The organism is Streptomyces sp. MMG1533, assembly GCF_001279775.1.
Taxonomy (GTDB): Bacteria; Actinomycetota; Actinomycetes; order Streptomycetales; family Streptomycetaceae; genus Streptomyces.
Genome location: NZ_LGDG01000221.1, coordinates 1 through 84,471 on the forward strand (window position 1 = coordinate 1; position 84,471 = coordinate 84,471).

The 84,471-nt window shown below is 71.3% G+C and carries 63 protein-coding genes and 4 pseudogenes; 39 read left to right on the forward strand and 28 right to left on the reverse strand.

The genetic code is table 11. The features are described from left to right. The 3 genes from ADK57_RS51385 to ADK57_RS24725 all read left to right on the forward strand — a co-directional run. Positions 1–195: hypothetical protein (locus ADK57_RS51385; protein ID WP_234390402.1), on the forward strand; the 195-nt coding region annotated here is incomplete at its 5' end. Between the two features lie 285 nt (positions 196–480). Further along, positions 481–2,529, forward strand: coding sequence for an APC family permease (locus ADK57_RS24720; RefSeq protein WP_053751742.1), 2,049 nt, complete (start codon positions 481–483; stop codon positions 2,527–2,529). Between the two features lie 68 nt (positions 2,530–2,597). Further along, positions 2,598–3,938, forward strand: a complete 1,341-nt coding sequence (locus ADK57_RS24725; RefSeq protein ID WP_053751743.1) for a class I SAM-dependent RNA methyltransferase — start codon at positions 2,598–2,600, stop codon at positions 3,936–3,938. Between the two features lie 350 nt (positions 3,939–4,288). On the opposite strand, the gene ADK57_RS24730 is transcribed toward ADK57_RS24725, so the two are convergent. Genes ADK57_RS24730 through ADK57_RS24740 form a run of 3 tightly spaced genes read right to left on the reverse strand, consistent with a single transcriptional unit; the run spans position 4,289 to position 8,643 of the window. After that, complete coding sequence (locus tag ADK57_RS24730; protein ID WP_053751744.1) at positions 4,289–5,893, reverse strand: hypothetical protein; 1,605 nt, start codon at positions 5,891–5,893, stop codon at positions 4,289–4,291. 3 nt (positions 5,894–5,896) lie between these two features. Further along, positions 5,897–7,159, reverse strand: a complete 1,263-nt coding sequence (locus ADK57_RS24735) for a tetratricopeptide repeat protein (protein WP_053751745.1) — start codon at positions 7,157–7,159, stop codon at positions 5,897–5,899. After that, positions 7,156–8,643, reverse strand: coding sequence for a DUF4331 domain-containing protein (locus ADK57_RS24740; RefSeq protein WP_053751746.1), 1,488 nt, complete (start codon positions 8,641–8,643; stop codon positions 7,156–7,158). The genes ADK57_RS24735 and ADK57_RS24740 overlap by 4 nt, the downstream gene beginning before the upstream one ends. 294 nt (positions 8,644–8,937) lie before the next feature. On the opposite strand from ADK57_RS24740, the gene ADK57_RS24745 reads away from it, so the two are divergent. Continuing rightward, positions 8,938–9,633, forward strand: a complete 696-nt coding sequence (locus ADK57_RS24745; protein ID WP_234390403.1) for a hypothetical protein — start codon at positions 8,938–8,940, stop codon at positions 9,631–9,633. Between the two features lie 735 nt (positions 9,634–10,368). Here the strand turns inward: ADK57_RS24745 and ADK57_RS24750 are convergent. Next, complete coding sequence (locus ADK57_RS24750; RefSeq protein WP_053751748.1) at positions 10,369–13,350, reverse strand: GH59 galactosidase; 2,982 nt, start codon at positions 13,348–13,350, stop codon at positions 10,369–10,371. A 389-nt stretch (positions 13,351–13,739) separates the two neighbouring features. Between ADK57_RS24750 and ADK57_RS24755 the strand changes: the two genes are divergently transcribed. The 3 genes and pseudogenes from ADK57_RS24755 to ADK57_RS24765 all read left to right on the forward strand — a co-directional run. Further along, positions 13,740–13,976, forward strand: coding sequence for a hypothetical protein (locus ADK57_RS24755; protein ID WP_159050134.1), 237 nt, complete (start codon positions 13,740–13,742; stop codon positions 13,974–13,976). A gap of 526 nt (positions 13,977–14,502) precedes the next feature. Continuing rightward, complete coding sequence (locus ADK57_RS24760) at positions 14,503–15,105, forward strand: hypothetical protein (protein WP_324612206.1); 603 nt, start codon at positions 14,503–14,505, stop codon at positions 15,103–15,105. A gap of 104 nt (positions 15,106–15,209) precedes the next feature. Further along, positions 15,210–15,620, forward strand: a pseudogene (locus ADK57_RS24765) (vitamin K epoxide reductase family protein); the annotation flags it as partial. Positions 15,621–15,896: 276 nt separating this feature from the next. On the opposite strand, the gene ADK57_RS24770 reads toward ADK57_RS24765, so the two are convergent. Then, the gene (locus ADK57_RS24770; RefSeq protein WP_053751751.1) at positions 15,897–16,868 is read right to left on the reverse strand and encodes an acyl-ACP desaturase; all 972 of its coding nucleotides are present in this window, start codon (positions 16,866–16,868) and stop codon (positions 15,897–15,899) included. Positions 16,869–17,888: 1,020 nt separating this feature from the next. Between ADK57_RS24770 and ADK57_RS24775 the strand changes: the two genes are divergently transcribed. Continuing rightward, a complete protein-coding gene (locus ADK57_RS24775; protein WP_053751799.1) occupies positions 17,889–18,614 on the forward strand; it encodes a response regulator in 726 nt (241 codons plus the stop codon). Positions 18,615–18,626: 12 nt separating this feature from the next. On the opposite strand, the gene ADK57_RS24780 is transcribed toward ADK57_RS24775, so the two are convergent. Beyond that, the gene (locus ADK57_RS24780) at positions 18,627–20,246 is read right to left on the reverse strand and encodes a GAF domain-containing protein (protein WP_053751800.1); all 1,620 of its coding nucleotides are present in this window, start codon (positions 20,244–20,246) and stop codon (positions 18,627–18,629) included. 486 nt (positions 20,247–20,732) lie between these two features. On the opposite strand from ADK57_RS24780, the gene ctaD reads away from it, so the two are divergent. Both ctaD and ADK57_RS24790 read left to right on the forward strand, forming a co-directional pair. Continuing rightward, complete coding sequence (ctaD, locus tag ADK57_RS24785; protein WP_234390408.1) at positions 20,733–22,280, forward strand: cytochrome c oxidase subunit I; 1,548 nt, start codon at positions 20,733–20,735, stop codon at positions 22,278–22,280. Position 22,281: 1 nt separating this feature from the next. Further along, on the forward strand, positions 22,282–22,836 hold the full coding sequence (locus ADK57_RS24790; RefSeq protein ID WP_053751753.1) for a hypothetical protein: 555 nt from the start codon (positions 22,282–22,284) through the stop codon (positions 22,834–22,836). 238 nt (positions 22,837–23,074) lie between these two features. Here ADK57_RS24790 and ADK57_RS24795 read toward each other — a convergent pair whose 3' ends face one another. Both ADK57_RS24795 and ADK57_RS24800 read right to left on the reverse strand, forming a co-directional pair. Continuing rightward, positions 23,075–23,926 carry an aldo/keto reductase gene (locus ADK57_RS24795; RefSeq protein WP_053751754.1) on the reverse strand — a complete coding sequence of 284 codons (852 nt, stop codon included), beginning with the start codon at positions 23,924–23,926 and terminating at the stop codon, positions 23,075–23,077. Positions 23,927–23,956: 30 nt separating this feature from the next. Further along, positions 23,957–24,991, reverse strand: a complete 1,035-nt coding sequence (locus ADK57_RS24800) for a zinc-binding dehydrogenase (protein ID WP_199830679.1) — start codon at positions 24,989–24,991, stop codon at positions 23,957–23,959. Between the two features lie 318 nt (positions 24,992–25,309). On the opposite strand from ADK57_RS24800, the gene ADK57_RS24805 reads away from it, so the two are divergent. The 4 genes and pseudogenes from ADK57_RS24805 to ADK57_RS24820 all read left to right on the forward strand — a co-directional run bounded on the left by ADK57_RS24805 (position 25,310) and on the right by ADK57_RS24820 (position 28,466). Continuing rightward, a complete protein-coding gene (locus ADK57_RS24805) occupies positions 25,310–26,218 on the forward strand; it encodes a helix-turn-helix transcriptional regulator (RefSeq protein ID WP_053751756.1) in 909 nt (302 codons plus the stop codon). A 61-nt stretch (positions 26,219–26,279) separates the two neighbouring features. Then, a pseudogene (locus ADK57_RS47810) lies at positions 26,280–26,838 on the forward strand (DEAD/DEAH box helicase); the annotation flags it as partial. A gap of 843 nt (positions 26,839–27,681) precedes the next feature. Next, on the forward strand, positions 27,682–28,020 hold the full coding sequence (locus ADK57_RS24815; protein ID WP_053751758.1) for a MerR family transcriptional regulator: 339 nt from the start codon (positions 27,682–27,684) through the stop codon (positions 28,018–28,020). A gap of 242 nt (positions 28,021–28,262) precedes the next feature. Further along, positions 28,263–28,466 (forward strand): cold-shock protein, encoded by a 204-nt coding sequence (locus ADK57_RS24820; RefSeq protein ID WP_053751759.1) that lies wholly within the window; start codon positions 28,263–28,265, stop codon positions 28,464–28,466. Positions 28,467–28,598: 132 nt separating this feature from the next. Here the strand turns inward: ADK57_RS24820 and ADK57_RS52545 are convergent, their stop codons facing one another. From ADK57_RS52545 to ADK57_RS24860, 8 genes are all read right to left on the reverse strand, one after another. Then, positions 28,599–28,997: a DUF1097 domain-containing protein gene (locus tag ADK57_RS52545; protein WP_078973310.1), complete on the reverse strand. Its 399-nt coding sequence runs from the start codon at positions 28,995–28,997 to the stop codon at positions 28,599–28,601. Positions 28,998–29,173: 176 nt separating this feature from the next. Further along, positions 29,174–30,055: a metal ABC transporter permease gene (locus ADK57_RS24830; protein ID WP_053751761.1), complete on the reverse strand. Its 882-nt coding sequence runs from the start codon at positions 30,053–30,055 to the stop codon at positions 29,174–29,176. Then, entirely contained in the window at positions 30,052–30,897 is an 846-nt protein-coding gene (locus tag ADK57_RS24835; RefSeq protein ID WP_234390405.1) for a metal ABC transporter ATP-binding protein, read from the reverse strand. The genes ADK57_RS24830 and ADK57_RS24835 overlap by 4 nt, the downstream gene beginning before the upstream one ends. A 20-nt stretch (positions 30,898–30,917) precedes the next feature. Next, a complete protein-coding gene (locus ADK57_RS24840; RefSeq protein WP_053751763.1) occupies positions 30,918–31,856 on the reverse strand; it encodes a metal ABC transporter solute-binding protein, Zn/Mn family in 939 nt (312 codons plus the stop codon). 218 nt (positions 31,857–32,074) lie between these two features. Then, positions 32,075–32,467 carry an SCO5389 family protein gene (locus tag ADK57_RS24845; RefSeq protein WP_053751764.1) on the reverse strand — a complete coding sequence of 131 codons (393 nt, stop codon included), beginning with the start codon at positions 32,465–32,467 and terminating at the stop codon, positions 32,075–32,077. Positions 32,468–32,553: 86 nt separating this feature from the next. After that, positions 32,554–33,513: an ATP-binding protein gene (locus ADK57_RS24850; protein ID WP_053751765.1), complete on the reverse strand. Its 960-nt coding sequence runs from the start codon at positions 33,511–33,513 to the stop codon at positions 32,554–32,556. Positions 33,514–33,920: 407 nt separating this feature from the next. After that, a complete protein-coding gene (gene katG, locus ADK57_RS24855) occupies positions 33,921–36,143 on the reverse strand; it encodes a catalase/peroxidase HPI (RefSeq protein WP_053751766.1) in 2,223 nt (740 codons plus the stop codon). A gap of 34 nt (positions 36,144–36,177) precedes the next feature. Next, positions 36,178–36,624 carry a Fur family transcriptional regulator gene (locus ADK57_RS24860; protein WP_053751767.1) on the reverse strand — a complete coding sequence of 149 codons (447 nt, stop codon included), beginning with the start codon at positions 36,622–36,624 and terminating at the stop codon, positions 36,178–36,180. A 369-nt stretch (positions 36,625–36,993) separates the two neighbouring features. Between ADK57_RS24860 and ADK57_RS24865 the strand changes: the two genes are divergently transcribed. Next, positions 36,994–38,304 carry a phytase gene (locus ADK57_RS24865; protein ID WP_053751768.1) on the forward strand — a complete coding sequence of 437 codons (1,311 nt, stop codon included), beginning with the start codon at positions 36,994–36,996 and terminating at the stop codon, positions 38,302–38,304. A gap of 54 nt (positions 38,305–38,358) precedes the next feature. Here the strand turns inward: ADK57_RS24865 and ADK57_RS24870 are convergent, their stop codons facing one another. The 3 genes from ADK57_RS24870 to ADK57_RS24880 form a co-directional block, all read right to left on the reverse strand. Continuing rightward, positions 38,359–38,838: a DUF4396 domain-containing protein gene (locus ADK57_RS24870; protein ID WP_053751769.1), complete on the reverse strand. Its 480-nt coding sequence runs from the start codon at positions 38,836–38,838 to the stop codon at positions 38,359–38,361. 263 nt (positions 38,839–39,101) lie between these two features. Continuing rightward, positions 39,102–39,710, reverse strand: coding sequence for a DUF305 domain-containing protein (locus ADK57_RS24875; RefSeq protein ID WP_053751770.1), 609 nt, complete (start codon positions 39,708–39,710; stop codon positions 39,102–39,104). 85 nt (positions 39,711–39,795) lie between these two features. Then, complete coding sequence (locus tag ADK57_RS24880; protein WP_420711891.1) at positions 39,796–40,194, reverse strand: DUF6153 family protein; 399 nt, start codon at positions 40,192–40,194, stop codon at positions 39,796–39,798. 339 nt (positions 40,195–40,533) lie between these two features. Between ADK57_RS24880 and ADK57_RS24885 the strand changes: the two genes are divergently transcribed. The 4 genes from ADK57_RS24885 (at position 40,534) to ADK57_RS24900 (ending at position 43,570) form a co-directional block, all read left to right on the forward strand. After that, the gene (locus ADK57_RS24885) at positions 40,534–41,160 is read left to right on the forward strand and encodes a hypothetical protein (RefSeq protein ID WP_053751771.1); all 627 of its coding nucleotides are present in this window, start codon (positions 40,534–40,536) and stop codon (positions 41,158–41,160) included. 114 nt (positions 41,161–41,274) lie between these two features. Next, positions 41,275–41,985 (forward strand): YcnI family protein, encoded by a 711-nt coding sequence (locus ADK57_RS24890; protein ID WP_053751802.1) that lies wholly within the window; start codon positions 41,275–41,277, stop codon positions 41,983–41,985. A gap of 122 nt (positions 41,986–42,107) precedes the next feature. Next, complete coding sequence (locus ADK57_RS24895) at positions 42,108–42,788, forward strand: hypothetical protein (RefSeq protein ID WP_078973312.1); 681 nt, start codon at positions 42,108–42,110, stop codon at positions 42,786–42,788. Between the two features lie 119 nt (positions 42,789–42,907). Continuing rightward, on the forward strand, positions 42,908–43,570 hold the full coding sequence (locus ADK57_RS24900) for a sigma-70 family RNA polymerase sigma factor (RefSeq protein ID WP_420711892.1): 663 nt from the start codon (positions 42,908–42,910) through the stop codon (positions 43,568–43,570). 457 nt (positions 43,571–44,027) lie between these two features. Here the strand turns inward: ADK57_RS24900 and ADK57_RS24905 are convergent, their stop codons facing one another. Next, positions 44,028–44,528 carry a MarR family winged helix-turn-helix transcriptional regulator gene (locus tag ADK57_RS24905; RefSeq protein ID WP_053751773.1) on the reverse strand — a complete coding sequence of 167 codons (501 nt, stop codon included), beginning with the start codon at positions 44,526–44,528 and terminating at the stop codon, positions 44,028–44,030. Positions 44,529–44,640: 112 nt separating this feature from the next. On the opposite strand from ADK57_RS24905, the gene ADK57_RS24910 reads away from it, so the two are divergent. Further along, positions 44,641–45,156 carry a YceI family protein gene (locus ADK57_RS24910; protein ID WP_053751774.1) on the forward strand — a complete coding sequence of 172 codons (516 nt, stop codon included), beginning with the start codon at positions 44,641–44,643 and terminating at the stop codon, positions 45,154–45,156. Here the strand turns inward: ADK57_RS24910 and ADK57_RS24915 are convergent. Together ADK57_RS24915 and ADK57_RS24920 are read right to left on the reverse strand one after the other, a co-directional pair. Then, positions 45,137–46,867 carry a hypothetical protein gene (locus tag ADK57_RS24915; protein ID WP_420711893.1) on the reverse strand — a complete coding sequence of 577 codons (1,731 nt, stop codon included), beginning with the start codon at positions 46,865–46,867 and terminating at the stop codon, positions 45,137–45,139. The genes ADK57_RS24910 and ADK57_RS24915 overlap by 20 nt on opposite strands. A 100-nt stretch (positions 46,868–46,967) precedes the next feature. Continuing rightward, positions 46,968–51,044: a bifunctional nitrate reductase/sulfite reductase flavoprotein subunit alpha gene (locus ADK57_RS24920; RefSeq protein WP_053751775.1), complete on the reverse strand. Its 4,077-nt coding sequence runs from the start codon at positions 51,042–51,044 to the stop codon at positions 46,968–46,970. A gap of 187 nt (positions 51,045–51,231) precedes the next feature. Between ADK57_RS24920 and ADK57_RS24925 the strand changes: the two genes are divergently transcribed. From ADK57_RS24925 to fxsT, 11 genes are all read left to right on the forward strand, one after another. Further along, entirely contained in the window at positions 51,232–51,627 is a 396-nt protein-coding gene (locus tag ADK57_RS24925) for a cell division protein SepF (RefSeq protein ID WP_078973314.1), read from the forward strand. A gap of 75 nt (positions 51,628–51,702) precedes the next feature. Beyond that, positions 51,703–52,890, forward strand: coding sequence for an AAA family ATPase (locus ADK57_RS24930; protein WP_078973315.1), 1,188 nt, complete (start codon positions 51,703–51,705; stop codon positions 52,888–52,890). Further along, positions 52,887–53,213, forward strand: coding sequence for a nucleotide pyrophosphohydrolase (locus ADK57_RS24935; protein WP_053751777.1), 327 nt, complete (start codon positions 52,887–52,889; stop codon positions 53,211–53,213). Before ADK57_RS24930 ends, ADK57_RS24935 begins: the two co-directional genes overlap by 4 nt. A gap of 202 nt (positions 53,214–53,415) precedes the next feature. Beyond that, a complete protein-coding gene (locus ADK57_RS24940) occupies positions 53,416–53,874 on the forward strand; it encodes a DUF6099 family protein (RefSeq protein WP_053751778.1) in 459 nt (152 codons plus the stop codon). A 178-nt stretch (positions 53,875–54,052) separates the two neighbouring features. Continuing rightward, entirely contained in the window at positions 54,053–54,976 is a 924-nt protein-coding gene (locus ADK57_RS24945; RefSeq protein WP_053751779.1) for an LLM class F420-dependent oxidoreductase, read from the forward strand. A 168-nt stretch (positions 54,977–55,144) separates the two neighbouring features. Continuing rightward, entirely contained in the window at positions 55,145–56,053 is a 909-nt protein-coding gene (locus tag ADK57_RS24950; protein ID WP_053751780.1) for a DUF4232 domain-containing protein, read from the forward strand. 141 nt (positions 56,054–56,194) lie between these two features. Next, positions 56,195–57,679 carry a 3' terminal RNA ribose 2'-O-methyltransferase Hen1 gene (locus tag ADK57_RS24955; protein ID WP_053751781.1) on the forward strand — a complete coding sequence of 495 codons (1,485 nt, stop codon included), beginning with the start codon at positions 56,195–56,197 and terminating at the stop codon, positions 57,677–57,679. Further along, positions 57,676–60,219 carry a polynucleotide kinase-phosphatase gene (locus tag ADK57_RS24960; protein ID WP_053751782.1) on the forward strand — a complete coding sequence of 848 codons (2,544 nt, stop codon included), beginning with the start codon at positions 57,676–57,678 and terminating at the stop codon, positions 60,217–60,219. Before ADK57_RS24955 ends, ADK57_RS24960 begins: the two co-directional genes overlap by 4 nt. A gap of 169 nt (positions 60,220–60,388) precedes the next feature. Continuing rightward, the gene (locus ADK57_RS24965; RefSeq protein ID WP_053751783.1) at positions 60,389–61,927 is read left to right on the forward strand and encodes an effector-associated domain 2-containing protein; all 1,539 of its coding nucleotides are present in this window, start codon (positions 60,389–60,391) and stop codon (positions 61,925–61,927) included. Continuing rightward, entirely contained in the window at positions 61,924–63,042 is a 1,119-nt protein-coding gene (locus ADK57_RS24970; RefSeq protein WP_053751784.1) for an AAA family ATPase, read from the forward strand. Before ADK57_RS24965 ends, ADK57_RS24970 begins: the two co-directional genes overlap by 4 nt. Further along, on the forward strand, positions 63,043–67,641 hold the full coding sequence (gene fxsT / locus ADK57_RS24975) for an FxSxx-COOH system tetratricopeptide repeat protein (RefSeq protein ID WP_053751785.1): 4,599 nt from the start codon (positions 63,043–63,045) through the stop codon (positions 67,639–67,641). An 850-nt stretch (positions 67,642–68,491) separates the two neighbouring features. Here the strand turns inward: fxsT and ADK57_RS24980 are convergent. Further along, positions 68,492–69,814, reverse strand: coding sequence for a cation:proton antiporter (locus ADK57_RS24980; protein WP_053751786.1), 1,323 nt, complete (start codon positions 69,812–69,814; stop codon positions 68,492–68,494). Positions 69,815–69,998: 184 nt separating this feature from the next. Between ADK57_RS24980 and ADK57_RS24985 the strand changes: the two genes are divergently transcribed. From ADK57_RS24985 to ADK57_RS25000, 4 genes are all read left to right on the forward strand, one after another. Then, positions 69,999–71,144, forward strand: a complete 1,146-nt coding sequence (locus tag ADK57_RS24985) for a hypothetical protein (protein ID WP_324612207.1) — start codon at positions 69,999–70,001, stop codon at positions 71,142–71,144. Then, positions 71,141–72,268 (forward strand): effector-associated domain 2-containing protein, encoded by a 1,128-nt coding sequence (locus ADK57_RS24990; protein ID WP_053751788.1) that lies wholly within the window; start codon positions 71,141–71,143, stop codon positions 72,266–72,268. Before ADK57_RS24985 ends, ADK57_RS24990 begins: the two co-directional genes overlap by 4 nt. A 106-nt stretch (positions 72,269–72,374) precedes the next feature. Then, on the forward strand, positions 72,375–72,608 hold the full coding sequence (locus tag ADK57_RS24995; RefSeq protein WP_053751789.1) for a hypothetical protein: 234 nt from the start codon (positions 72,375–72,377) through the stop codon (positions 72,606–72,608). Positions 72,609–72,700: 92 nt separating this feature from the next. Next, on the forward strand, positions 72,701–74,485 hold the full coding sequence (locus tag ADK57_RS25000; RefSeq protein WP_053751790.1) for an HEXXH motif domain-containing protein: 1,785 nt from the start codon (positions 72,701–72,703) through the stop codon (positions 74,483–74,485). Between the two features lie 19 nt (positions 74,486–74,504). Here ADK57_RS25000 and ADK57_RS25005 read toward each other — a convergent pair whose 3' ends face one another. Next, complete coding sequence (locus tag ADK57_RS25005) at positions 74,505–75,404, reverse strand: NAD(+)/NADH kinase (RefSeq protein ID WP_053751791.1); 900 nt, start codon at positions 75,402–75,404, stop codon at positions 74,505–74,507. After that, positions 75,401–76,471 carry an SPFH domain-containing protein gene (locus ADK57_RS25010; protein WP_053751792.1) on the reverse strand — a complete coding sequence of 357 codons (1,071 nt, stop codon included), beginning with the start codon at positions 76,469–76,471 and terminating at the stop codon, positions 75,401–75,403. The genes ADK57_RS25005 and ADK57_RS25010 overlap by 4 nt, the downstream gene beginning before the upstream one ends. 131 nt (positions 76,472–76,602) lie before the next feature. On the opposite strand from ADK57_RS25010, the gene ADK57_RS25015 reads away from it, so the two are divergent. Together ADK57_RS25015 and argF are read left to right on the forward strand one after the other, a co-directional pair. Then, positions 76,603–77,826, forward strand: a complete 1,224-nt coding sequence (locus ADK57_RS25015) for an arginine deiminase (protein ID WP_053751793.1) — start codon at positions 76,603–76,605, stop codon at positions 77,824–77,826. Between the two features lie 61 nt (positions 77,827–77,887). Beyond that, on the forward strand, positions 77,888–78,895 hold the full coding sequence (gene argF / locus ADK57_RS25020) for an ornithine carbamoyltransferase (protein ID WP_053751794.1): 1,008 nt from the start codon (positions 77,888–77,890) through the stop codon (positions 78,893–78,895). A gap of 63 nt (positions 78,896–78,958) precedes the next feature. On the opposite strand, the gene ADK57_RS25025 is transcribed toward argF, so the two are convergent. Then, positions 78,959–79,411 carry an ATP-binding protein gene (locus ADK57_RS25025; RefSeq protein ID WP_053751795.1) on the reverse strand — a complete coding sequence of 151 codons (453 nt, stop codon included), beginning with the start codon at positions 79,409–79,411 and terminating at the stop codon, positions 78,959–78,961. Positions 79,412–79,834: 423 nt separating this feature from the next. Between ADK57_RS25025 and ADK57_RS25030 the strand changes: the two genes are divergently transcribed. Beyond that, complete coding sequence (locus ADK57_RS25030) at positions 79,835–80,662, forward strand: enoyl-CoA hydratase family protein (RefSeq protein WP_053751796.1); 828 nt, start codon at positions 79,835–79,837, stop codon at positions 80,660–80,662. Next, positions 80,659–83,010, forward strand: a complete 2,352-nt coding sequence (locus tag ADK57_RS25035) for a bifunctional salicylyl-CoA 5-hydroxylase/oxidoreductase (protein ID WP_234390407.1) — start codon at positions 80,659–80,661, stop codon at positions 83,008–83,010. Before ADK57_RS25030 ends, ADK57_RS25035 begins: the two co-directional genes overlap by 4 nt. Here ADK57_RS25035 and ADK57_RS25040 read toward each other — a convergent pair. Together ADK57_RS25040 and ADK57_RS25045 are read right to left on the reverse strand one after the other, a co-directional pair. Continuing rightward, positions 82,994–84,222 (reverse strand): annotated as a pseudogene (locus tag ADK57_RS25040) (sulfate adenylyltransferase subunit 1). The gene ADK57_RS25035 and the pseudogene ADK57_RS25040 overlap by 17 nt on opposite strands. 2 nt (positions 84,223–84,224) lie before the next feature. Continuing rightward, positions 84,225–84,471 (reverse strand): annotated as a pseudogene (locus ADK57_RS25045) (sulfate adenylyltransferase small subunit); the annotation flags it as partial.

The following is an 84,471-nucleotide window of genomic DNA, read 5'->3' on the forward strand; positions in this document are numbered from 1 at the left end:
GACCACCACACGGGAGGAGAGCGCGTCTCGGAGTGCGGACACACGGGCCCGGCTGTCGGCGGAAGGGGTCGGCGGCACAGAGGCCATGAAAAGGGCTCCTTCGAGTGCGACGGCTGTCGGCTTAGCTACCGGAGGACCGGCGTGCTCGATGCAACGGTACTCGCCACCCCTATCGGTGTCGCCAAGGAGATCTGATGCGATCAACGGCGGCTGATGCGCCTGGCGCTGATGAGGGTGAGGATGCCGAGGCCGACGAGGGTGCCGGCAGCGCCGATCAGTTCTGCGGTCGTGTGCATGGAACCTCCAGCGGGCGGCAGTGGCCGAGGAAACGGGCGGGGATTAGTCATATAGGCACGAGGACCTGAAGGCTGCGGAATCCGTAGCCGGACCGTCGCCCGATTTCACCCGGAGAGCAGACAGGTCGCAGAAGTGGGGTGGCGGGTGGGCGGCCTTGCGTTCGAACGCCTACGATCCTCTGTTGTGTCCAAACTGACCGACGTGCCCAAACGGATCCTGATCGGGCGCGCACTGCGCAGTGATCGGCTCGGCGAAACGCTCCTGCCGAAGCGCATCGCACTGCCCGTCTTCGCCTCCGACCCGCTGTCCTCCGTGGCGTACGCGCCGGGAGAGGTGCTGCTGGTCCTCTCCATCGCGGGTGTGTCGGCGTACCACTTCAGCCCCTGGATCGCCGTCGCGGTCGTCGTGCTGATGTTCACGGTGGTCGCCTCCTACCGGCAGAACGTGCACGCGTACCCGAGCGGCGGCGGCGACTACGAGGTCGCCAACACCAACCTCGGGCCCAAGGCGGGCCTCACGGTCGCCAGCGCCCTGCTCGTCGACTACGTCCTCACCGTCGCCGTGTCGATCGCCTCCGGTATCGAGAACCTCGGCTCCGCGGTCCCCTTCGTGGTCGAACACAAGGTGCTGTGCGCGATCGCCGTGATCGTGCTGCTGACGCTGATGAACCTGCGCGGGGTCAAGGAGTCGGGCTCCCTGTTCGCGATTCCGACGTACGTCTTCGTCGCGGGCGTCTTCATCATGATCGTGTGGGGTGCGTTCCGCGGGCTGGTCCTCGACGACACCATGCGGGCGCCGACGGCGGACTACGAGATCAAGCCCGAACACCAGGGCCTGGCCGGCTTCGCCCTGGTCTTCCTGCTGCTGCGCGCCTTCTCCTCCGGCTGTGCCGCGCTGACCGGTGTCGAGGCGATCTCCAACGGCGTCCCGGCCTTCCGCAAGCCGAAGTCGAAGAACGCGGCGACCACGCTCGCGGCCATGGGCCTGCTCGCCGTCACCATGTTCTGCGGGATCATCGCGCTGGCCATGACGACCAAGGTCCGCATGGCCGAGAACCCGGCGGTCGATCTCGTCCACAACGGCGTCGCGCTCGGCTCCGACTACGTGCAGAACCCGGTGATCTCGCAGGTCGCCGCGGCCGTCTTCGGCGAGGGCAGCTTCCTGTTCATCGTGCTCGCCGCGGCCACCGCGCTGGTGCTGTTCCTGGCCGCGAACACCGCGTACAACGGCTTCCCGCTGCTCGGCTCGATCCTCGCCCAGGACCGCTATCTGCCCCGCCAGCTGCACACCCGCGGCGACCGGCTCGCCTTCTCCAACGGCATCGTGCTCCTCGCCGGTGCGGCCGTACTGCTGGTGTGGATCTACGGCGCCGACTCGACGCGGCTGATCCAGCTCTACATCGTCGGCGTGTTCGTGTCCTTCACGCTCAGCCAGACCGGCATGGTCCGCCACTGGAACCGCCACCTGGCCGCGGAGAAGGACCAGGCCAAGCGCCGCCACATGGTCCGCTCCCGCGCGATCAACACCTTCGGCGCCTTCTTCACGGGCCTGGTGCTGGTCGTCGTCCTGGGCACCAAGTTCACGCACGGCGCCTGGGTCGCGCTGCTCGGCATGGTGATCTTCTACGCGACGATGACGGCCATCCGTAAGCACTACGACCGGGTCGCCGAGGAGATCGCCGCTCCCGAGGGCCCGAGCGACGACAGCGTACGGCCGTCCCGCGTGCACTCGGTCGTGCTGATCTCCAAGATCCACCGGCCGACGCTGCGGGCACTGGCGTACGCCAAGCTGCTGCGCTCGGACACCCTGGAGGCGCTCAGCGTCAACGTGGACCCGGCCGAGACCAAGGCATTGCGCGAGGAGTGGGAGCGGCGCGGGATCGACGTACCGCTGAAGGTCCTCGACTCGCCGTACCGCGAGGTCACGCGGCCGGTCATCGAGTACGTGAAGAGCCTGCGCAAGGAGTCGCCGCGCGACGCGGTGTCCGTGATCATCCCCGAGTACGTGGTCGGCCACTGGTACGAGCACCTGCTGCACAACCAGAGCGCGCTCAGGCTCAAGGGCCGGCTGCTGTTCACGCCCGGCGTGATGGTGACCTCGGTGCCCTACCAGCTCCAGTCCTCCGAGGCGGCGAAGATCCGGGCACGCAAGCGGCAGGAATGGAGCGCGCCGGGTGCGGTGCGGCGCGGGCCGGCGGAGGAGCGGACGAAGGAGTCGTCGACACCGACGTAGACTGGTGGGCTGTTGTCCGGCCGCCCCACCTTCTTTCCACCCCCTTTCGCATCTGGAGTCACCCCGCCATGCAGGCAGAACCGAAGAAAACGCAGGCGGCGTCGCTCGTGGGGGAGGAGTACGAGGTCGAGGTCGGCCCCGTCGCCCACGGCGGGCACTGCATCGCCCGTACCGACGAGGGTCAGGTGCTGTTCGTCCGGCACACGCTGCCCGGCGAGCGGGTCGTGGCGCGGGTGACCGACGGCGAGGAGGGGGCCAGGTTCCTTCGTGCGGACGCGGTTTCGGTCCTGTCCGCGTCCAAGGACCGCATCGAGGCGCCCTGCCCGTACGCCGGTCCCGGCCGCTGCGGCGGCTGCGACTGGCAGCACGCCAAGCCGGGCGCTCAGCGCCGCCTCAAGGGCGAGGTCGTCGCCGAGCAGCTGCAGCGGCTCGCCGGGCTCACGCCCGAGGAGGCCGGCTGGGACGGCACGGTGTTGCCGGCCGAGGGCGACAAGCTTCCGGCGGGCCAGGTTCCGCAGTGGCGGACGCGCGTGCAGTACGCGGTGACCCCTGACGGTCAGGCGGGGCTGCGGCGGCACCGCTCGCACGAGGTCGAGCCGATCGACCACTGCATGATCGCCGCCGAGAGCGTCAGCGAGCTGGGCATCGAGAAGCGCGACTGGACGGGCATGGAGTCCGTCGAGGCCATCGGCGCGACGGGTTCCCAGGATCGTCAGGTGATCCTGACGCCGCGACCGGGCGCCCGCCTGCCGCTGGTCGAGCTGGACAAGCCGGTCTCGGTGATGCGGGTCGAGGAGAAGGACGGCGGCGTCCACCGCGTCCACGGCCGCCCCTTCGTCCGCGAGCGCGCGGACGGCCGTACCCACCGCGTCGGCAGCGGAGGCTTCTGGCAGGTCCACCCGAAGGCCGCGGACACCCTCGTCACGGCCGTCATGCAGGGCCTGCTGCCCCGCAAGGGCGAGATGGCGCTGGACCTGTACTGCGGTGTGGGCTTGTTCGCGGGGGCATTGGCCGACCGGCTCGGCGACCAGGGCGCGGTCCTCGGAATCGAGTCCGGCAAGCGCGCGGTCGAGGACGCCCGGCACAACCTCGCCGACTTCGACCGCGTCCGCATCGAGCAGGGCAAGGTGGAGTCGGTCCTGCCCCGCACGGGGATCACCGAGGTCGACCTGATCGTCCTGGACCCGCCCCGGGCGGGCGCCGGCCGGAAGACCGTCGAGCACATCGCGTCGCTCGACGCGCGCAGGATCGCCTACGTCGCCTGCGATCCGGCGGCGCTGGCGCGGGACCTGGGGTACTTCCGGGACGGGGGGTACCGGGTGCGGACGTTGCGGGTGTTCGATCTGTTTCCGATGACGCATCACATGGAGTGCGTGGCGATTCTGGAGCCTGCGAACAAGGCCGCCTGACCTGCGGTTTTATGTTCCGAGTGGTTCGCTCGACCTGTTTCCCTCCGCGAAGCGGGTCAAGCAGACAGCCTCACCAGTACAAGTCGCTGACCTGCGGTTTCAGAGTGCGGCGGCGGTCTGCCGACCGCCGGTGCCGGATGCTGTTCGTACTTCTTGACGCTCGAGTGACGCTCAGATGGGAAGCCCGGCACAGAGGCACGATCTGTGGTGCGCAGGTCGAAGGAGATCCGGAACCCCTTGACGTGCTGGCTTCGCGCCTGTCTTTGCCGACGGCGGCGCGGGTGAGTTCGAAGCCGTCCACCCTGACCTGTGGTTCCCTGGTCTCCCATGTCTGCTTGCACTTCTCGGGTTCAGAGTGTGAGCAGGCTTCGCAACGTGAGACTGATGCCTACGGTGAGGACGGCGAGAGCGGTGAGGACCGTCGCGTAGCGGGTGTATCGGCGCAGGGAGGGCAGGCGGCGTTCACTCAAAGCGGCGAGTCGGCTTCCGCCGCCGGAGAGCAGCAGGCCGGCGGCGGTCAGGGTGAGGGCCATGCCGACGCCGTAGCCGACGACGAGCAGGACGCCGAAGGATGTCCGGCTCAGTGCGATGGCGCCCAGCAGGACGACCAGGGCCGAGGGGCTGGGCACCAGACCGGCCGCGAGTCCTACGCCGAGGAGCGCGGAGAGGCCGGTCCGGCGCGGCGTCCCCGCCTCACGGGAGTCGGTCTCGTGCGCGTGGTCTTCGTGGCTGTGTGAGGGTTCGGTCGCGCGCCGGTTCTCATGACCGTGGGGGTGGTCATGAGGGTGACCGTGCACGTCAGTGGGCTCCCGTGTCTCGCTGTCTGTGTGCCCATGGCTGTGTCCGTGGTGCCAGTGTGCCGGGGGCCGCCCCGTCCGCAGGGCCCGTACCGCCGTCACCGTCAGCACCATCCCCAGCACCGCGATCACCGCACCGCTGACTGCCCCCAGCCATCCCAGCAGTCGCTCCCCGACGAATCCGCCGCCCGCGGTAAGGATCAGGCCCATGGCCAGGACCCCGGCGGTGTGGGTGGCCGTGACCGTCGTCCCGACCGCGAGAGCGGCGCGGACGCCGCCTTGCCGGCGGGCCAGGCAGGCGGCGACGACGAGTTTGGCGTGCCCGGGCAGTGCCGCGTGGCCCGCGCCCAGGAGCAGGGTCAGCAGGACGGCGAGGAGACCTACCGGCGGAGTGAGGTCCCGGCCCGCGGTCAAATCGGTGAGCCGGCGCTCCAGCGCCGGAAAGAGCACGGTGCCCCGGTCCACAGCCTGAACTACTGGTGTCTCGTCCGGTTTCACCGGCCGGGGGGCACCCGGAGCGGCCCCGCCCGGCCCCGGCTGCGTGCGCAGTTCGGCCTTGACCACATCGAGCGGCTGCTCGTCCCCGTCTCGCGGGTAGTGGCGCAGCACATCGCTCGGACTCTTCGAGGGAACCGACGAACCGGCCAGCCGTAAGCGGTCGCCCGGGACAGCGGTGATCTCCTTCCAGCCGGTCCGTGTCACATCCGCCCCCGAGACGAAGGCGACGTCGGCGGGCCGGGAGAGATCGGCGTCGGCCCGCAGGGTGCAGGCCAGCCGGGCGACGGGGACTCCCGCGGCCCCTTTCCCGTACGTCAGCGTGGAGTGGCCCACCTGCCAGGCGAGGCGCTCGCCGCCCACCGAAATGTGGGTGCGGTCGGCGAGTTGCGCACATCGCTCGGCTGCCCGGTGCGCCGCTTCGGCTGGTGAGATCGCTGCGTCGCGGTCGGTGTCCGTCGCCTCTTCGTCCTGCGCGGTGGGGATCTCCGCGCTGTCGACGACGGCGGTGTCCTCGATCCGGTCGTGCGACAAGCGCAGTCCGTCGTGGTGGTTGACGCTGAAGTTGCCCAGCGGGTGGGCTTGAGCCGTCGGTGCGGCGCTCAGGCCGAACAGCACGAGCAGGGGTGCCGCGACGACGGCCGCGCGGCATGGAAGCTTCATCGACTACCCGTCTCCGTCGGGTCGGTGCAGGAAGAGGTGTGGGTTCAGGGCGACGGCCTCGCTCAGATGACGGGATCCCTCGGGCATCGCCAGAGCCCGCTCGACAGTGCCCCGGTGGTAGCGGAACAGCGCGTTCTTCCAGCCGGTTGCGGCTGCCCGGCGTGCGTAGGCGAGGGCCTCGGTGTCCTGCCCCGCGCGGTGCAGCGCCCACCCGAGCGCATCGGCGACGATGACGCCCCGAGCGTGCTTCCACTCCCTGCGCCCGAGTTCCACCGCGACCTTCGGGTCGTCGTGATCAGCCGCATAGAGGATGAGATACGGGTCGACGGGACCGCCGTCCGCACGGACCATCCGTACCTGTGCCGACAAGGCGGCCCGTTCGCTCCCCTGGCGGGCGTCCCCGGTCGCACGTCGAAGCTCCAGCGTCTCCAGCAGGAACTGCGGCAACGGCGTCCGCTCGACGAGCCGCGTGTACAGGCCGAGTGCCCTGCCGGTCTGCCCCCGTGCGGCGGCCACCCGGGCGATTCCGGCCTGCCCGTACGGATGGTCCGCTGCGGCGGCCAGGGCGCGCCGGTAGTGCCGTTCCGCCTGGTCCACCTTGCCCCGGGACCAGGCCAGGTCGCCCAGGCGGGCCTCGGCGAAGCCCCGTTCGTCCTGGGTGACCGCGCTGTCCACGGCTCGCTGGAGCGCGATGGCGGCGTCCTCGGGCCTTCCGCCGGTCTCCAGGTCGTAGGCGGCTCTGCTGTAGGCGGCCGTGGCCGGAGCGATGTCGAGCATCCGCTGTACGGCTGCCCGCGCCTGTGGATAGTTCCCGAGCTGGATCTCGGCGTCCGCCAGCACGGCGTACCCGTCCGGCCGGTCGGGTGCCATCCGGGTGGCGCGCAGCCCGTACTCGCGCCCCTTCGCGAACTCGTGCCGGGCGTTGGCGAGCAACCCCCGCCCAGCCACGGCCCCGTAGTTGTCCGTGGCGTCGAGGGCGAGGGAGCGGCGCAGGGCCCTCTCGGCGGCGTCGAGCCGGCCCGCGTCGAGGGAGGTGCGGGCCTGTTCGATTTCGGCGCGGGCCAGGCCGGACCAGGCGGCCGGGTCGTCGGGGTATGCCTCCGTCGCCTTGCGGGCGGCTACGACAGGGCTGACGCCGGCGCTGTGGGCGCCCGCGGGGGCGGCGGTGGCCTGGGGCCGGGAGGTGTCAGGACCGAGATACAGAAGTCCTGCCACACACCCGGCCACGGCCACCGCCGCGCCCCCGGCGGTGATCAGACGCCTCACGGGCCTGCGTGCGGGAGATTGAGGTACGGGAAGACGGCCTGGGCGTCGGCGGGCTCCAGACCGACGACCGGCTGCGGGAGCAGCCCCGCGGCGGACGGCCCGGCGGGCTCGCCCTCCAGCATCCGGATCAGCGGCCCGTCGATGTTGTCGTTGAGCCGCCGCCCGTTCGGGAAGCCCTGGAGGTCCCCGTCGAGGACACCGTGCGCTTTCGGGCTGGCGGTGACGGGGGTGCTGAGGTTCAGGCGCAGTTGCTCGGCGAGCACGATGCGGCTCGGGTCGGCGTCGGCGTTCATCGTGTGGGTGTTGAGGTCGAAGCCGAACGCGGCTCCGTTGTCCTTACCGATGCCCTTCATGAACAGGGCCTGGATGTCGTGGCGCGGGGTCGCCGGTGCTTTGCGGCCCTGTGCCCTCTCGATCCGGTGCGGCGGTACGGGGTCGAGGGTGGCGGCCAGGAAGTCACTCTCCAGGTGGTCGTCCTTCGGTGCGCGGGCCTGGAGCCGGTCCTCGGGCCCCCCGGGCCTGGCCAGCCCGATGGTGGAGCCGAACAGCGCGAACGCGACGTGCGGCATGCCGTGCCGGGAGACCTGCCGGAAGGTGGGGGCCTGCGCCGAGAGACTGCGCTCCAGGTTCGCGCCCTGCCGGGAGACGGACGCCCACACGCCGACGACCGGGTTGCGCTTCGGGTCGCCGTTCAGGGCGATTTCGCTCTTGGGCACTTGCAGGACCAGGCTGTTCACGTTCAGCGCCGACAGAGGCTGGGCATCGGGCAGCCATCCCGGTACCGGGCCGCGGGTGCCGACCGTGTACAGGCCGAAGACCTGGGTGTCGGCTTTGAACGACTCCGCCGCCTGCGTGGCCACGGTCCGGCCGCCGCCAGGGAGTTGGCGGATCGCCTGTGTCCGCAACTTGCCGTAGTCGGGCATCAGAGCCCGGCCGGTGTTGGTGGGGGAGGCAATCGCGTCCTTCAGCAGCGTCTGGCTGACGCCGCCCGCCTTGACCTTCTCCAGGGTGTACTTCTGGCGTACCCCGAGCGACCGGTCGTCGAGCGAGTTCACCGGCAGGGGCCCGACCTTCGGCCCTGTCCCGAACGGCCTGCGGTCCTCGTCCCTGAAGGTCCAGCGGTAGGTGGTGTCGGGCGCCCCGTCACCATCGGCGTCCGCGTGGATCTCGTACCGGGCACCGGTCGCGAACGGGAAGTCCACCAGCGCGTTGGCCGCGGTACCGGGCACTTGGAAGGGGCGGACGTTCGCGATGAGCGTGACCATGTCCGCGTTGTCCGGGCTGGTGAAGGCGTACACGTCGGTCAGGTCCGCCGGGGAGTCGAGCACGGTCGACGGGGCATCGATGTGCCCGCCCGCCTCGCTGGTGCCCGTGAACTGCCCGGACAGGGCAGCGGCGGTGAATGCGGCAGTGGTGACGGCCAGGACAGCGAGCCGCCGACGGGACAGTGGGTTGATTCCAGACGTTTTGGGGGTTCCCGGCACGCGTGTCTCCAGGGCTGTGGGTGGGGGTCGCTCCAGCCAACAGCGCATGTGATCTTGGCGCGACCGTTACTCATCGCAGACCACTCGTCGCGTGACTCTTTTCGCCCGGACGGGCTAACAAGCCGCCCTCACGGTCGCAAAGCCATGCATCGATGGGCATACTCGCCGCTGCGTCGATCTTCGTCCGCGTCGTTGCCCCGACGTCGAACTGGGCCTCTCCACCCCACTGTTGGGCCTATCCAGGAAGGGTTCCGACGCCTTCACTCCCCTCACAGACTGGAAACGCTTATGCGCATGCACGCGCTCCGCCGTCTCACCGTCCTCGCCGCCGTGGCCGCGCTCTCCCTACCGCTCGGCCTGGCCTCGCCCGGAGCGGCCGCCCAGCAGCCGACCAGCGCCACCAGGACGGCAGCCGCCGCCGAGCCGCTGCCGGGCGCCTACATCTCCCCGTGGGGCGATGCGCAGGTGGAGATTGGTGACGAGACTCTCGCCTGGATGGAGCGCGAGGGCATCACTATGGAGGCCATCAGCCCGTTCGTCATGGACGCCGACGGCCGGGGCTTCAGCATGCCGATCGGTTCAACGGCCGGTGACGGCCTCGACTCCAAGGGCCGTATCTTCTACCCCGGCGGCCTCAAGATCCAGCACCAAGGATCCGGCAAGACGATCACCCTGAAGTCCACGTTCATTCGCGTCATGCCGACGCCCGCCTACTCCGCAGGCGTGTCGATCGACGGCAAGGCGCTCCTTGAAGAAGTAGTGATCGCCGAGTCCACCTACGGCGAGGTCATGGCCGGCGCCCGCCCGAGCGCCACAGGCTTCCGCATCAAGAAGGCCCCGTTCTACGTCACCCAGCAAGCCGCAAACCTCTTCGCGGCCGCCACCGGAGCCACAGCCCCGCGCGCCGGCAGCCTCTTCGGCACGCTCACGCCCAACTTCGACTACGTCCCGGGCACGGCGAAGCCGCCGACGGTCCCGACCCTTCCGTAGCTTCCGCGCACTACCGGAAGGCCAGGCCGACGCCCGGCACGCGCCCGGCTCCTGGCTCTTCGGGCCGTCACTCTTCTGCCTCAACCATCTGCTCGGCAGGAGGGGCCGGCGCGGAGGCAGCCGGCAGGGCGTCAGGGGCGGAGGCGGACACCCGGCGGGCGCCGCTCGCCGCCGGAAACGGTGCCTCCGCCGCGGCCGCCGAGCCCGGGCTGCCGGCCATGCAGTCGGCTGGCAACGGCCTGTTCGGTGCCGCCGAGGTGAACGTCGTGGCCCCGAACACCTATGTCCTGCGGGCTTGTTCTGTCCGTCGCGACCCACGGGCGCCCGCGGTCCGCGCGGGCGGCGGTGGGTGCCCCTGTCGAACTGAAGCAGGTGACGTCGCGCACTGTGCCCCGCCGCCGCGCGCGGTGCGAGAGGGCGCAGGGGCGGGTGCCGCGTCACCGCTCCCGCCGCGGTCGTCGGCCTGACCCTCGCCATCGAGGTCACGCACGCACATACGGCCCGTCGCACCACGTCGTCCCGCACCTGGCCGCCCCGATAGAGGCGTGTCGGCTCACGGCCGCCCGAACCGGGGATGACGCACGCCTTCGAACGCGTGGGGGGATGCGCTCCGGGTGATGCGGGCGCCGAGCCCCGCGGACGGCAACTCGCCCACGCAAGGGGCCGTACCGGAGGAATCCGATACGGCCCCTTGGCCATTTACGGCGGGCGCACGGGGCCCGGGGCCCAGGGCACCTACTGGGCGGCGGTGCCGTCCTTGCGGACCAGCCGGTCGTAGGCCTCTTCGAGCCTGGCCGCGATCTGCTCGACGCCGATGGAGTCAAGGCCCTTCTGCCCCGCCACGGCGGCCTTCGCCGCCGACGACGCAGAGTCGAACAGGGCCCAGGAGTCGGCCGTGTAGTCCGCCTGTGCCGGACTTCCGACCTTCTCCAGGCCGTCCCGGATCGGTGTCGTGTCCACCGTGTCGGCCACTCTGTCGACGTCACCGGAGAGGGCGTTGAACGCGTCGAGAACGATCTTTCCGGACTTGAGGACGAACCTCGCCGTGTGCGGGCCGTCGGGCAGACCGCGCAGCGCGTACGTCGCGAGGCGCTTGTCGGTCGCGGCCGTCTTCACGTCCCGTGCGATCAGCTTTCCGTCGACGTGGACGTCGAGGACGGCGGTGCCGTTGTTGCCGCCGATGACGTCGATGCCCGTGCCCCTGAACGGGACGGTGAACGACGCGCCGGCGGTCGTGCTGGTCGATGTCGACCGGTACCAGTCCATCGCGTCGCCGAGGGCGGCGTTCCTGTTCCACGTGCCGTCGTAGGTGACCGAGCCGTCCATGTTGTCGAGCTGCGCGCGGGCATAGGGCGTGTACCCGTCGATCTTCTCGACCTTCAGGTTGTCGAACGCCGTCTTGTGGAAGTCCGTTCCGAGCTTGACGCGGCCTTCGGTCTGCGGAGTCGGGTCCTGGTACGTGAAGACGGCCTTGCCGTCGATGTAGGTCGTGATCGTCGAGCCCTTCGCCTCGACGGCGAGGCGGTAGCTGTCGGATGCGGCGACCGTTCCCGACGTGACGGCCTTCCCGTATTCGTAGAACGTCCAGGCGCCGGTCGGCGCGATGCGCACGTTGTAGGCGGCGTCGCTGATCGCCATGCCCTTCTGCTGACGGACACCCAGGGCGGCGAGTCCGCCGTCCGGGTCCGGGAACGAGACGTCGACCGTGGCCCGGTAGTTCTCCCAGCGGAAGTCGCCGACCGTCGTGTTCGGGGTGTTGCGGTTCCAGGCGCCGGTGTCCTTCATGGACTGGTCCATGTACTGGTACAGGACGTTGTTGCCGCTCGCGTCCTCACCGACCTCCCAGGCGCCGGTCTGGTCGACCATGTAGCGAGGCTGGTCGCCGCGCGACCTCAGGTAGGACTGGGACGCCTTGTGCGCGCCGTTGCCGGTGCCGACCCGGACCCTTCCCTCCTCCTCGTACCCGAAGTCGTCGGCGTACAGGACGTTGTCACGGGTGTTGTGCTTCTTGCCGGTCGCGTCGGTGTCCAGCACCGTGCGGTCCCCCGACTCGGGCAGGCGTTGCTTCGTCGCCTTGTCGTGGCTCTTGTCGAGGGTCGTCAAGGTCACGATCGACCTCGGCCTGACCGTGTAGGTGTAGTAACCGTCGCCGACGGGCTGGATCTCGTCGACGAGGCGCTTGAAGTTCGCGTCGTAGGGCCGGCCCGCGTCCGGTCCGCGCGTTTCCCAGATCTCCATGGTCGGGTCGGAACCGAGTCGCATGTTCTCGGCCTTGATCCGGTAGGTCTTGGGCTGGTCGCTGTCGTTGACGACGATCGTCGAGAAGTCCTTCTTACGGGGATCCGCGAGCGTCATGTAGCTGGGGGCCCCGTTGGAGCCGTCGAGGTTGACGGTGCCGCTCACCCCGCTGTAACTGGCCTCCGGCACGGTGCGCCAGATGCCCGCCGTGTTCGTGTCGTCCTCCCAGCCGGTCTTCGCGAACTGGGTGAAGTGCTGCATCACATAGAGGGCCGCGTCGTAGTGGAGGTAGCCCGACCACGGGTCACGCGCGCTGACGAGTTCCTTGTGGCTGTACTGCGCGCCTTCGTAGAAGGAGCCGATCGCCGGCTGGAAGATGTAGTGCGTGCGCTTGGAGTTGGCGTAGCTCTTGACCTGACGATTCGCGAGATCGAGGGCGCTTTGGACGCCGCCGATGCCGGTGCTCGTTCCGTTCGGGCCCTCGGTGTTGTTGACGCGGTAGTCGGTGTAGCCGAAGGAGGCGGTTCCCTCGCTGTACCAGACTTCCTTGTCCTCGTCGTACTTGTTCTCACCGGTCGCCAGCCTGGTGTACGGCAGGTAGGTGTCGCTGCCGGCGGCCCCGTCGTGCCGGTCCTCGGTGGTGTAGTGGTAGCCGACCGCGTCGACGATGCCGAAGAGCTCCGCGTCGCTGAGAACTGACGGCCCCATGTTGAGGGTGTCGTTCTCGTCGGAGGCGATGATCTTGATGCTGTGGTAGGCCTTCTCGGCCTGCTCCCGCTTTTCTGCCGGGATGCCGTAGCGGGAGTCAGTGAAGTCCGTGTCGGTCAGAATCGCGTTCTTGTACCACTTGATGAAGGCCTCGTTCGGATCCCGCGTCTCGTTCGTGTCGGGGTCGACGTAGTCGACCATGTACCCGTATTTCTCGTAGGCGTCGAGGATCGTCTCCTTGTACCACTTGTACATCTCGTCCGCGCCGGTGCCCTTGTTCCATTGGTTCTGCACCCATTGGGGCATGACCCAGCGGAGAATCGAGACCTTGAGCTTCGGGTTGACCGTCTTGGCGTCCGCTGCCAGTTGGAAGCCCGGGGAACGCGACGCGTCCGCGAGTTCGTCCGCTGTGCGCATGGTCGCCGGATCGGAACCGGTCGACGTGTTGGTGTCCGAACCCATCTCGACCTTGACATGGTTGATCAGGGGGTTCTTTCCACCGAACAGCACTCGGACGAGCTGCCAGTACCGGGCGGGATGCTCCGCCTTGTAGTCCATCAGCAGGTTGCTCGTGCTGTTGCAGCTGAGCACGCCGAGGCCCTTGTACGTCAAACCGTTCACGTTGTCGGCGCGAACGTCGTCCCCGTTGACCACGACCTCCACGGGGTCGTCCGCGGTGTGGGCGGCCGGCGCGGTGACCACTCCGGCCGCGAGTGCCATCGCGGTTGCCGCGGCAAGCGACAGCCAACCGAGTCTTCGCTGTGTGCCCATACCGCTTCGACTCCTTCTTCTCGTGGTGCGTACCGACGCCCAGACGTTCGAGATACCGAAAGATGTCCGTAATACCGGGAGGACCGTAGGTGGTAAGCGGTTTCTACGTCAATCCCTGTGCACGGCATGGCAATTGAGGTCCACTGGACGCCTTTGCCGACTGGGGAGCGCAGGACGCGGAGGGTGGCCGTTGCGGGAGACTGCGGCACTCGGGGAGTGGGACGGAAACGCCTGAATTTCACCCGGCTCTCCTTGTCCGAGGACGCTGCTTCGTCGAGCCCGTCGACGGGGGAGGCAAGGCCAAGTGGAGCAGCGCCGGGTTCGGCCCGGCGGGTTCCCATGAGCTGACGCGCGCCGAACGCCGGGTACTGCTGGGCGAGGACCCGCCCGTGCGGATGACGGGGCGGGCGGCTGCCGCCCTGCGCCAGGCAGGCGAGGAGTACCTGGAGCGGGTACACCCCGGAGGCACCCTGATCATTCAGGACACGGGCGGCCACCTGCGCTGGTGGACCTGGGCGGGCCATCGCACGAACGCCACACCTGCCGCGACCCTCGGCACGGTCGCCGTGCCGGGGCAGCACGTCAACGACCGTTGGATCCGACTGCCAGATGGGCGTGTCAGGTAGGCGTGTCAGATATACGCGTGTCAGGCAGGCCCGGTCTGCCGCGGGGGCAGACGCCACAGAATGGCGGCCGGCCGGTGGCTCCGCGGTGTCGGCGAGCAGGTCTTCGGAGGGTCCACGGGCCACTTGGGGTTCCGGCGCCGAATCGGGCGCCGGGCGGGTTCGTCCTTCACCGCGACTGTCAGGTGTGCGGGGGTGTCGCGGTAGCCGTCCCGGGCCGGTGGAGTGGTGTGGCCGGTGGGTCATCGATGGGTGCCCGTCGCGGGCACGGCGGTACCTGTCCGACGCGCGGGGCCGCCGGCAGGTCCGACAAGCTCCATGGAAAGCGCGTCGACATTCTCAGGCAGGGCCGTTCGGCCCTTGTTGCCGGTTGCACGTACTGACTTCACTGATCCCGCGGTCCCGCCCGTGCCGTGGCGCTTTGGATCCCGCCTGTGGACGTGGTCTTGCGGACCGCTCATGGGCGAGACGGGCGGGGCCGTCCAGTGCGAGGACGAACGGCAGAGCGAGAGCACCGTAGGACCGGGAGGTGAGCGGAGAGATGATCGTGGCGGTCGGGCACGCCGACCTCACTTCGCAGACGCTGAAGCTGGTGGAGGCCGAGTTGCGGGCGGTGCTGGAGCGCATCCCCGATCGGGCGCCGGGGGTGGTGCGCGTGGGGGCCGGGGTGCCGGTGGTGTTCGGCCGGGCGGTGCGGGCGGCGGGTCGGGAACTCGTCGTGGTGATCCCCACGCAGGGGATGGTGCCGGCGTTGCTGCCGCAGCGTGACCGGGTGGCGACCGGTGAGGTGCTGGTCCTCGCCCAGCAGGTGCGTCTGCTGGCGTACGACCCGGCGGACCGGGACGCGTGTGTCGGCGAGGACGAGCGGTTGATCGCGGGATGTCGGCAGCTGCTGGCCGTGTGGGACGGCTCGCCGTCCAACGGCCGTGATGTCACAGCGCATCTGGTGGCATACGCCCGCGCCCACGGCGTTCCGGTCGAGGTCGTGTGGCCGCAGGGGGCCGCCCGCGAGGCCGTACCCGGCGTACCGGAGCCGGACATCGGCCGTGCGCCGCGCGGCAGCAGCGACGTATCGACCGCTGTGGGCCCGTGTCCCACCCCGAACACGGGCAAGGCGGAACAACCCCGATGACCAGCACGACCGTGCACCATCTCACCACCGGGACTCAGAGGGACTGAGGTGAGCGGGAGACCGCGTCGGTGGGCGCGACCGGCGCCGGGCGGGCTTTCGCCTGGCTGCTGATCGTGTCCGGCGCCCTCGGCATCCTTGCCTCCTTCGGCATCACCATCGACGAGTTCCAGCTCCTTGAGGACCCAGACTCCTCGCCCTCGTGCGACCTCAGCCCGCACTGCTGGCCGGGCCCGCTTCCGCCGCTGGTTCTGGCTCGGGCTGAACGCCGGCACGCTGTTCGGCGCGGGGTTCTGTATGTGGCTGATGACGCAGGCGCTGTACGAGATCGGCGCGCTGTGTCTCTGGTGCTGCCTGGCATGGGCGGCCACCGTCGCGATGTTTCTGGTAGGTCACCCGTGCACAACCTGCGGCACGGGATCATCCGTGCGCCCCGCGCCCTGGTGGCCGGGGTGCTGGAGTTCCACTGGGCGGCGCCGGTCACCTGGTACCCGAGCATCGTGATGCTGATCGCCACCCTTTCCGGGACTACTGGCAGACCCTGCTCTGAGCCGGCGGTTCCCCGCACGGCCGCGCTCGGCGGGTGGGCGGGCGCGGAGGCTCGTAGGCCCGCGACCGGGAGCACGCCACCCGGTCGCGGGCCTGGGGCGCCCCCGACGCCCCAGGCCGGGTGATGACGCCGTCGCGGGAACGTGTGAGCGGTGGCATCACTTGCCGGCCCGGGTTACCTGCCGTGTTCCGGCCCGTGCCGCTGCACCGCCTGGCCGGTGACGGACGCGCCGCCCGGCCGCCGCTCAGCCCTTCGTGGCCGCGCGCCGCGCCAGGATGGCGGTCCTGCGCTCGTCGAACCGGGTTGCCTGCGTGTCCAGCGAGCCGAGGAACTCGCCCAGCTCCTGCTGGGCCTTGAGTCCCTCGGGCCCGAGGCCGGTCAGGTGCAGGACCTTGAGGTGGCGCAGCACCGGCTGGAGGACGTCGTCGTGGTGGACGCGCAGGTTGTAGACGCCTCCGAGAGCGATCTCGACGGCGGCGCGCTCGAAGCCCGGCAGGCCGTGGCCGGGCATCCTGAAGCCGCTCACCACGTCGGCGACGGCGCGCAACGCCTGGTCGGGGGCGATCTCCAGGGCGGCCTTGAGCAGGTTGCGGTAGAAGACCATGTGCAGGTTCTCGTCGGTGGCGATGCGCGCCAGCAGACGGTCGCAGACCGGATCGCCCGAGCTGCGCCCGGTGTTGCGGTGCGAGATGCGGGTGGCCAGCTCCTGGAAGGCGACGTACGCCACGGTGTGCAGTGGCGAGTGCCGGTTGTCGGAGACGAATCCGGCGGACATGTGGGTCATGCGGGCCCGCTCCAGTGCCTCCGGGTCCACCGCACGGGACGCCACCAGGTAGTCCCGCATGACCATGGAGTGCCGGGCCTCCTCCGCGGTCCAGCGGTGCACCCAGGTGCCCCACGCGCCGTCGCGGCCGAACAGGGTGGCGATCTCGTGGTGGTAGCTCGGAAGGTTGTCCTCGGTGAGCAGGTTCACCACCATCGCGACCTTGCCCACTCCGGTCAGCGGCGACTGCTCCGGCGTCCAGGGCTCACCGCCCAGGACCCCGTCGAAGTCCCGTCCCCGGCTCCACGGGACGTACTCGTGGGGCATCCAGTCCTTGAACACGCTCAGGTGGCGGTTGAGTTCGCGCTCGACCACCTCCTCCAGCGCGTGGAGGAGCTGTGCGTCCGTCCATGTCGTGCGTCGGGTGGAACGGGACGGGGGGATGGTGGCCACGGGAAACCGGCCTTTCGCTGCGGGGACTGAACCTACGGTTCCGTAAGTTATGAGGCCGCGTGGTGGCTCCGCAGGGGCCGTTCGGCCCTACTGGCGCGTACGGACGCGACGTCGGCGCGCATCGAGTGCTCCGGCCTCGATCCCGTCCGGGGGGATCGGGAGTCCGCAGAGGGCGGATGCACGGATGCACCCGGTCGCCGCGCCAGGAAACCACCAGGTGGGCGGGCTCGACAGGTCGAACGTCCCGGTCGGCGGGGGCCGGACGGCGGTGGGGCGGCGGTGCGAAACTGACGCACCTTCCGGTTGCGCCTTCGGTGCTGTCGCTGTCGCTGTCGCTGTCGCTGTCGCCGTGGCCGTCCGCCCTGCCGTCCGTGTCCGCCGTGCGTCATCGTCCGGCCTGCGCGTGGCCGATGGGGAAGGCGCGTTCAGGTCTGTCCGGCACAAGCCGCACCCACTGCTTGGAAGAGCTCGCGAAGCTGCCCGGCGTACGGGTCTGACGGCGCGGCGTGCGACGACGTGGGCGTCACCGACTGCGTGGCGCGCGGGCAGCGCGCGGCCGACGGGATCGCCCGGGCCGCAGCTCTCCGACGCATGCTCTCGCGGCGGGGCGCGGCCCCCGATCGACCCGCCATTGAGGCTGTGAGTTGCACCACCGGGCGGGGACAGCCGGTGGTCGACCGATGCTCCGTACCGCATCGACCACCACACCTCCGACGCCCGCGAGGAGGGCGAGCGCGCGGAGCGGATCCACCAGCTCAGCGCCTGGCAGGAGCAGCCTCTGCACCACGAGGGAGCGGTGCCGAGCTCGCGCCGACCGAGGCGGTCACCCGCCTGCCCGAGAGGGTTCCCGGCGTCGTGTTCGACGAGGCGGCCCGCCAGTTCGAGAAGCGGGAGCCCACGCAGCTCGTCGCGCCGGTGTTCACGGTCAGGGTCTGGAACCGGACGAACGTCACCACCCGCAAGACGCCGGCACCGAGTAGGCGGCGCAGCCCGGGCCGCGCGGCTCGTAGGCTGGCTTCCGTGGAAGCACGTAAGCGCAGCGGCCTCGTCCCCTCGCCCGCCTCCCCTCTGCGGGTGTTCATCCTGGATGACCACGAGGTGGTACGCCGGGGGGTGGCCGACCTGCTGGGAGCCGAGCCGGACATCGTGGTGGCCGGGGAAGCGGCGAGTGCCCGGGAGGCGCTCGCCCGGGTGCCCGCGGTCCGCCCGCATGTCGCGGTGCTGGATGTGCGCCTCGGCGAGGGCGAGAGCGGGGACCACGCGGGGGTCGAGGTGTGCCGGGAACTGCGGGCCCGGATGCCCGGGCTGGCCTGTCTGATGCTGACGTCGTTCGACGATGACGAGGCGCTGTTCGACGCCATCATGGCGGGCGCCGCCGGCTATGTGCTCAAGCGGATCGACGGCTCCGACCTGGTGGCCGCCGTCCGTACGGTGGCGGGCGGCGAGTCCATGCTGGATCCCCGGGCGGCCGCGCGGGTGATGGCGCGGTTGCGCGACCCCCGGCCGGAGCCCGAAGCCCCGTCCGTCTCACCGGAGCTGGAGCGGCTGTCGCCGCGCGAGCAGGAAATCCTGGAGCTGATCGGCGAGGGACTGACGAACCGTCAGATCGCCGAGCGGCTGTTCCTCGCGGAGAAGACGATCAAGAACCGGGTTTCGTCCATCCTGGCCAAGCTGGGGGTGGGTCGCCGCCTCCAAGCGGCGATGCTCGCCGAGCGGCTGCGGGAACAGCAGGGCTCCGGGCGGTAGACCGACGCCCGGTCAGTCGGCGGGCAGCGGCACCCGCCACACGAGCCGGGTGCCGCCCGCTGCCGGGGACTCGACGGTCAGGGTCCCGTCGTACTGCTCGGCGCGGGAGCGCAGGTCGGCCAGTCCGCCGGTGGGCCGGGCGTCGCCCATGCCCGCCCCGTCGTCCGTCACCGTGAGGGTGAGGACGTCCCCGGCCGTCGGCACGGTCAGGACGACCTCCGCCCGGCGGGCACGGGCGTGCCGGGCGGTATTGCTGAGGGCTTCGGCGGTCACCGCCAGGACGTGTTCGGCCACGTCGGCGGGGACGGCGGAGTCCACCGGTCCGTCGATCCGGAGGACCGGGCCGAAGCCGAGCGACCGGGCGGCCAGCCGGGCGGTCTCGGGCAGGCGGCGGCGCAGCCCCGCCCCGCCGCGGTCGTCCCCGGCCGAGCGCAGCTCGAAGATGGTGGAGCGGATGATCTGGACGGTGGTGTCCAGGTCCTGCACCGCCCGCAAGACCCGCTCGGCCGCATCGGGGTGCTCGATCATGCGGGTGGCGCTCTGCAGGGTCATGCCGGTGGCGAAGAGCCGCTGGATCGCCAGGTCGTGCAGGTCGCGGGCGATGCGGTCGCGTTCGTGCAGGAGGGCCAGTTCCTCGGATTCGACGCGGCGCCGGGCCAGTTCGAAGGCGATCGCGGCCTGGTCGGCGAACCGGGAGACGAGGGCCACCTCGGTGTCGTCGAAGGCCGGGCGGCCCGTGTGCCGGCTCAGGCGCAGGGCACCGCGGGCCGAGGTGTCCAGCGGCAGCGGAACGGCCACGGTGGGACCGTACGCGTCCGCGTCGCCCTTGCCGCCGAGCGGATACGCGCGAGGGTCGCCGGCGATGTCCGCTGTGGTCGCGGGTTCGGCCGTGCGGGCGGCAAGGCCGGCCAGTGACCCCTGGGTGGGGAGGACCGCTCCCTCGACGTGCTCGGCGTCGTGGCCGTACGCCACCTCCACAGCGAGCCGGGCACCGCCGCCGGCCGGGAGCAGTACGGCGGCCAGCTCGGCGTCGGCCACCTCGCTCGCGCGCCGGGCGATCAGCCGCAGCACCTCACGTGCCTCGGTTCCGGCGAACAGGCTGCGGGTGATCTCGCTGAGCGCTTCGAGCCAGCGTTCCCGGCGGCGGCTGTCCTGGTACATGTGGGCGTTGTCGATGGCGACTCCGGCCGCGTTGGCCAGGGTGGTCAGGACGGCCTTGTCGTCGGCGTCGAATCCCGCCCCTCCCCGCTTCTCGGTCAGGTACAGGTTGCCGAACACCTCGTCCCGTACGCGGACGGGCACCCCCAGGAACGTACGCATCGGCGGATGGTGCTCGGGAAAGCCGTAGCTGTTCGGGTGCCGCGTCAGGTCCGTGAGGCACAGGGGGACCGGGTTGCGGATCAGCTCGCCCAGGAGGCCGTGCCCACAGGGGGCCCGGCCGATCCGGGCCGCGAGCTCGTCGGCGATGCCCACCGGCAGGAACTGCGACAGCCGCTGCCCGTCGCCGATCACGCCGAGAGCGCCGTATTCGGCGTCGGTGAGGGTGACCGCCGCCTCCACGATTCCGCGCAGCACCTGGGGGAGTTCGAGGCCCCGGCCCAGGTTCGTGACGGCGTCGAGGAGGCTGTGCATCCGGTCCGGCACGTCGAGCCGAAGCCGTGACGACGCCGCTGCCGGGCGTGGTGGTTCGGGCATTCCTGGCGCTCCTGGACCGGTCGGTGCTCAGCAGCGTACGACCGCGGTACGGGGCGATGCGTGCCTGGCCGCTCAGCGGCGCCAAGAAAGGACGAAGAGGGGACGTTGGACCCTGTCCCCGGGTCTCGGGAGGGGCCCTTCGGCCCTATCCGGACCCGGTACCCCACCGCTGATCATGTGACGGCGGCCGGGAAGGGCCAGGTCCACATCCCGCACCACGGCACTTCCCGGCTCGTCGAGTACATGAGCAGATCGGGAGGAAGCCGTCCGGTGGACGAGGCACAGATACAGCAGAGGGGGACCGGGCGGCCGCGCGCCGCGGTCGCCGTGGCGCACGAGGATTCGGGACCGGCGGAGCACACGGCGGGTGAATCGTCGTGGACGGACTGGCTGACGACCACCGACCACAAGAAGATCGGGACGATGTACCTGGTCACCGCGTTCGTGTTCTTCATCGTCGGCGGTGTGATGGCCCTGCTGATGCGCGCGGAACTCGCCCGGCCCGGTCTGCAGGTCCTGTCGAACGAGCAGTTCAACCAGGCGTTCACCATGCACGGCTCGATCATGCTGCTGATGTTCGCGATGCCGCTGTTCACCGGCTTCGCCAACTGGATCATGCCGCTGCAGATCGGCGCCCCGGACGTGGCCTTCCCGCGGCTGAACATGCTCGCCTACTGGCTCTTCCTGTTCGGCTCGTCGATCGCCGCGTTCGGCTTCCTCACCCCGGGCGGCGCCGCCGACTTCGGCTGGTTCCTGTATGCCCCGTTGTCCGACGCCGTCCACTCGCCGGGCCTCGGCGCCGACCTGTGGATCATGGGCGTGGCGCTGTCGGGCTTCGGCTCGATCGCGGGTGCGGTCAACTTCATCACCACGATCATCTGCATGCGCGCACCCGGCATGACCATGTTCCGGATGCCGATCTTCGTGTGGAACGTGCTGCTGACCGCGGTGCTGATCCTGATCGTGTTCCCGGTCCTGGCGGCGGCCCTGTTCGCCCTGGAATGCGACCGCAAGTTCGGCAGCCATGTCTTCGACCCGGCCAACGGAGGCGCGCTGCTGTGGCAGCACCTGTTCTGGTTCTTCGGCCATCCGGAGGTGTACATCCTGGCGCTGCCGTTCTTCGGGATCGTCTCCGAGGTGATCCCTGTCTTCTCCCGGAAGCCGATGTTCGGCTACATGGGCCTGATCGGCGCGACCATCGCGATCGCGGGCCTGTCGGTGACCGTATGGGCGCACCACATGTACGTCACCGGCGGTGTCCTCCTGCCGTTCTTCTCCTTCATGACGTTCCTGATCGCGGTGCCGACAGGCGTGAAGTTCTTCAACTGGATCGGCACCATGTGGAAGGGCTCGCTCAGCTTCGAGACGCCGATGCTGTGGACCACGGGCTTCCTGATCACCTTCGTCTTCGGCGGCCTCACGGGCGTGATCCTGGCCTCGCCGCCGATGGACTTCCACATCTCCGACTCGTACTTCGTCGTCGCGCACTTCCACTACACGGTCTTCGGCACGGTCGTGTACGCGATGTTCGCCGGCTTCCACTTCTGGTGGCCCAAGTTCACCGGCAAGATGCTCGACGAGCGCCTCGGCAAGCTCACGTTCTGGACGCTCACGGCGGGCTTCCACCTGACCTTCCTCGTCCAGCACTGGCTGGGTGCCGAGGGCATGCCCCGCCGGTACGCCGACTACCTGGCCGCCGACGGTTTCACCGCCCTCAACACCCTGTCCACGATCGGGTCGTTCCTGCTGGGTCTGTCGATCCTGCCGTTCTTCTACAACGTCTGGAAGACCGCCAAGTACGGCACGGCCGTCGAGGTCGACGACCCCTGGGGCTACGGCCGTTCGCTGGAGTGGGCGACCTCCTGCCCGCCCCCGAGGCACAACTTCACCGAGCTGCCGCGGATCCGGTCCGAGTCTCCGGCCTTCGACCTCCACCACCCCGAGATCGTCGCGGCCGAGGCGGTGAGCTGAGGTGTCCCACGCCGCCCTGGCGCTGGGCGTCGCGCTGGTGACCGCCGCGGGCTGCGTCTGGTACGTCCCCGCCCTCGCCGACCTGCGCGCGGGGGCCGACCGGCCGGTCTCCCGCCGTACCGCGGCGGCGGCCTGTCTGACCGGCTGGGGCACGGCCGCGGTCGTCGCCGCGGTGCTCTTCGCCGGCGTGGAGTGGCAGGCGGCCTGCGTCATGGCGGTGGCGGGCGCGACCGTCGCGGCCACGCTGCGGATTCGTGCCGCCGCGCAGCACCGCCAGGAGGTGCGGGAGATCGCCCGTCACTGGGCGGCGCTGGACGCCGGCCCGCCCGAACACGGCCGCTCCCCGCACGCCTTTGCCGCCCTCCTCGTCTCCGGACTGGCCGCCGCCGCGGCCACGGCGACCCTCCTGGTGGCCGCCGGACCCGAAGACGGCGCGGACTGGCTCATGGCCGCCGTCGCTCCCGCCGCGGTCGTCGGTGTGACCCTCGCCGTCGCGGTCATGCACACTCGCACGGCCCGTCGTACCACGACGGGCCGTGCGTGGCCCCCGCGATAGGGGAGTGTCGGCTCCTCTGGAGCGGACGGAGGCACGAGCCGGTCGGCAGCCAACCGCCTTCCCGTCCGTGCGCACCGCCCCTCCGGAGGAACGGCCTCGCTGAGCGCCCACAGGGAGGCGCTCGACCCCTGCCGGCCCAGGTCGTCGGTGGTTCGGCGTGGGAGTCGGACGACCGTGACGCTCATATGACGCTCTGGCCGACTCGGAAGAGCCGAGGAACTTTGAGAAGTCCTCACTGTCAGTCGGTCAGGCGCCACTTGCTGAGCCGGCCGACCATCTCGGGGTCACGGTGGTCGAAGAACAGGGAGGCGCCGGTGTCCAGGGTGGCGATGGACGCCATCTGCTCGTCGGTCAGCTCGAAGTCGAAGACGTCGATGTTCTCCGCCATGCGCTCGGGGCGGACCGACTTCGGGATGGTGACGATGCCGCGCTGGATCAGCCAGCGCAGCACGACCTGCGCCACGGACTTGCCGTGCTGCTTGCCGATCTCGCTCAGGAGCGGGAGGGCGAAGAGGTTGTTCTTGCCTTCGGCGAACCCGCCCCAGGACTGGATCTGGACCCCGTGCTCGCGCAACAGCTCCTGGTCGGCGACGCGCTGGAAGAACGGGTGGGTCTCGATCTGGTTGACCGCGGGCGTGATCTCGTTGTTGAGGACGAGGTCGACGAGCCGGTCGGGGTAGAAGTTGGCGACGCCGATCGCCTTGGTACGGCCGTCGCGGTGCAGGCTCTCCATGGCGCGCCATTGGCCGTAAACGTCGCCGTAGGGCTGATGCATCAAGTACAGATCGAGGTATTCCAGGCCGAGCTTGTTCAGCGAGGTCTCGAAGGCGTGCTTGGTGTTCTCCTCGGCGGGCGCGTCCTGGACCCAGAGCTTGGTGGTGACGAACAGCTCCTCGCGGGGGATGCCGCTGCTCTTGATGGCGCGGCCGACGGCCTCCTCGTTGTCATAGGCGGCGGCCGTGTCGAGCAGCCGGTAGCCGGCGGCCAGGGCGTCCGTGACGGCCTGCTCCGTCTGCTCCGGCGGGATCTGGTAGACGCCGAAGCCGAGGATCGGCATCTCGACGCCGTTGTTGAGGGTGACGGTCTGCATGGGGGTCTTCCTTGTCCTGCCGGTGAAGGGTCAGAGGGCGATGAGGGCCTTGAGGACGCGGCGGTCGGCCATGGCCTGGTAGGCGTCGGGGACCTGGTCGAGGGAGAAGATCCGGTCGAAGACGCGGCCAGGTTCGATGGTGCCGTCCAGGACGTCCGGCATCAGTTCCTCGATGTAGGCGCGGGCCGGGCTGGCACCGCCGGTGAGGGTGATGTTCCGCATGATCATGGACGGGCCGACGGGACCTTCCTCGTACTGCGGGACGCCCAGACGGCTGATGGTGCCGCCGTCGACGACCGCTGCCAGTGCGGTCTCCAGCGTCTGACGGGTGCCGACGGCCTCGATCACCTTGTCCACGCCGTCGCCACCGGCCAGCTCGCGTACCCGGGTGACGCCTTCCTCGCCGCGCTCGGCGACCACGTCGGTGGCGCCGAACTCGCGGCCCAGGTCGGTGCGGTCGGTGTGGCGGCCCATCAGGACGACCTGCTCGGCGCCCAGCCGCTTGGCGGCGATCACCGCGCACAGGCCGACCGCACCGTCCCCGATGACCAGCACGCAGTCGCCGCGACTGACGCGGGCGGTGACGGCTCCGTGGTGGCCGGTGCCCATCACGTCCGACAGGGTCAGCAGCGAGGGCAGCAGCGCGGAGTCCGCGCCGACGGGCAGCTTGACCAGGGTGCCGTCGGCCTGGGGAACGCGCACCGCCTCGCCCTGGCCGCCGTCCACGCCGTCGAGGCCGTACCGGCCTCCGTGCCGGCACGAGATGTGCAGGCCGCGGGCGCAGTAGTCGCAGGTGTTGTCGCAGTAGGTGAACGGGGCGACGACCAGGTCACCGGCCTTGATGCCGGTGACGTCGGCGCCGGTCTCCTCCACCACGCCGAGGAACTCGTGTCCCATCGGCCGGCCGCTGTCGGTGGCGGGCATGGACTTGTAGGGCCACAGATCGCTGCCGCACACGCACGACAGCACGACGCGGACGACGGCATCGGTGCGCTGCTGGATCTTCGGGTCGGGACGGTTCTCGATCCGGACGTCGCCGGCGCCGTACATCACTGCTGCGCGCATGGAAGGTGCTCCTGCTCTGAAAAGCGTCCGCCGGTTGTTGCGGCGGCTGTGGGTTCTCGGGTGGGAAGCGCGGCCCGGTACCGCCCGACGGGCCGGTGGAGCCGGGTCGGCGTTCGAGCATCCGCGCGGCGGTCCCGGTGAGGAGGGGGACACGAGGCGGTGCTCCTGCTTGACGGGGATGAAGTGGTGACGTCATCCACCGTGCCGCTCGACGCACCACATAGGCAGGCCGGGTTCTGCCGGGGGTGGTCAGCGATGGGTATGACAGGGCCCCCCTCGCGGATACCGTCCTGTCGGCAGCGTTGCGACACTGGCTCCATGGCACCCGAGCAGCACACCAGCGGTGACGAACTGGCGCGCTTCCTGCGCGCCCGCCGCACCCAGACCAGCCCCGAAAGCGCCGGCCTCACCCCCGGGCCCGGCGTACGCCGCACTCCCGGCCTGCGCCGCGAGGAACTGGCCACGCTCGCCGGGGTCAGCATCGACTACTACACCCGCCTGGAGCGCGGCAAGGAGACCCGGCCCAGCCCCGGTGTCATCGACGCTCTCGCCCGTGCCCTGCACCTCGACGACGACGAACACCGCCACCTGCGCGAGCTGGCCGCCCGGGCCGCCCACTACGCCCCCGAACCGCCTCCCCCGCCCAGCCGGACCGTCCGTCCGCACCTGAAGCTGCTGCTGGAGGCGATGCGCCCGAACCCCGCCTACATCGTCAGCCGCAGCATGGACCTGCTCGCATGGAATCCCGCGGGCCTGGCCCTGTATGCCGGCATCGCCGACTGGCCCGCCAAGCAGCGCAACCTCGCCCGCTACCTCTTCCTCCACCCCACCGCCCGCGAGCTGTTCCCCGACTGGGACACCCAGGTCCGCGGCTGCGTCGCCCGCCTGCGCGCCGAAGCCGGCACCAACCCGGACGCACCCGACCTCACCAGCCTCGTCGGGGAGCTCCTGCTCAAGAGTCCCGACTTCGCCAAGCTGTGGGAACGTTACGAGGTCATCGGACGCAAGAAGGTCCAGAAGACCTTCCACCATCCCCAGGTCGGCGTCCTCACCCTGAGCGGCCAGAGCATGCACCTCGAAGGCACCCCCGGCCAGCGCCTCGGCGCCTACACCGCCGAGCCGGGCACCCCCGATCATGACGCCATGCTCCTGCTCGACATGACTGCGCGCGAGTCCGCTGAGCGCCAGGAAACGCAGGCCGAGCGACAGCGGCCCGCCTCGTCCTGACCGGCCTCATGCAGCAGCCCAAGCCTGGCCGTTGAGCTCCGAGTGAATCGATATCTGTGCGTACGCCCGCTCCGTCAGGCTTCGGCCGGCCACGGTGGTGGGCGGGATGCCGATCGGCAGGCAGGCCGGTGCGCCGCGAGGCGGGGCCGAGGTCGTCGTCGCGACCCCGGGCAGGCTCAAGGACCTCATCGACCGTGGCGACTGCCGGCTGAACCAGGTGGGCATCACGGTGCTGGACGAGGCCGACCAGATGGCTGACATGGGGTTCATGCCGCAGGTCACCGCGCTGCACGGCGGCAAGTCGTACCCGCAGCGCACCCGCACGCTGGCGCAGTTTGCGAGTCCGGCAGCGTCGTCACGCTCGTCACGCCGAGTCAGCGCCGCGGCATGGTCCGCCTCATGTCGGACGCCGGGATCCGGCCGCAGACCACCCAGATCCGCTCGGGCGACGACGCCCTGAGCCGGATCACCGGCGCCCAGGCCCCGTCCGGCATCCCGGTCGTCATCACCGCACCGGTGTCGAACGTTCCAAGCGCAGCGCCTCCTCCCGAGGCCGACGCCGCCCCAATTCGGCGACCCCGCGCGCGCCCGTACGCCAGTCCGTCTTCGACGCGGCCTGAATCCGAATCCGTCTGACCGACAGGGCAGGCACGAGCCCACACGCCGTTCCGCGGGTTCCCGTCGCAGTGATTGCTCAGCGCTTGTGAATGCCCATCAGGGGCACCCTGGTCTCCGGATCGTCATGCCTGGCCTTGCTACCCGGCCTCGGTGCCCCCGCCCTCCACCCGCCAACCCGGCGGAGCCGCAGTCCTGCCGGAAAAACTGACGGGCACAGTCGACCATCCATGGACCAGTTGAGGTGGGTTACCTCATCTTCGATCGAGCAGAAATCTGTGCCAGCCAGAGTAGACATTGGGTGGCAGTGTGGTTATGGTTTCTCTCGTAGTCGAGATCAGCAAGGCCCGGCAGACACGAACTGCCGGGCAGCAGTACAGGAAGTTGCAGTGTGCAGGACGGTGCGGTGGTGGAGTTCCGAAGCCAGGGTTGTTGCAGGACGGCGACGGGGCTGACGACCGGACCGGGTGGCCCGCAGTGATCAGGGGCCGCCGTGAGCAGGGCCGCGGTCGACGCGGTGGCAGTACCTGTAAGTGCAGTTCGCGTTACCCAGTAGTACGCAGTACCCCGTTTGGCAAGCAGTTGATCACCGAGGGAAGAACGGAGGGGCCGAGCGCCATCAGGATCGCCCGGGCGGAGCCTTGAACCCGGGTACCGCAGGACATCGATAGTGAGGTGGTCTCCGGTCGAGCAACCGCGATCCCAGCACCCCCGACAGCATCTCGGTCGGGTCTGCGGAAACAGAAGGCCGGCGCAGTACCAGGGCCGGCAGATGGTGTAGTAGTTCCTTCGGGGCCCTGGTGCCATAGGCACCAGGGCCCCTCAACGCGTTCCACGGAGAGGTGCAAGTGACAGCAGACGATTCCTTCGGCCGGCTCGACGACGACGATTACCCCGCCTACACCATGGGCCGAGCTGCCGAGATGCTCGGCACCACCCCCAACTTCCTCCGCGCCATCGGTGAGGCCCGGCTGATCACCCCGCTCCGCTCTCAGGGCGGACACCGCCGCTACTCCCGTTACCAGCTGCGCATCGCGGCCCGCGCCCGGGAACTCGTCGACCAGGGCACCCCCATCGAGGCCGCCTGCCGCATCGTCATCCTCGAAGACCAGCTCGAAGAAGCCCAGCGCCTCAATGCCGAACACCGTCGCGCCGCCGGATCACCCAACCCCCCGGCCGTGGCATGAGATGAGCGCGCCCGCCGGTATCGACGGGCACCGCCGCACAGTCCCCGTGTGCGGCGTGATCGTTCCTGTGGTGACGTGGGGTGCGGGCGTGTAACGTCTGCGTCAGCTGTCGTGGTTCGGAGTTCCCCTTTGCCCACGCCTTGGTGTGGGCTTTTTGCTGTGCTGTGCCGCAGGAACCAGGGCGATCACCTCTGCCTTCCACATGGAGTGGGAGGCGTTCATCGGCTGGAAGGCATTTGACTATGGCTACGGGAACTGTGAAGTGGTTCAACGCGGAGAAGGGCTTCGGCTTCATCGCCCAGGACGGGGGCGGCCCGGATGTCTTCGCGCACTATTCCGCAATCAACTCCTCAGGCTTTCGTGAGCTCCAGGAGGGCCAGATCGTGACGTTCGACGTCACCCAGGGCCAAAAGGGCCCGCAGGCCGAGAACATCACCCCGGCCTGACCTCGCAGCCTCGCCCGAGAGATGGTGCACTCCGCGTCCGGTTAGGGCCGCAGCCCGTGCGGGCTGTGCTTTCAGCCGGACAAGGGGAACCGCTCTCGTGCCGGGCGTCGACCGGGCCTGTCGTGCACAGGATCAGGGCCGCGCAGCAATGGCTGGGCGGCCCTCTTGGTTCTGGCTCTCGTGGTGTCGTGTCGGAGGGGTCCTGACCTGTAGTTCCTCGGGCTGAAGCCTCGCGTCGGAGGGGCGGTCCGGTCGCCGGCCACCGAAGTACGTGGCGAAGGCGGACGCGAACCCGAAGAACCTCGCCGGGATGACAGCGAACGGCTTCAGCCGAACGGTCGTCGGCAGGGTGCCGTTGACGAAGAAGATCACCACGCCCAGCGCCAGGGTGCGGGCGAACTCCCCGGTATCGAACATCGTGCCCGTCTCCCGGTTGAGCAGTACGGCCGCCACCGCGAACCCCGATCCTGCCGTGGTGGCGGGGATCATGGAGATGGCGTCGGCGATGCTCGGACCGCCCTGCAGAAACATCGTGACCGCCCTCGGCGCCGAGGAGACGGCCCTGTTGCGGACGCTGCTGCAGCGGGCAGCGAGGCGCCTGGGCTGACGGACGCGAGCCCGGACAGTGCCCGGTGTCGCGCTCACCCCGGGGCCCGTGCCGGAACGGCGCCTGCGCGATCGGCGGTGACGCTCGTTCCGGTGGGGCGTCAGGCGGGCTGCGCCGCCGTCCTTCCGGCTCCCCACCGCCGGGTGCGGTAGGTACCCGCGAGGCGACAGACGGCGTAGATCGTGAACGAGATGGTCGTGACGTAGGGGCTGATGGGGATGCTGCTGCCCAGGGCGAGCAGGATGCCGCCCTCGATGGAGGACACGGCGAAGAGCACGCTGAGCACCGGCAGCAGTACCGGCGACGCGGTGATGCGGGCGGCGGCCGCGGCGGGGGTGACAAGGAGGCTGAGGACCAGCAGTGCGCCGACGATCTGCACCGACAGGGCGACGGCGAGTCCGAGCACGATCATGAAGGCGAAGGACAGGGCGCGCACCGGTACGCCGCGGGCCTCGGCGACGTCCGGGTCGGCGCTGGCGAAGGTCAGCGGCCGCCACATGACGGCCAGGGCGAGAAGGACCAGGGCGGACGTGCCCAGCAGCCAGTTCATCTGAGGGGTGTCGACGGCGACGATCTGGCCGGTGAGGAGGCCGAACTTGTTGGCCGCCCGGCCCTTGTACAGGGCGAGGAAGAGCACGCCGAGTCCGAGGCCGAACGGCATGATGATGCCGATCACCGAGTTGCGGTCGCGGGCCCTTGCGCCCAGGACGCCGATCACGCCGGCCGCGAGGAGCGAGCCGACGATCGAGCCCGCCACGATGTTCACGCCAAGGAGCAGGGCCGCTGAAGCTCCGGCGAAGGACAGCTCGCTGATGCCGTGCACCGCGAAGGGCAGGTCGCGCATCGTGACGAAGACCCCGGCCAGGCCGCCGACGAGGCCCAGCGCGGCACCGGCGAGGAGGGAGTTGCGGACCAGCGCCAGGAGTTCGCCGTAGTTGTCGAAGCTGAAGATCTGGTGCCAGACCCCGTCGGCGAGCGTCATGTGCGCAGTTCCTCGGTCTCATGGGCGTGGTGTGGTGGCGTGGCCGGGTCGTCGGGCGTTCCGACGACCACGACGCGTCCCTGGACGCGGACGACATCGACCCGGGTCCCGTACAGCCGTGACAGGGACTCGGAGGTGAGAACCTCCTCCGGTGTGCCGACCCGGTGACTGCCGCGTGCCAGGTACAGCACCCGGTCCACCAGGCCGAGCACCGGGTTGATCTCGTGGGTCACGAAGACCACGGCCGTGCCGTGCGAGCGGCGGCGGGCGTCGACGAGTTCGGTGACGGCCCGCTGGTGATTCAGGTCGAGGGAGAGCAGCGGCTCGTCGCACAGGAGGATCCGCGGGTCGGTCGCCAGGGCCTGTCCGATACGGACGCGCTGCCGTTCGCCTCCGGAGAGCAGGCCGAGGGGGACGTCGGCGTACGCGGACGCCCCGACCGACTCCAGGACTTCGTCCACCCGGCGGCGTACGGCGGCTGTGCGCAGTCGCGGTCCGAAGCGGTGCCCGTCGATCCCGAAGCGGACGAGGTCGCGGGCGCGCAGCATCGCCTGCGCGGACAGTTCCGCCTGCTGGGGGACGTAGCCGAGGTGCCGGGCGGCGTCGCGGGGGCCGCGGCCGAGGACGGTCAGCGTGCCGGCGGACAGCGGCTGCCGGCCCAGCAGGGCCCGTACGAAGCTGGTCTTGCCCGATCCGTTCGGCCCGAGCACGGCGACGAACTCCCCGGGCCGCACGTCCAGGTCGAGGCCCTGCCACACCACGCGCTCGCCGTAGGACACGGCGGCCTCGCGCAGGCTGATCACCGCGCCGGCACCGGGTCCGCCCTGACGGGGCCGGGGCACCGGGGCCGCCCCCGGCCGCCTCACTTGGCCAGCGCGCTCGCGAGCGCGTCGACGTTGGCGGTCATCCAGCCGAGGTAGTCCTTGCCCTTGGGCAGGGTCTCGGTCACCGGCACGACGGGGATGCCGGCCGCCTTCGCCGCGGCCTTCGCCTTGTCGGTCTGCGGTCCGGCGGTCTGCTCGTTGTAGACCAGCGCCTTGACCTCCCTGCCGCTGAACACCGCAAGCGTGGCCTGAAGGATCTTGGGGGACACGTCGTCGCCCTCCTCGATGGCCTCGCTGAACTCCTCGGGCGTCCTGTTCACCAGGCCGGCCGCGTCGAGCATGTACAGCGGCACGGGCTCGGTGATGGCCACGCCCTCGCCTCCGTGCTCCTTCTTGATCTCGGCTTCCTTCGCCTCCAGCGGCTGGAGTTCGGCCTTGAAGGTCGCGGCGTTCTTGGCGAAGGCGGCAGCGTCGTCGGGGTCGGCCCGGCCCAGGGCGGCGGCCACGCTGTCGGCGATCCTGCTCACGCCGGGGAAGTCGTACCAGACGTGTTCGTTGAGCTCGCCGCCCTTCGGGGCGGTCCTGCCGGAGACCTTGACCGCGTTGATCACGTCGGCGGAGGAGTTGCTGCTCTTGAGCATCCGGTCGACGAAATCGTCGTAGCCGCCGCCGTTCTCGATGACGACCTTCGCCTTGGACAGGGCCAGCTGGTTCTGGGTGTCGGCCTCGTAGGAGTGCGGGTCCTGGTCGGGGTCGCTGATGATCGAGGTGACGTCGACCTCGGCGCCGCCTATCTGCCGGGCCATGTCGCCGTAGACATTGGTCGAGGCGACCACGGTGACCTTGGACGAGGCGGCCGGTTCCTGTGCGCTGCTCCCATCGCTGCCGGAGTCCGACGAGCTGTCGCAGCCTGCCAGGAGGGCCAGCGCGGCGCCGGTGAGCAGGGCGGCCAGACGCCGGGACGGGGACGGGGACATGGGTCCTCCACGACAGGTCGGAACAGGGATGTTCGGGGGAGCTGGGAGCCCGGAGCGAACCGGGCAGGCGCCACGCTAGATGGAAATGAATGTCAAGAACATGGCCGATTCCGATCTATATGAAAACCATTGCCAAGACTTGACGCGTCCCGTCAGCCCCACCGTGCTGCCTGTGACGGTGGGGCTGACGCAAGGGGGCGTGTCGCGTCCCTGGGAGGTCAGCAGTCGCGGAACTCGGGGGACTGGTTCAGGATCTGGGCCCGCAGGGAGGTGAAGCGCGTGTACGTCTCACCGCCGCGGTCCTCGGGGCGGAACGCGGCGACACGGTGGCAGTTCTGGAAGGCGAGGGCGATGCCGAAGTGCCGCTCCAGGCTGCCTCGGATCGCGTCGCTGGACAGTGCCCGCAGCAGCTGGCCCCGTTCCTTCTCGGAGGGCGGCGGAGTCTGGTTGTCGGCGAAGGCGGCGTCGCCGTTGCGCAGCTCGCCGACCAGGCGGGCGACGAGGTCGTAGGCGTACGGCAGGGACGTGCGGACCGTTTCCACGAAGTCCTCCTCCCTGACCTCGCCGTTCTCGGCTTCGGTGAGCAGCTTCGGGGAGACGTCGAGTGACATGAGGGTGTTTCCTGTCTGTTCGTTGTTCTTGCGGTGCTGTGTGTGGTGGTGGGGGGTGGGGTGGGGGGACGGCCGGCGCTGCGGACTCAGGCGAAGGCGGCCAGTGCCGCCGGGCCGTGCCGGAAGTCGGGGTCGACCTGGGCGGCGAGGTCCTGACCGGTGGCCTTGTTGGCCCAGGCGGTGGCGTTGCGCAGATGGAACTCGACGGCGTGCCGCTGGAACGCGGTCCAGTCCTTGGGGCGGGCGTCCACGGTTGCGCGCAGCCGGTCCAGCGTGCGCGTGTTGTGCGACTCCAACTCCCCTGCGTACCGGCCCTGTTCGTGGGCGCGTACGAACGAGGACTGCTCGCAGTGGGCGACCAGGTCCTCGCCGACGTGCTCGCGGAGGAAGGCGAGGTCGTCCTCGCCGGTGACCTTGTTGCCGACCACGGCGACCGGGACGCCGAACTCGGCGGCGTGGTCCCGGTACTGGCGGTAGACCGACACGCTCTTGCGGGTCGGCTCGACGACGAGGAAGGTCATGTCGAAGCGGGTGAACAGGCCCGACGCGAAGGCGTCGGCGCCGGCCGTCATGTCGACGACGACGTACTCGCCGGGCCCGTCCACGAGGTGGTTGAGGTACAGCTCGACCGCGCCGAGCTTGGAGTGGTAGCAGGCCACGCCGAGGTCGCTCTCGCCGAAGGCGCCGGTGACCATCAGGGCCACCCCGCCGACCTCCTGGACGTGGTGGGCGTGGATCTCGTCGTCGCCGAGCAGTCGCAGCAGCCGGGAGCCGCGACCGGGCGGAGTCGTCTTGACCATGGAGTCGCGGGACGCGATCCGAGGGTTCGTGCCCCGCAGGTGGTCCTTGATCTCACCGGTCCGCGCACTGAGCGGCGGCGCGGCGAAGGGCTCGTCCTCGTCGAGACCGAGCGCGTACGCCAGGTGCTGGTTGATGTCGCCGTCGATGGCGACGACCGGCGCGCCCGAGCGTGCCAGGTGACGGGAGAAGAGGGCGGACAGGGTGGTCTTGCCGCTGCCGCCCTTGCCGACGAAGGCAACGCGCATGGCTAACCGCCGGACTTATTGGAAATGGATGTCATGATCATAGATTGGGGAGGAGGGGGCGCGGGTGTCAAATTGCCACCCCTGCAGCTGTTCATCCTTTGCTGAGAGTTGGGGCGGCGACTCAAGGCGGCTGCGCGGGCCTGAGTGATCCCGCCGGGGCCGCGGTGCGGCCGGGCCCGCCCGTCACCGCGGCCGACGGCGAAGCGGTCGGCGACCGCCGCGGGCCGGGATGGTCCGACGACGGCACGCTGCCCGGCCGACTCCGCGCGGCGCCCGCCCGTGGCAGTCGCCCGCCTCGACTGACCCCGCGGCAGGTCGCCCGCCGCAACTGACGGCGGCTGCGGGCAGCGCACATGGCAATGCCCGGGCCGGCCCTCTGCGGGCCGACCCGGGCATCATCCGTGAGATCAGACGAGGTCGAAGCGGTCCAGGTTCGAGACCTTGACCCACGCCGCGACGAAGTCGTTCACGAACTTCTCCTTCGCGTCGTCGCTCGCGTAGACCTCGGCGAGGGCGCGCAGCTCGGAGTTCGAGCCGAAGACGAGGTCGGCACGGGTGCCGGTCCACTTGACCTCGCCGGTGGCGGCGTCGCGACCCTCGAAGGCGGTCTGGTCCTCCGAGGTCGAGCTCCACGTCGTGCCCAGGTCGAGCAGGTTGACGAAGAAGTCGTTCGTCAGGATGCCGGGGGTGTCGGTGAACACGCCGTGCGACGACTGACCGTGGTTGGCGCCCAGGACGCGCAGGCCGCCGACGAGGACGGTCAGCTCGGGGGCGCTCAGGGTGAGCAGGTTCGCCTTGTCGAGCAGCAGGTACTCGGCCGGCAGGCGGTTGCCCTTGCCGAGGTAGTTGCGGAACCCGTCGGCGGTCGGCTCGAGCGCGGCGAACGACTCGACGTCCGTGTGCTCCTCGGTGGCGTCGACGCGGCCCGGCGTGAAGGGAACCGCCACGTCGAAGCCGGCGTCCTTGGCGGCCTTCTCCACGGCGGCGGCACCGCCGAGCACGATCAGGTCGGCCAGGGAGACCTTCTTGGCGCCGGAGTTGAACTCCTGCTGGATGCCCTCGAGCGTGCGCAGCACCGTCGCGAGCTGGTCGGGGTCGTTCGCCTCCCAGCCGCGCTGCGGCTCCAGGCGGATGCGGGCACCGTTGGCGCCGCCGCGCTTGTCGCTGCCGCGGAAGGACGAGGCCGCTGCCCACGTGGTGGACACCAGCTGCGAGACGGACAGGCCCGAGTCGAGGAGCTTGGCCTTGAGGGCCGCGATGTCACCGGCGTCGATGACCTCGCCCTCGGCCTGCGGCAGCGGGTCCTGCCACAGCAGCGTCTCGGACGGGACCTCCGGGCCGAGGTACAGCGACTTCGGGCCCAGGTCGCGGTGGGTCAGCTTGTACCAGGCGCGGGCGAAGGCGTCCGCGAACTGGTCGGGGTTCTCGTAGAAGCGGCGCGAGATCGGCTCGTAGGCCGGGTCGAACCGGAGCGCGAGGTCGGTCGTCAGCATCGTCGGTGCGTGGCTCTTGGTCGAGTCGTGGGCATCGGGGACGGTGCCCGCGCCGGCGCCGTCCTTCGCAACCCACTGGTTCGCACCGGCGGGGCTCTGGGTCAGCTCCCACTCGTACTCGAACAGGTTCTTGAAGAAGCCGTTGCTCCACTGGGTGGGCGTGCTGGTCCAGGTGACCTCGAGGCCACTGGTGATCGAGTCGCCGCCCTTGCCGGTGCCGTAGGTGCTCTTCCAGCCGAGGCCCTGCTGCTCGAGCGTGGCGGCCTCGGGGTCGTCGCCGACGTGGTCCGCCGGGCCCGCGCCGTGGGTCTTGCCGAAGGTGTGACCGCCCGCGATCAGGGCGACCGTCTCCTCGTCGTTCATCGCCATCCGGCGGAACGTCTCACGGATGTCGCGGGCCGCGGCCAGCGGGTCCGGGTTGCCGTTCGGGCCCTCGGGGTTGACGTAGATGAGGCCCATCTGGACGGCGCCGAGGGGGTTCTCCAGCTCGCGGTCGCCGGTGTAGCGCTGGTCGTCGAGCCAGGTGGTCTCGGGACCCCAGTACACGTCCTCGTCGGGCTCCCAGACGTCCGCGCGGCCGCCGCCGAAGCCGAAGGTCTCGAAGCCCATCGTCTCCAGGGCGACGTTGCCGGTGAGGATCATGAGGTCGGCCCAGGACAGGCTCTGGCCGTACTTCTTCTTGACCGGCCACAGCAGACGGCGGGCCTTGTCGAGGTTGGCGTTGTCCGGCCAGCTGTTCAGGGGGGCGAAGCGCTGCTGACCGGCACCGCCGCCGCCGCGGCCGTCACTGATCCGGTAGGTGCCGGCGCTGTGCCAGGCCATGCGGATCATGAGCGGGCCGTAGTGACCGAAGTCGGCGGGCCACCAGTCCTGCGAAGTGGTCAGTACCTCGGCGATGTCCTGTTTCACCGCCGCGAGGTCGAGGGCCTTGAACGCCTCGGCGTAGTCGAACTCCTCACCGAGGGGGTTGGCCACGGCGGGGTTCTTGGCAAGGATCTTCAGGTTGAGCCGCTCCGGCCACCACTGGCGGTTTCCACCGCCCTGGGTGGGGTGCGGGGCGCGCGTGTGCGCGACCGGGCAGCCTCCGGCCTCCTCCGGCTTCGGGTCCGTGACGATCGCGTCATGGTTCTCGGTCATGGGGGAATCCTTCCGAACGGGGTGGATCACATGCTCAGGAACTGAGAGCGGTGGAAGCTGTGGAGCAGGTGGGGCACAGGCCCCAGTAGATGACCTCGGCCTCGTCGACAGAGAAGCCGTGGTCTTCGGCCGCGGTCAGGCAGGGGGCGTGGCCGACCGCGCAGTCGACGTCGGCGACGACGCCGCACGACCGGCACACGAGGTGGTGGTGGTTGTCGCCGACACGTCCCTCGAACCGGGCGGGGCTGCCCGGTGGCTCGATGCGGCGTACGAGTCCCGCGGCGGTGAGCGCGTGGAGGGCCTCGTACACGGCTTGAAGAGATATGTGGCCCACGCGGTCGCGCACCCCGGAGGCGATCGCCTCGACGCCGAGGTGATCACCGTCCCGGACGGTCTCGAGCAGTGCGGCACGGGCGGCCGTCACCCGCAGGCCGGCACCGCGGAGTTCCTCGGCAGTGGTCGGGGGCTGCGGTGAAGTCATGACGCCAACCTACCCTCATAAACACGAACGGTTCAAGAAAAGGAACAGTACAAGTCTGATGTCCTGCCGGGTGGCGTTCCGGCACCGGGACGTAACCCGGGGGTGGGGGCGCCGCCCCTTCAAGGCTGTGAGGCCGGACGTGCGGCGCGGGTCCGGCCGCGCCGCCCCGCGTCAGCCGGGCCGTCGGCCGCGTCGCCGACGGTATCCGCCAACTCCTCGATACCAGCGGCTGGTTGACATCCGGGCGAACTCCGGCTGACGTACTGCCGTACCCCCCATGGAGGCTCGACACATCGCCGCCTCCTGGAGGCAAGCTCTCTCCCGCAGCATCGGCATGTCCTTGACACCCACGACGGTAAGGAAGCGCCTGTGAGAACGCCCCGCACCGCGCGAGGAGCCGCACTTCTCGCCTCGGGCACCGTGCTGACGACCCTCCTCGCAGCGTTCCCGGCAGAGGCGGCCGGTCTCCCGGTGGTGACCGCCGCCGCCGAGACCGCCGCTCTCTACGACGACGAGGCCGGCGGCAACTCCGACGCCGACGACCCGGCGATCTGGCGCAACCCCGCCGACCCGGGGCGCAGCCTCGTCGTGGCCACCGCCAAGGAAGGCGGCCTGCGGGTCTACGACCTGGACGCCCGCCCGGTGCAGTCGCTGCCCGCACCGCAGGCGCCCGGCGAGGACGACGCCCCGGGCCGCTTCAACAACGTCGATCTCGTGTCCGGCCTGCGTACCGCGACCGGCCGGGCCGACGTGGCGGTGGTGAGCGACCGTGGCAGCGACCGGCTGCGGATCTACCGCATCGACCCCTCGCAGCCGGGCGGTCCGCTGACCGACGTCACCGACCCGGCCGCCGCACCGGTCTTCTCCGCCGGCCAGACCGAGATCAACGACCAGCGCACGGCGTACGGCCTGGCCGCCTGGAAGGACAGGTCCACCGGCCGCACCTACGCGCTGGTGAGCCGACGTGAACGCACCCGCCTGGCCCTGCTCGAACTCGTACCGGCCGCGAACGGCACGGTCGGCTACCGCAAGGTCCGCACCCTCGACCTCCCCTCCTCCTTCCGCCTGCCCGACGGCACCACGTGGAGCCCCTGTCTGGAGCCCGGCGAACTCCCGCAGGTCGAGGGCATGGTCGTCGACCCGGCCACCGGCACGCTCTACGCAGGTCAGGAGGACGTCGGCATCTGGCGGCTGCGCGCCGACCTCACCGGCAAGCCGGTGCTGGTGGACAAGGTGAAGGAGTACGGCGTCCCCGGGACCTACGACGAGGAGACCGAGGAGTGTGCCCCGGGGGCCGACCCCGGCTACGGCGGCAAGCGCCTGTCGGCCGACGTCGAGGGCCTGACGCTCTTCCAGGAGCGGGACGGCGACGGATATCTGCTCGCCTCCAGCCAGGGTGACGACACCTTCGCCCTGTACGACCGCGAGGTGAGCGAGGGCAACGAGTACGAGGGCGGTTTCCGGATCGGCGCCGCTACGGACACGCTCGACAGCGTGGAGGAGTGCGACGGCGCCGCCGTCCTGAACGCCCCGCTCGGCGACCGTTACCCGCGCGGCCTGCTCGTCGTCCAGGACGGCCAGGAGACCCCCGCGGTGCCGGACGGGGAGGGCGGCACGCGCACGGCGACCGGCTTCAAGTTCGTCGACCTCGGTGCGGTGGTCGACGCCGCCGGGATGTGAACGTCCCTGGACGGCCGCCGGGCCGATGCCCGGCGGCCGTCGCCGGCACGCTCGTCAGTGATGGGCGTGGACGACCGCGTGCCCCTTGCCGCGTCCGATCATCCACTTGTTCACGGGGACGGTGATCACGAAGGCGATCACGAACCCGCCCAGGAGCGCCCACCAGAACAGCCCGTCCGACAGTTCGGCCTCCATCGCGCCCGGGGTGAGGGCGATGACGGCGTTGTCCACCAGCTCCATCACGGCGATCGAAACGGTGTCGGCGGCCAGCGCCACCTTGATCGCGGACCCGAGGTCCAGGCCGGCCCGGCGCACCGCGAACAGGGTGAACGAGTAGCCGAACAGGAACGCGAGGGCGATCGCGAGGACCATGGTCGGCACGTTGCCCCAGAGCAGGGCGGTTCCGATGGCCATGCCGAGGATCTCGCCGATGGCGCACCCGGTCAGGCAGTGCAGCGTGGCCTTCGCCGCGGTCGCCCAGGAGGTTCCCGCGGGTCCGTCGTGAGACATCGTGTGGTCGGCGCCGTGGTCCATGACCTCATCCCCGTTCCAGTCCGCTGTGGCTCTTTCCCGTGGTTCCGTACGCCGTCAACCATATACCCCCCAGGGGTATTCCTCTCCGTGTGAGTCGATACCGGGGGCGACGATCTCCGCGGGGGCCTCGGCCTGTCCTCCGGACTTGGCGGCTGTCCCGGCCCGGGCGAGCCCGCTGCACCGTGCGGACCCTGGGCCGACCCGAGACACCCGGGCGTTCGTACGCGCGGCACGCGCCCGGGTGTCTCGGTGCCCTGGATGCGTCAGTTCTTGCCGAGGAGCTTGTTCATCTCGGCGATCTCGGCGGTCTGCGCGGTGACGATGTCGTCGGCCATGGCCGTGGCGGGTCCGTACCCGCCCTTGCTCTTCTCGGTCGTGGCCATCTCGACGGCGCCCTCGTGGTGTTCGATCATCATGGTCAGGAACATGGTGTCGAAGTCCGTGCCGGACGCCTTCTCCAGCTCGTCCATGTCCTCGCCGTCCATCATTCCGGCCATGCCGGAGTGGCCCGAGTGACCGGAGGGGGCGGCGTCCTCTCCCCAGGAGGTCAGCCAGCCGGTCATGGTCCTGATCTCCGGGTCCTGAGCCTTCTCGATGCGCGAGGCGAGGTCCTTGACCTTGGCGGATGAGGCCCGGTCGGCGGCGAGTCCGGCCATCTCCAGTGCCTGGCGGTGGTGCGGGATCATGCCCTGGGCGAAGGACACGTCCTGGGCGTTGTGCCCGGCGGTGGCCGACGGCGACGCGGAGCCGTGACCGCCTCCGTGGCCGCCGGCGCTCTCTTCGGTGTTGCCGCAGGCCGCGAGGACGAGGGCGGCGGTGACGGACGCGGCCACCACGGCGGCGCGGCGCGTCAGGGTGCGGGTGTTGCGCATGCTGGAACTCCTGCTGGGTGAAAGGGATCTGGACGTGCCGGAGCGCACCGGATCGCCCGGCCTCGGGCGCGGTGCAGCGCGGTGTCTAGATCCGCAGGAGTTGGAGTTCCGCCAGGTCGGGCGGGGCGCGTGCGCCGTCCGGAGCCCCGGCCGCGTACGGGCACACGGCGTACGCGCGCTCCGGTACGGCCACCGGGTCTGGGACGAGCGCCGGAAGCGTCGGCGCGCCGCTCACCGCGGCCGCCGAGCAGGTCGGGTCGGCGTGCTGAAGGTGACCCCCGCCGCAGCCGCTGTCTCCGGGGCAGTCGTCGTGGGCGGCGACCGCGGTCGCCGTCATGCGCTGCGGCCCGTCGTGTTCGTGGACGGCACCGCCGGGGGCCAGCGCGTGCATGCCCAACAGCCCGGCCAGCAACCCGAGCACGAGCAACGCCCGCCACCGCCCGAGGGCCGGTGGCGCGCCGTATCGCTGTGCGCGGGCTGTCACGGCGCTCATGCTACGGAACGCACCACGCGATGCCGTACGCGCCCCGCCGCACCGGCCAGGAGTCGCCTCGTACGCGCTGATGGCAGAACGGCGCGACAAGCGGCCCGAGCCACCGGGATTCTTCACATGCCGTGCATCGTTTCCTGACGTTGTGTGGGCGCCTTCGCCGTTGCCATGCCGAGGTAACGCCGTATCAATTCACGGGCGCAGCTCACGCCTTCCTCGTTGCGGTCCGGTTTCGCCGGTCGGGAGCCGTACGGCCGTGCCTGTGCAAAATCGGTGCCGGAATTCCCGGGCGCGAACGGGGTGCCCCGGGGGCGCGTGGCAGGATCGGGCGGCATGAGGGCCTCCCCTGCGGTACGAGGGCTGCGCGCGGCGGTGTTCGCGGCACTGTGCGTGCTGCTGGGCGTCGGGGGACACGCGCTCGCGACCGGGATGGCGCCGCCGGTGTGGGAACAAGTCGCCGGATTCCTGCCGGTGTTCGCGGGCGGATTCCTGCTGGGCGGGCGGGAGCGGTCGCTGGTGGCCATCGGCGGCGGGACGCTCGCGGCGCAGGGCGGGCTGCATGTCGCGTTCGGTGCCGCGCTGCCGCCTGCGGTCACGGCCATGCGCGGCATGCATATGGCCACACCACATGGCCTGACGGCCCATGGCCTGACGGCCCATGCCCTGACACCACACGCCCTGACTCCACATGCCACCCTCGCCCATGTCTCGGCCGCCCTCCTGATGACCTGGTGGCTGCGGTGCGGTGAGGCCGCGCTGTGGACGCTGTTGCGCCGGGCCGTCGCGCTCGTGCCGGGGCTCGCCGCCTGGTGGCAGGTGCTGAGGGGCGGGTGGACCGTACCGGGCCCTCCCGGGGGCGTACGGCGAGCAGGCGAGGGAGCGCGAGCGTTGCGCCGTGTCCTGCTGCGGCACGAGGTGCAGCGGCGCGGGCCGCCCGCGGGGACTCCGTACGCGATCTGACCCCCGACACCCTTCCTCAGTACGGAGATCCACCCACCCATGTCCTACCGACCCATGTCCTACCGACCCATGTCCTACCGACCCATGTCCTACCGGCTCATGTCGTACCGACCCATGTCCTGGGCACCCATCGCCCTGCGCCGCACCGGCGTCGTCGCCGCCCTCGCCGCCGCCGGAGTGCTGGCCGCCGCGGGCGTCGCCTCCGCGCACGTCACCGTCCACCCCGAGAGCTACGCCAAGGGAGCCACCGACGGCGTCCTGAGCTTCCGCGTACCCGACGAGTCCGACTCCGTGAGCACCACCGAGGTGCGGCTCTTCCTGCCCACCGACCATCCGGTCCTCGGAGTACTCGTCTCCCCGCACGACGGGTGGAGCGCCAAGGTGACCGACACGAAGCTGAAGACCCCGGTCAAGACGGACGACGGCACCATCACCGACGCCGTCTCCGAGATCACCTGGACCGGCGGCAGGATCGGACCCGGCCACTACGAGGACTTCGACGTCGCCTTCGGCCAGTTGCCCGACGACACCGCACAGTTGACGTTCAAGACGCTCCAGACGCACTCCGACGGAAAGGTCGTCCGCTGGATAGAGGAGGCCGAGCAGGGCGCTGAGGAACCGGAGAACCCGGCGCCGGTACTCAAGCTCACGGCGGGCGACGGCACGTCGGAGGCGGCACCCGAGAGCTCGGAGTCGACGGCTTCGGCGAGCGACTCCACCGCGCGCGGGCTCGGCATCGCCGGTCTGGTCGTGGGCCTGCTGGGGCTGGCGGCAGGGGCGTTCGCCGTCGTACGAAGCCGTGGGACCGGGACCCGTGCCGAGTAACACGCGGCGCCCGCACCGACGTTGACGTGTCGTGGATCACACGGGTGGGGATGAGTCCGAGGCCGGGGGGATTTCCGTACCCCACCGTGACGATCTGCGTGTGGATGCGAGGATGAGGCGCCATGACAGCCGGGTGGGGTTCTCGCACAGTACGAGCCGCGGTGTTCGCGGCCGTCTGTGTGCTGCTCGCCGCCCTGGGCCACGTCATGATGTCCGGCAGCCACGTATCCGCCTGGGTGTTGGCCGTCGGATTCGCCGCGACCGTCTCGGTCGGCTGGCGCCTGGCCGGTCGGGAGCGCGGGCTGCCGCTGATCGTGGTCGTCGTGGTCGCCGTCCAGACCCTCCTGCACTCGGCGTTCTCGCTCGCGCAGTCGGCGAGCGGGGCGCCGGCGGGCGGTTCGACGGCGTCGGACACGGGCTTCCCGCACATGGGCTCCGGGGACGTGGGCTCCGCCCACACGGGTTCGATGCACATGGACGGCATGGGCTCCATGGATATGAGTCACATGGGGCACTCCGCCGGCGGCGGTACGTCCGAGTTCGGCATGCTCGCCGCCCACCTCCTGGCCGCGCTGCTGTGCGGCCTGTGGCTGGCGCACGGCGAACGGGCCGCCTTCCGCATCCTGCGCGCCGTCGCCGGATGGCTGGCGGCTCCACTGCGGCTGCTGCTGGCGCTGCCCGCCGCCCCTGACCGCCCGCGTCTGCGGGGACGCCGCCTCCATCCGGACCGGGCGCCGCGCCTGCTCCTTCTCGTCCACGCGATCACTTCTCGGGGTCCGCCCCTGGGGACGGCTGTCGTCTGAAGACAGCTCTGGTAACCCGAGGCGCCGTACGGCGCCTCGGGCAGCGGTCGTACGCCCACGCAGGTGTCGCACGGTCGCATTCCCCCTCGCCATCACGGATGACCCGAGAAGGACACCAGGTGATCACTCCTGCCCTGCCCGCCGCCACCCACGGCCGGGACAAAAGGGACTCATTGGATTCGTTGAACTCAAGGGGTTCATGGGACTCCATAGACGAGTCGACCACCGCCTGGGCGCTCGCCGCCCGTGCCGGTGACGCCGAGGCCGTCGAGCACTTCGTCCGCGCCCTGCACCGGGACGTCGTGCGGTACGTCGCCCACCTCTGCGCCGATCCGCAGGCCGTGGACGACCTGGCCCAGGACACGTTCCTGCGGGCGCTCGGCAGTCTGCACCGGTTCGAGGGCCGTTCCTCCGCCCGTGTATGGCTGCTGTCCATCGCGCGCCGCGCGGTGATCGACAGTTACCGGTACTCGGCGGCGCGGCCCCGGCTGCACGACGCGACGGACTGGCAGCTCGCCGTCGAGCGGGCCCAGCCGTGCGGTCTGCCCGGCTTCGACGACGGCATCGCCCTGGCCGACCTGCTGGCGGCGCTGCCCGAGGAGCGCCGGGAGGCGTTCGTCCTCACCCAGCTGCTGGGGCTGCCCTATGTGGAGGCGGCCGCGCTGACCGCCTGTCCGGTCGGCACGGTCCGCTCCCGGGTGGCCCGGGCCCGCGCCACCCTCATCGACCTGCTGACCGCGGCGGACGAGCAGCGCCCGCGGCCGGCCGTCCTGGCGGCCTGACCCGGCGGCGCAGCCTCCGGATCGGCCCGGCCCGGATCGGCCCGGCCCGGATCGGCCCGGCCCGGATCGGCCCGGATCGGCCCGGCCCGGATCGGCCCGGACCGGATCGGCCCGGACCGGATCGGCCCGGACCGGATCGGCCCGGACCGGATCGGCCCGGACCGGATCGGCCCGGACCGGATCGGCCCGGACCGGATCGGATCGGCCACCGTGCCGAGCGTGGCCGGACCGGTCCCGGCCAGGACGAGTCCCTGGCCGGACGGCCGGACGGCCGGGCCTCCGGGCCTCCGGGCCTCCGGGGTGATCGGGTGCACCGCCTCGTGGTCGGCGAGATGACGCACAGTACGGGGCAACGCCCGCTCGGCAATGCCCGGTTGCCCCGTCGAGATCCAGGTGGGCCCGCCCATGGACCTTCGTCGGCGCTGCCGCGCCGACCATGCGGGCCCACGCGGCCCCCCTACTCGGCGCGTGCCTCCGAGGCCAGGCCCGGCAGCAGTGCGTACATCGCCTCGCGCTGGGCGGGTCCCATGAACTGGTCCAGCGCCTGGACCACCGTCTCGGCCAGCAGCCCGGAGGACTCCGTCAGCAGGCGTCGCGCCTTCTCCGTGAGGGCGACCTCGACGCCCCGCTTGTCGCCGCAGACCGACTTGCGGTTGACGAGGCCGGCGTGCTGGAGGCAGGCGATCTGGTAGGTGAGCCGGGTCTTGGGGCGGCCCAGGAGCTCCGCGATCTGCGTCATGCGCAGGCCCGCGGGCTGCTCGGCCAGCAGGCACAGGACCAGGAACTCGTCGTGGGAGACGTCGAGCCGCTCCTTGACGACGGAGCGCAGCCGCTGTTCCACGGCCCCGGTGGAGGCCAGTACGACCATCCAGGCGCGGAGCTCGTCCGGCAGCAGCCCACCGCCCTGCGCGGAGGGGCATTCGGGCAGGTCGGCGGGGCGCTCGTCGGGGTCGGCCATGTTCTTGAGTGTACCTGTTGTCCAATTTTGAATTAGGTGGTTGTTCAGATTTGGATAATGGGCTAGCGTGAGGGTCCTCCAAATTTGAACCACTGAGATCGAGGGAAAGATCATGACCGTCGCTGTGGAAACCGGCCTCTGGCAGCTCGACCCGACCGCGTCGACCGTCGCGCTCCGGCACAAGACGATGTGGGGCCTGGTCACGGTGAAGGGCACCTTCTCCGGCGTCACGGGCCAGGGCGAGGTGCGCCCCGACGGGTCGGCCGTCGGCACCCTCACCCTGGACGCCGCCTCCCTGGACACCAAGAACGCCAAGCGCGACACCCACCTGCGGTCCGCCGACTTCTTCGACGTCGACAACCACCCCGAGATCACCCTCACCGTCCGCAGCGCCGAACTCCGCGACGGCAAGACCGTCCACGTCGTCGGTCAGCTGACCGCGCGCGGCATCAGCAGGCCCCTGACCTTCACCGCGAGCCTCGCCGGAGCGGACGCCGACGCGCTCACGCTGGATGCCGAATTCACCGTGGACCGCGCCGAGTTCGGCCTGGGCTGGAACCAGATGGGCATGATCCGCGGCCTGACCACGGTCACGACCACGCTCCGTTTCAGCCGGGCAGCAGCCTGATGTAGGTGCTCGACAGCGTCTGCGGCGAGGGGGTGAAGGCCCGCAGCCGGATCCGTACGCCCGGGCGTCGGGGGAGGCCGTACTTCCCTCCGGGCGGCCGGAGTTCGTACGTCGCCGTCGTGTGCGCGGGCAGCGCTGCCGGACCCCGCACGACCGACCAGTACGGGTCCATGCCCTGGCCCGTGGTGAGCGTGAAGTGGGGTGTCAGGGCGCTGTCGTCCGTGTTGGTGACCCTCAGGGTCAGCCCGGACACGGCGCTCGCCGAGGCCCGCCGCACCGAGGCGACCCGCATCCGCAGCGGAGGTGTCCCCGTCACCGCCAGCGCCGATGCGAACAGGGCCGGCGCGAGCAGCAGTACCGCCGCCGCGACCCGCGCCGGACGACGGTGCGGGCCGGACAGGAGGCGCGGCCTGGGCTGCCACGCGCCGGCGAACTCGGACGGGGGCGCGGTCACCGCCGCCGCCAGCCACAGCGGCGTCATCATCAGGAAGTAGCCGTCCTGCGAGCGGGTCGCCAGATAGAAGGCGCACCACGGCAGGACGGTCGCCGCCGACCCCAACCGCCGTACGAACAGCACGAACAGCGCCAGGAGGCCCGCGGCCAGCAGCAGGCTCGCATGCGCGTACCAGTCGAGCCGGTCGCTGCCGTTCGTGAAGTAGAGCGAGACGTCCACCAGACCCTGACCGTGCAGCACCGCGCCCTGCGTCAGCGGCAGCGCGATGCCGGTGAACCAGGCGGCAGGCTCGCTCACGATGAAGTACGTGTTGATCAGCAGCCATGCGGTGACGGCGACCCCGACGATCCGCAGCACCACCAGCGCCGCCGCCCGCGCGCCCAGTTCGCCGCGCCGCACGGCGTAGATGCCCGCCAGCAGGAACGGTGCGAGAAACCACGGCAGTTGCTGCGCGGCGCACGCCGCTCCCAGGCAGGCGGCCTGCGCCGTCCCGGCAGGCCCGAGCCGTCCGCCCCGCCCGATCCGCGGCCAGCGCACCACCACCGGCACCAACAGGGCCAGGGCCAGGACCGCCGGGTAGCCGAGGCGGCCGTACACGGGCAGCATGCCGAAGCCGAGGCACACCATGGTGGCCGCCGACCGCCACGGGCCGGGCAGCAGCCGCCACAGAGTGACCGTGCCGACGATCAGCGCGCCACTGGCCACCACCGCCGCCGGGGTGCCGCCGCGCCCCAGCCACAGCAGGGGCGCCGTGAGCAGCGGCGCCAGCGGGGGATAGCCGTACGTGAAGTCGTAGCCGCCGCTCACCGTCGGGGTGACCGCGATGCCGGGGTGGCCGAACAGCCAGGGCCACGGCTGCCCGTAGACGGTGTGTCCGGCGACGAGTTCGCGGGCGGCCTGCGCGGTGAGGTCCGACTCGTCCGAGCCCCGGTGGAAGAGGGCGAGCGCGCACAGGGCGAGCGTCACCGCGGTCACCAGGACCCACAGGTCCACCCGCGCCAACGACCTCTCGCGGCGTACCACCAGCGCCAGTACACCGCACACCAGGATCGAGGCGTAGCAGACGGAGATCACGGCGGCCACGGGGAGCCGGTGCCCGGCCGCCTGCGCCCACACCGACCTCGTACCGATGAGCAGGCTGATGTCGGCGAGCAGCGTCAGGACGCGATGCCACTGCGCGGGTGGTTCCGGGCCGGCGGACACCGCCGACTGGGTCCGCCGGCCGGGTGCCGACAGCTGAGTATCTGCCAGGAGCACGCCACCGAACGCTAATCGTGCCTGGTGAGCGGGGTGCCGATGAGCGTGAAGAGTCCGGTGTGAGGGCGGTAAGGAGCGGGCGTCCCGGGCGAAGAAGGGCTCAGTAGACGTCCCGTACGTACCGCTTCGCCGCCGCCAGCTGCTTCACCCACGCCGACGCCTCGGCCTCGTCCAGCCCGCCGTGCGCGACCGCGATGTCCCGCAGGGCCCGGTCCACGTCCTTCGCCATGCGGGAGGCGTCGCCGCAGACGTAGAAGTGGGCACCGTCCTGGAGCCAGCGCCACAGCTCGGGGCCGTGCTCGAGCATCCGGTCCTGCACGTACACCTTGTTGCGCTGGTCCCGGGAGAAGGCGGTGTCGAGGCGGGTCAGGGCGCCCTCGTCGAGAAGCGCGGTCAGCTCGTCCTCGTAGTAGAAGTCGGTGGCGCGGTGCTGCTCGCCGAAGAACAGCCAGTTGGGTGCCCCGTGACCGAGCTCGCGCCGCTCCTGGAGGAAGCCGACGAAGGGCGCGACCCCCGTGCCCGGGCCGACCATCACCATCGGCGTCGCGGCGTCGACGGGCGGCCGGAAGTGCGGTGAGCGCTGCACGAACACCGGCACCTGCGTGTCGTCCTCGGCGTCGGCGAGGAAGGGCGAGCAGACCCCGCCGCGCGGACGGCCGTGCAGGTTCTCGTAGCGCACGACGGACACCGTGAGCGAGACCTGGTGCGGGTCGACGAGCGGGCTGGACGATATGGAGTACAGCCGCGGCTGCAGCTTCCTGAGGACGTCCGCCCAGTCCTGCGCACCCGCCCGCACGGGGTGCTCGGAGAGCACGTCCACCGCCTGGCGGCCCCAACTCCACTGTGCGAGGCCGTCCTTGTTGTCGGGGCGCAGCAGCCTGCGCAACTCCCGGTCGTCACTGACGTGTTCGGCGACGAAACGGAGCAGGTCGGGGGTGATCTTCGTGATGTCGAGGTGCCGGTACAGGGCCTCGGCGAAGGGCACCTCCCCAACCCCTTCCAGAGATACGGAGGTTGATCCCTCCACCCCGGTCGCAGCGAGCCATTCCTCCACCAGGGCGGGCGAGTTGACCGGCCGCACCCCGAGCGCGTCCCCGGCCTCGTACGTCAACGGCGTCCCGCTCGTGTCGAAGGTGAACCGCCTGACCTCCTTGCCCGCGCCGGGCCGGCTGAGCAGCCGGTTGCCGACGAGGCGGGCGGCCGTGGGGGCGGGTTTGGGAGAGCGGGCGGGCTTCGCGGCCGGGGGCTCTGCGCGTGTCGCGGGCTCCTGGACGTCGGTCCTGGTGCCCAGCGCGCTCAGCACCCCGTCCAGCCACGCGTCGGCCGACGGCTCGAAGTCCGGTTCGCAGTCGGTACGCGGAGCCAGCCGCACCGCGCCCAGCTCGTCCAGCCGTGCGTCCAGCCGGCGCCCGTGCCCGCAGAAGTCGTCGTACGAGGAGTCGCCGAAGGCCAGGACGGCGTAGCGGACCCCCTCCAGGCGCGGGGCCTGCTCCCCGGACAGCCGCTCCCAGAAGCCGGAGCCGTTGTCCGGTGCGTCCCCGTCGCCGAAGGTGCTGGTGATCAGCAGCAGGTCGGCGCCGGACGGCAGCGCGCCCGGGTCGGTGTCGTCCATGCCGACGAGCGTCGGCGTGTGCCCGCTCGCGGACAGCCGGTCGGCGACGGCCGAGGCGAACTCCTCGGCGTTGCCGGTCTGCGAGGCCCACAGGATGACGATCTCGCGGCCGCGCCGGACCTGGGGTTCGGCCGTGGTCCGCGAGTACATGCCGGCGAGGACGCCGTTCACCCACAGCGCGTGCTCGGGGCTGAACGGCGCGTCCGGGGGAAGTACCGGGATGCCGGGGGCGCCGGAGTTGATGCCCGCGAGGAAGCCGGTGAGATAGAGCCGCTCCTGAGCCGTGAGCACGGGCGGCGGGGCCGGGGCGAGCCCGAAGGGGTCCGCGCCCGGGGTGACGGCGGTCGGGGTGACGGCGGTCGGGGTGACGGCGGTCGGCACGAGGACGTCAGCAGGGGCCGCCGGGACCGCCGCGGCCGCCGGTGCGGCCACCCGCGTCAGCGACACCGCACACACCTTGAACTCCGGCTGGAACGACACCGGATCCACCGCGTCGCTGGTGACGGCGTTGACGCTCAGGTACTCCCCGAACAGGTCGTTCCAGTGGAACGGCGCGAAACAGGCCCCCGGCAGCACCCGGTCGGTCACCACCGCGGGCAGCACCGCCCGCCCCCGCCGCGACGCGACCTCCACCCGGTCGCCCTCCGCGATCCCCAACTCCCGCGCGTCCTCGGGATGCAGCTCCACGAACGGCCCGGCGTTCAGCTTGTTGAGCTTGGCGACCTTCCCCGTCTTGGTCAGCGTGTGCCACTGGTGCTGCACGCGCCCGGTGTTCAGCACGAACGGGTAGTCGTCGTCCGGCATCTCGGCGGCCGGCATGTGCGGCCGCGCGTGAAACACGGCCCGCCCATTGGCGGTCGGGAACCGCAGCTCGCCCTCGTCCACGTACCTGATCGGATTGCGCTCCGGGCCGTCCTCGGCGGCGGCCGGCCACTGTACGGGCGTCGACCGCAGCCGCTCGTACGTCACCCCGCGCAGGTCCCACCCGGTCACCGGGTTCCAGAAGCGCCGGATCTCCTCGAAGATCTCCTCGGCACTGTCGTACGAGAACCCCTTCTCGTACCCCATCTCCCGCGCCACGGCCGCGATCAGCCGCCAGTCCGCCATCGCCTCCCCGGGCGGATCGGCCGCCGCCTGGGTCAGCGTGAGGCTGCGCTCGCTGTTGACGAAGACACCCTCGCCCTCGGTCCACATCGCGCCGGGCAGGACGACATCGGCGTACGCGTTGGTCTCGGTGTCGCCGAAGACGTCCTGGGTGACGACGAACTCGGCGGCCTCCAGGCCCTCGATGACGGTACGGCGGTTGGCGACCGAGGCGACCGGGTTGGTGCAGATGATCCAGCAGGCCCTGATCTCGCCGTCGGCCATCTTCTGGAACATCTCGACGGTGCCCTTGCCGACCCCGTCGGCCCGGACGGTCCCCGGCGGCAGCTCCCACAGCTCCTCGACGAACGCGCGCTCGTCCGGCACGAGCACCGACCGCTGCCCCGGCAGACCCGGCCCCATGTAGCCCATCTCACGGCCGCCCATCGCGTTGGGCTGGCCGGTGAGGGAGAAGGGCCCGCAGCCCGGACGGCAGATGGCGCCGGTCGCGAGATGCAGGTTGACCAGGGCGTTCGTGTTCCAGGTGCCGTGCGTGGACTGGTTGAGCCCCATGGTCCAGCAGCTCATCCACTCACCGGCCTCGCCGATCAGCCGCGCGGCCTGCCCGAGGTCCTCCTCGGCGATCCCGGTGATCTCTGCGACAGCCGTGGGCGTGTAGTCGGCCAGGAACTCCTCCATCGCCTCCCAGCCGTCGGTGTGCGCGGCGACGAACTCGGGGTCGGTGTGCCCGTTCGCCACCAGCAGGTGCAGCAGACCGTTCAGCAGAGCCAGGTCCGTACCCGGCTTGACCTGCAGGAACAGATCGGCTTTCGCGGCGGTCGCGGTGCGCCGCGGGTCCACGACGATCAGCTTGGCCCCCGCCTTGACCCGCTCCATCATCCGCAGGAACAGGATCGGATGGCAGTCGGCCATGTTCGACCCGATGACCAGGAAGACGTCCGCCTTGTCGAAGTCCTCGTACGACCCCGGCGGCCCGTCGGCGCCCAGCGACAGCTTGTATCCGGCACCCGCGCTGGCCATGCACAGCCGCGAGTTCGACTCGATCTGGTTGGTCCGTACGAAGCCCTTGGCCAGCTTGTTCGCCAGGTACTGGGCCTCCAGGCTCATCTGTCCGGAGACGTAGAAGGCGACCGCGTCCGGCCCGTGCTCGTCGACGATCGTGCGCAGCCGCCGCGCGGTCTCGGCGATCGCGTCGGCAACGGGCGCCGGCACCGGCTCCTCGCCACGGTCGTCCCGCACCAGCGCGGTGGTCAGCCGACCGGGCGCGGCGAGCATGTCGGCAGTGGTCGCACCCTTGGTGCACAGCCGGCCCGCGTTCGCCGGGTGCGCCTTGTCGCCGGACGCCTTCAGGACCGTACGCCGCCCGTCCGGCCCCATGCCGACGTCGAGCAGCATGCCGCAGCCGACACCGCAGTACGAGCAGACCGTCCGTACCTGCTGGGTCGGGGGGGTCGTCGTCATGCCGACAACCGTACGAATTGCCCGTTACGCCTGTGTCACATGACTTGATCATCAGGGGTTACACCCGTCACACAGCCGTGCCAGCGTCGGTGTGAGGGGGGTCGCGGAGCGTGTCGTGTTGGGCCGAACGGGTGACCATGCGTAAGAATTGCCCGATGCAGACAGCAGTGCGAGCCAAGGATGGAGCGTGCCGGTGAACAGCCACGATGTCACCGACGAACAGTGGGAGGGGCTCGCCCAGGTCGTACCGTTGCGGGGCCGGGACGCCTGGCCGTCCTCGGTCGGTCACCGGTCGCTGCCCGAGGCGGAGACCGAGGCCCGGCGTCGCTTCGTCGTACTGCGGGTCAATGTGTTCGGGGACGCCCGCGAGGTCGCCGAGACGCTGATGGCGGGCATTCCCGTACTCCTCGACCTCACCGGCGCGGAGACCGACGTCGCCAAGCGGGTCCTCGACTTCAGCACGGGGGTCGTCTTCGGTCTGGCCAGCGGAATGCACCGCGTCGAGCGGAACGTGTTCCTGCTCACACCGGCCGGCACCGAGGTGACCGGACTGATGGACGGGGTCGGCGTGCCCGGCGCGTGAGGCCGGTCCCCCGATCGTAGGAAGGTACTCCTGGCGGAACGGTTCGCCTGGCCGGCACGGCCCTACGGTCCGCATATGACAGTGTCCTGCACGCCCCCCATGTCCGCCTTACCCCCCTCTCCGGCACCGTCGGGGGACGGGAGAGGGCATCCGGACCGGCCGTGCGTCACGGAGCTGCGGCTGTCCGCCTTCGCCGGGCACCGGCGTGCCGGGTTCCCGCTCGGCCCGCTCACCCTGTTCGCGGGGCCCAGCGGCTGCGGCAAGACGACCGCGCTGCGGGCGTACGAGGCACTCGCCCGGCTCGGCGGCGGGGTCGCCCTCGGCGAGGTGTTCCCCGACCCGCTCGCCTGCGTCCCCGACCGCGCCCGGCCCGACGCCCAGCGCCGACGCGGCTTCCGCATCGGCTGTACGGCCGACGGACCCGAGGGCCCGGTCCGGCTCGACGTGGCGATCCAGGCGGAACCCGACCTGCGCATCGTGGGCGAGCGGTTGTCGACGGACGGCCTGGTCCTCCTGCAGACCGCCCTGCGCGACCCCTCGCGTCGCACCGTGCAGGCGGCCTGGCACACGGCGGGCTCCGAGCGGGTCACCCGCGCCCCGCTGCCCGACGACCGGCTCGGCACCGCCCTGCTCCCGCTGCGCGTGGCCGGCAAGACGGACGGGCAGCGCAGGGTGCTCGCCGCCGCCGAACAGATGGTCGTGGCCCTGCGCTCCGTCTTCGCCTGCGACCCACGCCCCGGCCGGATGCGCGCCCCCGTCCCCACCGGATCCGGGCGGCTGCTCGGCGGCTGCGGCAACCTCGCCGACGTGCTCTGGCGCACCCGCGCCGAATGCACCCGACGGCACGCGCAACTCGTCGCGGCGGTGCGCGCCGGATGCGCCGGACCCGTCACGGACCTGTTCGCCGAAGTGCTCACCGACGGGACCGTCCGCGCGCTGCTCGACCGGGGCGACGGGATCCGGACGCGGCTCGGACGGCTGGGCGACGGGGAGCTGAGGTACCTCGCCCTCGCGCTGGTGCTGTTCACCGGGCCCGGGGTGCTGGAGGTCGACCCGGTCGGCGAGGTGCCGGCGGCCATGCAGACGCTCACCGTGCTCGCCGACAACCTCGACCGGGGCCTGGACCCACGGCAGCGGACCGAACTGCTGCGGCTCGCCGCCCGCATGTGCGACCGCGGCCACATCCGCCTGGTCGGCGCGGTCAGCGACGCGTCCTGGGCCACCGGAGCCGAGGGGGTCACGGTGGTACACCTGGACCCGTGACCGAACCTCTCGACGTGGCGAAACTGCAGCGCAGGCTGGCCGAGTTCGCCGCCGCGCGCAACTGGCAGCCGTACCACACCCCCAAGAACCTCGTCGCCGCGCTCAGTGTGGAGGCGTCCGAACTGGTCGAGATCTTCCAGTGGTTGACGCCCGAGGAGTCCGCCGGAGTCATGGCCGACCCCGACACCGCGCACCGCGTCACGGACGAGGTCGCCGACGTCCTCGCGTATCTGCTGCAGTTGTGCGAGGTGCTCGGCATCGATCCGCTGGCGGCGCTGGACGCGAAGATCGACCGGAACGAGCGGAGGTTTCCGGCACCGTAGACCGGTTTGTCGTAGACCAATCCCGGGAACGGTCGAGTCCGCTTTCACTCTCCGCAGTCAAAAGCTGAACCGAAATCGATTCGTTGTCCGCAGATTTCAGCCTTCCTCTGGCTTTTCGTCTCAACCGCCCTCACTCTGGGTAGTGGACAAGGGAGTTCGGGCGGACGTGCCGTGAGCGCGTCGGGACAGACGGGGGCAGCGCATGGACGCTGTGCGGCTGATCGTGACGAGCAGACGCGCTCTGGCGGGGGGCGGTGCCGCGCCGGACGTCATGGCGGAGGTGTGGCAGGCGCAGGCCCTGGCCCAGGCGATAGGCAGTCGCCTCGCGGTCTCCGGGCCACCCGAATTACGGGGCGAGGCGCTGGGGTTGACCGAGCTGGCGGGCCGAGGCTGCGGTGTCCTCGACCGCCCGGACATCGACACCGAACACCTCCGCGCCGCCCAGCTCACCGAACTGGGCGACGCCCGCCAGGCCCTCCTCTACCTCGGCGGCCTCCTCGGCGAGGTGGGCATCGCCCTCGTGGGCCTCGCCTCCGCCGCGGACGACGAGGGCAGGTACTGGCAGTGCATGGAAGCCATCGACGCGGCGGACGAGTCGAGGGACCGGGTCCTGGAGATGCTGCGCAGACTGGCGGACAGGGACGAGGCGTTGCCCGCGTAACAGGCGCCGGGAGCGCCGGCTCCGCGCGAACCGACGATCACGGCCGTACACCGGGTAACCGGGTCACTGGAGAGGCCACTGCCGCGCGCGGCCTTGACGGATATTCACCTGCCCGGGCATGGGTGTGACCGGAGGGACCGATGAGGGCGACCGCCCTCACAGCGTGCAGGATGGAGGCATGGATCTTCGCATCTTCACCGAGCCCCAGCAGGGCGCCACCTACGACACCCTTCTCACTGTCGCCAAGGCCACCGAAGACCTCGGCTTCGACGCGTTCTTCCGCTCCGACCACTATCTGAAGATGGGCTCCGTGGACGGCCTCCCCGGTCCCACCGACGCCTGGATAACCCTCGCCGGCCTGGCCCGTGAGACGAAGCGCATCCGGCTCGGCACCCTGATGACCGCCGGCACCTTCCGGCTGCCCGGCGTGCTCGCCATCCAGGTCGCACAGGTCGACCAGATGTCCGGCGGCCGGGTCGAACTGGGCCTGGGCGCCGGCTGGTTCGAGGAGGAGCACACGGCGTACGGCATCCCCTTCCCGAAGGAGAAGTTCGCGCGCCTGGAGGAGCAGCTGGAGATCGTCACCGGGCTGTGGGCGACGGAGGCCGGCGAGACCTTCGACTTCCACGGCACGTACTACGACCTCACCGACTCGCCCGCGCTGCCCAAGCCCGCACAGCGCAAGATTCCCGTGCTCGTCGGCGGCCACGGCGCCACCCGCACCCCGCGGCTGGCCGCGCAGTATGCCGACGAGTTCAACATGCCGTTCGGCTCGTTCGAGGACAGCGAGGTCCAGTTCGGCCGGGTGCGTGCCGCCGCCGAGGAGGCGGGCCGCAAGACCGGCGAGATCACCTACTCCAACGCCCTCGTCGTCTGCGTCGGCAAGGACGACCAGGAGGTCGCCCGCCGCGCCGCCGCCATCGGCCGCGAGGTCGACGAACTGAAGGCCAACGGCCTGGCCGGCACCCCGTCCGAGGTCGTCGACAAGATCGGCCGCTACGCCGGGATCGGCTCCGAGCGGATCTACCTCCAGGTCCTCGACCTGTCGGACCTGGACCACCTGGAGCTGATCTCCTCGCAGGTGCAGTCGCAGCTGTCGTAGCGCGCCGAAGGGCGCTGTGTGCCTGTGTGCCTGTGTGCCTGTGTGCCTGCGTGCCTGTGTGCCTGCGTGCCTGCGTGCCTGCGCGACTGTGTGACTGTGACGAGCCTGTGGCCGGAACTGTGGCCTCCGCCACAGGTGATGCGATCCGGATGCTGGTGGGGTGGCCCGATGCGAAGAGCCACCCCCTTACTCCCGGCCCTCGCCGCCGCCCTGCTCGTGGCCGGCTGCGGATCGGAACGCGCCGGCTCCCCGGGCGGCGGAGCCGGCGCAACGCCCCGGACCCCGGTCTCCCCGGTCTCCGATCCGGGGCTGGACGGTGTGCGGATCACCGGCCTGACCCTTCCGTCCCCCTCGACGCCCGGGGTCGTCTCCGCGAACTCCTCGGTCTCCGCCGCCTACGAGGTGGTCAACGACAGCTCCGAAGCGCTGACGTACACGATCCTGTTCGACTTCACGACGGCCACCGGCGAGGTGATGACCAACACCCGGCAGACCGTGCACGACGTCGGGCCCGGCCGAACCGTGCGGCGGACCGTCGACATGCCGCTCACCATGGGCAGCGGCCGGGACGTGAACGTGACGCAGGTGAAGGTCTCCGAGGTCACCGGCGTCCCCGCGGCCGAGGCGCCGGCCGCCCCGGGCAAGTGCCCCTCCTCCGGGATCAACGTCACCGTCGACGAGGGCGACGCCGCCATGGGGCTGCGTGTCGTGGGGCTGTGGCTGGAGAACTGCGGCACCGCCGACCACCACGTCGAGGGCTACCCGCAGCTGACCCTCCTCGACGAGGACCGCGAACCGATCGACAGCGTCAAGATCCTCCAGGGCAGCGGCGCCATCACCACCGCAGTCACCGGCACCGACGACCCGCCGCGGCCCGTGACCCTGAAGCCGGGCGAACGCGCCCGGGCCGGTCTGGTGTGGCGCAACACGACCGAAGCCGGCCTCGAAGCGGTCAACGCCCCCTACGTCAGGGTCCGCGCGAAGTCCGGCGCCGCACCGGTCACCGTGACGCCCCACCTCGATCTCGGGACCACCTCGGAGCTGGGAGTCGGCCCCTGGCAGGCGGCGGAGCGGTAGCGGCTCGGATAAACGAAAGCGCCGGTCGGCAGGGGTGTGGGATCGTATGACCGGCATCCTGCCGAGCCCTCGGGATCAGCATCCCTGGGGGCTTTCGCTTGTACGACACCCATCACATCCACCGGCCGGAGAGGCCTCCGTATGTTCCTGACGATCAGTACCACCGGCACCCCCGAACGCCCCGCCACCGATCTCGGCTTCCTGCTGCACAAGCATCCCGAGAAGGCGCAGGCGTTCTCCACGTCCTACGGCAAGGCGCACGTCCTCTACCCCGAGGCGGACACCGAGCGCTGCACGGCGGCGCTGCTGTTGGAGGTCGACGCGGTGGCACTGGTCAGGCGCGGCAAGGGCAAGGGGCGCGGCGGCGCTCCCGACGCGGCGCTCGCGCAGTACGTCAACGACCGCCCGTACGCCGCCTCCTCGCTCATGGCCGTGGCGCTGAGTGCCGTCTTCTCCAGTGCGATGCGGGGCGTGTGCAACGCCAGGCCCGAAGCGGCCGGGCGGACCAGGCCGTTGCGCATCGAGGTGCCCGCGCTTCCGGCCAGGGGCGGCCCGGATCTCGTACGAAGTCTCTTCGAGCCGCTCGGCTGGGCGGTGACCGCCGAACCGGTCGCGCTGGACAGCGAGTTCCCGGAGTGGGGCGACTCGCGGTACGTGCGCCTCGTACTGGAGTCGGACGCGCTGACCCTCGCCGAGGCCCTGCGGCACCTGTACGTCCTGCTCCCCGTCCTCGACGACGCCAAGCACTACTGGGTGGCTCCCGACGAGGTCGACAAGCTGCTGCGGGCCGGTGAGGGCTGGCTGCCCGAGCACCCGGAGCAGAAGCTGATCACCAGCCGCTATCTGTCGCGCCGCTGGTCGCTGACCCGGCAGGCCATGGAGCGGCTGGAGCTCGTGCGGCTGGCCGAGGCCGACGACACGGAGGTCGAGGAGATCGACAACGCCGTCGAGGCGGAGGCCGAGACGGAGGAGAAGCCGACCCCGCTCGCCGTGCAGCGCCGGGACGCGATCGTCGCCGCGCTCCAGGCGTCCGGCGCCGCCCGGGTGCTCGACCTCGGCTGCGGGCAGGGCCAGTTGGTGCAGGCCCTGCTCAAGGACCCGCGGTTCACCGAGATCGTCGGCACCGACGTGTCGATGCGGGCGCTCACCATCGCCTCCCGTCGGCTGAAGCTGGACCGCATGGGGGAGCGGCAGGCCTCGCGCGTCCAGCTCTTCCAGAGCTCGCTGTCGTACACCGACAACCGGCTCAAGGGGTACGACGCCGCCGTGCTGAGCGAGGTGATCGAGCATCTCGACCTGCCGAGGCTGCCGGCCCTGGAGTACGCGGTGTTCGGCTCGGCCCGTCCCCGGACCGTGCTGGTGACCACGCCCAACGTCGAGTACAACGTGCGGTGGGAGAGCCTTCCGGCCGGACACGTCCGGCACGGCGACCACCGCTTCGAGTGGACGCGCGCCGAGTTCCGGGAATGGGCGGACGCGGTGGCCGGACGGCACGGATACGACGTGGAGTTCGTACCGGTCGGGCCCGACGACCCCGAGGTGGGCCCGCCCACACAGATGGCCGTTTTTTCCATGGGCGCAGCCGGTGTCAAGACCGTGCACGAGAAGGAGGCGAAGGCAGCATGACCGAGACGCAGAACAAGGGACGGGTCCTCCCCGTCACCGACCTCTCCCTGGTCGTCCTCGTCGGCGCCTCCGGCTCCGGCAAGTCCACCTTCACGCACCGGCACTTCAAGCCGACCGAGATCATCTCCTCCGACTTCTGCCGAGGCCTGGTCTCCGACGACGAGAACGACCAGAGCGCGACCCGGGACGCCTTCGACGTCCTGCACTACATCGCGGGCAAGCGGCTGGCCGCCGGCCGCCGCACGGTCGTGGACGCCACCAGCGTGCAGCAGGACTCGCGTCGGCAGCTGATCGACCTCGCCAAGAAGCACGACGTGCTGCCCATCGCCATCGTGCTCGACGTGCCGGAGGAGGTGTGCGCCGAGCGCAACGCGGCCCGCACCGACCGTGCCGACATGCCACGGCGCGTGATCGGCCGCCACATCCGCGAACTCCGCCGCTCCGTGCGGCACTTGGAGCGCGAGGGCTTTCGGAAGGTGCACATCCTCCGAGGCGTCGAGGACATCGAGAACGCCACCGTCGTCACCGAGAAGCGCTTCAACGACCTGACCCACCTCACCGGCCCCTTCGACATCGTCGGCGACATCCACGGCTGCGCCTTCGAACTGGAGACGCTGCTCGGCAAGCTGGGCTACACCGACGGCGTCCACCCGGAGGGCCGCACCGCGGTCTTCGTCGGCGACCTCGTCGACCGCGGCCCGGACAGCCCGGGCGTGCTGCGGCGCGTCATGTCGATGGTGAAGTCGGGCAACGCCCTGTGTGTGCCCGGCAACCACGAGAACAAGTACGGCCGTTACCTCAAGGGCCGCAAGGTCCAGCACACCCACGGACTCGCCGAGACCATCGAGCAGATGGACTGCGAGAGCGAGGAGTTCGTCGCCGAGGTCCGGGAGTTTATCGACGGGCTGGTCAGCCACTACGTCCTCGACGGCGGCAGGCTCGTCGTCTGCCACGCCGGTCTGCCGGAGAAGTACCACGGCCGCACCTCCGGCCGGGTCCGCTCGCACGCCCTGTACGGCGACACCACCGGCGAGACCGACGAGTTCGGGCTGCCGGTGCGCTATCCGTGGGCGGAGGACTACCGGGGCCGAGCGGCCGTGGTCTACGGCCACACTCCGGTCCCCGAAGCCACGTGGCTCAACAACACCATCTGCCTGGACACCGGCGCCGTCTTCGGCGGCAAGCTCACCGCGCTGCGCTGGCCGGAGCGCGAGCTGGTCGACGTACCGGCGGAGCAGGTCTGGTACGAGCCGACGAAGCCGCTGCGCAGCGAAGCGCCGGGCGGAAACGACGGACGCCCGCTCGACCTCGCGGACGTGCACGGCCGCCGGGTCGTGGAGACACGGCACGCGGGCCGGGTGGCGGTCCGGGAGGAGAACGCCGCGGCGGCCCTGGAGGTCATGAGCCGTTTCGCGGTGGACCCGCGGCTGCTGCCGTACCTTCCGCCGACCATGGCGCCGACCGCCACCTCGCACATCGAGGGCTACCTGGAGCACCCGGCAGAGGCCTTCGCCCAGTACAAGGAGGACGGCGTCGAGCGGGTCGTGTGCGAGGAGAAGCACATGGGCTCGCGGGCGGTGGCCCTGGTGTGCCGGGACGCCGAGGCGGCCCGCAATCGCTTCGGGGTCGACGGCCCGACGGGTTCCCTCTACACACGCACCGGCCGCCCGTTCTTCGACGACGCGTCGGTGACCGAGGAGATCCTCGGCCGCCTCAGGACGGCGATCGGCGAGGCCGGCCTGTGGGCCGAACTGGACACCGACTGGCTCCTGTTGGACGCCGAGCTGATGCCGTGGTCGCTGAAGGCCTCCGGTCTGCTGCGGTCGCAGTACGCCGCCGTGGGTGCCGCGTCCGGCGCGGTCTTCCCGGGAGCCGTGGCGGCCCTGGAGGGCGCGGCGGCACGCGGAGTCGATGTGTCGGACCTGCTGACCCGTCAGCGCGAACGGGCCGACGCCGCCTCGAAGTTCACGGACGCCTACCGGCGCTACTGCTGGACCACGGACGGTCTCGACGGCGTCCGCCTGGCACCGTTCCAGATCCTCGCCGTCCAGGGCCGCAGCCTCGCCGGACTGCCGCACGACGAGCAACTGGCCCTGCTGGACCGGCTCGTGGAGCACGACGCCACGGGTCTGCTGCAGACCACCCGGCGCCTGTACGTCGACACCGGGGACCCGGAGTCGGTGCGGGCGGGCGTCGACTGGTGGCTGGAGATGACCGGACGCGGCGGCGAGGGCATGGTCGTCAAGCCGGTCGGCGCGATGGTCCGCAGCCCGGAGGGACGTCTCGTGCAGCCCGGCATCAAGTGCCGCGGCCGCGAGTACCTGCGGATCATCTACGGTCCGGAGTACACGCGCCCGGACAACCTCACCCGGCTCCGCGGCCGGTTCCTGAACCACAAGCGGTCGCTGGCGATCCGCGAGTACGCGCTCGGCCTGGAGGCGCTCGACCGGCTGGCCGAGGGGGAGCCGCTGTGGCGGGTGCACGAGGCCGTGTTCGGGGTGCTGGCGCTGGAGTCGGAGCCGGTGGACCCGAGGCTGTAGTCGGCCACTGGGATCTGTGAGGGTCGGTTTTCGGCCGAGTCGCCCAACTGGAGGGCGCTCGGCCGGACTTCGACCCGCGCGGCCCCGCTTGTCCCTGGTTAACCGCCAGTTGCCGTGCTAACTTCGCAGGTCGGTCAGGCAGGCATACCGGCTTCATGGGGGACAGTCGGTGAAGACAGGCGCGGGGTTCGGCAGGCCCGAGGACGGTTCCGCGCGCCCGCAGGCACTGCAGCTCCTCCAGGACCTGACCGACGGCCTGTGCGAGCTGAGCTGCACGGAGGACTCCGAGAGTCGCCGCCAGTTCGCCACGCTCCTCGGACAGTACCTCGGCCGGCCGGTCGACGTACGTGGTGTCCGACAGCGTGACGACGTGGTGGCGCTGGTCCGGGTCGCGTTGAACGTGGCGGGCGGGGAACGCGTACTGGTCGGGGTGGTCCGTCTCCTCGAAGGAAACCCGGCGGGCGACGAACTCGACCGGCTGATCGACCCCTTCCCGGCCGCCGCCTCCGAGACGCCGCTCGGCCCGCTCAGCCGTGACGACGAGAGCAGCGCCCGTGCCGTCCTGGCCAAGGGCGAGATCTCCGCGAGCCGGCTGCGGGACGACCTGGTCGGGGAACTCAACGGACTCGACCTGCCCACGGGGCTCTTACCGGAACAGCTCTTCACACACGTCCTGGAGTGGAACACCCAGCCCGACGGCCTGCCGCCCGCCGTGCTCCTCCTGGACCGCGCGGCCCGGCTGGCCCTGGCCCCCAGCCATCGCGCCGCCCTGTCCGGCTGGACCGACGACTGGGCCGGGCGCGCCGGTCTGACCCAGGAACTGGAGCGGCGCAGGGCGGCGCGCGTCGGCGTGGCGAGCGACCCCGACATTCCCTGCTGCCTCATCGTGGCGGTCGAGCCGGCCCGGGACGGCACCGACGAGATCGTCGTACGCCCCTGGCTCAACACGGTCCCCGGACACTGGAACCCCCAGCCCGGCGAGCCGGCCACCACCACCCTCGACGGCCTCGGCACCGCCGTCGAGCAGGCGCTCAGGCAGGGCGCCCGGCTCTGGACGGTGCCGCGCGAGCCCGAACCGGGCGGACGCGTGCAGCCACCGCCGTACATCGAGTTCGTCCTGCCGTACGACCTCCTCAACCACGATGTGGCCGGGCTGACCCACCGGATCGGCGACGGGCGGCCGCTGCCGCTCGGGCTGAAGTACGGGGTGCACTTGCGGAGCCTGGAGCGCATGCGCAGCAACGACGCGCTGGTCAGGGAGCAGTGGAGGGAGCGGTGGCGCACCCTGCGGGAGCACGGGGTCACGGTCCACGGCTGGAGTGAACCGGATGGTGGGCGCCTCGACGCATGGCAGGCCGTACTTGCCGGGGAGAACAGACATACGGCCGTGGTGCTGGACGCCCCGGCCGACCGCCTTGCCCTGGAGGCGCTCAAGGCCGCCATCGCGGAGGGGATCGGACTCGCGGTCTGGGACCGCAGAGGTGTTTTCGACGAGGAACGCCGGGAGGTGGTGACCGCCGTGTTCGCCGCCGTGCCGACGCCTGCCCGAATTCCGACAGCCATTCACAGACTGCGGCAGAAGGCCGAGTCGCACACCCAGGGGCCGAGCCGGCTCCTGGGCCGGCACATCGGCTTCTTCTGGGACGATCCCACCCGACTCGTTGACATCGACCCCGGCGATCTCGCCGGCGAGGAGGCACCGGCATGAGCGCGCACGAGCGGACGTCCCCGAACGGCTGGCGCGTCTTTCACGCCACGGGCAGCGCCCCGGCCGTCCCGCCCCGGCTGCCGGAGCCGCCGCCCTGGCGCAGCTTCCGCGGCGACCCGCTCCAGCCCACGCCGCCGGACGACCCGGAGGCCGCCCTGCGCCGCCTGGGCCCCGGCGACATCACCCCGCAGCTCGGCCCGGACGAGATCGACACCGTCAACGCCGCCCTGCTGCTGCGCCGGCCCCTGCTGATCACCGGCCCGCCCGGCGTCGGCAAGTCCACCCTCGCCTACCTGATCTCCCGTGAACTGGGCCTGGGCCGGGTCCTGGAGTGGAACATCGTCAGCCGTACGACCCTGCGCGACGGCCTGTACGTCCACGACGCCATGGGACGCGCCCAGGCCATCGCCGCCTGGCAGGCCGGACTGCGGGACGCGGGCGGCCCCGAGGGCGCGGCGGCCGACGTGGCGGGGGCGGCCGACGTGGCGGGGGCGGTCGAGGACGTCAACCCGGGTCTCTTGTCAAGAGATCGTCAACTCCCGCCGTTCCTCGGCGACTTCATCACCCTGGGTCCCCTCGGCACAGCCCTGCTGCCCTACGATCGTCCCCGTGTGCTTCTCGTCGACGAGCTCGACAAGAGCGACATCGACCTGCCGAACGACCTGTTGCACGTCCTGGAGAACGGAAGCTATGACGTCCCGGAGCTGGTGCGCGACGCCGCGGACACCGCGCGCGTCCACACCAGCGATCCCGGGGGCCATGCGCTGGTGCGCGGCGGACGTGTCGAGTGCCGGGAGTTCCCGGTCGTGGTGATCACCAGCAACGGAGAACGCGAATTCCCCGCGGCCTTCCGCCGGCGCTGCCTGCCGCTGGAGATGCGCACCCCCACCCGGGAGCAACTCCTGGCCATGGTCGAACGGCACCTCGAAGGCCGCCCGCAGGGCACCGAAGACCTGGTCGACCTGTTCGTTCAGCGGGTCCAGGCCGGCGGAACCCACTCCCTGGACCAGCTACTCAACGCTGTCCAGATGACTACCGCGGGTGGTTTCCAGGCGGATGGTGACGGGCGTAAGCTCGTGGAAATGCTGCTCCGCGACCTCGCGAAGGGCCGCTGAATGACCGGCTTTCCCAGGGAGCGCGCGTCCGGGCTCGGCGACGGAGGTCCCGTATCGGGGTCGTCGCCTCCTTCGGCGTTCTCCGAGTCCGTCGAGTACACGCGAGAGCACGGAGCGACGTTCTCCGCCGCCCTGGACCAGGACGCACCGGCCCGGCCCCCCTACGCCGAGGAACAGTCCACGCCGCGCTGGCAGGAGGTCGCCGACGCGGTCTGGCTCGCCGCCCACTGGTCCCGCCACGACCGCCCGCCAGGGGAAGGCGCGGCGCAGGGGCCCGAGTCCACACCCACGCCCCCGTCGTCCACCCGCACGGACGCCGACGCCGTACGACGCCCCGACGCGCCCGCGATCGACGAGGCGAGCCCCGCGGCCCCGCCTGCCGCGGACGCCCCGCGACGGCCGCGGCGCTCGCCCGCCGACGCCGACCCCCTCGGCCTGCAGGCCCCGCCGCCCCGGGGCCCCGCGCACCGGCCCGGCCCGCCGGACACCGACGGCGCGAGGGACGAACTGTCCGTACCCGCCCGGCTGTTACCCCACCCCGAAGGGCCGTTCGCGCTGCACGTGGGGCGCCCCCTGCTGCCCGACGACCGCCCCCAGCAGGGGACCGGCCGGGCCACGGCCCTGCTCGCCCGCGCCCTGCACCAGCTCGCCCGGCGCATCCCCTCCCGCGACACCCTGGAGCTCGACGAGGAGACCACCGCCGAGCAGGGCCTTGCCGACGGCATGTGGCTGCCCTTTCTGCGGCCCGCCCGCACCTCCGCCTTCGACCTCATGCTGCTCGTCGACGACGCGCCCACCATGCGGATCTGGGAGGAGGCCGCGTCCCACCTCGCCCGGGCCGCCGAGCACAGCGGCGCATTCCGGGGAGTGCGCACGGTCCGGGTGAACGTGCCGCGCACCGGCGCCGCAACCCTGCGCTGGAGCACCGGACGGGCCGCCGCCGACCCCGCCGAACTCCTCGACGGACGCGGCGGCCGGATCTTCCTCGTCGTCACCGACGGCCTCGCCCACGGCTGGGCCGCGTCCGCCGCAGACGAGCTGCTCGGCCGACTCGCCCATGCGGGTCCCACCGCCCTCGTCCACCTGCTGCCGCCGCACCTGCGCCACCGCTCCTCGCTCTACCCCTACCAGGCCGTCCTGGAGGCCGGAGGCTTCGGCGCCGCCAACAACGGCCTCGCCCACTGGGCGCCGCCCGGCGGCCCCGACCCGCTGCGCCCGCTGCCTGCGGCGGGCGACGGCTCGGTGCCGGTGCCCGTGCTGTCCCTGAAGGCCGGTTCCGTCTCGGCCTGGGCCGACCTCGTCACCTCAGAGCGTGGCGTACGCCGCGCGCTGCCCGTCGTCCTGGCCGGCACCCTCACCAAGGGTGCCCCCGCGCCCGGACTGCGCGCCCCGCGCTTCCCACGCGCCGCCACCGCCGCCGTCCGCAGATTCTTCACCCTCGCCACCCCCGCCGCACGTCGGCTCGCCACCCAACTCGCCGCCATTCCCTTCGAGTTCGACCTCGTGGAACAGCTGCGACGGCGCACCATGCCGGAGACCGGCCCCGACCACCTCGCCGAGATCCTGATGGGCGGGCTGATCGACTGGGACAGCGGCGGCGAGGGCCGGCCCGAGTTCGCCGAAGGGGTGCGCGAGGCGCTGCTGGCCACCACCACCCGCAGCCAACTCGCCCGCACCGTCAGCGTGGTGGGCGAGCTGCCCGCCGCCGGCGAGCGCGGCCTCGCGCTGCGTGCCGCCCTGCGCGACCCGGCCGGCACCACACTGCCCGACCCCGCCGAGCACGGCTGGGTGCGCAGCGAACTGGCCGTGATGCGCGCACTGTCGGGACCGTACTCCGAACGCGCCAAACGCATCGAACCCAACCTCGCCAGGCTCGGATCCGGTGCCGCCGAACGGGTGCCTGCCCGTTTGCCCGTGGGCTCACTCCCTGAGGTGAACCACGCGGGCGGCGGGGGATCATCCGGCGGCGGAGAAGGCAGGGATCCAGCAGACGTCCCCGACGGACCTGGAGAACCCCCCGTGCAGAGCCTGGTAACCGACGAGAACCAACAAGAAGCCCCGGAGGCTGAGCAGCTCATGCAGCGCACCACGACCGAAACACCGGCTCTTCTGGTGAACGTTCCCCTCAGGAACACGTCGTTCGTCGGCCGCCAGACGCTGCTGAGGTCCGTGGAGGAGCAGCTCAGCGCCCAGGACACCGCGGCCGTGCTGCCGCACGCACTGCACGGCCTCGGCGGCGTCGGCAAGTCCCAGCTCGCGCTGGAGTACATCTACACGCACCAGCACGACTACAAGGTGATCTGCTGGATCCCCGCCGAGCGCGAGAGCCTCATCCTGGCAGCCCTCGCCAGTCTGGCCGCCCAGCTGGGCGTCGCCCCGACCGGCCAGGACAGCCTCGGCGCGCCCGCCGCCAACACCGCCGTGCCCGCCGTACTGGAGGCACTGCGCACCGGAGCGCCGTACGACAACTGGCTGCTCGTCTTCGACAACGCGGAGGACGTCGAGGCGGTGCGCAACTACTTCCCCACCAACGGGCCCGGCAAGGTCATCGTCACCTCCCGGAACCGGGCATGGGAACGGGTCGCCACCCCGCTGCCCGTCAACGTGTTCGAGCGCGAGGAGTCCATCGAGCTCCTCCAGAAACGCTCGCCCGACCTGAGTCCCGAGGACGCCGACCGGCTCGCCGAGGCCCTGGGCGACCTGCCGCTCGCCGTCGAGCAGGCGGGCGCCTGGCGCGCGGTCACCGGCATGCTCGTCGACGAGTACCTCGACCTGCTCGACCAGCGCAGCCCCGAGATCCTCGAACTCGACCCCAACCCCGACTACCCGGTCTCCGTCGCGGCCGCCTGGGACATCTCGCTGGAGCGGATCCAGCAGAACAACCCCGGCGCCAGGCAGCTCCTCGACATCTGCGCCAGCATGGCGCCCGAGCCCATCCCGCGGTCGATGCTGCGGGGCAGCCGGGGCGTCAGCATCACCCCCGAGATCGACCCGCTGCTGCGCGAGTCGATCCGGCTGAACCGCGCGGTGCGCGACCTCAGCCAGTTCTCGCTGATCAAGGTGGACCCGCGCTCCGACACCCTGCAGATGCACCGCCTGCTGCAGACCGTGCTCCTGGCCAAGCTGGGCCGTGACGAGCGCCGCCGCATGCGGGACGCCGCCCACCAACTGCTGTCCGCCGCGAAGCCGGGCGCCTACGGTTCCTCACTGGAGTGGCGCGCCTACCAGGCGCTGCTGCCGCACGTGCTCACCTCGCAGGCGGTCACCAGCACCGACCAATGGGTGCGCGAACTGGTCTACGACACCGTCTGGTTCCTCTACTACTGGGGCGACCACGAAGGCGCCGCCGACCTCGGCCGACAGGCCTGGAGCGCGTGGCTCGCCGCATCCGGCGAGGAGGACATCCACGTCATCCGGATGTCGAAGAGCTTCTCGTTCCTGCTGCGCCAGATCGGGCAGGTCCCCGAGTCGGTCCCGCTCTCGGAGAAGGCCCTCGAGGTCTCCCGCCGGATGGAGGTCGAGCCGGAGGAGCTGATCGACTCCCTGTGCGAGATGGCCGACGCCCGCCGCTACCAGGGCAGCTTCCAGGAGGCGCGGGACCTCGGCAAGGAGGCCACCGAGCTGGCCCGGTCCCTGTTCGGCTCCGACGACCCGGCCACCCTGCGGGCCACCCACAGCTGGGGCGTCGACCTGAGGCTGTGCGGACAGTTCAAGGAGGCCCTGCCGCTGGACCAGGAGAACGCGCGCCTGCGCGACCTGCTGTTCGGCCCGGCCAGCTTCTTCACCCTGAACACCCTCAACGGCCTGTCCATCGACATGCGGGAGAGCGGCGACTACCCCGGTGCCCGCGACTTCCAGGAGGACGTCCACCGGCGGGCGCGCACCGCGCTCGGTGAGGAGCACCCGCTCACCCTGCGCATCGCCCGCAACCTCGCGGTGTGCCGGCGCCGAGACGGGGCGCTCGCCGAGGCGGCCAAGCTCGCCGAGGAGACACTGCGGCACTTCGTCGCCCGCTACGGCCCCGACCACTTCGACTCGCTGTCCACGGCGATCAACCTGGCCGTCGACCAGCGGCTGGCCGGTGACCTCGACAGCTCCCGCCAGCTGGCCGACGTGACCCTGCGGCGCTACGAGCAGCGACTCGGCGAGGACCACGCCTACACGTTGCTGGCCCGGGCCAACCTGGCCGCCACGCACCGGGCACTCGGGGCCCTCGACACCGCGCAGGAACAGGAGGACGCCGCGGCCGGCCGGCTGGCCGAGACGGTGGGCGACCGCCACGTCCTCACCCTGACCGTCGTCCTCGGCCAGGCCAACACGGCCTACGCGCGCCTGGACTTCGAGCGGGCGCACGAGATCGACCAGGCCAATCTGCCGCTGCTCGCCGAGGCGGCGGGCGAGGAACACCCGCTGACCCTGTCCTGCACGGCCAACCTCGCGCTGGACCTGCGGGGTCTGGGTCGCGGCCCGGAGGCGGACGAACTCCAGCGCAAGGCCGTGGAGGGCTTCACCCGGGTCCTGCGCGCCGACCATCCCTGGCTGCTGGCCGCCCGCCAGCGCCGGCGCATCGAGTGCGACATGGCGCCGATGCCGCTCTAGCCTCCGGCGGGTCGCGGAATCCGGGGCGCCGCGGGCTTGCGTCGGGCCGCGAAGTGCGGGGTACGCCCGCCTGGCAGGTGACGGAGCGGCAGAGGGCGTCGGCCGGGGGATGGGCGGGCGTGTGCACGAGCGCTGCGTGCCCGGCCGTCGGCCCGTGCCGGTCCGCGTCGGCCCGTGCCGGTCCGCGTCGGCCCGTGCCGGTCCGCGTCGGCCCGTGCCGGTCCGCGTCGGCCCGCGTCGGCCCGTGCCGGTCCGCGTCGGCCCGTGCCGGTCCGCGTCGGCCCGTGCCGGTCCGCGCTGACGTGGGCGTGGCCGCAGGCGGCCGGTGGATTTCGGCGTGGACCACGTGTGAGGTCGCGCCTGCGGGCGCCGGTGGAGTGATGGCGCGGACCACCTGTGCGGTCGTCCGCGGGCAGTCAGTGGCTCTTCGGCGTGGCTTCTGCGTGTCCTCGGCGGGTGCCGGTGGTGCGACGGCGTGGACCGGCGGCGAGGGCGGGTTGTGTGGCGCTGCCGCGCAAGGCCGAACGCTCAATGGGCTTTTGTCGGGGGGCCGGTCCGGCCGGGGTGTGGCGTGGAGCGGTCCGGTCGGGGGTGTGGTGTGGCGCGGTCCGGTGGTGGTTTGGCGGGGCACGGTCCGGCTGAGGGTGTTGCGGGGGTCCGCCCGCCCGGTGGTGTGGGGCGGGTCGGTCAAGCCGGTGGTGTGGGGTGGGCTGGTCAAGCCGGTGGTGTGGGGCGGGTCGGTCAAGCCGGAGGTGTGGGATGGGCCGGTCAACCGGCGGTGTGAGGTGGGCCGGTCCCCTCCCGGGGCGTGGTGTGCCTCGCTTCGGTCGGGAGCCGTGGCCGGGCGTGGTCAGCCCAGGTCCGCCACGGGTGTCGTCGCCGTGCCGTCCTGGGCGTGAGGGGGTACCGGCGGTCGATCGAGGACGTGCTGTTCGTGGGCGGCGAGTCGGCGGACCAGGTGGAGCAGGGGCTGGGTGAGGAGGGTCGTGGCCAGGGCCATGAAGACCAGGACCGTGTAGAGCGGCTCGCTCAACAGACCCGCCTGGAGGCCCGCGTTGAGGGCGATCAGCTCGGTCAGGCCGCGGGCGCTGAGCAGGACCCCGACGGTCCGCGCGTCGTCCCGGTCCAGCCCGCCCAACCGGGCCGCCGCCGTCCCGCTGCCGATCTTCGTCGTGACCGCCAGCACCGTCACCACGAGCAGGGTGATCCACCCCGTGGCGGTCATGGTGTCGAGCGCGACGGACTGCCCCGAGACGACGAAGAAGAAGGGCAGGAGCAGCGAGCTGACGTCGTGCAACGGGCGCACCAGCTCAGGATCGAGCGTCCCGCCCTCCTCCCGGGGCACCACGACACCCGCGAGCAGCGCGCCGAAGATGACATGCAGTCCGAGGGAGTGCGTGACCCAGGCCGACCCGAGGGCGAAACCGATCAGCAACGCCAGCCGCAGCGAGGGCTCCATCCGCGTCCGCGGCCCCCACAACAGCCGGCGCAGCAGCGGCCGTGCCGCCACCAGCATCAGCGCGGTGAAACCGATCGCCATCAGCGCCCGCCACGGCCACCCCAGCGCGTACTCGCCGCTGCCGCCCTCCATCATCGTCCCGGCCAGCACGGTCCACCCGATCACATCGAGCAGACCGGCCGCCGACACGGCCACCACGCCGGGCACCGTACGGGCCAGGCCGTTCTCCCGCACTATGGCCGTCAGCACCGGCACCGCCGTTATCGACAGGGCGACCCCGGCGAACACCACCATGGCGGGGGAGAGGTCGCGAGGCATGCCCAGGTCCCGTAACTGCTCCTGGAACAGCAGCGCACAGCCGCTGCCGATCGCCATCGGCACCACGAAGGCCGCCAGTGCCACCGTCACCGCCGTGCGCGCCCGTGCGCCGAGGACCTTCAGGTCCAGTTCGTAGCCCACCGCGAACAGGAACACCACCAGGGCGAACTGCGCGAACCCCGTGAGCGCCGGACCGATGCCGGCGGGGAAGAGCCTGTCGTGCGCGTCCGGTGCGAGGCTGCCGAGCAGTGAGGGACCGAGCGCTATGCCCGCCGTCAACTGACCGACGATGTACGGCTGTTTCAGCTTCCGTGCCAGCCAACCGGCCGCGTGTGCGATCACCAGGATCAGGGCGGAGGCCCCCACGAAGTGCATGATCATCGCGTCAGGGCTCATGGTGTCCCCCGGGTGTCCCGTTGTCGGGGCCGTTGTCCGGCCGCAGGAGGGTCCTCGCACGTGTGCTCGACCCCAACCTCCTTAGGATACTGGTAACTTGACGGCGTAACGGGAGTCGTACACAACGCTGCACCGGTGTCACGGGGGGCACATGACGGCGGTCGTTTTCATTCATGGCACAGGGGTGCGTGAACCAGGCTTCTCGAAGCTTGCGGGGCGCGTGGCGGGCGGCCTGACCGCCCTGCGCGACGGACTTCGCATCGTGCCGTACTACTGGGGAGGCGCGCACGGCGCCACGCTCGCCGCGGGTGGGGTCAGTCTTCCGGCGCAGGCGGGGGGTACGACGCGAGGCTTCGGTCTCGCCGGGAGTCCGGCCGCCGCCGAAGACGACACCGCGGCGGCCTGGGCCGCCCTCTACGCCGACCCGTACACCGAGCTCGCCCTCGCCGCGGCCGGCGCCGAACCGGTCGTGGAGCGCCCGCCCGGCTCCGTACCGCCGGAACAGAAGCTGCAGGCGCAGCTGGCCGCACTCGCCGCCCAAGGGGACGCGCCCGCAGCCGAGTTGGGCCCAGGGCTCGCCCGCGCCGCCACCGACCTCGCCGCCCATCCCCTGCTCGGCCCCGCCGCCGACGCCCTCGTCCCCGACGACCTCGCGCTTCTCGCCGCCCGCAGCCTGGCCGCACGGGTCATCGCCGACGCCCTGGACGCCGACGCGCCGCTCGTCCCGGTCGGCGACACCAGGGACGCGGTCGTCGACCGGCTCTCCGAAGTCCTCGGCGCACCGGCCCGGGGCACGGGACGCGGGCTGCGCTCCCTGGTGCTGCGGGCGGCCGGGTCCGCCGCGTCCCGTGCCGTCGTACGCCGTCGCCGCGCTCTCACCGAGGCCGCGCACCCCGCAGCAGGGGACATCCTGCGTTACCTCAGCCGCGGCGAGGCGGTCCGCGCGGAACTGCGGACGCTCGTCGCGGGCCTGGAGCCGCCCGTCGCCCTGGTCTGCCACAGCCTCGGCGGGATCATCGCCCTGGACACCCTGATCTCCGCCCCGATGCCCCAGGTCCGCCTCCTGGTGACCGCCGGCTCCCAAGGGCCGTTCCTGTACGAGTCCGGCTCCCTGCCCACCCTCGAACACCCCGCCCCGCTGCCGCCGCACGTCCCGGACTGGCTGAACCTGTACGACCCGCGCGACCTGCTCTCCTATCTCGGTGCGGGCCTGTTCCCGGGCCGTGTCACCGACATCGCCGTCGACAGCCGCCAGCCGTTCCCGGCCTCCCACAGCGCCTACTGGACCAACCCGGCGGTGTACCAGCACATCGTGGACCGTCTGCCGTGACGGGTCTCGGCCCGGCCGTGGATCCCGCCCGGGTGCACGCCCTGATCGTCGGCGTCGAGAGGTACGACGCCGGATCCGGCTGGGACCTGCCGGGGCCGGCCCGGGACGCCGTCGCGTTCCACCGGCTGCTGCGCCGGGCCGGGGTGCCGGACGCCCAGCTCCGGCTCCACCTCGCCCCTTTGCCGCCGTACGTTCCCGATCTCCCGTACGAACCCGCCGACCACGCCACCCTGCGCCGCGCCCTCGTCCGGGAACTGCCGCTCGCCCAGGGTGACGTCCTGTGGGTGTGGTGGGGCGGGCACGGAGTCCTCGACCGGGCCGGTCATCTGAGGCTGTTCTGCGCCGACGCGACCACCGCCGACAAGCTGGGCATCGACCTGGACTCCGCGCTCGCCCGGTACGCCGGAGACGCCGTGCCCGCCTTCGCCGAGCAGTTGTGGATCGTGGACGCGTGCGAGAGCTTCGAGGAGACCCTCGGTTTCCGGGAGGCCCTGCCGCCCGACGCGCTGCCCGAGGGGCGGCGCAACCTCGCCCACCGGCAGACCCTGCTGCGGGCCGCCGGGCGCGGCCGGGTGGCCGCCAACGACGCCGAGCGCGCCACGGGCCTCTTCTCCGAGGTGCTGCTCGCTCTGCTGGCCGACCGCGCGGCCGTTCTGCCCGCCCCGCCCGATCCGGAGGAACTGTTTCCGGCCGTACGGACACGTATCGCGGCCCTCAGGGAAGCGGGCCGTACTCTGCAGTATCCCGAGATCCGGCTCCAGAGCCCCGAACGCACCGAGATCGTTCCCGTGGCAGGCCAGGCCCCCGAGCGGCGGCCGGTCTCGCCGCTGCTGAGGGCCGTGGAGGCGCTGCTCGCCTACCCGTTGATGGCCGACCCCACCGAACGGCAGACGGTGGTCGCCGCGTTGAACCCGCGTGTCACCGCGATGCTGCCCCGTCACACCAAGGCCCGCACGGATGCCACCGGCATACTCAACGGGCTCGCCCGGCACCACCCGGAAGCCCTGTGGGAGCTGCTCGACGCCGTGGTGTCGCTCGACGACGACCCTGAGCGCAGGGACGAACTCGACGCGGCGCTGCGTGAATTCGAGGCCTCGGCGAGGCGCCGCAGCGATCGGAAATGATCGAGTGGCGTGATCGTACGGTTTTCGACCCGGGCTTGTATGGCCATGATGGAAAAGGACACGGGCACGGGGCATCGCGTGCCACCGTGCGAGAAGGGGGAGCATCTTGGACCAGCCGCCCGCACTGCACCACCCCGCAGCCACCGCTCGCGCGTCGGCCGCCACCCGGCATGCCGACGTCTGGGAGTCGGATCTGGCGGACCTCGCGGCGCTGCCCTTGACCGCCGTGGACGGTCTCGCTCCGCTCCACCCGAACGCCCGTCTTCTCGAGGAGGTTCTGCGCGCCCGCAGCAGCATCCGGGGCGGGGGCGAGGGGAACGGGGGTGCCCGGGCCGAATAAGCGGCCCGCCCCGACGGCAGAACCCTGACGAGGCCTCGTGCGCCCGTCGGGGTACCCGCATGCCCGCACCCGCGACCGGAGGTCCCCCGCCCATGAGCAGTGAGCAGCGCCCCGCCCCGTTCCGCATGCCCGAGCGGCTGTTCGCGGAACTGGCCGCGGGCGGCGGCTCCGCGGCGGCCGTCGCCTTTCTCGAACGGGGCGAACGGGCCCGCCGGTTACTGCTCCTGCGCACCCTGCTGGACCGCCTCGCCACCCTGCCCACGCCCCTGACGCCGGCCACCGAGGCCTGGCACGTCCTCAAAGAGGCGGCGACGCGGGCGCACGACCCGGTCGAACGGCTGCTGCTCGCTCCCGCGACCGGCGGCTGGCTCGCCCATGTCCTGCGCCGGGCCCACGGCACCGCGTCCGGACCGCCGCTGTGGGCGGACGCGGGCCACCTGTGCGCCCTGGCGGTGACGGCATCCCTGCACGCCGGCACGGACGCGGAACTCCGGGTCCCTCTGGTGGACGGGGCCCTCACCCTGCCCGGCCTGGGCTTGGCCCGACTCCCGGACGCGGAAGGGGGGTTGACGGTCGGGCTGGCCCGCACGAGCGGGGGAGAGCTGACTCTTGCGGGGCCGGGGCGCCATGGAGTGACGACGTCCGTGACGATACGGCCGGGCACGGCGGGGTCGGGGAACGGGCCGGGGAGCGAGTCGGGGAGCGAGGGAGCCGGGTACGGCTCGGCGGCGGCCTCCTGGCTGCCTCTGCGCACCCTCACCCACCCGGCGCCCACCGGTACCGTCGCCATCCCGCTCGACGACCTCGACCCCTACCGCGACCTGGACGACCCCCTGCCGCCCGCCCGGCTCGACGCCGCGGAGACAAAGGCGTGGCAGCGGGTGTTCGAGGGGGCCGTCACGGTGCTCGCCGTGCCGGGCGGCGTCGGGCCCGGGCGGCTCGACCCGGCCTGGATCCGGTCGGTCGTGCCCTGGGGCCGTACGAGCACGGACCCTCCCGCCCCGCCGACCGTCCAGGTCTCCGCGTCCAGCGGCGACTCCTTCGGCGCGATGGTGATCGCCCGCCCCTCCTCCGCGCTCGCCCTCGCCGAGACCCTCGTCCACGAGTTCCAGCACAGCAAGCTGGCCGCCCTCCTCCACCTCTTCCCGCTGCTCGACGACGACCGGGAAGAGCGCTACTACGCCCCCTGGCGCCCCGACCCCCGCCACCTCACCGGCCTGCTGCACGGCGCGTACGCCTTCACGGGAGTCGCGGGCTTCTGGCGGGACCGGTTGGCCGTCGCGCGGGACGGCCGGACGGGTGGGGAGGACAGCGAGATCGCCCCGCCGGACGACCGGGCCGCCGTCGAGGAGGAGGCCGGTTACCACTTCGCGTTGCGTCGCCTGCAGAGTCGGCTCGTCGTGCGCACCCTGCTGGCCGAGGGGCGTCTGACCCCTCAGGGGCGTGCCCTGGTCTCGGGTCTGGCGCGCACGCTGGACGGCTGGCTGCGGGAGCCGGTCCCCGCGTCCGCCCTCGCCCGTGCCCGTACGGCCGCCGCCCTGCACCGCACCGAGTGGCGGCTGCGCAACGTGGCTCCGACGGACGATGCGGCGTACCCGGCAGCCACCCGCTTCCGCTTGGACCGCGCCTCCTGGCCGGACCTACGCACCCATGCCTTCGCGACCCGTCCCACCGTCCCGCACACCGCCGACGAGCACCTCGCCGCCGGCGACCCGGGCGCCGCGCTGGCCCGTTACGCCGACGAACTGGCCGCCGATCCCGCCGAACCGCACGCCCTCGCCGGCTGGATCGTCGCCCGCGCCACCCTCGACCCCGGCCGCACGGCCCGCCGCATGCTGGCCCGCCCGGAACTGCTTCAGCCCCAGCCCAGCGGCTGACCGGAACCCGCGCGTTTCCTCACCCCACCAACCGCAACCGCTCCGCGCACACCCCCACCCGTACCGACTGCCCCCACGTCAGCTCCACCGAGTCCGTCTCCATCCCGTCCCCGAAGGCGATGAGCCGCTCCGACTCGACGGTGAGGTGCAGACGGGCCGACGCGGTGAGTTCGCCGGCCACCAGCGATGTGCCGGTGGCCGGGGACGGCCAGGCCTCGCGGACGAACCACAGGAGGCGGGACTCGGTGGGGGAGGGCAGGCGCCAGGGACCGCCGCGCTCCTGCCAGACCGAGCGGATCCACCCGGTCGCCCCGGTGCCCGTGCCCACCAGCACCCCCGAGGAGGCCTGGGCCTCGACGACACCCCCGTCGCCCTCCAGGCCCAGGCGGTATCTGGCTGTCTGGTGTCCGACGGCTCCCAGACAGATCTCGTTGAGCGCGACGACCCGCTGGGTGTCGTCGGCGACGGCCTCGACCATGGTCCGCTCCTCGACGCCGGCGGAGCGGGTGAGGACGGCCGGCAGGAGCGATGCCGCGTCACGCGGGCGGTGCCGGACCAACACCCCGGGGTTGCGTCCGGGGTCCGTGTCGATGCCCACCACCGGTTGTCCCGCGAGGTACTTGGCGACGTTCGCCACCAGCCCGTCCTGCCCGACCACGACCACCACGTCCTCGGGTGCGAACAGGAAACGGTCCAAGTCCGCCCGCTCCACGCGTGCCTGACGCCACGTCAGAGGCACCGCCGCGCCGACCTCGGCCAGCGCCTGCCGCGTCCGGCGGTGCCGTTCGGCCAGCTCGGCGATGTCCCGCCCCCGGGAGGAAAGGAAGAACGCGGCCTGCCCGTGCGTGCCGTGCCGGGCCACCAACTCCTCGTACTCGGTGGGGCGATGGACGACGACGGCCCGCGGTGCGAGGCTCACTCCCGCTCCCGTGCACCCAGCTTGGCCAGCAGGCCCGTCAGCACGTCCGGCGACACCGTCACGCTCTCGATGCGCGGCAGGTTCTCCGCGATCCGCGTCCCCGTGAGCGCGTGCAGCGTCGCCGTGTCCACGTCGGCGTGCACCCGCAGCCACGCGGCCTGCGCCTGCGCCCGCGCCTCGCCGACCTCGCGTGCTCCTTCCGCCTCCGCACGGGACAGCCGTACGGCACGAACAGCCTCGGCCTCCGCGAGCTTCACACCCCGCACCGCCTCCGCCTCCGCGAGCCGCACCGTCCGTGCCGCTTCCGCCTCGGCCCGTACGGCGTCCGCCGCCGCGTGCTCCTCGGCCTCCCGCCGGGCGTTCGTGCCGCGCTGGTCGACCAACTGCTCCTCACGGCGGGCGAGTTCGATCTGACTGGCCAACTCGTTCTCGGCGATGGCCCGTTCGCGTTCGACAGCGACCGCCCGGCGTTGGTAGGTCGCCCGGTCGGCCTCCTGCTGGATCTGCTCGCGGGCCGGGGTGCGCAGCGCCCGCTCCACCTCCGGCTCGGGGCGCAGCGCCACCACCCGTACGGCGACCACCTCGATGCCGGTCGCGGGCAGCCGCGGCTCGGCGTCCAGGCCGGCCGCGATCCGCTCGCGGACCGAGCTCACGCCGTCGACCAGCGCGGCCGCCAGCGGCGTACGCGCCAGGACGTCCAGCGCGTGCTGCTGGGCGGTCTCGGTGAGCAGCGTGCCGAGCTGCTCCAGCGGCGTGCCCCGCCAGACGCCCGTGTCCGGGTCGATGGAGAAGTCGAGGCGGGCGGCGGCGACGCCCGGGTCGCTGATCCGGTAGGTGACCGTCGCCTGCACCGCCACGTCCTGGAAGTCGGACGTACGGGCGTGGAAGGTCATCGCCAGTTCCCGGTCGTCGACCGGGACCTCCGACAGCGCGGCGGTCAGCGAACGGAACCAGAAGCTCAGTCCCGGTCCGTCGTGCACCAGCCGGCCCGCGCGATGGTGCCGGATGTGCGTCGTCGGTGCGCCGCGCAGGTGGCGCCAGCCGAGGCGCCGGATGATGTCCGCCATGAGATCCCCTCGTTTTTCGTCTCGCCGACGATAAGCGGCGACCGCGATTATCGTCAATAGGACGAAAACAAGTGCCCGTGGAAACACCTGAGCGACGGGTCAAGACGCCCCCCGATGGTCAGGATGGAGACATGGGATTCCATGTCGACTCCGAGGCCGGGCGGCTGCGCCGCGTCATCCTTCACCGGCCGGATCTCGAGCTCAAAAGGCTCACCCCCAGCAACAAGGACGCCCTCCTCTTCGACGACGTGCTGTGGGTGCGCCGGGCGCGCGCCGAGCACGACGGGTTCGCCGACGTGCTGCGCGACCGCGGTGTGGCCGTCCACCTTTTCGGCGACCTGCTCACCGAGGCCCTGGAGATCCCGGCGGCCCGAGCGCTCGTCCTGGACCGGGTCTTCGACGAGAAGGAGTACGGGGTACTCGCCACCGACCACCTCCGGGCCGCCTTCGAGACCCTGCCCGCCGCCGAACTGGCCGAGGCGCTGGTCGGCGGCATGACCAAGCGGGAGTTCCTGGACGTTCACGAGGAGCCGACCTCCGTGCGCTTCCATGTCATGGACCTGGACGACTTCCTGCTCGGCCCGCTGCCCAACCACCTCTTCACCCGCGACACCTCCGCCTGGATCTACGACGGCGTCTCCATCAACGCGATGCGCTGGCCGGCCCGGCAGCGCGAGACCGTGCACTTCGAGGCGATCTACCGGCACCACCCGCTGTTCCGCGACGAGACCTTCCAGGTGTGGTCGGAGGGGCAGGCCGACTACCCGTCGACCATCGAGGGCGGGGACGTTCTCGTCATCGGCAACGGGGCGGTGCTCATCGGCATGAGTGAGCGGACGACCCCGCAGGCCGTCGAGATGCTCGCGCACAAGCTGTTCGACGCGGGCTCCGCACAGTCGATCGTGGCCCTCGACATGCCCAAGCGGCGTGCCTTCATGCACCTCGACACCGTGATGACGATGGTCGACGGCGACACCTTCACCCAGTACGCAGGGCTCGGCATGCTCCGCTCGTACACCATCGAACCGGGCGTCGGTGAGAAGGAGCTCAAGGTCACCGACCACCCGCCGGAGCACATGCACCGCGCGATCGCCGCCGCGCTCGGCCTCAGTGAGATCCGCGTCCTGACCGCCACCCAGGACGTGCACGCGGCCGAGCGCGAGCAGTGGGACGACGGCTGCAACGTCCTGGCCGTGGAGCCGGGAGTCGTCGTCGCCTACGAGCGCAACGCCACGACCAACACCCACCTGCGCAAGCGGGGCATCGAGGTGATCGAGATCCCGGGGAGCGAGCTGGGGCGGGGGCGGGGCGGACCCCGGTGCATGAGTTGTCCGGTCGAACGGGAGGCCGTATAGAAATGCCAATCATCGTATAGACTTCCAGGGTAATTGTTCTCGTATCCCTGGAGCGCCCCCCATGGCGACAGTCCCGACCGTCCTTGCCGGTCGCCACTTCCTCAAGGAACTCGACCTCACCGAGCAGGAGTTCCTCGGCCTGATCGAGCTGGCCGCCGAGCTGAAGGCCGCCAAGAAGGCCGGGACCGAGACGCGGTACCTGCAGGGCCGGAACATCGCGCTGATCTTCGAGAAGACCTCGACGCGCACGCGCTGCGCGTTCGAGGTCGCCGCCGCCGACCAGGGCGCCTCGACGACGTACCTCGATCCGTCGGGCTCGCAGATCGGTCACAAGGAGTCCGTGAAGGACACCGCGCGGGTACTCGGGCGGATGTTCGACGCGATCGAGTACCGCGGGGACAGCCAGGCCGGCGTCGAGGAGCTCGCGGCGTACGCGGGCGTGCCCGTCTACAACGGCCTGACCGACGACTGGCACCCCACCCAGATGCTGGCCGACGTGCTGACGATGACCGAGCACAGCACCAAGCCGGTCAGGGAGATCGCCTTCGCCTACCTCGGCGACGCCCGCTTCAACATGGGGAACTCCTACCTGATCACCGGCGCTCTCCTCGGCATGGACGTGCGGATCGTCGCGCCGAAGTCCTACTGGCCGGCCCAGGAGATCGTCGACCGGGCGCGTGAGCTCGCCGAGGCCAGTGGCGCCCGGATCACGCTCACGGAGTCACTGGAGGAGGGCGTCACGGGCGCCGACTTCGTGGCCACCGACGTCTGGGTCTCCATGGGCGAGCCCAAGTCGGTCTGGGACGAGCGGATCGCCGCCCTCGCCCCGTACGCCGTGACCATGGACGTCCTGCGCGCCACCGGCAACCCGGACGTGAAGTTCCTGCACTGCCTGCCGGCCTTCCACGACCTCGGCACCAAGGTCGGGCAGGAGATCCATGAGACCCACGGCCTGGAGTCCCTCGAAGTGACCGACGAGGTCTTCGAGTCGGCGCACTCGGTCGTCTTCGACGAGGCGGAGAACCGTCTGCACACCATCAAGGCCGTCCTCGTGGCCACCCTGGCCTGACCTGGTCCTCATGCTTGCCGGCGGCCCGGAGTCACCCCAGGCTCACCGAGGCTTCGGAACCGGTCACACCGGACGCCGCTGAGCCGGCACCGTCGGCAGCCTGAACCACACCGCCTTGCCGGACTCGGTGGCGCGGTGACCGCAGGACGAGCTGAGGGCGCGGATCAGCAGCAGACCGCGCCCGTGCTCCTGCCAGGGGTCCGGCTCCGTGACCGCCGGCAGCGTGAGGTTGCCGGGCGGCGCCGGGTCCGGGTCGTGCACCTCGACCTGGCAGCCGCTCGGCAGCAGCTCCACCACCAGCTCGATCGGCGCGTCCCCGGCGGTGTGCTCCACGGCGTTCGCCACCAGCTCCGCCGTCAGCAGTTCCGCGGTGTCGCTGTCGGCCCCGTGCTCCAGCTCGGCCAGCGCGGTGCGCACCAGGGCGCGGGCCACCGGCACGGCCGCGGCGGAGTGCGGCAGCGCGATGCGCCAGGAGGCGGAGGCGGCGGGGCGTTCGTGCAAGGCGGTTCCGTTCATGAGCAGGCTGTCCTGCTTTCAACCTTATGAATGGTACGGCGCCGCCCGGCAGAGGCATCCGACGGGCACCGTACGGGACCTTCGGCCCCGTTGCAGGCGGCTTACCCGGGTGAACGCCCCGCCTCGCACGGCTGCTCCCGCCGTTACGCGGATGTCGACGAGCCGTGACGGATGTGACGGCGCCGGGTCGGATCCGTGGTCATGTCCCGTGCCGTGTTCCGCGTCGGCGGCAGGCGCCGAGTCATGTCCCGGGTCAAGTCCCGATCCCGGGTCAAGTCCCGATCCCGGGTCAAGTCCCGATCCCGGGTCAAGTCCCGGGCCGGTTTATCGCGCCCTCGTGACGACAGTCACAGATGAGTGATAGCTTCGAAGGACAGAGCTCCGTGAGGCAGTGCCCGCCACCGAACGAGGAGGCCGCACCTCGTGAGTCCCTTCACCGGCTCCGCCGCCCGCACCCCGCACTGGCAGCACCTGCGCGTCGACCTCACCGACGGCGTCGCCACCGTCACCCTCGCCCGCCCCGACAAGCTCAACGCGCTCACCTTCGGCGCCTACGCCGACCTGCGCGACCTGCTCGCCGAACTGTCCCGGGAACGGTCCGTGCGCGCCCTGGTGCTGGCGGGGGAGGGGCGCGGCTTCTGCTCCGGCGGCGACGTCGACGAGATCATCGGCGCCACCCTGGCCATGGACACCGCCCAGCTCCTCGACTTCAACCGGATGACCGGACAGGTGGTGCGGGCCGTACGGGAGTGCCCGTTCCCGGTGATCGCGGCAGTGCACGGGGTGGCGGCGGGCGCGGGCGCGGTACTGGCCCTGGCCGCGGACTTCCGGGTCGCCGACCCGTCGGCGCGCTTCGCCTTCCTCTTCACCCGGGTCGGCCTGTCCGGCGGCGACATGGGCGCCGCCTATCTGCTGCCCCGGGTCGTCGGCCTCGGCCACGCCACCCGGCTGCTCATGCTCGGCGAGCCGGTCCGCGCCCCCGAGGCCGAGCGGATCGGCCTGATCAGCGAGCTGACCGACGAGGGGCGCGCCGACCAGGCCGCCGGGGCGTTGGCCCGCCGCCTGGCCGAGGGCCCGGCACTGGCGTACGCCCAGACGAAGGCGCTGCTCACGGCGGAACTGGACATGCCGCTCGCTGCGGCCGTCGAGCTGGACGCCGCAACCCAGGCCCTACTGATGAACGGTGAGGACTACGCCGAGTTCCATGAGGCGTTCAAGGCAAAGCGACCTCCCAAGTGGAGCGGTCGGTGAGTGCGCCCACCCCAGGGGCGCGGGGAACCGCGCGCCCAGCCCCCACCGGTCCGCGGCCGCCCGAGGCGACAAGCCACCCCCGACGCATCGCGATCACCGGCGGCGGCCCCGGCGGCCTCTACGCCGCCGCTCTGCTCAAACGCCTCGACCCGTCCCGCGAAGTCACCCTCTGGGAACGCAACGCCCCCGACGACACCTTCGGATTCGGAGTGGTCCTCTCCGACGAGACCCTCGGCGGCATCGAGCACGCCGACCCGATCGTCTACGAGGCCCTCCAGCAGCACTTCACCCGCTGGGACGACATCGACATCGTCCACCGAGGCAACCGCCACACCTCCACAGGACACGGCTTCGCCGCGCTGGGCCGCCGACGCCTCCTGGAGATCCTGCACGAGCGCTGCCACTCGCTCGGTGTGGAGCTGAGATTCCGCTCCGAGGCGCCGTACCCGGCCTGGCTCGCGGAGGCGTACGACCTCGTCATCGCCGCCGACGGTGTGCACAGCACCACCCGTGAGGCGTACGCCCATGTGTTCCGGCCCCATGTGACCGCCCACCACTGCCGGTACATCTGGCTCGCCGCCGACTTCGCCCTCGACGCCTTCCGCTTCGAGATCGCCGAGACCGAGCACGGCGTGATGCAGTTGCACGGCTACCCCTACGCGGCCGACGCCTCCACCGTGATCGTCGAGATGCGGGAGGAGGTCTGGCAGGCGGCCGGCTTCGGGGAGCTCGACGAGCAGGAGTCCGTCGAGCGCTGCGCCAAGATCTTCGCGGACGCGCTGGGCGGCCGGCCGCTGAAGTCCAACAAGTCGGCCTGGAGCACCTTCCGTACGGTGGTCAACGAGCGCTGGTCGCACGGCAACGTCGTCCTCCTCGGCGACGCCGCCCACACGGCCCACTTCTCCATCGGCTCCGGCACCAAGCTGGCCGTCGAGGACGCCCTCGCGCTGGCCGCCTGCCTGGAGGAACAGGACTCCCTGGAAAGGGCGTTGGCGGCGTACGAGGAGGAGCGGCGACCCGTCGTCGCCTCCACCCAGCGGGCCGCCCGCGCCAGCCTGGAGTGGTTCGAGAACCTCGGCCTGTACCTCGACCAGCCGCCCCGCCGGTTCGCCTTCAACCTGCTCACTCGCAGCCGCCGCGTCACCCACGACAACCTCCGCCTGCGCGACGCCCACTTCACCGAGGCCGTGGAGCGCGAGTTCGGCTGCCCGCCCGGCACGCCCCCGATGTTCACCCCGTTCCGGCTGCGCGGCCTGACCCTGCGCAACCGGGTCGTCGTCTCACCCATGGACATGTACTCGGCCACCGACGGCCTCCCCGGCGACTTCCACCTCGTCCATCTGGGCGCACGGGCTCTCGGCGGCGCCGGACTCGTCATGACCGAGATGGTGTGCGTGTCCCCCGAGGGCCGGATCACGCCCGGCTGCACCGGTCTCTACACGGGCAAGCAGGCCGAGGCCTGGAAACGGATCACCGACTTCGTGCACACGCAGGCCCCCGGCACCGCGATCGGTGTGCAGCTCGGCCACAGCGGGCGCAAGGGCTCGACCAAGCTGATGTGGGAAGGCATGGACGAGCCCCTGGACGACGGCAACTGGCCGCTGGTGGCCGCGTCCCCGATCCCGTACAAGCCCTTCAGCCAGACCCCGCGCGAGCTGTCCCGCGCCCAACTCACCGACATCCGCGAACAGTTCAGCTCGGCCGCCTGGCGAGCCGCCCGCGCCGGGTTCGACCTCCTCGAACTGCACTGTGCGCACGGCTACCTGCTCTCCGGCTTCCTCTCCCCGCTGACCAACCGCCGCACCGACGCCTACGGCGGCTCACTGGCGAAGCGGCTCCGCTTCCCGCTGGAGGTCTTCGACGCCGTACGGGCCGCGTGGCCGGAGGAGAAGCCCCTGACCGTCCGGATCTCCGCCACCGACTGGGCCGAGGGCGGGACCACGGCGGAGGACGCCGTCGAGATCGCCCGCGCCTTCGCCGCACAGGGCGCCGACGCGCTCGACGTGTCGACCGGGCAGGTCGTGGCCGACGAACGGCCGGAGTTCGGGCGGTCGTACCAGACGCCGTACGCGGACCGCATCCGCCACGACACCGGAATCCCGGTGATCGCCGTCGGCGCGATCTCCTCCTGGGACGACGTCAACTCCCTGGTTCTGGCGGGGCGCACGGACCTGTGCGCGCTCGGCCGCCCGCACCTCTACGACCCGCACTGGACGCTGCACGCGGCGGCCGAGCAGGGTTACGACGGGCCGGGCGTCGCCTGGCCGACGTCGTACCGGGCGGGCAGCCGCCGCCCGCAGACGGGACGGACGGATGCCCCCAAACCCCGTCTCAGTCTCGGGAGTTGAGCTCGGTCATCCCCGCGGTCAGCGTCGCGCCGTCCGCCGGGTCGATCAGGATGAACGCGCCGGTGCGCCGGGAGAGCGCGTAGTCGTCGAGGGCCAGCGGCTCGGCCGTGCGCAGGGTGATCCGGCCCAGGTCGTTCACCGTCAACTCGGTTGCTCCGGCCAGGTCCTCGACGATCGCCTTGACGGTCCGGGTCGTGTGCCTGACCAGCACGCGGTCGCCGACCTTCAGCGGGCGGTCGGCCAGGTGGCAGACCGCCGCCCGGACGTCCCGGGTGAGCGCGGGGACATCGACCCCGGCGGTGATCATGTCGCCGCGCGAGACGTCCCGCTGGTCGGCCAGACGCACACCGACCGGCTGCGGTGCGTACGCCACGTCCGTGGCGACGCCGAGTACGTCGATGCCGGTGATCTCGGAGGTCTCGCCGGACGGGTGGACGGTGACCCGGTCGCCGACCCGTAGCGTGCCCGACGCCAACTGGCCCGCGTAGTACCGGACTTCGCCGTCCCGGATCACGTACTGGACCGGGAAGCGCGTCGGGGCGTCCGCGGCCCCGGTGCCGACGGGCACGTTCTCCAGGAGCTCCAGCAGGGCCGGCCCGTGGTACCAGTCCATGTGCGCCGAACGCTCCACGACGTTGTCGCCGACGAGCGCCGAGACCGGGATCGCGGTGAAGCCGGGCAGGCCCAGCTCGGCCGCGTGGCCCGCGAAGTCCTCGACGATCCGGTCGAACTCCTTCTCCTCGTACCCGACCAGGTCCATCTTGTTGACGGCGAGGACCACGCGCGGGACGCGCAGCAGGGCGGCGACGGCGGCGTGCCGGCGGGTCTGCTCGACGACGCCGTTGCGGGCGTCGATCAGGACGATCGCCAGCTCGGCGGTGGAGGCGCCGGTGACCATGTTGCGGGTGTACTGCACATGGCCCGGGGTGTCGGCGAGGATGAACCGGCGGCGCGGGGTCGCGAAGTAGCGGTAGGCCACGTCGATGGTGATGCGATGGTGATGCCCTGCTCCCGCTCGGCCCGCAGCCCGTCCGTGAGGAGCGCCAGGTCCGGGGCGTCCTGGCCGCGGTTGCGGGAGGCGTGCTCGACGGCCTCCAGCTGGTCGGTGAGGATCGACTTGGAGTCGTGCAGCAGGCGGCCGACGAGCGTGGACTTGCCGTCGTCCACGGAGCCGGCCGTGGCGAACCGCAGCGTGTCGATGGTCGTGCTCATGGTTAGAAGTACCCCTCGCGCTTGCGGTCTTCCATCGCGGCCTCGGACATCTTGTCGTCGGCGCGCGTGGCGCCCCGCTCGGTCAGACGGGAAGCGGCGATCTCGGCGATCACCTTCTCGATGGTGTCGGCGTCGGAGTCGACGGCACCCGTGCAGGACATGTCGCCGACCGTGCGGTAGCGGACCTGCCGCTTCTCGACGGTCTCGGTGTCCTTCGGGCCGCCCCACTCACCCGCGGTCAGCCACATG

Coding starts and splice junctions, on each gene's coding strand:
- ADK57_RS25015 (WP_053751793.1), top strand. CDS start 76,603: ATGGGATTCCATGTCGACTCCGAGGCCGGGCGGCTGCGCCGCGTCATC.
- ADK57_RS24730 (WP_053751744.1), bottom strand. CDS start 5,893: ATGAAGCTTCCATGCCGCGCGGCCGTCGTCGCGGCACCCCTGCTCGTG.
- ADK57_RS24840 (WP_053751763.1), bottom strand. CDS start 31,856: ATGTCCCCGTCCCCGTCCCGGCGTCTGGCCGCCCTGCTCACCGGCGCC.
- ADK57_RS24870 (WP_053751769.1), bottom strand. CDS start 38,838: ATGGACCACGGCGCCGACCACACGATGTCTCACGACGGACCCGCGGGA.
- ctaD (WP_234390408.1), top strand. CDS start 20,733: ATGTACCTGGTCACCGCGTTCGTGTTCTTCATCGTCGGCGGTGTGATG.
- ADK57_RS24845 (WP_053751764.1), bottom strand. CDS start 32,467: ATGTCACTCGACGTCTCCCCGAAGCTGCTCACCGAAGCCGAGAACGGC.
- ADK57_RS24800 (WP_199830679.1), bottom strand. CDS start 24,991: ATGCGCGCAGCAGTGATGTACGGCGCCGGCGACGTCCGGATCGAGAAC.
- ADK57_RS24960 (WP_053751782.1), top strand. CDS start 57,676: ATGACCGAGACGCAGAACAAGGGACGGGTCCTCCCCGTCACCGACCTC.
- ADK57_RS25025 (WP_053751795.1), bottom strand. CDS start 79,411: ATGAACGGAACCGCCTTGCACGAACGCCCCGCCGCCTCCGCCTCCTGG.
- katG (WP_053751766.1), bottom strand. CDS start 36,143: ATGACCGAGAACCATGACGCGATCGTCACGGACCCGAAGCCGGAGGAG.
- ADK57_RS24795 (WP_053751754.1), bottom strand. CDS start 23,926: ATGCAGACCGTCACCCTCAACAACGGCGTCGAGATGCCGATCCTCGGC.
- ADK57_RS24955 (WP_053751781.1), top strand. CDS start 56,195: ATGTTCCTGACGATCAGTACCACCGGCACCCCCGAACGCCCCGCCACC.
- ADK57_RS24805 (WP_053751756.1), top strand. CDS start 25,310: ATGGCACCCGAGCAGCACACCAGCGGTGACGAACTGGCGCGCTTCCTG.
- ADK57_RS25000 (WP_053751790.1), top strand. CDS start 72,701: ATGAGCAGTGAGCAGCGCCCCGCCCCGTTCCGCATGCCCGAGCGGCTG.
- ADK57_RS24780 (WP_053751800.1), bottom strand. CDS start 20,246: ATGCACAGCCTCCTCGACGCCGTCACGAACCTGGGCCGGGGCCTCGAA.
- ADK57_RS24940 (WP_053751778.1), top strand. CDS start 53,416: ATGGACGCTGTGCGGCTGATCGTGACGAGCAGACGCGCTCTGGCGGGG.
- ADK57_RS24930 (WP_078973315.1), top strand. CDS start 51,703: ATGACAGTGTCCTGCACGCCCCCCATGTCCGCCTTACCCCCCTCTCCG.
- ADK57_RS24920 (WP_053751775.1), bottom strand. CDS start 51,044: ATGACGACGACCCCCCCGACCCAGCAGGTACGGACGGTCTGCTCGTAC.
- ADK57_RS24945 (WP_053751779.1), top strand. CDS start 54,053: ATGGATCTTCGCATCTTCACCGAGCCCCAGCAGGGCGCCACCTACGAC.
- ADK57_RS24875 (WP_053751770.1), bottom strand. CDS start 39,710: ATGCGCAACACCCGCACCCTGACGCGCCGCGCCGCCGTGGTGGCCGCG.
- ADK57_RS25010 (WP_053751792.1), bottom strand. CDS start 76,471: ATGGCGGACATCATCCGGCGCCTCGGCTGGCGCCACCTGCGCGGCGCA.
- argF (WP_053751794.1), top strand. CDS start 77,888: ATGGCGACAGTCCCGACCGTCCTTGCCGGTCGCCACTTCCTCAAGGAA.
- ADK57_RS24950 (WP_053751780.1), top strand. CDS start 55,145: ATGCGAAGAGCCACCCCCTTACTCCCGGCCCTCGCCGCCGCCCTGCTC.
- ADK57_RS24980 (WP_053751786.1), bottom strand. CDS start 69,814: ATGAGCCCTGACGCGATGATCATGCACTTCGTGGGGGCCTCCGCCCTG.
- ADK57_RS24850 (WP_053751765.1), bottom strand. CDS start 33,513: ATGCGCGTTGCCTTCGTCGGCAAGGGCGGCAGCGGCAAGACCACCCTG.
- fxsT (WP_053751785.1), top strand. CDS start 63,043: ATGACCGGCTTTCCCAGGGAGCGCGCGTCCGGGCTCGGCGACGGAGGT.
- ADK57_RS24725 (WP_053751743.1), top strand. CDS start 2,598: ATGCAGGCAGAACCGAAGAAAACGCAGGCGGCGTCGCTCGTGGGGGAG.
- ADK57_RS24750 (WP_053751748.1), bottom strand. CDS start 13,350: ATGGGCACACAGCGAAGACTCGGTTGGCTGTCGCTTGCCGCGGCAACC.
- ADK57_RS24860 (WP_053751767.1), bottom strand. CDS start 36,624: ATGACTTCACCGCAGCCCCCGACCACTGCCGAGGAACTCCGCGGTGCC.
- ADK57_RS24885 (WP_053751771.1), top strand. CDS start 40,534: ATGAGGGCCTCCCCTGCGGTACGAGGGCTGCGCGCGGCGGTGTTCGCG.
- ADK57_RS24830 (WP_053751761.1), bottom strand. CDS start 30,055: ATGACGCTCGCCGACGGGGTCTGGCACCAGATCTTCAGCTTCGACAAC.
- ADK57_RS24910 (WP_053751774.1), top strand. CDS start 44,641: ATGACCGTCGCTGTGGAAACCGGCCTCTGGCAGCTCGACCCGACCGCG.
- ADK57_RS24890 (WP_053751802.1), top strand. CDS start 41,275: ATGTCCTGGGCACCCATCGCCCTGCGCCGCACCGGCGTCGTCGCCGCC.
- ADK57_RS24745 (WP_234390403.1), top strand. CDS start 8,938: ATGCACGCGCTCCGCCGTCTCACCGTCCTCGCCGCCGTGGCCGCGCTC.
- ADK57_RS24970 (WP_053751784.1), top strand. CDS start 61,924: ATGAGCGCGCACGAGCGGACGTCCCCGAACGGCTGGCGCGTCTTTCAC.
- ADK57_RS24895 (WP_078973312.1), top strand. CDS start 42,108: ATGACAGCCGGGTGGGGTTCTCGCACAGTACGAGCCGCGGTGTTCGCG.
- ADK57_RS52545 (WP_078973310.1), bottom strand. CDS start 28,997: ATGTTTCTGCAGGGCGGTCCGAGCATCGCCGACGCCATCTCCATGATC.
- ADK57_RS24905 (WP_053751773.1), bottom strand. CDS start 44,528: ATGGCCGACCCCGACGAGCGCCCCGCCGACCTGCCCGAATGCCCCTCC.
- ADK57_RS24820 (WP_053751759.1), top strand. CDS start 28,263: ATGGCTACGGGAACTGTGAAGTGGTTCAACGCGGAGAAGGGCTTCGGC.